At 45.8% G+C, this 115,343-nt stretch carries 113 protein-coding genes and 1 tRNA gene (2 of these 114 running past the window's edge); 41 read left to right on the top strand and 73 right to left on the bottom strand.

What is annotated here, in order from left to right; translation table 11 throughout:
* A protein-coding gene (locus EJ063_RS13455; protein ID WP_126574792.1) for an elongation factor P hydroxylase crosses the window boundary here: on the bottom strand, positions 1–352 show its 5' portion. The gene continues 179 nt to the left of window position 1, outside the view; the window shows 352 of its 531 coding nt (coding positions 1–352); the start codon lies at positions 350–352; the stop codon falls past the left edge of the window.
* Positions 353–570: 218 nt separating this feature from the next.
* Here EJ063_RS13455 and EJ063_RS13450 point away from each other — a divergent pair, with 218 nt between their 5' ends.
* A complete protein-coding gene (locus EJ063_RS13450) occupies positions 571–1,194 on the top strand; it encodes a trimeric intracellular cation channel family protein (protein WP_126574791.1) in 624 nt (207 codons plus the stop codon).
* On the opposite strand, the gene EJ063_RS13445 is transcribed toward EJ063_RS13450, so the two are convergent.
* Positions 1,186–2,007: an EAL domain-containing protein gene (locus EJ063_RS13445; RefSeq protein ID WP_126574790.1), complete on the bottom strand. Its 822-nt coding sequence runs from the start codon at positions 2,005–2,007 to the stop codon at positions 1,186–1,188. The two genes, EJ063_RS13450 and EJ063_RS13445, sit on opposite strands and share 9 nt — an antisense overlap.
* A gap of 160 nt (positions 2,008–2,167) precedes the next feature.
* On the opposite strand from EJ063_RS13445, the gene EJ063_RS13440 reads away from it, so the two are divergent.
* A complete protein-coding gene (locus EJ063_RS13440) occupies positions 2,168–2,392 on the top strand; it encodes a hypothetical protein (protein ID WP_126574789.1) in 225 nt (74 codons plus the stop codon).
* A gap of 72 nt (positions 2,393–2,464) precedes the next feature.
* On the opposite strand, the gene aroC is transcribed toward EJ063_RS13440, so the two are convergent.
* Both aroC and prmB read right to left on the bottom strand, forming a co-directional pair.
* Entirely contained in the window at positions 2,465–3,550 is a 1,086-nt protein-coding gene (gene aroC / locus EJ063_RS13435; protein ID WP_126574788.1) for a chorismate synthase, read from the bottom strand.
* A 215-nt stretch (positions 3,551–3,765) separates the two neighbouring features.
* Positions 3,766–4,698 carry a 50S ribosomal protein L3 N(5)-glutamine methyltransferase gene (prmB, locus tag EJ063_RS13430; protein ID WP_126574787.1) on the bottom strand — a complete coding sequence of 311 codons (933 nt, stop codon included), beginning with the start codon at positions 4,696–4,698 and terminating at the stop codon, positions 3,766–3,768.
* A gap of 62 nt (positions 4,699–4,760) precedes the next feature.
* Between prmB and smrB the strand changes: the two genes are divergently transcribed.
* Entirely contained in the window at positions 4,761–5,291 is a 531-nt protein-coding gene (gene smrB / locus EJ063_RS13425) for an endonuclease SmrB (protein ID WP_126574786.1), read from the top strand.
* Positions 5,292–5,431: 140 nt separating this feature from the next.
* Here the strand turns inward: smrB and flhB are convergent, their stop codons facing one another.
* The 33 genes from flhB to nrfB all read right to left on the bottom strand — a co-directional run bounded on the left by flhB (position 5,432) and on the right by nrfB (position 37,125).
* Positions 5,432–6,562 (bottom strand): flagellar biosynthesis protein FlhB, encoded by a 1,131-nt coding sequence (flhB, locus tag EJ063_RS13420; protein WP_126574785.1) that lies wholly within the window; start codon positions 6,560–6,562, stop codon positions 5,432–5,434.
* A gap of 8 nt (positions 6,563–6,570) precedes the next feature.
* Positions 6,571–7,353, bottom strand: a complete 783-nt coding sequence (gene fliR / locus EJ063_RS13415) for a flagellar biosynthetic protein FliR (protein WP_126574784.1) — start codon at positions 7,351–7,353, stop codon at positions 6,571–6,573.
* Positions 7,354–7,361: 8 nt separating this feature from the next.
* Positions 7,362–7,631: a flagellar biosynthesis protein FliQ gene (fliQ, locus tag EJ063_RS13410; protein WP_126574783.1), complete on the bottom strand. Its 270-nt coding sequence runs from the start codon at positions 7,629–7,631 to the stop codon at positions 7,362–7,364.
* Positions 7,632–7,644: 13 nt separating this feature from the next.
* Entirely contained in the window at positions 7,645–8,523 is an 879-nt protein-coding gene (gene fliP, locus EJ063_RS13405; protein WP_126574782.1) for a flagellar type III secretion system pore protein FliP, read from the bottom strand.
* Complete coding sequence (gene fliO, locus EJ063_RS13400; protein WP_126574781.1) at positions 8,507–8,911, bottom strand: flagellar biosynthetic protein FliO; 405 nt, start codon at positions 8,909–8,911, stop codon at positions 8,507–8,509. The genes fliP and fliO overlap by 17 nt, the downstream gene beginning before the upstream one ends.
* A gap of 13 nt (positions 8,912–8,924) precedes the next feature.
* Positions 8,925–9,335, bottom strand: coding sequence for a flagellar motor switch protein FliN (gene fliN / locus EJ063_RS13395; protein ID WP_004413260.1), 411 nt, complete (start codon positions 9,333–9,335; stop codon positions 8,925–8,927).
* Positions 9,336–9,348: 13 nt separating this feature from the next.
* The gene (gene fliM / locus EJ063_RS13390; protein WP_126574780.1) at positions 9,349–10,398 is read right to left on the bottom strand and encodes a flagellar motor switch protein FliM; all 1,050 of its coding nucleotides are present in this window, start codon (positions 10,396–10,398) and stop codon (positions 9,349–9,351) included.
* A gap of 7 nt (positions 10,399–10,405) precedes the next feature.
* Entirely contained in the window at positions 10,406–10,903 is a 498-nt protein-coding gene (gene fliL / locus EJ063_RS13385) for a flagellar basal body-associated protein FliL (RefSeq protein ID WP_126574779.1), read from the bottom strand.
* A 34-nt stretch (positions 10,904–10,937) separates the two neighbouring features.
* Positions 10,938–12,920: a flagellar hook-length control protein FliK gene (locus EJ063_RS13380; protein ID WP_126574778.1), complete on the bottom strand. Its 1,983-nt coding sequence runs from the start codon at positions 12,918–12,920 to the stop codon at positions 10,938–10,940.
* 143 nt (positions 12,921–13,063) lie between these two features.
* A complete protein-coding gene (fliJ, locus tag EJ063_RS13375; protein WP_126574777.1) occupies positions 13,064–13,504 on the bottom strand; it encodes a flagellar export protein FliJ in 441 nt (146 codons plus the stop codon).
* Between the two features lie 6 nt (positions 13,505–13,510).
* Positions 13,511–14,833, bottom strand: a complete 1,323-nt coding sequence (gene fliI, locus EJ063_RS13370; RefSeq protein ID WP_126574776.1) for a flagellar protein export ATPase FliI — start codon at positions 14,831–14,833, stop codon at positions 13,511–13,513.
* The gene (gene fliH / locus EJ063_RS13365; protein WP_126574775.1) at positions 14,833–15,633 is read right to left on the bottom strand and encodes a flagellar assembly protein FliH; all 801 of its coding nucleotides are present in this window, start codon (positions 15,631–15,633) and stop codon (positions 14,833–14,835) included. Before fliH ends, fliI begins: the two co-directional genes overlap by 1 nt.
* Before the next feature lie 26 nt (positions 15,634–15,659).
* The gene (gene fliG / locus EJ063_RS13360; RefSeq protein WP_126574774.1) at positions 15,660–16,715 is read right to left on the bottom strand and encodes a flagellar motor switch protein FliG; all 1,056 of its coding nucleotides are present in this window, start codon (positions 16,713–16,715) and stop codon (positions 15,660–15,662) included.
* The gene (gene fliF, locus EJ063_RS13355; protein WP_126574773.1) at positions 16,708–18,456 is read right to left on the bottom strand and encodes a flagellar basal-body MS-ring/collar protein FliF; all 1,749 of its coding nucleotides are present in this window, start codon (positions 18,454–18,456) and stop codon (positions 16,708–16,710) included. The genes fliG and fliF overlap by 8 nt, the downstream gene beginning before the upstream one ends.
* A 15-nt stretch (positions 18,457–18,471) precedes the next feature.
* Positions 18,472–18,783 (bottom strand): flagellar hook-basal body complex protein FliE, encoded by a 312-nt coding sequence (fliE, locus tag EJ063_RS13350; RefSeq protein WP_126574772.1) that lies wholly within the window; start codon positions 18,781–18,783, stop codon positions 18,472–18,474.
* Positions 18,784–18,878: 95 nt separating this feature from the next.
* Positions 18,879–20,279: a sigma-54-dependent transcriptional regulator gene (locus EJ063_RS13345; RefSeq protein ID WP_126574809.1), complete on the bottom strand. Its 1,401-nt coding sequence runs from the start codon at positions 20,277–20,279 to the stop codon at positions 18,879–18,881.
* A 2-nt stretch (positions 20,280–20,281) separates the two neighbouring features.
* Positions 20,282–21,340, bottom strand: a complete 1,059-nt coding sequence (locus EJ063_RS13340) for a sensor histidine kinase (protein WP_126574771.1) — start codon at positions 21,338–21,340, stop codon at positions 20,282–20,284.
* Between the two features lie 120 nt (positions 21,341–21,460).
* The gene (locus tag EJ063_RS13335; protein ID WP_126574770.1) at positions 21,461–22,927 is read right to left on the bottom strand and encodes a sigma-54 dependent transcriptional regulator; all 1,467 of its coding nucleotides are present in this window, start codon (positions 22,925–22,927) and stop codon (positions 21,461–21,463) included.
* A 269-nt stretch (positions 22,928–23,196) separates the two neighbouring features.
* A complete protein-coding gene (fliS, locus tag EJ063_RS13330) occupies positions 23,197–23,607 on the bottom strand; it encodes a flagellar export chaperone FliS (RefSeq protein WP_126574769.1) in 411 nt (136 codons plus the stop codon).
* 15 nt (positions 23,608–23,622) lie between these two features.
* On the bottom strand, positions 23,623–23,946 hold the full coding sequence (locus tag EJ063_RS13325) for a flagellar protein FliT (RefSeq protein WP_126574768.1): 324 nt from the start codon (positions 23,944–23,946) through the stop codon (positions 23,623–23,625).
* Positions 23,933–25,954 carry a flagellar filament capping protein FliD gene (gene fliD / locus EJ063_RS13320; protein ID WP_126574767.1) on the bottom strand — a complete coding sequence of 674 codons (2,022 nt, stop codon included), beginning with the start codon at positions 25,952–25,954 and terminating at the stop codon, positions 23,933–23,935. Before fliD ends, EJ063_RS13325 begins: the two co-directional genes overlap by 14 nt.
* A 19-nt stretch (positions 25,955–25,973) precedes the next feature.
* Positions 25,974–26,402 (bottom strand): flagellar protein FlaG, encoded by a 429-nt coding sequence (gene flaG, locus EJ063_RS13315; protein ID WP_126574766.1) that lies wholly within the window; start codon positions 26,400–26,402, stop codon positions 25,974–25,976.
* Positions 26,403–26,474: 72 nt separating this feature from the next.
* Positions 26,475–27,608, bottom strand: coding sequence for a flagellin (locus tag EJ063_RS13310; RefSeq protein ID WP_126574765.1), 1,134 nt, complete (start codon positions 27,606–27,608; stop codon positions 26,475–26,477).
* Between the two features lie 226 nt (positions 27,609–27,834).
* Positions 27,835–28,968, bottom strand: coding sequence for a flagellin (locus tag EJ063_RS13305; RefSeq protein WP_126574764.1), 1,134 nt, complete (start codon positions 28,966–28,968; stop codon positions 27,835–27,837).
* Between the two features lie 235 nt (positions 28,969–29,203).
* Positions 29,204–30,337, bottom strand: coding sequence for a flagellin (locus EJ063_RS13300; protein ID WP_126574763.1), 1,134 nt, complete (start codon positions 30,335–30,337; stop codon positions 29,204–29,206).
* Positions 30,338–30,477: 140 nt separating this feature from the next.
* On the bottom strand, positions 30,478–31,380 hold the full coding sequence (locus EJ063_RS13295) for a Dyp-type peroxidase (RefSeq protein ID WP_126574762.1): 903 nt from the start codon (positions 31,378–31,380) through the stop codon (positions 30,478–30,480).
* An 81-nt stretch (positions 31,381–31,461) separates the two neighbouring features.
* Positions 31,462–31,920, bottom strand: coding sequence for a DUF2919 domain-containing protein (locus EJ063_RS13290; protein ID WP_126574761.1), 459 nt, complete (start codon positions 31,918–31,920; stop codon positions 31,462–31,464).
* 86 nt (positions 31,921–32,006) lie between these two features.
* Positions 32,007–32,441 (bottom strand): heme lyase NrfEFG subunit NrfF, encoded by a 435-nt coding sequence (gene nrfF, locus EJ063_RS13285; RefSeq protein WP_126574760.1) that lies wholly within the window; start codon positions 32,439–32,441, stop codon positions 32,007–32,009.
* A 10-nt stretch (positions 32,442–32,451) separates the two neighbouring features.
* Positions 32,452–32,988 carry a DsbE family thiol:disulfide interchange protein gene (locus EJ063_RS13280; RefSeq protein WP_126574759.1) on the bottom strand — a complete coding sequence of 179 codons (537 nt, stop codon included), beginning with the start codon at positions 32,986–32,988 and terminating at the stop codon, positions 32,452–32,454.
* Positions 32,966–34,873, bottom strand: coding sequence for a heme lyase CcmF/NrfE family subunit (locus EJ063_RS13275; RefSeq protein WP_126574758.1), 1,908 nt, complete (start codon positions 34,871–34,873; stop codon positions 32,966–32,968). Before EJ063_RS13275 ends, EJ063_RS13280 begins: the two co-directional genes overlap by 23 nt.
* A 2-nt stretch (positions 34,874–34,875) precedes the next feature.
* Entirely contained in the window at positions 34,876–35,847 is a 972-nt protein-coding gene (nrfD, locus tag EJ063_RS13270) for a cytochrome c nitrite reductase subunit NrfD (protein WP_126574757.1), read from the bottom strand.
* A complete protein-coding gene (nrfC, locus tag EJ063_RS13265) occupies positions 35,847–36,536 on the bottom strand; it encodes a cytochrome c nitrite reductase Fe-S protein (RefSeq protein ID WP_126574756.1) in 690 nt (229 codons plus the stop codon). The genes nrfD and nrfC overlap by 1 nt, the downstream gene beginning before the upstream one ends.
* Position 36,537: 1 nt before the next feature.
* The gene (gene nrfB / locus EJ063_RS13260; RefSeq protein ID WP_126574755.1) at positions 36,538–37,125 is read right to left on the bottom strand and encodes a cytochrome c nitrite reductase pentaheme subunit; all 588 of its coding nucleotides are present in this window, start codon (positions 37,123–37,125) and stop codon (positions 36,538–36,540) included.
* A gap of 489 nt (positions 37,126–37,614) precedes the next feature.
* Here nrfB and nrfA point away from each other — a divergent pair, with 489 nt between their 5' ends.
* The gene (nrfA, locus tag EJ063_RS13255; protein ID WP_126574754.1) at positions 37,615–39,045 is read left to right on the top strand and encodes an ammonia-forming nitrite reductase cytochrome c552 subunit; all 1,431 of its coding nucleotides are present in this window, start codon (positions 37,615–37,617) and stop codon (positions 39,043–39,045) included.
* 101 nt (positions 39,046–39,146) lie between these two features.
* Here nrfA and EJ063_RS13250 read toward each other — a convergent pair whose 3' ends face one another.
* Positions 39,147–39,680 carry a TPR domain-containing protein gene (locus EJ063_RS13250; RefSeq protein ID WP_126574753.1) on the bottom strand — a complete coding sequence of 178 codons (534 nt, stop codon included), beginning with the start codon at positions 39,678–39,680 and terminating at the stop codon, positions 39,147–39,149.
* Between the two features lie 84 nt (positions 39,681–39,764).
* Here EJ063_RS13250 and EJ063_RS13245 point away from each other — a divergent pair, with 84 nt between their 5' ends.
* Positions 39,765–40,106 (top strand): DUF2956 domain-containing protein, encoded by a 342-nt coding sequence (locus EJ063_RS13245; RefSeq protein WP_126574752.1) that lies wholly within the window; start codon positions 39,765–39,767, stop codon positions 40,104–40,106.
* A complete protein-coding gene (locus tag EJ063_RS13240; RefSeq protein WP_126574751.1) occupies positions 40,090–40,422 on the top strand; it encodes a DUF4156 domain-containing protein in 333 nt (110 codons plus the stop codon). Before EJ063_RS13245 ends, EJ063_RS13240 begins: the two co-directional genes overlap by 17 nt.
* 55 nt (positions 40,423–40,477) lie before the next feature.
* Here the strand turns inward: EJ063_RS13240 and EJ063_RS13235 are convergent, their stop codons facing one another.
* Positions 40,478–40,765, bottom strand: coding sequence for a winged helix-turn-helix domain-containing protein (locus EJ063_RS13235; protein WP_126574750.1), 288 nt, complete (start codon positions 40,763–40,765; stop codon positions 40,478–40,480).
* A 200-nt stretch (positions 40,766–40,965) separates the two neighbouring features.
* Between EJ063_RS13235 and EJ063_RS13230 the strand changes: the two genes are divergently transcribed.
* The 4 genes from EJ063_RS13230 to EJ063_RS13215 are packed head-to-tail and all read left to right on the top strand — an operon-like array spanning position 40,966 to position 43,334.
* Positions 40,966–41,313 carry an ArsC family reductase gene (locus EJ063_RS13230; protein WP_126574749.1) on the top strand — a complete coding sequence of 116 codons (348 nt, stop codon included), beginning with the start codon at positions 40,966–40,968 and terminating at the stop codon, positions 41,311–41,313.
* Positions 41,314–41,335: 22 nt separating this feature from the next.
* Positions 41,336–42,469, top strand: a complete 1,134-nt coding sequence (gene dapE / locus EJ063_RS13225) for a succinyl-diaminopimelate desuccinylase (RefSeq protein ID WP_126574748.1) — start codon at positions 41,336–41,338, stop codon at positions 42,467–42,469.
* Positions 42,470–42,471: 2 nt separating this feature from the next.
* Positions 42,472–43,146, top strand: a complete 675-nt coding sequence (locus tag EJ063_RS13220; RefSeq protein ID WP_126574808.1) for a M15 family metallopeptidase — start codon at positions 42,472–42,474, stop codon at positions 43,144–43,146.
* An 8-nt stretch (positions 43,147–43,154) separates the two neighbouring features.
* Complete coding sequence (locus EJ063_RS13215; protein ID WP_126574747.1) at positions 43,155–43,334, top strand: DUF2897 family protein; 180 nt, start codon at positions 43,155–43,157, stop codon at positions 43,332–43,334.
* Positions 43,335–43,358: 24 nt separating this feature from the next.
* Here the strand turns inward: EJ063_RS13215 and EJ063_RS13210 are convergent, their stop codons facing one another.
* The 5 genes from EJ063_RS13210 to syd form a co-directional block, all read right to left on the bottom strand.
* Positions 43,359–45,260 carry a diguanylate cyclase domain-containing protein gene (locus tag EJ063_RS13210; RefSeq protein WP_126574746.1) on the bottom strand — a complete coding sequence of 634 codons (1,902 nt, stop codon included), beginning with the start codon at positions 45,258–45,260 and terminating at the stop codon, positions 43,359–43,361.
* On the bottom strand, positions 45,257–45,784 hold the full coding sequence (locus EJ063_RS13205) for a YfiR family protein (protein ID WP_244225190.1): 528 nt from the start codon (positions 45,782–45,784) through the stop codon (positions 45,257–45,259). The genes EJ063_RS13210 and EJ063_RS13205 overlap by 4 nt, the downstream gene beginning before the upstream one ends.
* Complete coding sequence (locus tag EJ063_RS13200; protein WP_126574744.1) at positions 45,784–47,925, bottom strand: TonB-dependent receptor plug domain-containing protein; 2,142 nt, start codon at positions 47,923–47,925, stop codon at positions 45,784–45,786. Before EJ063_RS13200 ends, EJ063_RS13205 begins: the two co-directional genes overlap by 1 nt.
* A gap of 273 nt (positions 47,926–48,198) precedes the next feature.
* Positions 48,199–48,975 carry a Zn-ribbon-containing protein gene (locus EJ063_RS13195; protein WP_126574743.1) on the bottom strand — a complete coding sequence of 259 codons (777 nt, stop codon included), beginning with the start codon at positions 48,973–48,975 and terminating at the stop codon, positions 48,199–48,201.
* Entirely contained in the window at positions 48,966–49,523 is a 558-nt protein-coding gene (gene syd, locus EJ063_RS13190) for a SecY-interacting protein (protein WP_126574742.1), read from the bottom strand. Before syd ends, EJ063_RS13195 begins: the two co-directional genes overlap by 10 nt.
* An 82-nt stretch (positions 49,524–49,605) precedes the next feature.
* Between syd and queF the strand changes: the two genes are divergently transcribed.
* The 5 genes from queF to xni all read left to right on the top strand — a co-directional run bounded on the left by queF (position 49,606) and on the right by xni (position 56,817).
* On the top strand, positions 49,606–50,451 hold the full coding sequence (queF, locus tag EJ063_RS13185) for an NADPH-dependent 7-cyano-7-deazaguanine reductase QueF (RefSeq protein WP_126574741.1): 846 nt from the start codon (positions 49,606–49,608) through the stop codon (positions 50,449–50,451).
* Between the two features lie 13 nt (positions 50,452–50,464).
* Positions 50,465–52,735 (top strand): tetratricopeptide repeat protein, encoded by a 2,271-nt coding sequence (locus tag EJ063_RS13180; RefSeq protein WP_126574740.1) that lies wholly within the window; start codon positions 50,465–50,467, stop codon positions 52,733–52,735.
* A 104-nt stretch (positions 52,736–52,839) separates the two neighbouring features.
* Positions 52,840–54,405 (top strand): GGDEF domain-containing protein, encoded by a 1,566-nt coding sequence (locus EJ063_RS13175; protein WP_126574739.1) that lies wholly within the window; start codon positions 52,840–52,842, stop codon positions 54,403–54,405.
* Positions 54,406–54,614: 209 nt separating this feature from the next.
* On the top strand, positions 54,615–55,976 hold the full coding sequence (gene ppnN, locus EJ063_RS13170; RefSeq protein ID WP_126574738.1) for a nucleotide 5'-monophosphate nucleosidase PpnN: 1,362 nt from the start codon (positions 54,615–54,617) through the stop codon (positions 55,974–55,976).
* A gap of 64 nt (positions 55,977–56,040) precedes the next feature.
* Positions 56,041–56,817, top strand: a complete 777-nt coding sequence (gene xni, locus EJ063_RS13165; protein ID WP_126574737.1) for a flap endonuclease Xni — start codon at positions 56,041–56,043, stop codon at positions 56,815–56,817.
* 210 nt (positions 56,818–57,027) lie between these two features.
* On the opposite strand, the gene rlmM is transcribed toward xni, so the two are convergent.
* The 7 genes from rlmM to pomA form a co-directional block, all read right to left on the bottom strand.
* Positions 57,028–58,119 (bottom strand): 23S rRNA (cytidine(2498)-2'-O)-methyltransferase RlmM, encoded by a 1,092-nt coding sequence (rlmM, locus tag EJ063_RS13160; RefSeq protein ID WP_126574736.1) that lies wholly within the window; start codon positions 58,117–58,119, stop codon positions 57,028–57,030.
* Positions 58,116–58,514, bottom strand: coding sequence for a DUF423 domain-containing protein (locus EJ063_RS13155; protein WP_126574735.1), 399 nt, complete (start codon positions 58,512–58,514; stop codon positions 58,116–58,118). The genes rlmM and EJ063_RS13155 overlap by 4 nt, the downstream gene beginning before the upstream one ends.
* Positions 58,504–59,130: an alpha/beta fold hydrolase gene (locus EJ063_RS13150; protein WP_126574734.1), complete on the bottom strand. Its 627-nt coding sequence runs from the start codon at positions 59,128–59,130 to the stop codon at positions 58,504–58,506. The genes EJ063_RS13155 and EJ063_RS13150 overlap by 11 nt, the downstream gene beginning before the upstream one ends.
* A complete protein-coding gene (locus tag EJ063_RS13145) occupies positions 59,123–60,031 on the bottom strand; it encodes a transcriptional regulator GcvA (protein WP_126574733.1) in 909 nt (302 codons plus the stop codon). Before EJ063_RS13145 ends, EJ063_RS13150 begins: the two co-directional genes overlap by 8 nt.
* A gap of 383 nt (positions 60,032–60,414) precedes the next feature.
* Positions 60,415–61,863: a tRNA uracil 4-sulfurtransferase ThiI gene (gene thiI, locus EJ063_RS13135; protein WP_126574731.1), complete on the bottom strand. Its 1,449-nt coding sequence runs from the start codon at positions 61,861–61,863 to the stop codon at positions 60,415–60,417.
* A gap of 158 nt (positions 61,864–62,021) precedes the next feature.
* The gene (locus tag EJ063_RS13130) at positions 62,022–62,963 is read right to left on the bottom strand and encodes a flagellar motor protein MotB (protein WP_126574730.1); all 942 of its coding nucleotides are present in this window, start codon (positions 62,961–62,963) and stop codon (positions 62,022–62,024) included.
* 10 nt (positions 62,964–62,973) lie between these two features.
* Positions 62,974–63,738, bottom strand: a complete 765-nt coding sequence (gene pomA, locus EJ063_RS13125; protein WP_126574729.1) for a flagellar motor protein PomA — start codon at positions 63,736–63,738, stop codon at positions 62,974–62,976.
* Between the two features lie 259 nt (positions 63,739–63,997).
* Here pomA and xseB point away from each other — a divergent pair, with 259 nt between their 5' ends.
* Genes xseB through dxs form a run of 3 tightly spaced genes read left to right on the top strand, consistent with a single transcriptional unit; the run spans position 63,998 to position 67,032 of the window.
* Positions 63,998–64,240, top strand: a complete 243-nt coding sequence (xseB, locus tag EJ063_RS13120) for an exodeoxyribonuclease VII small subunit (RefSeq protein ID WP_126574728.1) — start codon at positions 63,998–64,000, stop codon at positions 64,238–64,240.
* Positions 64,241–64,261: 21 nt separating this feature from the next.
* Positions 64,262–65,146 carry a (2E,6E)-farnesyl diphosphate synthase gene (gene ispA / locus EJ063_RS13115; protein WP_126574806.1) on the top strand — a complete coding sequence of 295 codons (885 nt, stop codon included), beginning with the start codon at positions 64,262–64,264 and terminating at the stop codon, positions 65,144–65,146.
* 20 nt (positions 65,147–65,166) lie between these two features.
* Complete coding sequence (gene dxs, locus EJ063_RS13110) at positions 65,167–67,032, top strand: 1-deoxy-D-xylulose-5-phosphate synthase (RefSeq protein ID WP_126574727.1); 1,866 nt, start codon at positions 65,167–65,169, stop codon at positions 67,030–67,032.
* A 61-nt stretch (positions 67,033–67,093) separates the two neighbouring features.
* Here the strand turns inward: dxs and truC are convergent, their stop codons facing one another.
* Both truC and EJ063_RS13100 read right to left on the bottom strand, forming a co-directional pair.
* Entirely contained in the window at positions 67,094–67,816 is a 723-nt protein-coding gene (gene truC, locus EJ063_RS13105; RefSeq protein ID WP_126574726.1) for a tRNA pseudouridine(65) synthase TruC, read from the bottom strand.
* The gene (locus tag EJ063_RS13100; protein ID WP_126574725.1) at positions 67,809–68,129 is read right to left on the bottom strand and encodes a YqcC family protein; all 321 of its coding nucleotides are present in this window, start codon (positions 68,127–68,129) and stop codon (positions 67,809–67,811) included. Before EJ063_RS13100 ends, truC begins: the two co-directional genes overlap by 8 nt.
* A 75-nt stretch (positions 68,130–68,204) precedes the next feature.
* Between EJ063_RS13100 and EJ063_RS13095 the strand changes: the two genes are divergently transcribed.
* Positions 68,205–69,242 carry a DUF3549 family protein gene (locus EJ063_RS13095; RefSeq protein WP_126574724.1) on the top strand — a complete coding sequence of 346 codons (1,038 nt, stop codon included), beginning with the start codon at positions 68,205–68,207 and terminating at the stop codon, positions 69,240–69,242.
* A 15-nt stretch (positions 69,243–69,257) separates the two neighbouring features.
* On the top strand, positions 69,258–69,557 hold the full coding sequence (locus EJ063_RS13090) for a DUF3301 domain-containing protein (protein WP_126574723.1): 300 nt from the start codon (positions 69,258–69,260) through the stop codon (positions 69,555–69,557).
* Here EJ063_RS13090 and EJ063_RS13085 read toward each other — a convergent pair.
* Entirely contained in the window at positions 69,505–70,026 is a 522-nt protein-coding gene (locus EJ063_RS13085) for a GNAT family N-acetyltransferase (protein ID WP_126574722.1), read from the bottom strand. The genes EJ063_RS13090 and EJ063_RS13085 overlap by 53 nt on opposite strands.
* Before the next feature lie 787 nt (positions 70,027–70,813).
* On the opposite strand from EJ063_RS13085, the gene EJ063_RS13075 reads away from it, so the two are divergent.
* Entirely contained in the window at positions 70,814–71,101 is a 288-nt protein-coding gene (locus EJ063_RS13075; protein WP_126574721.1) for a hypothetical protein, read from the top strand.
* A 55-nt stretch (positions 71,102–71,156) separates the two neighbouring features.
* Here the strand turns inward: EJ063_RS13075 and sucD are convergent, their stop codons facing one another.
* From sucD to sdhC, 8 genes are all read right to left on the bottom strand, one after another.
* A complete protein-coding gene (gene sucD / locus EJ063_RS13070; protein ID WP_126574720.1) occupies positions 71,157–72,029 on the bottom strand; it encodes a succinate--CoA ligase subunit alpha in 873 nt (290 codons plus the stop codon).
* The gene (gene sucC / locus EJ063_RS13065; protein WP_032551865.1) at positions 72,029–73,195 is read right to left on the bottom strand and encodes an ADP-forming succinate--CoA ligase subunit beta; all 1,167 of its coding nucleotides are present in this window, start codon (positions 73,193–73,195) and stop codon (positions 72,029–72,031) included. The genes sucD and sucC overlap by 1 nt, the downstream gene beginning before the upstream one ends.
* 206 nt (positions 73,196–73,401) lie before the next feature.
* Complete coding sequence (gene odhB, locus EJ063_RS13060) at positions 73,402–74,607, bottom strand: 2-oxoglutarate dehydrogenase complex dihydrolipoyllysine-residue succinyltransferase (RefSeq protein WP_126574719.1); 1,206 nt, start codon at positions 74,605–74,607, stop codon at positions 73,402–73,404.
* Between the two features lie 28 nt (positions 74,608–74,635).
* Positions 74,636–77,461, bottom strand: a complete 2,826-nt coding sequence (gene sucA / locus EJ063_RS13055; protein ID WP_126574718.1) for a 2-oxoglutarate dehydrogenase E1 component — start codon at positions 77,459–77,461, stop codon at positions 74,636–74,638.
* A 95-nt stretch (positions 77,462–77,556) separates the two neighbouring features.
* A complete protein-coding gene (locus EJ063_RS13050; RefSeq protein ID WP_126574717.1) occupies positions 77,557–78,267 on the bottom strand; it encodes a succinate dehydrogenase iron-sulfur subunit in 711 nt (236 codons plus the stop codon).
* 18 nt (positions 78,268–78,285) lie between these two features.
* On the bottom strand, positions 78,286–80,052 hold the full coding sequence (sdhA, locus tag EJ063_RS13045) for a succinate dehydrogenase flavoprotein subunit (RefSeq protein ID WP_126574716.1): 1,767 nt from the start codon (positions 80,050–80,052) through the stop codon (positions 78,286–78,288).
* Positions 80,053–80,397, bottom strand: a complete 345-nt coding sequence (gene sdhD / locus EJ063_RS13040) for a succinate dehydrogenase, hydrophobic membrane anchor protein (protein ID WP_004413188.1) — start codon at positions 80,395–80,397, stop codon at positions 80,053–80,055.
* On the bottom strand, positions 80,391–80,783 hold the full coding sequence (gene sdhC / locus EJ063_RS13035; protein ID WP_008078592.1) for a succinate dehydrogenase cytochrome b556 subunit: 393 nt from the start codon (positions 80,781–80,783) through the stop codon (positions 80,391–80,393). The genes sdhD and sdhC overlap by 7 nt, the downstream gene beginning before the upstream one ends.
* A 396-nt stretch (positions 80,784–81,179) precedes the next feature.
* Here sdhC and EJ063_RS13030 point away from each other — a divergent pair, with 396 nt between their 5' ends.
* Positions 81,180–82,469: a citrate synthase gene (locus EJ063_RS13030; RefSeq protein ID WP_126574715.1), complete on the top strand. Its 1,290-nt coding sequence runs from the start codon at positions 81,180–81,182 to the stop codon at positions 82,467–82,469.
* Between the two features lie 232 nt (positions 82,470–82,701).
* Here the strand turns inward: EJ063_RS13030 and EJ063_RS13025 are convergent, their stop codons facing one another.
* Positions 82,702–83,460 carry a Nif3-like dinuclear metal center hexameric protein gene (locus EJ063_RS13025; protein WP_126574714.1) on the bottom strand — a complete coding sequence of 253 codons (759 nt, stop codon included), beginning with the start codon at positions 83,458–83,460 and terminating at the stop codon, positions 82,702–82,704.
* A gap of 121 nt (positions 83,461–83,581) precedes the next feature.
* On the opposite strand from EJ063_RS13025, the gene EJ063_RS13020 reads away from it, so the two are divergent.
* Positions 83,582–84,331, top strand: a complete 750-nt coding sequence (locus EJ063_RS13020) for a DUF1853 family protein (protein ID WP_126574713.1) — start codon at positions 83,582–83,584, stop codon at positions 84,329–84,331.
* Between the two features lie 207 nt (positions 84,332–84,538).
* Here the strand turns inward: EJ063_RS13020 and pgm are convergent, their stop codons facing one another.
* A complete protein-coding gene (gene pgm / locus EJ063_RS13015; RefSeq protein WP_126574712.1) occupies positions 84,539–86,185 on the bottom strand; it encodes a phosphoglucomutase (alpha-D-glucose-1,6-bisphosphate-dependent) in 1,647 nt (548 codons plus the stop codon).
* Positions 86,186–86,274: 89 nt separating this feature from the next.
* On the bottom strand, positions 86,275–86,817 hold the full coding sequence (gene seqA, locus EJ063_RS13010) for a replication initiation negative regulator SeqA (protein WP_126574711.1): 543 nt from the start codon (positions 86,815–86,817) through the stop codon (positions 86,275–86,277).
* Positions 86,818–86,909: 92 nt separating this feature from the next.
* On the opposite strand from seqA, the gene EJ063_RS13005 reads away from it, so the two are divergent.
* From EJ063_RS13005 to fldA, 3 genes are all read left to right on the top strand, one after another.
* Entirely contained in the window at positions 86,910–87,674 is a 765-nt protein-coding gene (locus EJ063_RS13005) for an alpha/beta fold hydrolase (RefSeq protein WP_126574710.1), read from the top strand.
* A 93-nt stretch (positions 87,675–87,767) separates the two neighbouring features.
* The gene (locus EJ063_RS13000; RefSeq protein WP_004413180.1) at positions 87,768–87,989 is read left to right on the top strand and encodes a DUF2788 domain-containing protein; all 222 of its coding nucleotides are present in this window, start codon (positions 87,768–87,770) and stop codon (positions 87,987–87,989) included.
* Positions 87,990–88,032: 43 nt separating this feature from the next.
* Positions 88,033–88,566, top strand: coding sequence for a flavodoxin FldA (fldA, locus tag EJ063_RS12995; protein ID WP_126574709.1), 534 nt, complete (start codon positions 88,033–88,035; stop codon positions 88,564–88,566).
* Positions 88,567–88,631: 65 nt separating this feature from the next.
* Here fldA and EJ063_RS12990 read toward each other — a convergent pair whose 3' ends face one another.
* Positions 88,632–89,132 (bottom strand): DUF4442 domain-containing protein, encoded by a 501-nt coding sequence (locus EJ063_RS12990; protein WP_126574708.1) that lies wholly within the window; start codon positions 89,130–89,132, stop codon positions 88,632–88,634.
* 202 nt (positions 89,133–89,334) lie between these two features.
* On the opposite strand from EJ063_RS12990, the gene fcrX reads away from it, so the two are divergent.
* Complete coding sequence (gene fcrX / locus EJ063_RS12985; protein ID WP_126574707.1) at positions 89,335–89,784, top strand: ferric iron uptake transcriptional regulator FcrX; 450 nt, start codon at positions 89,335–89,337, stop codon at positions 89,782–89,784.
* Positions 89,785–89,915: 131 nt separating this feature from the next.
* Here the strand turns inward: fcrX and glnS are convergent, their stop codons facing one another.
* The gene (gene glnS, locus EJ063_RS12980; RefSeq protein WP_126574706.1) at positions 89,916–91,586 is read right to left on the bottom strand and encodes a glutamine--tRNA ligase; all 1,671 of its coding nucleotides are present in this window, start codon (positions 91,584–91,586) and stop codon (positions 89,916–89,918) included.
* Positions 91,587–91,833: 247 nt separating this feature from the next.
* Positions 91,834–93,408 carry an N-acetylglucosamine-specific PTS transporter subunit IIBC gene (nagE, locus tag EJ063_RS12970; protein ID WP_126574705.1) on the bottom strand — a complete coding sequence of 525 codons (1,575 nt, stop codon included), beginning with the start codon at positions 93,406–93,408 and terminating at the stop codon, positions 91,834–91,836.
* Positions 93,409–93,888: 480 nt separating this feature from the next.
* On the opposite strand from nagE, the gene nagA reads away from it, so the two are divergent.
* From nagA to EJ063_RS12945, 5 genes are all read left to right on the top strand, one after another.
* On the top strand, positions 93,889–95,025 hold the full coding sequence (nagA, locus tag EJ063_RS12965) for an N-acetylglucosamine-6-phosphate deacetylase (RefSeq protein WP_126574704.1): 1,137 nt from the start codon (positions 93,889–93,891) through the stop codon (positions 95,023–95,025).
* A 2-nt stretch (positions 95,026–95,027) separates the two neighbouring features.
* Positions 95,028–96,242 (top strand): DNA-binding transcriptional regulator NagC, encoded by a 1,215-nt coding sequence (nagC, locus tag EJ063_RS12960; RefSeq protein ID WP_126574703.1) that lies wholly within the window; start codon positions 95,028–95,030, stop codon positions 96,240–96,242.
* Between the two features lie 85 nt (positions 96,243–96,327).
* Complete coding sequence (locus EJ063_RS12955) at positions 96,328–97,917, top strand: cation:proton antiporter domain-containing protein (protein ID WP_126574702.1); 1,590 nt, start codon at positions 96,328–96,330, stop codon at positions 97,915–97,917.
* A 224-nt stretch (positions 97,918–98,141) separates the two neighbouring features.
* A complete protein-coding gene (gene asnB, locus EJ063_RS12950; protein WP_126574701.1) occupies positions 98,142–99,806 on the top strand; it encodes an asparagine synthase B in 1,665 nt (554 codons plus the stop codon).
* Positions 99,807–100,091: 285 nt separating this feature from the next.
* A complete protein-coding gene (locus EJ063_RS12945) occupies positions 100,092–101,483 on the top strand; it encodes a peptide MFS transporter (RefSeq protein ID WP_126574700.1) in 1,392 nt (463 codons plus the stop codon).
* A 99-nt stretch (positions 101,484–101,582) separates the two neighbouring features.
* Here EJ063_RS12945 and EJ063_RS12940 read toward each other — a convergent pair whose 3' ends face one another.
* Positions 101,583–104,234, bottom strand: a complete 2,652-nt coding sequence (locus EJ063_RS12940; protein ID WP_126574699.1) for a beta-N-acetylhexosaminidase — start codon at positions 104,232–104,234, stop codon at positions 101,583–101,585.
* Between the two features lie 404 nt (positions 104,235–104,638).
* Between EJ063_RS12940 and EJ063_RS12935 the strand changes: the two genes are divergently transcribed.
* On the top strand, positions 104,639–105,508 hold the full coding sequence (locus EJ063_RS12935) for a TraB/GumN family protein (protein ID WP_126574698.1): 870 nt from the start codon (positions 104,639–104,641) through the stop codon (positions 105,506–105,508).
* Between the two features lie 295 nt (positions 105,509–105,803).
* On the opposite strand, the gene EJ063_RS12930 is transcribed toward EJ063_RS12935, so the two are convergent.
* A tRNA-Pro gene (locus EJ063_RS12930) sits at positions 105,804–105,880 on the bottom strand.
* 361 nt (positions 105,881–106,241) lie between these two features.
* Here EJ063_RS12930 and EJ063_RS12925 point away from each other — a divergent pair.
* The 3 genes from EJ063_RS12925 to rluF all read left to right on the top strand — a co-directional run bounded on the left by EJ063_RS12925 (position 106,242) and on the right by rluF (position 108,244).
* Positions 106,242–106,382, top strand: a complete 141-nt coding sequence (locus EJ063_RS12925) for a DUF3149 domain-containing protein (protein WP_126574697.1) — start codon at positions 106,242–106,244, stop codon at positions 106,380–106,382.
* A gap of 154 nt (positions 106,383–106,536) precedes the next feature.
* Positions 106,537–107,118, top strand: a complete 582-nt coding sequence (gene smrA, locus EJ063_RS12920; RefSeq protein WP_126574696.1) for a DNA endonuclease SmrA — start codon at positions 106,537–106,539, stop codon at positions 107,116–107,118.
* Positions 107,119–107,209: 91 nt separating this feature from the next.
* Positions 107,210–108,244, top strand: a complete 1,035-nt coding sequence (gene rluF / locus EJ063_RS12915; protein ID WP_126574695.1) for a 23S rRNA pseudouridine(2604) synthase RluF — start codon at positions 107,210–107,212, stop codon at positions 108,242–108,244.
* A gap of 205 nt (positions 108,245–108,449) precedes the next feature.
* On the opposite strand, the gene upp is transcribed toward rluF, so the two are convergent.
* Positions 108,450–109,076, bottom strand: a complete 627-nt coding sequence (gene upp / locus EJ063_RS12910) for a uracil phosphoribosyltransferase (RefSeq protein ID WP_126574694.1) — start codon at positions 109,074–109,076, stop codon at positions 108,450–108,452.
* A 178-nt stretch (positions 109,077–109,254) separates the two neighbouring features.
* Between upp and purM the strand changes: the two genes are divergently transcribed.
* The 5 genes from purM to EJ063_RS12885 all read left to right on the top strand — a co-directional run bounded on the left by purM (position 109,255) and on the right by EJ063_RS12885 (position 112,225).
* Positions 109,255–110,295 (top strand): phosphoribosylformylglycinamidine cyclo-ligase, encoded by a 1,041-nt coding sequence (gene purM, locus EJ063_RS12905; protein ID WP_126574693.1) that lies wholly within the window; start codon positions 109,255–109,257, stop codon positions 110,293–110,295.
* A gap of 2 nt (positions 110,296–110,297) precedes the next feature.
* Positions 110,298–110,939 (top strand): phosphoribosylglycinamide formyltransferase, encoded by a 642-nt coding sequence (gene purN, locus EJ063_RS12900; protein WP_126574692.1) that lies wholly within the window; start codon positions 110,298–110,300, stop codon positions 110,937–110,939.
* Positions 110,940–111,055: 116 nt separating this feature from the next.
* Positions 111,056–111,709 (top strand): tellurite resistance TerB family protein, encoded by a 654-nt coding sequence (locus tag EJ063_RS12895; protein ID WP_126574691.1) that lies wholly within the window; start codon positions 111,056–111,058, stop codon positions 111,707–111,709.
* A 118-nt stretch (positions 111,710–111,827) separates the two neighbouring features.
* Positions 111,828–112,034, top strand: a complete 207-nt coding sequence (locus EJ063_RS12890) for a YaeP family protein (RefSeq protein ID WP_126574690.1) — start codon at positions 111,828–111,830, stop codon at positions 112,032–112,034.
* Positions 112,034–112,225 (top strand): DUF4250 domain-containing protein, encoded by a 192-nt coding sequence (locus tag EJ063_RS12885; protein ID WP_126574689.1) that lies wholly within the window; start codon positions 112,034–112,036, stop codon positions 112,223–112,225. The genes EJ063_RS12890 and EJ063_RS12885 overlap by 1 nt, the downstream gene beginning before the upstream one ends.
* Positions 112,226–112,310: 85 nt before the next feature.
* Here the strand turns inward: EJ063_RS12885 and EJ063_RS12880 are convergent, their stop codons facing one another.
* Together EJ063_RS12880 and purL are read right to left on the bottom strand one after the other, a co-directional pair.
* Positions 112,311–112,637 carry a DUF3622 domain-containing protein gene (locus EJ063_RS12880; protein WP_126574688.1) on the bottom strand — a complete coding sequence of 109 codons (327 nt, stop codon included), beginning with the start codon at positions 112,635–112,637 and terminating at the stop codon, positions 112,311–112,313.
* A 353-nt stretch (positions 112,638–112,990) separates the two neighbouring features.
* A protein-coding gene (gene purL / locus EJ063_RS12875; protein ID WP_126574687.1) for a phosphoribosylformylglycinamidine synthase crosses the window boundary here: on the bottom strand, positions 112,991–115,343 show its 3' portion. Its footprint extends 1,580 nt past the window's final position; 2,353 of the gene's 3,933 nt are visible here — the last part of the coding sequence; its start codon lies beyond the right edge, outside the window; its stop codon occupies positions 112,991–112,993.

The raw sequence follows: 115,343 nt of genomic DNA, 5'->3' as shown, positions 1-115,343 counted from the left end.
AGCTAACGGTAAAGGGAAAGCCCGCACTCTTAGACAAAATCCATTCATACGCTTGTGGGCGAATCTCGACTTTCTCAAATTCCGCTTGTACTTGTTCAGTGCGGCCATCAGGCTCGTACCAATAGCCAAAATCTTCGAGTAATCGGCGTTCTGGCCCTGCAACGCACCAATGAGCTATTTCGTGCATTCCAGATGCATAGAAACCCCGAGCAAAAATAATGCGATGGTGAGGGATTGATTCGTCAGCCGGTAAATAAATCGGCTCATCACCACCTAGCTCTAATTTGGTGTTGAATTGGTCAAAAAACGTCTCGTTGAAGATCGTGATTAAGTCTTGATATTCGTGGCTCATAGCTCAAATGGGTTGTTGATGTTCTTCGCTGCCGCATTCTCGCATTTTTCGGCCAAATTGCAAATCCACACAAACTGAAGTGCTATTAGTTTAAGTTATGTGAAAAACGTTTTCGTCTTCATAAAATCTCATTCGTCACAGATCACATTTCCTACTACACTCACGCCTTAAATTTATAAGATCAATCCGCCATTTTGGGCCTTATTTGAGAAAAAAGTATGCTGCTAAGTGTTTTGTATATTATTGGTATTACAGCGGAAGCAATGACCGGTGCCTTAAGTGCTGGCCGAAGAAAAATGGATTGGTTTGGTGTGATGTTGGTAGCAAGCGCTACCGCAATTGGTGGTGGTACCGTCAGAGACATTCTACTTGGCCACTATCCATTAGGCTGGGTTAAAAACCCTGAGTTTCTTGCGATTACCTGCGTGGCTGGCGTGCTAACAACAGGACTGGCAAAGTGGGTTATTAAGCTAAAAGGTCTATTCATTCGTCTTGATGCGCTGGGTTTGATTGTCTTTAGTATTATTGGCACCAAAGTCGCGATGGGCATGGGACTTCACCCGATGATCTGTATGGTGTCGGCATTAGTGACTGGCGTATTCGGTGGTCTATTACGTGACCTGATTTGTCGTCAAACACCACTGGTGTTGCACGAAGAGCTTTACGCTTCCGTTGCACTAATCGCATCAGGCTTATACTTGGGCCTATTAGAGCTGGGTATTAATGACGTGACGGCAACACTGACTACACTGATCGTCGGTTACTTACTTCGTATGGCAGCCGTGCGATTCAAATGGCGCTTACCTTCGTTCCATTTAGAAACAGAAGGCTCACTACACTAAGCCCAGTACTCTTTCTAGAGCCAAAGGTTGATAATCTTGTAACCTTTGGCTCGGCATAGGCTTAGCTATCCAATACCCTTGAAAATAGTCGATGCCGTTCATTTTGCACATCTCAAACTGCTCTTGAGTTTCAATCCCTTCTGCAATCGTCTTTGCGCCTATACGTTTGGCAACGACCACCGCCTGACGGATAAATTCAACATCACTGACATAGCTTCGATCAATTTTCAGATAAGGTGAACGAATCTTCTCGGCTCGCTCTTGAGTAGCATAGCACGCGCCATAATCATCCAAAGCCGTCTTTATGCCATATTGTTCAAGATAAGCCTTTCCTTGAAGTATCCCTTTAAGATCTGACTCTTCAAATTCGGTAATTTCATAAACTATTTGCGAGCTAACTAGACGAAGACAACGCAGGCGAGACATTAGATGCTCAATCGAATCGCGGTTATTGGCGAGCAATGTGAACACAGAAGGAGAAACATTGATAAAGAGTTTGCTGTGACGATAAATAGTATGGGCAAGGTTAATCGAGTGAAGTTTGCCACAAAGTAAGGTGGTAATAACGTTGGCTTCGTCTCCAGGAGACATTGAAGAGAAATATTCACCAGGATTAACACTGCAACCGTGCTCATCGGTGATCCTGACTAGGCCTTCAAATGCTAAGATCTGCCCAACAGCATCTACAATAGGCTGAAAAACGCTATAGAACGTCTTACCCTGATAATAGCCATAGACAAACCCTTGCCTTTCATAACGCACAAGATTTTGAATGTAATCCATCTGAACCGAGTAAATAGACTTAAGATCCACAGTGCTCCTCCTTTTACACAGGCAGCAATGTAACAAAAACCGCTTCTGAAGAACGTAAGACTATGTAAGCTCACCGATTACTTTCGCTTACCAACTAAGCTTTGTTGCTCTAACCGAACTGTGATGAAATTTATAAAAACAACAATACAACGCTCAACCTATGACGCATACACAACCTCGCTACGCTTTTGTTTGTCCTAAACTAAAAACCCTTGCTGTCGATCATCAAGGGCAGCTGATTCATTTAGAAAGCCACTGTAAAAATGAGCTTTCAGAGCTAGCTGCACTCGCCATTGATAAAGCGGTAAAACAAAATACCCGCGTTCTATTACTCGATAGAGAAACCAACAAGCAATTAGACTTTTATAGCTTTTTGATGGTCTAAGATTTCTGATAGATATAAAAAAGCCCCGACGAATGACTGTCGGGGCTTTTTATTTATTCGTTTAACTGGTCGTTAAATTTGCGGTGTTTCTGTCGTTACACCGTGGTTTTGTCCACGATGACGAAGCAGATGATCAAGCACGACTATCGCCAGCATCGCTTCAGCAATAGGCACGGCACGAATACCAACACATGGATCATGACGACCTTTAGTAATCAGCTGAGTCGATTCGCCTTCTCTAGTGATAGTCTCACCCGGAACGGTAATGCTTGACGTTGGCTTAAGCGCAATGTTTGCCACGATATCTTGGCCGGTAGAGATACCACCTAAGATGCCACCAGCATGGTTACTCGCAAAGCCATCTGGCGTTAGCTCGTCACGGTGTTGGCTGCCTTTTTGGCTCACCACATCAAAACCATCGCCAATCTCAACACCTTTGACTGCATTGATACTCATTAGAGCATGAGCGATATCCGCATCAAGGCGATCAAAGACTGGTTCACCTAAACCAACCGGTACATTCGTTGCTACGACTTGTAGCTTGGCACCAATCGAGTCACCTTGCTTTTTAAGGTCACGAATCAATTGGTCCAACGCATCAACTTTATCAACGTCAGGACAGAAAAATGGGTTGTTTTCAATTTCATCCCAATCGACTTTATCGATCGCGACTTCACCCATCTGAGATAGGTAAGCACGGATTTCAACACCAAACTCTTGCTTAAGGTATTTCTTAGCTACAGAGCCTGCCGCTACACGCATTGCCGTTTCACGAGCCGATGAACGACCACCGCCACGATAATCACGTACACCATATTTCTGGTGATAAGTGTAGTCAGCATGACCTGGGCGGAATTTGTCTTTGATTTCAGAGTAATCTTTTGAACGCTGATCGGTATTTTCGATCAGTAGGCCGATTGAAGTACCTGTGGTTTTACCTTCAAATACACCAGAGAGAATTTTCACTTCATCTGGTTCACGGCGAGCGGTGGTATAACGAGAAGTACCTGGGCGACGGCGATCTAGGTCGATTTGAATATCCGCTTCTGTGATTTCAAGACCCGGAGGACATCCGTCGATAATACATCCTAGTGCGATACCATGACTTTCTCCGAATGTTGTCACTCGGAAATGTTGTCCGATACTGTTTCCTGCCATTACTTCCTCAAACTTTTATCGCTTAAGCACACCATTTTATGTGTACATTGCGCTTTACACTTTAATTGTTCGTAAATTCATAGTCGCCTTATTGCGGTTTGATGTAAACCCCTAAAGGGCAACTATTTTGCTTTTTAACCCGCATAAAAAACGCCAAGCCGATTTATCACTAAATCAAGGCTTGGCGTTTTATTTAATCGACGAGAGCTTCGGAATTAATCTTTGTAGATAGAAAACTCTTCTGCGTGTTCCAGCATCTGCTCACGAGTCAGCATAAATACGCCGTGACCACCATTCTCGAATTCAATCCAAGTGAATGGAATGTGCGGGTATTGCTCCATCATGTGAACCATAGAGTTACCTACTTCACAGATAAGAATGCCGCTGTCCGTTAAGTAATCTGGCGCGTTTGCTAGAATGCGGCGAACCAGTTTTAGACCATCAGTACCTGCCGCTAAACCTAGCTCAGGTTCGTGCGTGAACTCGTCTGGTAGACTATTCATGTCTTCTTCGTCCACGTATGGTGGGTTAGACACGATGATGTTGTACTTCTCTTTTGGCAGATCACGGAACAGGTCAGAACGGATAGGGAAAACTTGTTGTTCCATGCCGTGGTCTTGAACGTTTTGTTCAGCAACTTGCAGTGCATCAGTTGAGATGTCGATGGCATCCACTTCTGCATCTGGGAAAGCGTGCGCACAAGCAATCGCAATACAGCCGCTGCCCGTACATAGGTCCATGATGCGAGTTGGTTCTTCAACTAACCAAGGTTGGAATTCCGCTTGAATCAGTTCACCAATTGGCGAACGTGGCACAAGAACACGCTCATCAACGAAGAACTCAAGACCACAGAACCAAGCTTTGTTGGTTAGGTAAGCCGTTGGCGTACGCTCGTTAATACGCTTCACAACACGCTCTACAATGCGCATGCGCTCGCTGGTTGTTAAGCGAGAGTTCAAGACATGTGGAGGCACATCGATTGGTAGGTATAGCGTTGGTAGGATAAGCTGAACTGCCTCATCCCAAGCGTTATCAGTGCCGTGACCGTAAAAAAGGTTCGCGGCATTGAAACGGCTAACCGTCCAACGAATCATATCTTGAAGCGAGTGAAGTTCTGACACTGCTTCTTCTACAAAAATCTTATCCAAAATTGCCTCCGAAAAGCGCTACAATACTGCCAATTGCATTTATACATAGTAAATTTAGTCCCATGAGCAAAAAAGACACCGATATGGATGACGACTTCGCCCTTTTTAGGGATGCAGTACAAGGCGTAAAAAAGTTGTCACAGGATACCATAGTCCAGCAACCAAAAAAAAACAGTAAACAAAAAGAAATTACCCGTACTGCCCGTGAAGCAAGCGATACGGAGTTTTATTTCTCAGATGAGTTCGTTCCATTGCTCAATGCAGAGGGGCCTACCCGTTACGCTCGTGATGATGTCTCAACGTATGAAGTGAAACGACTTCGTCGTGGCGTTTACGTACCCGATGTATTCTTAGATATGCACGGTATGACCCAGCAAGAGGCCAAGCGAGAGTTAGGTTCGATGATCGCTTACTGTATCAAGAATGAAATTTCGTGTGCCTGTGTTCAGCACGGGATTGGTAAGCACATCCTTAAGCAGAAGGCCCCGCTTTGGTTGGCTCAGCATCCTGATGTGATGGCTTTTCACCAAGCGCCGCTTGAGTTTGGTGGCGATGGTGCGTTATTGGTGTTGCTCTCGATTCCAGAAAAGTAAGCTGCTCACTTTCAAGAGATTCCCTACTCACTCCTTCGTCGTTCTATGGAACGACAACTATCAAAGCCTCGTCATCCTCAAGAGTGAGGTACGAACGAGTTGGGGATCTCTTTCTGCAAGCCAGCCCTTTTAAAGACGCACTACTTCCTCAACTCCGGCGGAATAGGCAGTTCAGACGTCTTCAAGTTAGGACGCTGGCCGCCTTTTTTACGGAACTGTTTAAGTTGGAACACATAAGCCAGTATCTGCGCCACCGCGGTAAACAAGCCATCTGGAATCTCTTGCTCCAACTCCGTTGAGTGATAAAGCGCACGAGCTAATGGTGGCGCTGGGATCACATAGATATCATGCTCTCGGGCCACTTCTCGAATTTTAAGCGCCATATGGTCAGTACCTTTCGCCACAACAATCGGTGCTTTATCGGTATTTTGCTTATAGCGTAGTGCAACCGAGAAGTGCTCCGGGTTGGTCACGATAACGTCCGCTTGCGGAACTTCGGCCATCATCCGACGCTGAGCCGCTTCACGTTGCAGCATACGAATACGACCTTTGACTTCTGGCTTACCTTCCGTCTCTTTGTATTCGTCTTTGACCTCTTGCTTGGTCATTTTTAACTGATTGGCGTGTTGCCAGATTTGAAACGGGATATCAATCGCCGCCACAATCAACAAGGTACAGCTTATTAGCAGGATGAAATTAAGCAGAATATCGAGGGAATGGAAAATGTTTTGTGGGTACACATCCATACTCAGTTGAAACAAGTCTTCTCGCGCTGCGCTGATCAGATAAAACGCCATGCCCGATACTAAAGCAACTTTGAGTATCGATTTAACCAGTTCAACCCAGCTTTGCATGCCCACCATGCGCTTCAAGCCACTCAGTGGATTCATCTTAGACGCTTTAGGCATGGCGGCTTGAACCGAAAAATTCACGCCACCTACCCCTGCAGCACCCGCCACAGCAGCAATGAACAAGGTAATCAAAATAAGCAGCAATGGCATCACTAGACTGCCCACAGAACCTAATGCGATATCTAGAAGTACAACATGATCGAAAATCTCTTCTCGAGAAAGGCTAAATAAGCGCCCCATCACAGTAAATAGCGCGCGTGCGAGGCTATCGCCAAACCACATCAGGGCGATAGAACCAACCACTAACACGGATACTGACGCCAACTCTTTTGACCTTGCAACCTGCCCTTTTTCTCGGGCCTGCTGCAAGCGCTTGGGCGTGGCGTCTTCTGTGCGTTCTTGACCGTCTGACTCTGCCATTCAGCCTCCTAACAATCGAGCCTAATAAATCGGCAAATTTGCTGTTCGCCTTGTATCCAGAATAGTTCATAGTGGGTATAGAGACCGGCAACGAGATACCAGCAGATCAATAGACCTACCATCAGGGCGAAAGCAAAACCTAATGAGAAGATGTTTAATTGTGGCGCGGCACGGGTCATGACACCAAACGATAGGTTAATCGTCAGCAGTGCAATAATGCCGGATAAGGACATACTGAGCGCCACTTTAAACATAATGCCAAGCCAGAGTGCTAGCTCGCGAAAATCAACCGTAGTCAGTGAACCGGAGCCTATCGGCAATGATTTAAAGCTCATCACCACCAGCATGATCATTTTCAAATGACCATCAGTGGTCAAAAAGAACAAAGTGGATAGGAACATGAAAAGCTGACCTAACACTGGCGTGTTTTGTCCGTTAGCAGGGTCAACCATAGACGCGAAACCTAAGCTCGATTGCATACCCAGAATCTGACCGAGAATAACAAAGGTCTGAATCATGAACTGGGTGATGGTGCCCATGGCGACACCAATGATGATCTGCTCAAGCAGCGTCATGAAGCCTTGAAAAGAGAGAAGCTCGATGTTGTCTGGCACAGCTGGAATTGCGGGCATCACCGCTAAGGTAATCGCTAAACCGAGATAGAGCCTGACTCGCGTAGAAACAAAGCGCGCGCCCGTCACCGACATCACCATCAGCATAGCTGCAATGCGAGTGTAGGGCCAAAAATAGTTGGCAATCCAGTCTAGTATCAGGTTCGCTGGGTATTCCATAGGTAAGCCTAGTAAAGTACCTGAGGCATACGCTCAACCATACTGAAGAAAAACTCCATCAAGAGCTGTGTCATCCAGTGCGCAAATAGCATTAACGCCAGCAACGTGACGATCAGACGAGGAAGGAAACTCAACGTCTGTTCGTTGATCGAAGTTGCGGCTTGGAATATTGCCACCACAAGACCGATCAACAAGCTTGGGATGATGATGGCACACACCATGATAAGAACCATCCATAGCGCGTCTCGAAATAGCTCAACAAACATTTCAGGAGTCATGATTTACCTCCCGTCACAACGCAAAGCTGCCGGCGAGTGTCGACAGTATTAAGTTCCAACCATCCACTAGCACAAACAGCATCAGTTTAAATGGCAACGAGACGATCATTGGCGAGAGCATCATCATACCCATAGCCATCAAGACCGAAGCCACAACCAAGTCAATAATTAAGAATGGCAAGAACAGCATAAAACCAATCTGGAAAGCGGTTTTCAACTCTGACGTAATGAATGCAGGAATCAACACCGCCATTGAGACATCTTCCGGTGCCGTTGCTGTATCACCAGAAATATTCACAAAGGTTTCTAAGTCTTTCACTCGAGTCTGCTTAAGCATGAAATCGCGCATGGGTATTTGAGCGAGGTCGAACGCCTGTCGAGCGGAGATTTGCTCATTAATGTAAGGCTGAATCGCGCTGTCATTAATCTTGTTTAACACCGGAGACATGATAAAGAAGGTCAAGAAGATTGCGATACCGATAATCACCTGATTGGATGGCGTTTGTTGTAGACCCATTGCCTGACGCAAGATCGACATCACGACAACAATTCGGGTAAAAGAGGTCATCAAAATAACCATGGCTGGCAAAAAGCCGAGCATGGTCATCAACGCTAAGATCTGTAAATTGATCGAGTAGTCTTCGGTGCCATCGGGATTCGTGGTCATCGTGAAGGCCGGTACGCCCGCCCCTCGACCACCAACAAAACTGCCTGTCGAAATGGTGGTCGCGTTCCCTTGTTCACTTTGCATCGCCGATACCGTTACGGCATCGCCCGCTGCAATGTTGGCAGGAATAGGCGTATCTAACTCTTCTTGCGCCAATGATAGTGACGAGAACAGTAAGACTAAGCACGTCAGTATCACTGACATCAGGTTACTTATTTTTATCATTCTTTTTTAATAGCTGAGTCAATTGATTGGCAAAAGGACCGGCAGCCATCTCCTCCTGAGATAAAGGTTTATCCAGTTTTGAGATCAGTTGAATTGATTGAGCCGTTGCTCCAACCAAGAATTGTTCTTCACCCGCTTGAACGATCATAATGCGCTCACGGTTGCCAACGCTTATCTGACGAACCACGCTTAAGCCACGCTGGTTCACCATTGCAGGAACACGCATACGCTTAAGTAGCCAAGCCAAAAATAATATGAAGGCAATAACGAACAAGAGCGACCCAAAAGTGGTCGCCCAGTCTAATTGGCTGCCCGGTGTGGCAGCCAGTGCGGATGGTGATATCAAAGCTAGTAAGAGCAATAAGGACTCTTTAACTTTAAATCTCATACAGTCCCTTACTCTATCGAAGCTTCTTAATGCGTTCAGTTTGGCTGATAACGTCCGTCAATCGGATACCAAACTTGTCGTTGACGACAACGACTTCACCGTGCGCAATCAAAGTACCGTTAACTAAAACGTCTAACGATTCACCCGCCAAACGTTCCAGTTCGACAACCGAACCTTGGTTAAGCTGCAGTAAGTTACGAATGCTGATTTGAGAACGTCCGACTTCCATTGAAATGGTCACTGGAATATCGAGAATCGTATCAAGCTTACGGCGCTCATCTTCTGAGATCGGAGAAGAGGTATCTTCCAGCTCATCAAGCTGAGCATTCATTACTTCATCAACATCAATGCTCGGTGCACTTGGATCTTCACCTAACGCAGCAGCCCATTCGTCTGCCAACTTTTGGTCATCACTCGGTTCCATACCTATTACTCTCTTAATCTTCTATTTCGCCATCGTCTTCTTCAAGCTCGGAAATTACATCTTTTCCAAGGAAGGCGATATCGGTTTTCACCACATCTGGGCGTTTAATTTCTTCTGACACTTGTATTGCAAGGTTTTCACCAGAGCGGCCCATCTTCGTTCTAAACGTAGGCAGCTCTTCAACAAACATAGTCGCATGTTCTGGCATGGTGATTGGGATGATATCTCCTGGTTGGAGTTCCATCAGATCACGCAGAGAAATATCTTGCTCTAACAATTCAACGCGGAAGTTAACGGGCACATCCATGATTTCTTCACGCAGTGCGGTACTCCAACGAACGTCCGTCTCCATCTTATCTGACTGGACACCAGCATCAAGAAGCTCACGAATCGGCTCAACCATTGAGTAAGGCATAACCACGTGGAAATCACCGCCACCGCCATCGACTTCAATATGGAACGAACTCACAACAATCACTTCTGTCGGGCTGACAATGTTAGCCATACTCGGGTTTACTTCAGAATCGAGGTATTCGAACTCAACCCCCATGACTGGAGACCACGCTTCTTTGTAATCTTCGAAAACGATCTTCAATAACAATTGAACGATTCTTCGTTCAGTTGGCGTGAACTCGCGACCTTCAATTCGAGCATGGAAACGGCCATCGCCACCAAAAAAGTTTTCTACCAAGATAAAGACCAGACGAGCCTCCATCGTGATAAGCGCGGTACCTTTTAATGGGCGGAAACGCACCATATTCAGACTGGTCGGAACGTACAATGTATTTTGGTACTCACCAAACTTCATCATCTGTACGCCGTTAATCGAGACCTCTGCCGTTTTACGCAGCATATTAAAAAGACTGATTCGCATATGTCGTGCGAAGCGCTCGTTAATAAGTTCCAAGGTCGGCATTCGACCACGGACAATACGATCTTGAGATGAAAAATCAAACTCTACTGTATTGGCATCCGAGGCAACAATCTCGTCTTCTGCCTCATCAACATCATCTACCCCGTGTAACAGGGCATCGATTTCATCTTGACTTAATAGATCGGTCACTTAGCACCTACTGGATTACAAAGTCGGTAAACAGCACACGTTCAATAACAGGCTGACCTACGGCTCGGGTTAAACTCGCTTTGATATCGTCTGTCGCTTTATTACGTAGCTCTACACGACCATTTACACTACGAAGTTGATCAACGGTTGCTGACGCAAAGGTACTTAATAGTGAGCTTTCGATAAGTGGAGAGTGGTAACGCGCTAGGTTTTCATTTTCGCTACCACGAACCATTAGCTGTACTTTGATTTGCACTAAGCGATCTTTTTTATCGCCCGTCACATTGAATAGAAACGGCTGAGCAATGTTAACGTACGCGACAGGATCTGTCGGTGCGGCGACCTCTTGTTGAGATGCTTGCGCTTCTTGATTCGGCTCATCGGAACCCATCAAGAAAAATGCTGCACCGCCACCGCCAACCAATAAGACTACGACAGCGATAATAATGATCAGTAATTTACCTTTACCTTTCGGCGCTTCCGGTTCGACTTCTTCGACTGCCATAACTCAACGTTCTCTTTTTGTTTAATTTTATAGTTTAAGCGTAATAGCTAATTCCATCACGCTTTGAGGCGACATTCAAATCAAGATTGATGTCTGCTTCAAGGTTTTCTTCGCCTAAACCGTTTTGAGTGTTGCTACCTTGACCATTTTGGCCCTGCCCTGCATTTGCATAGCCTTTTTGTTGCTGACCAGACGACTGCTGCTGTACGGAGCTATCGTTGAGCTGCAACCCTTGTTGAGCGAGCATTTCTCTCAATCTTGGCATCGATTGTTCAATCACATCACGCGCTTGCTGGTTCGCAACGGTGAAATGCACAGTTGCACCATCACCATTCATGTTCATGCGAATCTGCATTCTACCAAGTTCTGGTGGGTCTAGGCGAATATCTATATTTTTTAAGTTCTTAGACATCATCATCTGAACCCGTTCCGCCACCTGCTCACTGGCCATTTCACGAGTCAGTTGCAAAGGGGCTTGCGCGGCCACTTGTTCAGGTCGAGCTTGGCCAAGTGTATTGGTTCCCTGAATACCGGCTGCTTGCGAAAGCTGCTGCGCAAATTGGCTATCTTGGCCCGGCTGAGTCTGCTCAGAACCTTTAACAAGCTGACCAATAGAACCGGCCGCTTTAGCACCCATTGCCGCTTTCAATAGCGCTTGATCTTGTGCAAGTGCGACATTAGGTGCTGCAGCCATATTTTGCATTTGCATCGCACTGAGGTCAGTAGGCATTGCAGCGACACTCTGAGTGGCAGCTTGAGGTTGCAATGCATTAGCCGCAGCTTGTGCTTGCTGGTGACTTAAAGCTTGATGTACCGATTGAGCCAATGCAGCCTGTTGAGCTTTGGGCGCTGTTTCACCTTTGAGCACAACATCATCGTTAACCGGCGCATCTGCACCACTTGCAGCCCAAGGAATCGCTGCAGCAGCGACTAGAGCAGGCTCAGAAACGGAAGCAGCAGCTTCGGCTTCTAAAGTGCTCAGTTCACCTTGAATCGTTGAGTTTTGTACTCGTTGAGCTTGTTCGGTTTTGTCTTTGCTATCAGTGGCGGTTTTAGGATTTAATTGCGTAACGGCAGCAGAACCCACCGTGGCAGCCGCAATCACCTCGGCCTCCCCCTCATTTGGGCTGGCGACAGGTTTCTCGCCATTCAGAGGCGCTTGATCTTTCACTTGCTGCGGTGAGACTTCTGAAGGTGTTTCTGTTGATTGAATAGACACGGCCTCGCCTTTGATTGCCGCCGCAGTGGTTACAACCGCTGCAGCTTCACCATCAACCGGTTTCGCGGTTTGCGCTTTCGCATCCGCTACTGAAGCCTCATTGGTTGGTTGCTTCTCAACAAAAGCGGCCACCGATTTTGGCACAGCCACTTCTTCTCCTTCGCTGTTTAGCACAACCTTAGTTTCTTGCGGAGCTGGCTTTTCAGGCGCTGATTGTTCATTTTCGCCGTCAAGCTGCTGAACAGATTTAGCGGATGCCGCAACAGCTACTTCACCTTCGTTGCCTTTCACTGGTTTTACGTCAGTCTCTTGAGGCAATGGCTTGCCGTCTTTAGGTTTTAAGGCATTGTTGGATTCGTTCAGGCGCTGCAAGACTTCATCATTTTCTGACACGATCTTACTAGCAGATTCGGTATTTTCTGGCTTAACAACTTGCTCATTTTTGGTCGTCAACGTTGAGGCCTCAGCTTCTGGCTTAGCTGATTTCTTGTCGCTATCTAGTGATTTAACTTCCGACTCAGAATCGAGTATTTCGTCAGTGCTCTGGCTTTTAGTCGAGGCAAATTTAACATCCGAAGATTCGGACTCAACGTCCGAGACAGCTTCGCTATCTCCTTCATTTGTCGACTTTTTCGTCGCCTCGACTTCACCCTCTGCTGGCTTGTCACCAGAAATCATGGCGGCAAGTTTTGAGAAAAAACCTCCTGACTCAGAAGCTTCTGATGTTGCTTCTTCTCCTGAAGCTACGCTCTTTGCCACTTTAGGGCTGTCTGAAACCGATGATAGGTTGATATTCATAGAAGACTCACTCAATGTCGCTTTGAACGATGACGCTCAAACCAGTAAATGCCAGATAAATTGCCCACCAAAGGAACAGCGGCAATATGATTAAAAAGCAAAAAGTGAGCCAAGTTGATAAGATTTAGAGAGAAATAAACGGTTTACTGGGAGAGTCGGCGGGAAAATTGCAGTGTTGAAAACTCATCCATTAGCTTTTGCTCTCGTTGATTTTGCAGCTTTTCTTTCTCGGTTTGCTTCTTCTCGATAAGCCATTCGTAAGAGCGTCTCTGCTTACGGCACTCTAGCCAGTTTTGCTCACAGCTTTCGACTTGGCTCTTAAAGTGGTCTTCCGCTTGCTTTTGCTTTGCTAAGGTCTCATCAAGCGTGGTTAAGAATCGATTCAAATGTGAGTATTGGCTAGCGCTCAACCCTTGCTGACCACGGTCAATCAATTGCTGACAGTAGTCCATTCGATATTTCTCTATCTGTTCTAACTGTTGATAATAACCGTCCAGCTCAGTGCGAGCTTGATTAAGCGCCATCACAGCTTGATTCTCGCGTTCTTTAACCTGTTCTAACAAAAACTCCAATGCGTTTTCCATCAGCGATTACTCCCCATGCAGCAGTCGGCTGAGCATGTTCACACACATCTCATAAGGGACTGTCTCTTTCATCGTTTGCTGCAAATACGCATCTAGCTTAGGTTTGATAGTAAACGCGCCATCAATAGCAGGGTCGGTACCGGGTTTATAAGCACCAATGGACACTAAGTCTTGGTTTTTACGACAGATTGATAGAACTTGGCGTACCGCTTTCGACATTAAGACATGCTCTTCAGAGGTGATCTGCGGCATAACACGACTGACCGATTTCTCAACATCAATGGCTGGATAATGACCCGCATCCGCCATTTCACGAGACAGAATAACGTGTCCATCGAGAATCGCACGGGACGCGTCAGCAATCGGGTCTTGCAGATCGTCACCTTCCGTTAAGACGGTGAAAAAGGCCGTTATCGAGCCTTGGTCAGGACTGCCGTTACCGGCGCGTTCAACCAGCGCTGGCAGCTTGGCAAATACCGATGGCGGATAACCTTTAGTTGCCGGAGGTTCGCCTACAGAAAGGGCAATTTCACGTTGAGCTTGAGCAAAACGCGTTAAGGAATCCATCAGCAATAGAACATCTAAGCCTTGATCACGGAAGTACTCAGCAATCGTCAGTGCCGTTTGACAGCCTTTCAATCGCATCAGCGGTGAAGAGTCGGCAGGCGCAGCAACAACGACCGAGCGCTGACGTCCATCGACACCGAGAATCTCTTCGATAAATTCTTTAACTTCTCGTCCACGTTCACCAATCAGACCGACCACGACAACCTGTGCAGTTGTCCCTCGGGTCATCATACCAAGTGTGACAGACTTACCGACACCCGAACCCGCAAATAGGCCAATACGCTGACCTTTACCCACCGTAAGCAGGCCGTTAATGGCTTTAATGCCGACATCAAGGGGTTCGGAAATCGGTTTTCTTGCAAGAGGGTTGATAGGTTCAGCATTGAATGACGCGCGCTTTTCGGTATAGATAGGGCCGAGGCCATCAAGTGGGTTACCCACACCATCGATTACGCGGCCAAGCAGTTCCATACCCACAGGTAAACCAACTTCGCCTGTCATTGGGGTGACTTTGGCACCGGGCAAAATACCCGTAATTTGTTCACTCGGCATCAAGAAGAGATTATCGCCAGAAAACCCCACAACTTCCGCTTCCATTTCCCCTTGCATGGTTTCCACTTTACATAAGCTGCCAATTGGCGCTCGGCAACCTGTCGCTTCAAGAGTTAGGCCAACAACACGAACGAGCTTACCGGATGCAACCGGTCGGCAAGTCAGGCCATGAGAGGTATATTGAGAAAGGCGTTCAGCAAGGGCGAGCATCAGTCACCACCTTGATGGCGATTAACTCCGCAAAAACTGTGAATGACACTACGGATGCGATCTTCCATGCGATAGTTAACACTCGACTCACCCGCTTCAATTTGGACATCACCACGATTAAGTGCAGGCTCTGCCGCCAGTGTCCAATTTCTAAATTCAAGCTCTTGTGCCCCGTAAGATGAACGAATGATTTCAACGTCATCTGGGTGAAGTTTTAAGGTGATAGCATGGCCGGAAATCGGTAAAGACTCGACCGATTGCTTGATGGTATCTAAGACAACTTGAGGATTGGTTTGAACTTCAACATGAACCACTTCTTTGACCAAAGCGAGTACCATGTCGACAAGCTGCTTTTCAACTTGTGCGTTCATCAGCTCTAGAGGTTGAGCGAATTGGTTAGCTAAGCCAACAAAGGTTTGCACCTGTTGTTGAATAAACTCTTGGCCTGCAGCAACACCTTCAATCTTTCCGGCTTCAACGCCTTCTTGGTGCCCTTCTTCTAGGCCTTGTTCTTTACCTTTTTCATAGCCTTGCTTAAAACCCGCCTCTTGGCCTTGGTGTAAACCTTCCTGATAAGCTTGCTGCTTGATCAGTTCAATCTCTTGTTCCGTTAGCTCAACAGGTGCGTCATCTTTAGTAGGCTCGGCAACCGGCATCCAGCTAGGGTCGTAGTTCATCGCAGTATCACGCGCCTTTTTGTGGGTCTGCGCCGTATAATCAGGCATACCCCAACGCTCTGGTTTTTCAACCAGTTCGTCATCATCTAGACGTAAAAAACCACGCTTTCGTTCCCCAGACATAGATACCTTAGCTTAAATAATTTCGGTTATAAGAACTCATCCGCACCGCCACCTAGCATCAACTCGCCAGAGTCAGCCATGCGTCGTGCAATTGCCAGCACTTCTTTCTGTGCCGCTTCCACGTCAGACACCTTAATTGGTGGCATCGCTTCAAGGTCATCACGCATCATCTCAGCAGCACGTTTAGACATATTCTTGAAGATCTTCTCACGTAGACCATCATCTGCACCTTTAAGTGCACGTTGCAGCGCATCTTGTGGTACGTCACGCAGCAATTTTTGAATACTTTGGTCGTCCACTTCGATAAGGTTCTCGAAGACGAACATAAGATCTTGGATCTGCGTTGCCATGTCTTCGTCTTGATCGCGAATCTGCTCCATGAGTACACCTTCAACATTGTTGTCCATGTAGTTCATGATTTCCGCCGCTGCTTTCAGGCCACCAATTTTGGCTGCTTGAGCACCTGCTTGACCCGCAAACTGTTTCTCCATGATTTCGTTTAGCTCTGCCAAAGCAGATGGCTGAACTTCTTCAAGGTTGGCAATACGCATCATCAAGTCGAGACGGTCACGCTCTGCAAATTGAGACAGTATCTCAGCAGACTGATCCGGTTCTAGATAAGAAAGAACGATGGTTTGGATCTGAGGGTGTTCGTTGATGATGATGCTCGCAACCTGACGAGGATCCATCCATTTCAACGAATCGAGACCTTTCGACCCCGTACCCAACAGGATTTGGTCAACAAGGTTATTGGCCTTATCTTCACCAAGAGCGGCAACTAATGCGTTACGCATAAAGTCTTCGCTGCCCATACCGATGTTGGTGTACTTCTGAATATCTTCTAAAAAGGCACGGTGAACCGCACCCACTTTGTCTTGGCTTAAGTCAGCAGCACGCGCCATAGCACTACCAACGCGTTGAACCTGTTTAGGTTCAAGGTGGCGAATAATACCAGCGGCATCTTCCTCGTTAAGACTCAGCAATAGGATAGCTGCACGCTCTTCGCCTGGAATATTTTCTATATCCACGGTGTTTTCTGTTACCTCACCGCCCTCTTCCTGTGGAACTAATTCGTTAGGCATCCTGCATCCAATTCTTCACTACTTGTGCTGCAAGCTCAGGTTCGTTAGCCACCAGTGCACGAACCGCTTTCAACACATCTTCATCTTTATGCAAGTTAGGTAAGTCGATACTCGAACCGAACTCAAATAACTCACCACCATCTAAATCACCACCGATAAGGCTGGTTTCGCCATCCGCACCAATTGGCAGACCATCTGGGCCGTATAGCTGATCATCGTCCTCATCCGAAGCTGGGTTGAGCAGTTTCTTCATCGCTGGGCGAACCAGAACAAGCACAACCACAATGATGACCAAGGCACTTGCAAACCAACGAATCCAATCGTTGAAATTTGGGTGTTCCCAGATTGGCACATCCGCCAACACTTCTGTTTCAGGAACCGCAAACTGCATGCTTAGAACATTCAGTAAATCACCACGTGCTTCGCTAAAACCAACCGTACCGATCAACAACTGTTTAATAGAGCTTAGTTCAGCTTCAGAAAGAGGTTGATAACTTGTCTCACCGGTTTCAGGGTTAACCATCGCTCGGTTCTTGACGGCCACGGCCACCGTTTGGCGATTCACAATACCAGTCTGACGACGTTCATGGCTGATTGTGGTATCTAATTCAAAATTACGAGTCGCTTCTTTGTGCACAGACCCTTGGCCCATTAACGACCCATCTTTCATTTGTGCCACATCTTGAGGAATAGAGGCATCTGCAGGCGGTTGATTACTTAACGCGCCCGGTACACCAGCAACTACACTGCCGTTATTGTAATCTTCAAGCGTGTATTCGCTACGAGTTGATGGCGTGTTTGGGTCAAAGCTTTTACGTGTCTGTTCAACCGCACTGAAGTCGAGCTCGATATCCACCTGAGCGGTGTAATTACCAAAGCCCAAAATAGGGATCAGCACAGAGTCAATTTTTTCGCGCAGTGCTTGTTCTTGTTTTCGCTCTAATTCATGCTCTTTACGACGAGCAGCAGAGGCTGGATCTTGTGAACCAGAGCTAAGCAGTCGACCATGCTGGTCGGTCACGGTAATGCGGTTCGTTTTCATACCCGGAACAGCACTGGCGACCATATCAACGACTGAGTCAACTTCTTCTTGTTTGAGGTTATTGCCTGTTTTGAGTGTCAGAAACACGGAAGCCGATGCTTCTTGATTATGGCGAACAAACACACTTTGTTTTGGCAGTGCCAGTAGAACACGCGCTTTACGAACTTGCTTCATCTCTTCGATGGCTTTCGCTAGCTGACGCTCACGGCTGAGTTTCAGGCGTTCTTGTTCTAGGCGTTGAGAAACACCAAACCCCATATCTTGCAAAAGAATATCGTCACCGGCGTGCTTCTCTTGGTTTAAGCCCGCTCGAACCATATCAAGCTTCAGCGTGTTGTATTCGTTAGCGGGTACTAAGATGGTGTTGCCATCCAGTTTGTAATCGAGTTTCTGCTGATCGAGGTAATCAAGAACAGGGATGAGTTCTTCTGTTTCATAAGCGCCAAGGGGACGCATTTCTGGCTCTTTTACCCAGAAAAATAGCATCACGATTAAAGCAACACAGATAGAAATGGAAAGGACGAGAACGACCTGACGAAGAAGATCGAGATCCCCAACCGCCATATCAAACTTAGAACTGCTTTTCTCATCCAAATCTGGATTTTGCACATCCGAGTCTAAATCTGAAGTCGCTAGCATTGTGCTATCAGCGCCACTATCAGAAACAGTCAGGTCTGTTGATGGGTTTTGCTCTGCCACAGATACTTACCTAAATTAAACCGGCATATTCATCAATTCTTTGTACGACTCAACAAGTTTGTTGCGTACTTGAATTGTAGCTTCGAATGCGACACTAGACTTGTTTCTAGCAATCATAACGTCTGATAAAGAAACATCAGCGTCACCACGGTCGAAACGCATTTGTAAGTCACCAGACGCTTTAGATAGGCTATTGACGTTATTAATGGCGTTGTTCAGCAGTTGACCGAAGTCAGCGCCTACCGTTTGACCGGTCGCGGCTGGGCGAGTGCCTGTCGCTTCAAACATCATTGCTTGCATTTCGCTTTGAAAACCATCAATTCTCATCAAAACCTCAGTAGTCAACTCTTTGACTTAAATTATCGCTAGATTAATGACGCTGCAATCCCCGTGCCACGTCATTCGCTGTGCAAAATAACACGTTAATTAGGAATATCAATCCCAGCATCTCGCATTTTCGCTAACTTATAGCGCAGCGTTCTAGGGCTGATGCCAAGCTTCTCAGCCATTTCTTTACGGCGACCATTACACTCTTCTAATGTTTCTAGGATAATTGCGTACTCTTGATCACGCAATTCACCGCCTAAACCTGCGCTTGCTGACGGTGTTTTCGTCACTTCCGCTACCGGTTTCACAGTAGGAACAACAGCATCACCAGACTCGACCGCCACTTGTAGGCTTGATGCGTCTTGCCAATCTAAACCTTCTAGTAAGATATGGTCAGAATCGATGTTGCCGTTTTCACTTAAGATAAGCGCACGTTGCACCACGTTATCCAGTTCACGCACATTACCCGGCCAAGGGTACGCAAGAAGCTTAGCGATCGCTTGCTCTGACACTTGTGGGACGGGCATTCCCAATTTTTGACAGTGCCTTTCTACTAGGTGTTTCGCCAGCGGAGCAATGTCTCCCTGACGTTCACACAATGCAGGCCACGCAATTGGGAAAACGTTAAGACGGTAATACAAATCTTCGCGGAAGTTGCCTTCTTGAACGTATTGTTTCAAGTCTCGGTTACTGGTCGCCAATACGCGAACATCAAGCTTAATGCTCTTACGGCTACCCAAGCGCTCTACCTCACGTTCTTGCAGAACACGCAGCAGTTTCGCTTGAAGGCTCAGATCCATTTCACTGATTTCATCCAGTAAGATGGTACCGCCTTGTGCTTGCTCAAACTTACCCGGGCACGCCTGAACCGCACCTGTAAATGCGCCTTTTTCGTAACCAAATAGGGTCGCTTCTAGCATGTTATCTGGAATCGCAGCACAGTTGATCGCAACAAAAGGGCCATCTTTGCGGTTTGAAGCATTGTGAATGTAACGAGACATTACCTCTTTACCTGAACCGCTTGGGCCAAGCACCATCACACTAGCGTCAGTCTTCGCCACTTTGTCGGCTAAGGCCAAGAGTTTAATACTTTTCTCGTCTGCAACGACCGCGTCACCATTATCATCAGATTTCACTGGTGCATAACGGCTGACCATATTCAGTAATACTTCTGGCGCAAACGGCTTTGCCATGTAGTCAATCGCACCGTCTTTCATTGCAGATACCGCATCTTCGATATTCGCATAAGCGGTCATTAACAATACCGGAAGATTTGGCCAGTGCTGCTTAATGTTTCTGAGTAGCGCCAAGCCGCCCATGCCTGCCATTTGCACGTCTGAGACAACGATATCAACGCTGTTTGACTTTAGCTTAACAAGGGCATCTTCAGCACTGTCTGCTTCTAGCCACTCATAGCCAGCAAGAGCTAAGGTATCAACAAGCGCTTCGCGTAGACCTTCATCATCTTCTACGATTAGTACCTTGCTTTGAGCCATCATTATTCTCCAGTCATTGCATTGTGTTCAGAGGAAGAAGCGCGTTCGAGTGGAATGCACATCGTAAAACACGCACCGTCGCCCTCTTCTGAAATCAGTTCTAACCTTCCATCGTGTGCACGGCACACCATTTGAACCACCGCTAAACCAAGGCCTGTACCTTGAGAGCGAGTCGTAAAGAAAGGTTCCATAATTTTGTTCTGCAGCTCTTTGGGCACACCCGGACCGCTATCTTGGACCGAGATTTTGAGCTCACCGTTTACTGGGCGGAAGAAAACATCCACTTGCGACGCTTTACCCGCGATTTGCACCGCATTCATCACCAAATTACTCAGGGCAGATGCAATTGCATTGGCATTACCAAGCAGGACCGTCTCTTCTTCTTCCACTTCTAGAAAGTAGTCAATCTGGTTGTTTTTAAGCGCGGTCTCCACCATTGGTGAGTACTCAGCAACCAAATCAGCGATCGAAAATGGCTTAACCACCTTATTGTCACCGCCTTTCGCAAACAGAAGCATGTCATTCACTTGCTTTTCTAGATCGTGCAAACGGTCCATAAGTTTGGTTTGAAAGCGATCTTTAGTAGCCGGTGGTAAATTTGGCGCTCCTAAGTTTGACGCATAAAGCATAGCACTCGACAGCGGAGTACGAACTTGGTGTGCCAGCGACGCAACCATACGCCCTAAGGAAGAAAGGCGCTGTAAATCACTGATACGAGACTGTAACAAGCGTGTCTCTGTTAAATCAGTGATAAGGATAAGCTGGCCTGTGGTTGAAGCGGAAATGGCTAAACGAACTTTACGCCCATTTCGTAGTGAGATTTCATGACCATCGTCTTCACGTGGTGCAAACGCTTGTTGGATGATCTCGAACCACTTTTCTCCAGCTAATGGAATTTCAAGCAGTCGTTGGGCTTCTGGGTTTGCTTCTTGAACCACACCCTGTGTATCCAACAATATAACACCGGCTGGCATGACATCGAGCACCTGCTGATAACGTTCGACTTGTTGTTCTAATGTACCTAATGGCATAGGGTTATCGGCCTGTGATGATGAATGCATGACGAAATTTTACCTTAAAAACTACAATAGCCTGCCATGCAACAAGCATACCAGGCTATTTGTTATACATTTCAACAAGTTAACGCTAAGTCGGAATTTTGACAGTCAAACTTTCTGCGCTTAGCGGTTCAAATTGTACTTTCGCATTTTCTCGACTAAGGTGGTTCGACGCATCCCAAGCATGTCTGCAGCCCTTGCAACAACACCACCTTGCGCTTCTAGAGCTTGATTGATCATATTGACTTCAAGGTCGGCCAACATCTCTTTCAAGTTTACCCCCTCCGGCGGAAGGTTCTGAGGCGCATTGTCACTCTCTGGGAAGAGATCTGTTGAGCCCAAGCTAAAGTCTTCAGCGAACAGATCCTGCAGCGCATCGCGCTCTTGCTCTTCAACTGACTCCGTAGCATGGTATTCAGGCTGGAACTCAGGAATGTCACTATAACGGTACTTAGTTGGTAAGTGGTTAACATCTACCAAACTATTTGGGTATAGGATAATCATGCGCTCGACTAAGTTCGCCAATTCACGCACATTGCCTGGCCAGTCATGCTCAGTAAGTGAATTAATCGACCTTGGTGTGAAGCAGATTGGCTGCGCACCTTCTGACTCCATTCGCGTCATCAATTCTTGCAGAAGCAATGGAATATCTTCAATACGATCGCGCAGAGCTGGCATCTCAATTGGGAAAACATTCAGTCGATAATACAGATCCTCGCGGAACGACTCATCGGAGATCATGTTTTCTAAATTTCGGTGCGTCGCTGCAATCACTCGCACATCAACACGTATGGTGGTGTTGCCACCCACACGTTCAAAGCAACGTTCCTGAAGCACGCGCAGCAGCTTAACCTGCATTGGCATCGGCATATCACCAATTTCATCAAGAAATAGCGTACCACCTTGTGCCAATTCAAAACGGCCTTTACGGGCAGTGATTGCGCCAGTGAATGCCCCTTTCTCGTGACCAAACAGTTCACTTTCAAGAAGATCGGGTGGGATCGCACCACAGTTGATCGGTACAAATGGACCTTTACGACGCTCTGAATGATAGTGAATATTGCGTGCCACAACTTCTTTGCCAGTACCAGACTCGCCTAAAATAAGGACATTGGCTTCAGTGCCTGAAACTTGCTCAATAAGATGTCGGACTTCTTTTATCCCGTGGCTTTGACCAACTAAGCTACGGAACAAGGTATTTTTACGTGTCGATGAAGGGACGTTGACCCCTTTACGACCAAGGAAGTCTTTACAATGGCGTAACGCTTCGCTGAGTTGCGGATAATTAAGAGGATATTCCAGCTCACCAACATAGTTTGTTAGTTCTTCAACTGGATAGGAATGCTTTCCGGCAATAAGCAGCGGGATATGATTAGCCTGAAATAACTTGTCACTCAGCTTGGTCGATAACTTATTGTCTTTAAGAGAACCCAAAATACAGCCAGCCCATACCGAAGACCAATTAAGATCGTCCAGTTGATCAGAGCTGATCGCTTCGCACTGTTCCCCGACAAATTCTAAAATATTACTAAGATTGATCCGTGCCTGTGCATCGTCTTCAATCACAAGTAGCTTTGTTAAACCCTGCATAGGTGAGATTGCTTGCCTTTTCAATAAAACGGTGTGGCTGGATAAAGATGCTAACGTCACCCACTAAATATAGTTGAGTTAATTCGTTACGCTAAAAATTTCAGCAACAAAAAAAGCCACTAGGCTATTCGTGGCTTTCTATTCTATTTTAAAAAAAAAATAAGGCAACCAAGCAATTACTTGATGTGATGTTAACCCAAAGCAAGATTCATCAATCTGGGGAAAATGCTTACACTTCTCACAAATCAATCATTTGCTTAATGATAATTTTATAAACCTACGTCACTTGCCGTCAGGTTATGGTACTCGTTTGGAATTTGATCCCACGCTGTTTTAATCTCGCGAATAATGTCGATAACATCGTCGAGCGGTTGCGGATTATTTTGATGGTTCGCTTCCGTGATTTGAGTAATCATGAACTCATACAATTGATCAAGGTTGCTAGCGATATCACCACCATCATCCATAGATAGGCAGCTACGTAGACTGATAATAATATCGAGAGCTTTGCCTAAACGCTCGCCTTTCATTGGAATGTTGCCAGCCTGCATTGCTGCTTTCCCCTGAATCAAGCGCTCGATGGCACCTGCCATCAACATTTGGACGATCTTATGTGGGGAGGCAGCACTTAGTTGGCTATCAACTGATACCTTCTTGTAAGCCTGTAATGAACCACGCATGATAACCCTCTTAATCTATAAAAACTTTTGGTACTGCTGAACTGACCGCTTGCCATGGCGAAATTTTTGTAGTGCCATTCCGAGTTCATCAGTCTTGTTTTGCATCAACTCGACAACAGCTTGAGTCTGTTTGACCGTATCCTGCCACTGTCGTGTTTGCTGCAGTTGCGGATATTCTGCGATTGCCGCTAACAGCTTTTGCAATATCTGTTCCCTTGTATCGACAAATTGCACAACTTCTTCAGCATTTATTTCTGGTGCTGAAAGAGTTTCACAGATTTTGTGATCTAGATCTACAAGCAACGCTAGGTTTGCTTCAAAATCTTTATCCCAGGGCATTCATCATTCCTGCTAGTTGAGTCTGCATTTTGCTTGTGGCGTCTTGCATTGCCGTAAATTTGGCGTGGGTACGTTTTTCCAAATTATCCATACGGCGATCGAGTGCCACTTGATCATCTTCTAAACGGTAATTGCGCTCAACTAAGCTTCGCTCACGGCTGCGGATTGATCCAGTCACACCGGTCAGGCCTTGTATTGCATCTTCCACTTTTTTAGCGAAGCCTTGATTGCCACCAAAGAAATCTTCAAGTTTATTGAAGTTGTTGTTGAGCTGGCGATCAAGCATCTCATAGTTAATTTCTAAATTACCCTGACGCGTCGTGGTAATGCCGAACTCAGTCAGTGTTTTAAGATCTTCTGGTGCAGGCTCAACGCGTGAGGAGAAGACGGCTTTCAAGCGAGAGTCTGCACTTCTTACAATGCTGTCACCGGACAGTGGCCCAGCCATGCCCGTTCTTGGGTCAACACTGCCAAGCTCTTTTGAGACTTGAAAAAACTGGTTATACGCTGCGACAAACTGCTCTATGTCTTCCCTTACCCCTGGGCGATCGTATTCAATATCAATCTCCGAGGCTGGCTTACCTCTTTCTGTCCTGCCTTTCAGTGTCAAATCAACACCATCAATGGCATCTTCAATGATGTTGTTATCACTGGATAACTGAGCTACGCCATCGAGCATCACTTTCGAGTCTTGCGCCGTTTGAACTTCTGTCATACCGCGGTAGGTATCAAATGAACGTTGTGCCGCTTTTAGGTCAGCCTGCGCTTTATCAATACGCTCTAGATATTCTCGCTCATCTGCTGGCAGGTTTGCTCGTTCTAGCTCTTTCGCCTGTTCGGGTGTCAATTCACCGGATGCAACACGCAGTTTCAAGGAAGCTCTTTGATCAACGAAGCCTTGTTCGACGCGAGCTTTCTCTGCATCCAATTTAGCCTGCGCTTCTTTTGGCGTCACGTATGAATCAGTCAATGTCCCGGATGCGCTATTCGACCAGCCTGGAATATCAGGCATTTTCTCTTGCGCTTTGGCATCAAGTTGCGGTTCAGGCTCCCAATAAGAATCGAGTAACGTACCTGATGCGGTCGGCGTCCAACCTGGAATACGCTCTTCAGGTTTTAGGTATTTATTGGCATCAATACCCGCTTGCGCTGCTGCCGCCGTGGCCCCTTTTGACATTTCATTGCCTGGGGTGGCTTCTTTCGCCGCATTGGGATCGGCATTAATTGCCGCTTGCTTGGAGGCATCGGCAATTTCTTGATCGACAAGTTTTGCCGCATCGATATTACGCTGGGCGATTTTATCGGCAAGCAGCTGTTCATCAGCATTGAGTGGGGATAGAAGTTCTTGAGCGGATGCCCGAGCACGCTCTAGATCTTTGACGCGTTGTTCAAGTGTTTTGTATTCGAGCAGCTTGAGGGAATCACCCGGTTTCGCATCGACAGTCATTGAGATGTCGTTACTTTGACCAGATTTATTGGATGCAACGATAAGGCGAGGACCTTCTGTATCGTTGATCACAGCGGCTCGAACACCAGGATTCGATTTGCTGCCATTGATACCACGCACGACATCAATCAGCTTTGAGTTTTGTTGTACATCTACGGAGAACGATTTGTCTCCAAGCGAAACCTGCAGCTTACCCGGGCCAAATTTTGCATCTTCAGGTAAAACATCAGAGGCAATTTTATGACTTTGGGCAAGCTGCAACACATCGATCGCATAGCGACCAGCGATAGCTTCTGTGGTTGCCGTTGCAGATACGACAGCTTCATCGGTTGATTCCACTGTTCTTGCGGCGAAAGCTTTCTCTTGACGAAAGCTCGCCATCAAGTTCTTCATCGTATCCAGCGACTCTCTGAGCCGACCATAGGCACTGATACTAGAATCAATTTTAGTCTGCTCATTGTTGATGCGCTGCTGCTTAGGTACGCGCTCCGCATCCACAATTTTGCTGACCATGGAATTGATGTCCATGCCAGAATTCATGCCTATTGGCCCAAAACTCATTCACTCACCTCAAGTACGATTACACCGATTGATTGAACAACCCCGATGAATAACGGGCAGTCTGTTCTCTCAACCGACGCAGGATCTCCAACATTTCCTCGTCTGGAATCTGACGAATTATATCGCCAGTATCCGCTTCATAGATAGTTACAACATCTCTACCGGACTCTTCGTCCACTCGGAATGAAAGGCCTTTATTGATCGAAGAGATAAAACTGTTCATCTCTTCAACAATGCGTTCTCTCTCTGCTCTGTTTAGCGTTTCACGTTCTTTCGAAGCTTCTATCGCTTTTTCAACAGATTGAGTTGCCTTTTCACTGATTTCCGATGTAGAGACTTGCTCCTTCTGAGAGGAAACTTGCTGTACACCACCATACTTGTAAGCAACTTTAGTGCCACTTTCTGAGCCATAAGGCTGGACGTTCGATGTGTAGGATGGTATTTCCATGACGATCTCCCTTCCACCTTAGCAGGTCACAACATTTATGTTGTCCCAATAAGCTCCTATCGGACCTATCGGTTAACCTAGTAAGCTAAGTGCTGCCGACGGAGACTGCTTCGCCTGTGCTAAAATTGACGTACTCGCTTGTTGAAGAATTTGCGATTTCGTCATTGCAGTAGTTTCCTTCGCATAGTCTGTATCAACAATTCGACTACGAGACGCGTTAACGTTCTCGTTAATGTTGTCTAGATTGCTGATTGCATGACCAAAACGGTTTTGGAAAGCACCCAGTTCAGCACGTTGGCTATCAACAGTTTTCAATGCACCATCAATCACAGAAACTGCTAGCTGAGAACCCGCAACTGTCGTTACGTCTACATCAGCAACAGTACGCTGCTCTGCTGCACCGAAACCAATTTCGCCACCTAAACCACCACCAATAGTGACATCTGTTGCAACTTTATTTGAAGCTGCGAAAAGTTGTAATTTACCCTCTTCGCCTACAGACGCTTTTACATCTTCACTTTGACCGTTAATGTACGTTGCAAGCTGCTCTAAATCATCGCCAGCCTTTGCATTAATGGTGAGGCTCTGCACATCACCATGTACATCAGTATAGTCCAGTGTTAGATCCGTCGCCCCGGCTTGCACTTGCCAGTCTGGTGTTTTACCAGCCGTAGCAACGTAAGCTTTACCGCCCATCTCAGTGGTGTCTGAACGCATGTTACCCATGGTTAGCTGAACCGCTTCACCCGAGCTTGCGCCGATTTGGAAAGATTGGCTACCGTACGTACCATTTAGAAGTTTGTTACCACCAAAAGAGGTGGTTTCTGCGATACGGTTAAGTTCATCATTAAGCGCAGTCACTTCTTCTTGGATAGCAATACGCTCACCACGGGAGTTAGAACCGTTTGAAGATTGGAGTGCCAAATCACGCATACGTTGAAGTATGTTGGTTGTCTCATTCATCGCACCTTCAGCGGTTTGAGCAATAGAGATACCATCATTGGCATTTTTTACAGCCATGTCTAAACCACGGCTTTGTGAGTTTAAGCGGTTAGAAATTTGTAAACCAGCAGCGTCATCTCGTGCACTGTTGATTTTATAACCTGAAGATAAACGCTCCATCGATTTCTGCATGCCGTCAGTCGCACCGTTTAGGTAACGCTGTGCGGTCATTGCAGACACGTTCGTGTTTACATTAATTGCCATATTTGATCTCCTTCGGCATTAAGGGCGATGTGCCTCGGTGTCTCTCACCTCACTTTGGCACATCTCATTTCTCTCAATCCTTTAACGGCGAGTAGAAAAATACCTTTAGGAAAAAATTTAAATTAATTTGGCTTTTTCTTTTATGTCTGTATGAAACGTGATGAAGATCGTCTTTTGATAGGCAAAAAAAATCCAGCCGAAGCTGGATTCTTTAAAGTGTGGCTTATTAGCCTAGTAGGCTTAGTGCCGAGTTTGGTGCCTGCTTCGCTTGAGCAAGAATCGAGCTTGATGCTTGAGAAAGAATTTGCGACTTAGTCATTGCCGTTGTTTCTTTCGCGAAGTCAGTGTCTTTGATTCGGCTCTTAGACGCGTTCACGTTTTCGTTGATGTTGTCTAAGTTGTTGATAGCGTGGTTGAAGCGGTTCTGGAATGCACCCAGTTCAGCACGGTGGCTATCTACGTTTTTAAGTGCGGCGTCAACGATTGCAACTGACTCTTGAGCTCCACCTACCGATGTTACGTCAATAGTATCAACCGTAACTTGAGCCGCTGCGCCCATTGCTAGTTCACCCGCTAGACCACCAGAGAATGATACTGCACCGTCTACTTTATCTGCACCAGCAAACACTTGTAGTTGACCATCTTCGTTTACTGACGCTTTAACCATGTCAGTTTGACCGTTGATGTATGTTGCGAGTTCTTCAATATCGTCGCCTTCTTTCGCGTTGATAGTGATAGTTTGAGCCGTACCATCTGTGTCAGTTAAGTTAACGGTTAGGTCGTTAGCGCCTGCAGCTACTGTCCAGTTAGAGTCTTTCGCGTTTGCAGCTTGGAAGCTCTGACCACCCATCTTAGAGTCATCTGAACGCATGTTGTTTAGAGAAAGCATCACTGCTTCACCGTTATCTGCACCAATCTGCATTGATTTAGTGCCGAACGTGCCGTTTAGTAGTTTGTTACCACCAAATGAAGTTGTTTCAGCGATACGGTTAAGTTCGTCGTTAAGTGCTGTTACTTCTTCTTGAATCGCTACACGCTCAGATTTTGAGTTTGAACCGTTCGCAGACTGTAGTGATAGGTCACGCATACGTTGTAGGATGTTGGTTGTCTCATTCATCGCACCTTCAGCAGTCTGCGCGATAGAGATACCGTCGTTCGCGTTACGTACAGCAACGTCTAGACCACGGCTTTGTACGTTTAAGCGGTTAGAGATTTGAAGACCCGCTGCATCGTCTTTAGCGCTGTTGATCTTAGAACCAGATGACAAACGCTCCATTGATGTTTGTTGAGCATTAGTTGCGCTGTTTAGGTAACGCTGTGCTGTCATTGCTGATACGTTTGTATTTACATTCACTGCCATGGTGATTTCTCCGTTTGATTTTCCGATGTTTCCGGTTTCCGACGTCTCGGAAAACCAAAGTAGTTCTCTCAAAAGTTACATTTATTAACGGCGCAATTTTGAAAACCTTGAGTTTTTTTTTAAGTTTTTTTTGAAAAAAGTTCGTTTGAAGAGAAAAGCGTGATTAAAGGTCAATAAAGTCATTTTTTTGCTAAAGCTTTCACTTTGGCTGTCGATAACGCTCTCTTGCCTTGAATTAGCCTAATAATGTTATCGCGAGATTAGGTTGCTGTTTTGCCTGCGCCAGTATCGACGTACTTACTTGTTGTAAGATCTGTTGCTTCACCATTTGCGTGGTTTCTTTGGCGTAGTCGGTATCTTTAATACGGCTATTAGAGGCAGAGAGGTTCTCGTTCACATTGCCTAGATTGTTAATTGCGTGATTAAAGCGATTTTGCATGGCACCAAGTTCTGCGCGATGACTATCTACATATTTAAGCGCAGTATCAATGACCGACACCGCTCGCTGAGCGCCACCGACATCGGTAATATCTATATTATCAACCGCTTCATAACCTGCGAGACTTAACCCTAGCTGTGATGATAACCCGCCAGAAAAGCTAATGGTTCCTGACGTTTCTTCACCTGCCATAAAGATTTGCAGCTGCCCATCTTCATTCACTGAGGCTGACACCTTATCGGTTTGGCCATTAATGTAGGTGGCAAGTTCTTCTATATCGTCACCGACCTTTGCCGTAATGGAAATCGTCTCTTGGTCACCCCTTGCATTGGTGTATTGCATAGTGAGGTCTGCATTTCCTTGCGATACTTGCCACGAGTCATCCGCTTTATTTGCGGCCACGTAACTAAATCCGCCCATATCTAAACTGTCAGAACGCATGTTCTTCAGCGATACTTGAACCGCTTCACCGGAACTGGCACCTATTTGAAAAGAAGAGGATGAAAACGAACCATTGAGCAATTTTCGACCACCAAAAGAGGTCGTTTCAGCAATTCTGTTCAATTCATCGTTTAAAGCACTCATTTCTTCTTGAAGTGCAACACGCTCAGCACGACTGTTCGATCCATTGGAAGACTGTAAAGAAAGATCGCGCATTCGCTGTAAGATGTTGGTGGTTTCGCTCATGGCACCTTCAGCGGTTTGCATGATTGAAATCCCGTCGTTGGCATTTCGCATTGCCACATCTAGACCACGCATTTGCGATTCTAGGCGATTAGAGATTTGCAGACCGGCTGCATCATCTTTTGCACTATTAATACGATTGCCTGACGACAGCCTTTCTAACGACTGGTTGAGCAAATCTGTCGCATTGGTCAAGTGACGCTGCGCAGTCATTGCTGAGACATTAGTATTAACAGTGATGGCCATAATGAGTTTTGATCCTTCTTTCGATTACTCTTTGTATCGGCCAAGTCGTTAATTCTTTAATCGAAATCGCATAAAAAAACCGAAGCACATGGCTTCGGTTTACATTTTTATAATTCGAGTCTTTAAAACTCAGAGTCGTATTACTTAACGTTTACGCTCTGTAGCATCTCTGCTGATGGGGCAAAGAAGTAAGCACCCGTCACGGCTTTAGTAAAGCGAAGCAGTTGGTCTGTTTTGCCATCTGTTGCGCCATACATGCTTTCAAGCATCGCTTTGAAGTTGTGTAGCGTATTACAGTAAGCAATAAACAGCAGGCCGTGTTCACCTGACACACTGCCGTATGGCAAGCTATGGCGAACAATCTTAAGGCCTTTGCCTTCTTCTTTAATATCAACACGACCAACGTGAGAAGCCGCTGGCACGTCATCTAATTCGATTGAATCAGGCTTAGTACGACCAATCACTTTCTCTTGCGCCGATACGTTCAAGCGGTTCCAAGATGGCAGGTTATGAATAAAACGCTGCACCATAACGTAACTACCACCAGCAAACTCACCTTGTGGAATGATCGCCACCTCTTCGCGCTGAGCTTCTTTTGGGTTTTCAGTGCCATCGACAAAGTCGGTCATATCGCGTGAATCTAGGTAGCGGTAGCCGTATGTTTCATCAACCACAGACACGCTCTCAGAAACCTGAGCAAAGAACTTACGCAGTAGGTAGAAGTGTAAGTCATGGCGGTTTGAGTGGCAGTGAATCAAAACATCAACATCTGAGCTAGGTGCGACTGTCTCGCCTTCACCAAGAACAGGGAAATCAATCAACTCACTCGGTACTGCCACATCCAGTTGACGCCAAAATGCTTTAGTAAAGGCAATCGATAGAGTCAGGTCTGCCCCCGGTTGTTGAGCATTAAGTTCTTCAACCAGCGCAGGAAGTGCTTTTAATTGTTCGAGAACGCCTTGAGCGTCTTGGTTTACTTTCAATAAAGTGTATTGTGCAAACGGTCCTGCTTCAGGAAGAATTGCGCTTTGAGGGTATGACATTATGAGTTCCTCACTTAATTTTTTGCTCAGTGTATTTCGTTTTAATTTCTAAATATTGATAGCGATCATCGCTTGCTTCGATCAGTGCATTGGCGGGTTGTTAAAACTGTCCCTAACACTTCGGCTTTTCGAAACATAAATAATTAACCATAGCAGCAGTAACATCACGGCTCCATTCGCCCAACTGAATGCACCATGTACTAGATACACATGATAGACCGCCTGAGAAAGCTGAAGCGTCGCCGTGACTAAAGTAATGCTTTTACCCCACGCAACAATGCGATTAATCCATTGGCGCTCTGGGTTGCGTAAATTCACCAACCACATTAACGCAATACTGGGAATGCCCATAGCCAACCCAAGGTACAACATGGTGTGGTCGGGATAAACAATCGACAGGATCTTACTGCCACTTTCACGACTAGCTCCGGCCACCACAAACACAATCCATGCTTTTGCCAGAAATAACCAACAAAACCAAAGAAGTTTAGGGGCTTTAAGGAAGCCGTGTTTATCATATTGTTCTATAGCGTAACGCACTGATTAATAACTGCTGATGTAAACTGGCTATTACTCTATACCAATTGACGTTTTTTTCTATCAGTAAATTGTTAGAGAAAGGAAGGTTAGGAAGGCGATTTAATCCGTTTTATCGAAAGACCGACAAAGAGCACCAACAAGATAAAAGGCGCGAACCAAAGCAAAGCATTCGATGACCGAAACGATGGCTTATAAAGCACAAACTCACCATACCTAGCCGTCATAAAATCAATCACTTGTTGCTGACTCTGACCTTGGTTAATTTTCTCAAAGACGATTAAACGTAAGTCTTTCGCAATCGGTGAGTTCGACTCGATGAGATTTTGATTTTGACACTGTGGGCAACGAAGCGTTTTGGCCAGCTCGATGGCGGTTTTCTGCAACTCGGGTGACTGGAACTCAAACAGCTCAACTTGGGCGTTTTGCTCAGACGTAGCAGGCACAAACAGATCTGACGATGCCAACACGCTCGCCGACAAGACGAGCCACAACAGAAGAGATTTCGCCGCAAAGTTGAACATTGTATTCACCTTAGCTTTCCCATTGATCAAAATAGCGGGCAAAATGTTTGTTCCATACTCTTTCGTTTAACACGCCAAGATGCTTATAAACGATTTCACCCTGCTTAGTGACTAGGTACGTTTCCGGAGTGCCCACAACACCGAGATCTAACGCCAGCTTTCCTTTGGGATCGAACATGATGTCTGTGTACGGGTTACCGAGATGACCGAGGTAATTTTGCGCCCCTGAACGCTGATCACGATAGTTTAAGCCAATGATGGGTACGCCTGATTGTTCGAGTTGATTGAGGTAAGCATGCTCTTGTTTGCAAACACCGCACCAAGACGCCCAGACGTTGACGAGTTGGTAATCATGACTAAACAACTGCATGCTTTGCATGGGTGAATCGTTATCTAATAGCTCAATGGTCATCGCAGGAAAAGCACGTACCACCGGATTCGATTTAGGCCCAAATGTTTGCGAATTAAGCCCCGCAATCAAAAAGCCAATAAACCCCATCAGGCCTATGACAAATAGGGTAATTTTACGTTTGCTTGATAGCGCCATGAATGACTCCCCGTCTCAGTTTCAACAGCCAAGGTAGCATAACACTCACCAATGCGCCCAACATCGCCACTAATGCTCCGCACCAGATCCAACTAATGTAAGCTTTGTATTGAATTTTGACCGCATAAGAGTGGGCATCCACCTTACTGCCAAGGGTCACGTAGTAATCTCCATGCCAAAACGGACGAATGGCTGGTTCGCTCATATTCATCACTCGAACGGGGTAATGTCGACGCTCAGGACGCAACACAAACTCTGAGGTTGGCGTAGCAAAGTAAATCACTGCGGTTTCAGCCGTATAGTTGGGCCCAATCGACCATTGAGTTTCAAGGTAGTCCACTTGCCACTCACCAAACTGAGCGGTGCTTCCTGCCGACATTTTATGGTTCACTTCAAATGAGTGCTCACTGTTCATCACAGCGCCGATACAACTGATCGCAAGTCCAATGTGAGCAAGGATCATAAACGTCAGCTTGGCCTGCCTTACCGCCAACATCATGTGACTGACCAACACCCACGCACTTAACCCCCATACCAACGCCACGGTATAAGAGAGCTGTTCGACTTGCAGTGCATAAAGCAACCCTCCAATACCCGCACAGCCGATAAACAATGCCCCAATTTGGGGTAATGAATAGTAAGCGCCACGATGCCATTTCATTAGTGGCACACAGCCCATCCCGACAAGCGCCAATAAAGTCAGCGGCAAAAACAACGTATTAAAATAAGGCGCCCCAACCGAGATCGAACCAAGCCCGATAAGCTCATAAACCATTGGGTAAAATGTGCCGAGAAAAACGGTAAAACTGGCAATAACGAATAGCACCACTGCCATGACTGACAAATAGCTACGGCCGTTAACCGCTTGAATAGGCGAACTTTGAATCGACTCTCCACGTTCAAAAAGTAGCGCAAATGAACCCATTAAGGTGGCGGCTAAGATGCCGAGCAGCGCTACCCCTTTGCTTGGGTCAACCGCAAAGGCATGCACTGATGTCAAAACCCCAGAGCGCACAATGAAAGTTCCCAGAATACTTAAGCTGAACGTGACCAATGCCAGCGCTAATGTGGTGCGGTTTTGTTGTTGGTGACGTTTAGTCGCGAGCATTGAGTGCAGTAAGGCCGTCCCTGTTAACCAAGGAAGCAAAGAGGCATTTTCAACAGGATCCCAGAACCACCAGCCTCCCCACCCTAATTCATTGTATGCCCACCATGAACCGACCAAGATTCCCATGGTTAAAAACAGCCACGCTGAAATCACCCACGGTGTCGCCAGTTGCACCCAATTGTTCATATAGTTGGGCTGCATTAAGGCTGCTAAGGCAAACGCCAGCACTGTAGAGAATCCGATATAGCCGAGGTAAAGCAGCGGCGGGTGAAAAATCAGGCCAATGTCTTGAAGCATCGGATTTAAGTCTCGTCCTTGCTCTAACCAAACCGAGGAGTAAACAAAAGGATTAGAGGCAAGTAAGGTGAACCAACTAAACGCCGCGACAAACAGTGTCATGACCCACAACACATCATTTAAGTAACGCTTACTGGTATGAGAAATAAAGCTAATGCACGCTGACCATAGCGCAAGCGTGAAGACCCAAAACAACATCGAGCCTTCATGGCCGCCCCATACCGCTGCCATTTTGTAGAACAAAGGCAAAGCAGAGTTGGAATGAGAAGAGACATAATGAAACTGAAATTGATCGGCTATAAATAAGTAGCCAAGAATAGTAAGGCTCAACAGTGCTAATACACCGTTAAGCCTAGCAACTAAGCATAAGGAGAGTGTTGAATCACCGCCGCGCCACTTTTGCCACCCGTACCAAGCAGAGCTTAGTGAGCTCGATACCGCAATCCAAATTAACGCAAAATGACCAAACTCTCCTACCATGATTACACTACCGTCATCTGCCCTGCGTACAAGATAAAGGTACGCAGCATCAGCACACCAACCAAGCTTAATGTGGTAACGATGAAGATATACCCGCCATTATGGCGCGTTGCTTTAGGCGTTACAGCATTGAGCGTCAGCGGTAGCAACATACCGATCAATACCACACCGAACCAGAACCAATTCGACCAGAACCCGCCACCAATCGCATTCCAAGCCGCCACTTCGTTCTGACCGCCACTGAATATGAGCCCAGTAAAGAAGGTGACTAGGACAAACAGTTCGAACATCACAACTGGGCGCTCAAAGCCGTGGACCCAAGAAACACTTGGACTTGTCGCAGGCTCTTTAAACACCAAGATACCGAACATTAAACACGCTGCGGCACCGGATGAAAGGCTAGAGAACAAGAACAAAATCGGCAATACCGGGTTATTCAGCATTGGGTAAGTTTTTAATGCGGAAAGTAGGAAGCCCGTATAGGCGGCTAACACAATCGCAAGGAAACCTAAAAACAGTTCAATGCCATTGGTGGCCTTGCCTGATTTAATCAAGATTCCATCAACCAGATCGAGCAACTTCGTTGGCAATTTACCTTCACAAAAGCGGATGATTTGATGACGGAATAGAATCCCAATCCAGATAAACAGCACAATCATGTAAACCTGGAATAGGATGACACCCATCGACATTACTGAGCTCGGGTTGTAGAAAATCATAATCTTCCAAAACGACAACGGTTTGGTTAAGTGGAAGATAAGAATTGTTAAACCCGAAATGATGCCAAACGGGGCCAGCCATGCCATCGCTTTCATGATGCCATTATTTGCTGGATCCCCTTCAATCACTTTTCGCTTCAGGTAGAGCGAGATCATCACCGCCCCCGCCGACATACCCGCTAAAAACAGGTAAATAGCGATAATCCAATCCCACACCAGAGAGTCAAAGTGGAATGCACTTTCAAAACCATTCATTATGATATCTCCCCTTTCTGATGAGGTACTTTGTACAGCTTAGGCTTAGTCCTTAAGTGCACTTTATCTCGGTAAACCACTTCACTATTCAGCACCTGATTAATTTCACTGTTCGGATCGTTGAGATCGCCGAAGATCAGCGCCTTAGTTGGACAAGATTCAACACACGCCGGCAATTTGCCTTGTGCTAGGTTGGTGTCACGGCAGAAGTTACATTTATCCGCTGAGTGATCTTCTGGATTGAAGAAACGCACTTGATACGGGCACGCCGCTAAACAGTAGCCGCAGCCAACACACTTATCTTTATGCACATCGATAATGCCGGTTTTCTCATCCTTATATGCTGCGCCTGTTGGGCAGACATAGACACAAGGAGGGTTTTCACAATGCTGACAAGATTTGCGCGTAAAACGGTAATCAACATCTGGGAACTCACCTTGTGGCTCACTGCGAATAATCTCAAGGCGAGAGACACCCTCTGGCACCTTGTTCACTTCACGACACGCCTCAGTACAAGCAGTACAACCAATACAAGCGGTTTCATCGTGGATCATGCCGTAGAGCTTGTTACCATCGTGCTCAACATTGGCCAAAGATTTACGACTATTCAAAACCGCAGTGCCTGCAACGCCAGTAGCAAAGATAAGCGCGCCCGAGCCAGCTAAGAAGTTTCGTCTAGAACAGCTCATACTACTTCTCCTTTTTCAGCTGATTAAAGTCAGAGTGACAATCGACACATAGCTTGATGCGTTCTTTGCGCTCAAGACCTAACACCTTGGTTTTGCTTGCGTGAACATCATGACAATTTGAACAAGTGAGATTCTTGGCGTGGACATCGTGCGTCCAGCTGTCATCACGCAGATACTTTGGCTGGTGACAGTCAGTACACTGACTATTGGCCTTTAAGATCGCTTCAGGATCAAGAAAGACTTTCTCGGTTCCCGGCTGAGACTGCGCGCTAGAGTATTTGGTCACAACGGGTGCACCTTCACGGTGGTCAGGGCCGATATTATTGTGACACTCGGTACAGTTGACTTCGCGGCCAAGAATTTTGTGCGCGTCTTCACCATGAGACTCTTGGAGGGTTTGTTTAGAATCCTTATGACATTGGATACATTTATAATCCTTGTCACGGATAAGCGTGACCTCATGACGTGCTGACTTTTCTTCAGACTGCACAGTTGAAGTGTCGGCAACGGCATGAAGAGAATAACCATAGAGGCAAAATGCTAGAAGTGACTTTAGCATTATGACTATGGCCAACTTTATATTGCCCATATTATCCTTTCCTTATTCCCGTACCTGTTATTGCGCAAACAATAATTCGATATACGGATAAAAATTAAAGCCCTTTGATTGTTCTAAATAGACATAGAAAGAACACATCAAATGAGATCAATTCTTATTTTGGAAAAGCCACAACGCTATTCATTAATATAGTACTCCTACCACTCTTTAGGGGTAGCCACAACTGCTCAAAATTCGATCTCAATCACCTTAAATAAAAAATGGTTAATGTACTAAACCATTGATGATAATAAGTTTCATTTTATCTCCAACAAAACTCAACCTAACCCTTTAGGGGTATATAAACTTCAATTTGAACTGGATCACTAGGTAAAATTGATCTTAAACAATGAACATTTATTAACCGGTTATTTCAATTGTTTCTTTTTATTACAATATATATCAGTTTCTCCAGTTCTTAGTTTGGAATATAGCCAGTTCACAACGCTGCTTATAAAAACAGAATACGGAGATAGCACTGTGAATAAATTGCGTTGGATACCGAAATCCGCTGCAGCATTAGCGATTGTGGCCAGCTCATTATTGAGCTTCACAAGCGTTGCTGCATCCGAAAATAAAGCTCTCATTGATCCTCGTAACGATGCGTACGAGCAGCAACACCCAGATCAATACCACTCATGGAAAGCCACCTCAGAAAGTGAACATCTCGAAGACGCCTTAGCAGAAGATCCAAACATGGTGATTCTATGGGCGGGTTATGGCTTTGCAAAAGACTACAACAAAGCCCGTGGCCACTTTTACGCGGTCGATGACGTAAGACAAACACTACGTACCGGCGCACCACAAGATGAAACCTCTGGCCCGATGCCGATGGCTTGTTGGAGCTGTAAAAGCCCTGACGTAGGTCGAATCATTGATGAACGTGGTGAAGATGGTTACTTTGAAGGCAAATGGGCACGCCTTGGCGAACAAGTGGTCAACCCCATTGGCTGTGCTGACTGCCACGATACCCGTAGTGAAGGGTTCAAGAATGGTGAACCAGCACTTGCATTAGCGAAACCGTATGTCGAGCGCGCATTCGAAGCGATTGATAAACCTTTTGAACAGCAGTCTCGCCTCGATCAACAAGCCTCAGTGTGTGGTCAGTGTCACGTTGAGTACTACTTCGTTAAATCAGAGAAAAACGCGGTTAAATTCCCTTGGGATAGAGGGACTACCGTTGACGATATGGAAGAGTACTACGATGCACTTGGCTTTAAAGACTGGACACACAAAGTATCCAAAGCGCCGATGCTAAAAGCGCAACACCCAGGCTATGAGACATGGCGTGATGGTATTCACGGCAAAAACAAAGTCGCTTGTGTGGATTGCCATATGCCAAAAGTGACCAAAGAAGACGGGACAGTTTATACCGACCATAAAGTGGGTAACCCATTCGACCGTTTCGAAGACACCTGTGCAAGCTGCCACACTCAATCTAAAGAGCAGATGCAAGAGATCGTTTCGACTCGTAAAGCGCAAGTGCTCAACATGAAGCTGACGGCTGAGAAACAAATTGTCGCTGCGCACTTTGAAGCAGGTGCTGCTTGGGATGCAGGCGCTACCGAAACTGAAATGAAAGATATCCTGCAAGATATTCGTCATGCACAGTGGCGCTGGGACTATGCGATTGCCTCTCACGGGGTTCACATGCATGCACCAGAAGTGGCGTTAGAAGTGCTTGGTACAGCGGTTGACCGCGCAGCCGATGCTCGAACTAAGCTAGTGCGTCTACTGGCGAAAAAAGGCATTACCGATCCTGTAGAGTTGCCTGATATCTCGACTAAAGCGGCTGCGCAGCAAGCACTTGGTATGGACATGGAAAAAATGAACGCTGACAAAGAAAACTTCTTGAAGACGGTCGTTCCTGATTGGGATAAAGCAGCCGAGGAGCGCGAGTCTCAATACTAACTCCCCCGCCCTTCTCCCACATATTAAAAACCCAAAAAACCGGCGAAGTTCGCCGGTTTTTCTCTTTAACTACTGTCTAATTTCAGTAATAAGAATAGTATTTAATTCATCAAAGCTTTCGCTTGGTTTAATGAGCGAATAACAGATTCTCGGTCTAATTCTGAATGATTGGAATCAAGCATCAGTGTCCATGTCTCGACAGCTTCTTGATAGCGGAAACTAATAAAGTGGTCACTGGCAATGAGCGCTAACGCGGTTAAGTTTTTAGGCTCAAGGGCTAAGGCTTGACTAAGTAAGCTACGCACTTCATCGGTCATTCTTTGCTTTTTGACGTAATAGAGTGCCGTCGCTTTGGCTGCTAATTGACTGGCAGAAGGCGCATCACTCAGACGCGCCGCATAATCAAAACAGGTTAGCGCAGATGCGAATTCTTGATTGTTTAAGTAGCCATGGCCTAGTTGAAACCATAACTCTGCTTGGTTGGGATCTTGCTTTAGTTGTTGTTGAATTGAGTCCATCCACTCAGAATGAGTTTGAGCTAACGTATCGTCCATGTTTGGCTGAGGTTGCTCCCCTTGTAACCAAAAGTACAAAGGAACCGACAAAGCAAAACTGGCGAGCAAAATACGTTTCATTCAAAGACTCATGATTTTGTACAGTATCTGGGAATTATATCGTGATAGGATAAAACTATCTTTGATCTCGCAAGACCTATCACAATGAAAAATAAAGTCGTTCCCTCTCAAGAAACCCAATCAGAAGCGATGAAAATAGCCAAAGCGACTCAAAAGCCAGGCCAAACCAAAGAGCAAACTAAATTGGTAGCTCAAGGTATTGAAAAAGGTATCGCTCAATATAAAAAGCAGCAGAAAGAACGTTCACGACAAGCCGACAAAGCAAAGAAAAAAGCGCAAAAAACCAAGCAAACTTCTCAATCGATTGAGACAGAAACTGCAGCCGAAGTGACGACTCCGACATCAGAAAATAAGAGTACACTGTTACCTTGGGCTTTACTCATCATCAGCTGGATAGGATTTATTGCTTATGTTAGCCAGAATTAGTCTGCTTATCGGCGCACTGTTTTTAGTCGGTTGTTCGACGCCAGTCACTCAAATGGCCCCTAGCGCTGAATCGGTCCATTTAAGAATTGATGGCTCTTTCAATGCCGACAGCTGTCAATGGTTAGGTGAAGTGACGGGCAGTGAAGGACATTGGTACAGCTACTTGTTTTTCCCTAACGATGTCCTGATCCGAGGCGCACTCAATGACATCAAAAATCAAGCTAGTCAGTTAGGTGCAAATACCGTGTATATGGTTAACCCACAAGACTTTGTTACCTCCTTTACTCTGATGGGCAACGCCTACGTTTGTCCTTGAACTGATCCTATACACGCAGAAACTAAAAAACCTAGTGTCTCCACTAGGTTTTTATTTAAGCCTTAAAGCCTAAGCTTGCTGCTATATCTGTACGTCGGTCTATTACCCACTGACTGTCGAATGGTCCCCAATCCGAAAGCTGATAATAGCCGTCATTGTGCCGTCGTCCATCTTGGACAAACATAAGTTCGATGCCAATCCCCGGAAGGGCTTTAATCACATCTTGAATCGTACGGCGTGGCCAGCCTGTTTGCTCGACCAGTTTCGGGACATTTGGGCGCTCTAAGTTTTCAACCAATAATGCAAGATACAAGCGCCTCGCAAAAACAGGACTCAACTCCATTGATACCTCCTATAAATTTCTAAGGTCATTATTTCTGTTTTGCCCTGCTATGTGTTGCGTTTGATCAAAAACTCTACGATCGTCATCGCTTGATACACATTTTTTTTGCCCAATGAAATATATCCATCACACTTTTGTCTCTGTGATCACTTCCTGATAGGATGCTGAAATAACAAAAAAGTCACTTCAAAGGTTTTACAATGACAATCACTATGTACGGCATTCCTAACTGCGACACGATCAAAAAAGCCAAGAAATGGCTTGAAGCAGAAGGTGTTGAATACAGCTTTCATGACTACCGCAAGCAAGGTGTCGACAAAGCGATGGTAGAACTGTTTTGTCAGCAACTGGGCTGGGAAAACGTGCTAAACAAACGTGGCACGACATACCGCCAGCTTACGCAAGAACAAAAAGATTCATTGAACGAAACAAATGCAATCGAGCTGCTTGTAGAACAGCCTGCAATGATTAAGCGCCCTATTCTCGTTTCTGGTGACAGCTACCACCTAGGATTTAAAGCTGACCAGTACGCCGCAATTTTCTCATAATTTTTTCGAAAGGATTTCAAGGATGACAGACAGCCCAACTCTGGCTCTCGCAAAAGATTTAATTAGCCGCCAATCGGTAACGCCTGAAGATGCAGGTTGCCAAGACGTAATGATTGAACGCTTAAAGGCGCTTGGTTTTGAAATTGAAGTGATGGTGTTTGAAGACACGACTAACTTCTGGGCTCGCCGTGGCAACGAAGCGCCTCTGTTTGCCTTCGCCGGTCATACCGACGTTGTGCCAGCCGGTAAACTCGAGCAATGGGACACCCCACCATTTGAACCAACCATTAAAGATGGTTTCTTACACGGTCGCGGCGCAGCTGATATGAAAGGATCGCTGGCCAGTATGATGGTTGCGGTTGAGCAGTTCATTGCTGAAAACCCTAACCACAAAGGTTCGATTGGTTTCTTGATTACCTCTGATGAAGAGGGCCCATTCATCAACGGTACAGTTCGAGTGGTAGAAGCGCTAATGGCGCGCGGTGAAAACATCGACATGTGTATTGTTGGTGAACCTTCAAGTACAGAGATTGTGGGCGATGTGGTTAAAAACGGCCGTCGCGGGTCCATTACCGGTGATTTAACCGTTAAGGGCATTCAAGGTCATGTGGCTTACCCTCACCTTGCAAGAAACCCGGTTCACCAATCTCTCATGGCTATTCATGAATTGGCAACGACGGAATGGGACCAAGGTAATGCTTACTTCCCGCCAACTAGCTTCCAAATTCCAAACGTTCATGCCGGCACCGGTGCGTCAAACGTGATCCCAGGTGAGTTCAACGTTCAGTTTAACCTGCGTTTCAGCACAGAGCTGAACAATGATGCCATCGTGTCACGAGTGACCGAGACCCTCGACAAGCACGACCTTGATTACGATCTGAAATGGACGTTCAATGGCGACCCGTTCTTAACCGACACTGGTGCTTTGCTAGATGCGGTTGTTGATGCGGTGGATAAGGTTAATCAGACCAAACCAGCGCTACTGACAACAGGCGGAACCTCTGATGGTCGCTTTATCGCACGTATGGGCGGTCAGGTTGTTGAGCTTGGCCCTGTAAACGCAACCATTCACAAAGTGAACGAGTGCGTTAAGGTTGACGACCTTGAGAAGCTAACCGACATGTACCAGAAAACGTTAGAGAACCTTCTTGCGTGAAAATGACGCCAGAGCAGTTAACCGGTAAAGTATCCACCCACTTGGTGGATACTTTCATTGGTCAAAAATCTTTCCTGATTCACCATCAAGTGGTGCAAGATTTACTTGCCCTCAAACATGCTGCAGACCAAGCGGGTTTCACCTTTAATATCGCCAGCGGATTTCGTGATTTCGAACGACAAATGATGATCTGGAATCGAAAGATGTCGGGACAAACCGCCATTTTAGATAGCAATAGCCAACCACTCGACACGTCATTATTGTCCGAAAAAGAAAAAGTCTTAGCTATTTTGCGTTGGTCAGCGTTACCTGGTGGCAGTCGACACCACTGGGGTTGTGACTTTGATGTATTTGATAGGCATGCGCTACCAGCAGATAGCACATTACAACTTGAACCGTGGGAATATTTGACTGGCCACCAGCAGGCCTTCTACCTATGGTTAAAAGACAATTTAGCTGACTTTGGTTTCTTTTTCCCTTACCAACAAGATAAGGGCGGAGTCGCTCCTGAGCCTTGGCACATTAGCCACAAACAAACGGCAGCCCTGTGTTTAGAGCAACTGACACTGTCTACATTGCAACAGCAGCTAGAATCTAGCTCGCTAATTGGTCAAGAAGTAGTGTTAGACAGCCTAGAAACCATCTACAATCGCTATATCACCAATATTTCGCTGTAGGCCAAACTATGGAATTTCTCACTAACCCTTGGGTTATTATTGTCATCGTGTTGAGCGTGATCATCGGCAACATTGCGGCATTAAAATACACCGCAAAAATGAAATTTGGCCCTATGACCCAAAAGCCAGATGAAACGGCAGCGGATAAAAAAGAGCCAGAATCTGAGAGCGATAAACACTCTCAGTAAATAGCACCAATCACTGCGATTGCACTACGTCATATAAAAGCGATTTTTTCCTAAACGCTTGGCGACGTACATATTGCTGTCCGCCTGAGCAATTTTGTCATCTAAGGTGGTGGTGTCTATCGCGGGCCAAAAGCTAATACCAATACTCGCCGTTACATTGCAGTGACTCTCATTGATAACAATCGGTCTGGCTAGAGTTTCAATAAGACGTTGAGCAATTGCCTCACATTGGCCCGAGCTTCTAACACCAATCAAGAACTCATCTCCCGCAATACGAGCCACCATATCTTGCTTTGAAATAGAGCCAATCAAACGCTTAGCAACGACACGCAGCAGCTCATCACCCACCCCATGACCAAATTGGTCATTGACCGCTTTAAAACCGTCGAGATCCAAAAAGAGAATAAATTGAGATTCCCCTTTACGATGACGACTTTTTAGAGTTCTTAACGCCTTGGATCGGTTAGCTAACCCCGTCAATGGATCATGGCTTGCCTCAAAGCTTAAACGTTTTAGCTCCATCCCGATGCTCTGATCCGTTAAGCTCACGACAAACGCTTCCACTTTTCCATCTGGACTTTTCAACGCTCGAACTTTCAACTCATAAGGCGTCCAGCCCTTTTTCTGATGTCGAGCATCGACTTGGCAAACCAATTGGCCATTCTTCAGCAGCTCTTTCTGTCGTTGTGGATCAAACAATGATGCCGCTTTCACTGGCAAATCAGCAACCGTTGCCAGCGCCCCAAACCAGTTTTGTGCAGTTGAGTTTTGAGTTTCAATCCGCAGGCTTCGATCCAGTACCAACAACGCATCTTGGTTTTGCTCAAACATCAAATCCAACAAGACACGGCGCTTTTCCGCTAACTTATGCTCAGTAATATCGTGAAACTGTATCAGAGATTGCGTGGTTTCCTGCATAGGATGACAACTGACACGATAACGCTTGTCCCCTTGCTGAGTCTTGAGCTCAATGGAGGACAGTGACTCATGATGCTCAATCGCGTCCATAATGGATTCAACCGCCGCTTTAGGCTCAAAGCGCTTTTCCAGCACTTCTCGCGTTGCCTTACTGCGATCATCATTAAACACTTCCCTGACTGCCAATGGGTTGCAGTAGTTCACCAAGTTACCGGGCGACGCTACCATCACACCACGTTTCATCACGTCCAATGCACCGTGAATATATCGGTGTTTTTGCTCTACTCGACTCAAGGCTCGCTGTAAATCACGTTCACGCTCGACCAAGCTTGCCATCATGTCGTTAAAACAGACCGTGAGCTTGCCCACTTCATCGTCATTCAGGATAGAGAGTTGACTCTTGGTTAAACCATTGGCGATCATCTGTTCCATTGAGCGATGTAAACTGGTTAATGGCTTAACAATCACGCTATGCAGTATGCGAGCCATCCCCCACGATAAGAAAGAGATAAACAACGTCAGAACCACCAGCAACAAGAACAGCCTTTGCTCTTGGCGTTCTAATGATTCCAATGATTCCCACACAACCAATTTACCGAGCTGATCACCCGCCATCGTGATATCGGTTTCCGCCGTGTTGTAGGTAATGCCGCTACAATGAACTTGTTGCTCATGCCAGTAACAGCTTTGGGGTAGCTGATGTATTTCTGCAATGGTATCCCCTGTGCTGTTCACCACTTTGGCGGCCATAATCACAGGGTCGAAAGTTAGATTAACCAACTGCTGTTTGGCTGTTATCGAGTCGTCAAACATCAAGGCTGCTTGTAAGGTTGTCGCTACCCCTTGAGACAATATCTGGATACGAGTGTCTTGCGCATCTCGCTGGGAAATCACCAAGAGATGAATAGCAGGCACACCAATCACAGCCACGATCAGCATCACCATGAACCAAGTTGGTAAGATCATCTTGTATCGCAGAGGGAGTTGGGCAAATCGAACGAGTGTCATACCTCCCCTCCATTATATAGCTCAGAGACTTCTAGCAGCTGAGATCGCAGCCTCACACCAGTCTGACGAACGTTCGCTCGTGCAATCAACGGGCGAATGCGATTTCGTACTTTGATAAATGCAATCATGCCGCCACTGGCAATAAAATCGACGCCATCTCCAACCAGTAACGCATGAGGGTACTGCTGTTTTAACTGTACGATTTGGCCCACGTTCGCTTGCTCAACAAACAAAATGTGGCAAGTCTCGGCAGAATGTCCTGAAAGCAACAAATGAAAACGGGCAAGGTCAGATTTGCTTTCAACGATCGATTGCAGTCGTTTAGTCACCTCCGAGTTAGAGGTGACACAATATTCGATGTACTCAGAGTTGATGCCCGTTCCACTCCAATCGGCCAACAACGCAAATCGGAACAGATATACGGCTTTCAAATCTTCATCTACCTTTGACCACGCCAATGGCGGCAGTAAACATAACCCGATAGCAAGAATGAAATGCTTAAGGTATAGCGACTTACTGTGCATCACCAATCAACCGCTCCGTAGTTCCACTCCATGGTTAGCCAATATTGCGTGCCATTGTTAAATGGGCGCAGTGAGTCTGGGTACTCTGTCTTTTGATCCGCACCTAAGTTTTCCACACTGCCAGTAAGTCGAGGCATGCAATCCGCTGCTTGCCAACTTAGGGAAGCATCCACACTAAAAACTTGTGGCCAAATGTAACTAGGATCGTCGATAAAGTCGGGATGTAGCTTAGATTTAGACACATATTGCATCGTCGTACTGGCCCACCACTGCGGCGAGATGTCCCACATGACCTGCGCATTGATAAAGTGGTTCGGTTGGTTTTCGAGTTGGCGTTTTACCGCGTCATTATTTCCGCAGATATCACCTTGGCAATGTCCAACAATGCGTTTATAGCTGTAGTTGGCGTTAATTTGGACGTCTGTCGTTGGCTGCCATTTAAGCGCAATTTCCCCGCCCATGGTTTCTGACCAAAGCGGATCAATGTATTGAGAGGTATAACGCTCAATGTAGGTCCCAATCGTACCCGGTGATGATTGTCCATAGATTGTCCAACCTTCAGCTCCGACTCTTTTCAGTGCTCGAATATTGTCATGAATGCTGTAAAAGCCACTAAGGCTTAGCTGGAATAGATTACTGTCCCACAGGCGATAGCCTAACTCGTAGGTTTCAACCGTTTCGATATCTAAGTTTTCGTTGCCTTGGTACAAGTAGCTGACTAAGTAGTCATATTGGTTGCCAACACTGTCATACGCGCCAGACTCCACGTAGTAGTTCTCTTGAAACGTTGTCGCTAACTCCAAGCGTGAAGGAGTGACCACTGCACGCCCCCAACCGGCCCACAGTCGTTGGGAATCAGACAGTTGGTAACTCAGCCTAAACTGTGGCTGTTTTTCTACACTATTGGTTAACTTATTGTACTGGAACCGATTTCCGAGCGTCATTAGAGTCTTATCACCCAGCGGAATGTCCCAGTTGGTATAAATGCCATAGCTCTGGTTTAAGAAAGTCGCGTCATCGGTCACTCGCACATAAGGCATCGAATATTGTTCATAGGCGCTGTATTCACCCAACTGTTCATCAATAATTCGTACATTGCCGCCAATGCTCAGTTGCGTGCCCCAAGCATCATTAATCGAATAGTGTGTGTCTAAGTCAATGCGCCAGAAACTCGCGTTGCGGTCGGTCCCATCATGAGAGCTCTGAGTGAACCAAAACTTGTTTTCCCAGCTATCTCCGTTTGAAAAGTCATAGATATGCTGAAGCCCGGCAAAATACTCTTGCATGGTCATTTCAGTCTCATAGCTAGAAGAACTAGGTTGGCCTGGGAAAAGGAAATGAGGTTGGTACGCTCCCCATTGATAATCTTCACGTGAGCGAATTCCACCTGCCTGAACGCTTAAGGTATGCGCCAGTTTTTGATAGTCGAAGCGAGTTCCGAAACGTTCTGTGTAAACATTAAAATCTTGATTCGGTTGAACTCGCACTTCGTCACTGGTCCATGGCATGTGGTCAACAAATTCAAAGTAGCCACTTAAGTTGGCATAGTCTCCTATCGAGGTCGACTCATGAAGTTGATACTCCGAATAGTTGTAGTCACCCTTTTTAACCGTCACTTTGCCGTTTGGCGCGCTCTCGGCATCCTTGGTCAAAATATTCACGACACCATTGACGGCATTGCCCCCCCAAATCGTCCCAACCGGGCCAAGAACAACTTCAATCTGCGCGATGTTATCCATGCTGACTGGAATTAAATCCCAATCAACGCCTGAAAACATAGGGTTAAACACGCTGCGCCCATCAACCATCACCAATAGATTGTTACTTAATGCCTGATTCTGACCACGAGCGGTAATTCCCCAGTCATAATTTGAGTATTTAGCAACATGCAACCCCGGCGCTAATGCTAAGGCATCGGCAACAGAGCGAGCGCCTGAGCGGTTAATTTCTTTGGCGGTGATGACGTAGATAGAGGCAGCAACATCGACAAGACTTTGTGCATTGCGAGTGGCAGAGACAACTTTCGTCTCGGCGAGAGAACAGAAAGGGAGTTCTAGTAAAGATTCAAGGTCATAGTCAGCGTATGTCAAGGAAGGAAGGAAAGAGGTCGACACAGCGATTGCTGATAATGGTAAGCGCATGGAATATTCTCGTTATACGCTGTAAGTTTTTGACAGAACTCCTTTTTTAGTCGTCTCACAGCGAATCTATAATAAATGACGTCGACCATTATATCATTTGCATAATAATCAATCATTTACATAACATGCCAGTTCGATTCTGATTTGTTGTCGTGTCGGAAAATTCCGCTTATTAAACTCAATGTAAGGACAATGCAATTCTCTTGTCTTTGAGCATAAAAAAGCGCCTCTTAAAACAAGAGACGCTTTAACTCACTGCTCGTCGAATTATCGCTACTTAATATGATCCCAAGACATATTCGATACAATTCGGCAATCATCGCATTTGAAGTAGAAGATATCGTGCAATGGCTCATCTAGCAGCCACTCACCACCACACTTCGGACATGTACGTGCTTTTTCATCTTCAAGGCTCTTCCCACCCACACGATACTGATAGTAGTAGGTTGGAATTTTAGTGATGTATTCGATACGGCCACGCAGATCCCAGCCACGCTTGAACAACACGCTGTCGGCATCACAAATCTCATGCAGGGCAGCATGTTCAGCGCGACACCCACCCGCCATTTGGATCTCATCACACGCCTGCCACTCGGTTTGCCACTTAACCACCGCTTTATGGTCACCATTGAGTGTTGCACCATTACGGTAAAGGGGGATTGGCAGTAAGGTTTCGCCTGAGCGTAAAGGTGAACACGTATGGACATAGGTCGTGTACAGCACTTGCCAGCTCGGCGCTTCATCTTCAGCCGCCTCTTCTGAGTTCAAGTCTCGGCCGAGAAGGCGCATTTTTGGTGCCAATAAGCTCGCCTCTGATAAGCGATTTAGGCACACCTTAACGAAATCTGAATGATAGTTCGGATGCAAGCTGTCTTGCTCCGGACACACTACTCGAACAAAAAACTCACCATCACCCATCACGATAGGAAACTCACGCCCTAATACTTGACCGTTATAGCGCAGCGCATCCATCAAGCCATTGATTGCCTTATCGACAGCCGACACCGTAGTGTTATCGAAACACTCAAATTGAAGTTCGACTACATACATGCCGATACCACTGGCTCAAGTTTAGAAAGAAACTCTTCGATGTCGTTCGCGAGCACATCACGTTTATCTGTGCCTAAACGTTCCAGAACGACGTTGCCAGAAAGGTTACAGATCGAAATAACATCTAATTCCGCATCCGTTGCCGCAATAAATACCGTTGGTTTTAGCTTCAATCGACGCTGAGTGACCAAGTGACCTAAGATGTTTTCTTGCAGGCGGGTAAAATCTTCGTCGCTCCATACTTGCAACAGAGTCAACTCATTGCCTTGCCAGGTTGCGTCCATATCCGCGCTGTATTGCGAGCCGTAGAAAGTCTTGATGTCATCATGCAATGTCAGCTCAATGCCATTCTCGACATTGGTAAAATCAGCCGGCTTTTCACGCTCAACTGCTTGCCATTCAACAGCGTCGTCCGTTTTGCTTTCAACACAAGGTGAGACCAGATCCACCAGCTCTTCGCTTTTTGGTAAGTGACCAGAAACATCTAGGTGCGCCTGACGGTATTTTTCACTGAATGAGAGCAACGCTTGTAAAGCATTATCAGCCATTAGATTCTCCAACATGAATATTCGCTTTTGGAAGCGGGATTGCGTAAAATTCTCGTCATTCTAATAGAAAACGAACAAAAGTATGAGCAAATATTCTGATGCGAAAGAGCTTGCTGGCCTAACCCTTGGTCAAAAAACTGAATACGCGAACCAATACGACCCTAGCCTACTTCAACCAGTTCCTCGTAGCCTAAACCGTGATGATCTAAATCTGGGTGATTCACTGCCTTTTGAAGGCTGCGATATCTGGACGCTGTATGAGTTATCTTGGCTGTCTGAAAAAGGCTTGCCGCAAGTGGCCGTGGGTGAAGTCTCCATTCCTGCCACCAGCGCAAACCTTATCGAATCAAAATCTTTTAAGCTGTACTTAAACAGTTTCAACCAAACTCGTTTCGCTAACTGGGACGACGTTGAAAAAACACTGATTAAAGATCTGTCGAACTGCGCGGGCGAAGAAGTGAGTGTAACGGTTCGCTCTGTTGTGGATTACACCGATTCACTCATCGTAACGATGGACGGCGACTGCATCGATGACCAAGACATTGAAATCACCCACTATGATTTTGATCGTACCCTACTTTCTGGTGCTGCAAATGGTGAAGTGGTTGAAGAAAGCGTGCACAGCCACTTGCTTAAATCAAACTGTTTGATCACCAATCAACCAGACTGGGGCAGCGTAGAAATTCAATACTCAGGTAAGCAAATTGATCGTGAAGCCCTGCTGCGTTACATCGTTTCGTTCCGCGAGCACAACGAGTTCCATGAGCAGTGTGTCGAACGTATCTTTACCGATATTATGGAATTCTGTCAGCCAGAATCATTAACGGTTTATGCGCGTTATACTCGCCGAGGTGGTCTCGACATTAACCCGTTCCGTTCTAATGTCACCGCTCAACCAAACCACAATCAACGCATGGCTCGTCAATAGGGATTTACTCAGAATGCTAAAAGTACGCTGGCAACATATTATCGCCACATTGCTGCTCATTGTTTCTTCACCACTGTTGGCAAGTACCATCTATTCATCGGTGGTACTGAATGAAGCAAATAGCCTAGTCGAGGTGGTGCCAAAGCAAGCTAAATTATTGGCGTCTAACTACCTTGCTCAGCGTACTCTTTCTGACAAAACTGAAAAGAGCCCTTCAGCGATATCTCGTGACGAAAGTGACAGTCGCACCCGAACTCCAGGTGGCACCATTGATGCTCTCAAGATTCTTGCCAAAGCCGAATTCAACTTGGGCAGTAAGCAAAGTGCGTTACGTCATCTTGAACACGCTCAAACGATCGCTAAAACCTACAAGCTGCCTTATCTTCAAATCGATCTGAGCTTGCTCGAGATTCGCCTTAAGTGGTTAATGGATGGTGATCAGGCCACGGCCGTGGAGCAAATAAGACAACTTGAAAGCAATTTCACACAAATAGAGAACCCTCAACTGATCGCTCGTGGTTTGAAATACAAAACCACCATGCTCAAAGCCGATATTGCGTCGGCGAGCGGCGAGCTAGAACTGGCCAATCAGCTGTATTCAGAAGCGAAACCGTTTGTTGATAATGCGAAATCAAGCTACACCCTAATCGAATACCACACCACGCTAGGTAAGCATCTGCTGCGCAACAAAAAGTACAACCGAGCTCTGTCTGAACTCTTGATTAGCTATTGGAAAGCGATCGAAAGTGATTCGGCGCGCCAGTTGGCTGAAGTGAACCAAATTCTGGGCCAGTTGTTCTACGAGCGTAAAGTATTAGATAAAGCCAACAATCACTTTTCTCAGGCGGCGGATTTCTACGACAATTATGAAGCCTCACCACTTTTAGCGCCTATTTTGAAGCGTATGGGTGATATTTATTATCGCCAAAACAAATACAATCTAGCGCTGGTCCACTATTTCAACGCGATGGACCATGAACGCATGCAAAACAACATTGAAAGCGTCATCGACATTCGCATCTCTCTGGCTGCAACTTATTTACAGCTCGTCAATTACACATTGGCAGAGCAATACCTCGACCGAGCGAAAGAACTGCTCGAATTTGCCCATATTCCTCGTTTGCAATCCTACGCTTACCTATTAGAAGGTGGTCTAGCGAAACATCAGGCACAGCCAGAGAAAGTCATCGAGAATGCGACCAAAGCACTCGAAATTGCGCAAAAAGAACAGGACCTTCCGACCCAAAAAGCATCTTATCAACTGCTTTACTTTGGCTACGAACTGAGTGGTAATTACAAGCTTGCATTGGAGTATTTGGAATACTACAACTCGTTGGCCACCATTGAGCAGCAAGAACTGGATTTAATCAGTGAAGATGCTTTCCGTCAGCAAAAAGACTTTGTTGAGCAGACTCTGCATTTAACGGGACAAAAAGAAGAACTCGACCAGATTCATAATGAATACCGCAAGTTCCAAAAGATCACGCTAACCTTATTCGTTCTGTGTGCGATGCTGTTTATTTTCTTATTGCGCCGCGGTCACATTATTAATCTACAGAAAAATGAACTTGATACGCTCAACGAAAACCTATTCACTCATTCTCGCTCTGGACTGAGAAACTTGCGCATGCTCAATGCCAAGCTGCCTGCCTCTTTAGAAGAAAGTAGTCACAAGTTTGAAAAGTGGCATGTGGGTGAATTGATCCATGAGCCTTTGAATGATCGCCTACGTTTTGTCATGATCGACATTCCGTTCTTACGCAATATGTACCTACAACACGGTTACCAAGAAGGCCTAAAACTGGAACGAGCTTTCGGTGAGTACATGAAGCAAAAAGTGGAGCACCCTGCGCGTATCTACCACTTTTCGGATGCGAACCTTCTTTATATTGAACCAAACAATGAGCGCAGCACCGATCCTGAATTGTTGTTCAGTAAAGTGCAGCAATGGATTTCAGAGTTCGAGCCAGAGCGCCTTCTGAACCGAGTCGTTCGTATTGGTATGGCGGATTACCCCTTCCTACCAAGAGCTTACACTGCGGTTAATGATAAAGAACTAGTCGACTTGTTGCTTATGTCGACCAGCACTGCACGTACACTCAGTATGAAAGAGCATTCAAGTCAGTGGGTCTACTTAAAGGCGATTGAAAATGCGCCTGCAGCAAGTTTGGCGACGGGTAATATCCGTAAAGCTTGTAAGCATTCAATAAATCAAGGGTTAATAAAAGTACACTCTTCGTTCAAGAATGAGGACAGCATCAAAAAACTCTTAAAAGATGAATAAAAGCTCATCAAACAAACGTACTAAGTCGTGACGCGCTGAAATTATTTGATATTATCTACAGATTGATAAATAGAAGTAGAAATTATCTTTAAGTTTATATTTTCATGGGCGTTCTTGAGCAAGACCTTCAGTCACAGCTGCACAATCTGAAATCTCAATTAGAGCAAGTTCGATTGACACAACGCGATACCTCGTTCAAATTTAAAAGAGAACAGAAGGTACTGCAGCGTCTTGTCACGTCTTTAAGTAGTGCCTATAAAAGCGATAACCCGCGACTACAAGCGGGGCTTATGGAATTAAAACAAGCTATCGAACAGCAACAGGACGTCAGTACTCTCATACCGAAATTCGCGGTATTAGAGCGCTTGTTGAAACAACAAGGCTTGGCTATGGATAAACAAACTGAACATCTCGATACCCAGATAAAGCACAGTGGAGAAACGCTACTGCGCTTAACGGGGCTGCCTGCAAAGATCAAACGTGACTTGCGTGATCTTCTCAGCTATTCCAACGGTTTATCTCACCCTAAGTCTGAACAAGCCCTACGACTACTCGGTCTATACGAACGTTCTGTTAAGATCATTACTTCTAACCCTGACTACAGTGTTAACCAAATCGCTAACAGCTCTGATCGAGAGCTGTTGTTGAGACTCTCTGATGAACTTCAACACCTTATCACTGAGCTCGACTTTGAAGGCGAATCCGGAGAATTGCTGACCGATATTCGCGCCAAGCTGTTAATCGGTGTCAATACTCACACCCTGCTTGAGCTGACGCTTCAGACATTAAAGCTGGTGATAGAAGGTACCAACTTTGAGCGTAAAACCTCTGAACAGTTCCTTGAACAAGTCAATGCCTCTCTTTCATCTTCACTGAAAAGCTCTGCACAAAACGTCCAGCAATCTCAAAGCTATTTTGACCATCGACAAGAGATGAATTCTGAGTTGAGTGAACTGCTTTCTGACACCCAAGCGAAAGTGAATGGGGCTGAAGATCTCACAGAGCTTAAGAGCGAAGTCTCACCTCTGTTTGACCAACTCAACTCACTAACAGAACGTCTGAAACATGCTGAACAACGAGAGCAAGCTCTGTTGGAACGTATGGGCTATGGCAAAACTCAATTGGAAGCGTTGTTTGAAGTCACGCAAGATTACCGTCGCCGCCTTGAAGATCAGGCAGAGCGTATGCTGTTAGATCCATTGACTAAGGTCTATAATCGCGCGGCATTTGGGGATCGACTGGAATTAGAATACCGTCGTTGGATTCGAGCTCAACACTCCTTACGCATCGTGTTACTCGATATTGATGGATTCAAATCCATTAATGACAGTTTCGGCTACACTGCAGGTGACAAAGCACTGAAGATCATTGCTCGCACCATCAAGAAAGAACTACAAGACACGGATACTGTTGCGCGTTTCTCAGGCGAAGAATTCATCTTGTTACTGCCAGAGCAATCTGATAATGATGTTTTCAAACTGATTCAAACCATTCAGAGTCAAGTATCGAAATTGCCATTTAAGTTCCGCGACCGTAATTTGATGATTACGTTATCTGCCGCGTGTACTACCTTTAAAGATTCTGACACTCCAGAAGAAGTGTTAGAACGCTTGAATCTGTGTCTAAATGAAGCCAAAAGCTTGGGGAAAAGCCAGCTCGTTTGGCGCTAACCTCCTCAAGACACCCTCACTTTATCACTCCCTTAATTCGCTAATTTTGTGACTGCCCTTTATATATCAGTCAGTTAGCTTCCTTACTGCTAAAAACCTGCTAAGCTTAATAGACTGTTGCCTCGCTTAAAACGTGAGGTTTGCATAAGGACAATAATAACAACGACTGTTCGCTTGCTCTCAGTAAGCATTTCGTCAAGGAGGTCATTATGATCACACACATCAGTCCAGCCGGTAGTATGGACCTACTCTCTCAACTTGAAGTTGAGCGCCTTAAAAAGACCGCTGCTAGTGATCTGTACCAGCTTTATCGCAACTGTACGCTTGCGGTTCTCAACTCAGGCAGCCACACCGATAATTCCAAAGAACTGCTCGATAAATACAAGTCGTTTGACGTCAACGTGGTTCGTCGTGAACGTGGCATCAAGCTTGAGCTCAATAATGCGCCTGAACATGCTTTTGTGGACGGTGAAATCATTAAAGGGATTCAAGAACACCTCTTTTCAGTGCTGCGAGATATTGTTTACGTCAACATGCACCTTGCCGACAACCAACGCCTAAATCTGACCAACGCTTCCCACATCACTAACCTAGTGTTTGGTATTTTGCGTAATGCCGGTGCTCTTACGCCAGGCATTGAGCCTAACTTAGTCGTATGTTGGGGCGGCCACTCCATTAACGCCATCGAGTACCAATATACGCGTGAAGTGGGTAATGAACTCGGCCTGCGTGAAATGAACATCTGTACCGGTTGTGGCCCGGGGGCAATGGAAGGCCCAATGAAAGGCGCGGCGATCGGTCATGCTAAGCAGCGTTACTATGAGCAGCGCTATCTTGGCCTTACTGAACCGTCTATCATTGCTGCTGAACCGCCAAACCCTATCGTCAATGAATTGGTGATCATGCCGGACATTGAAAAGCGCTTAGAAGCCTTTGTTCGTATGGCCCACGGCATTGTGATCTTCCCGGGGGGTGCCGGAACCGCAGAAGAACTGCTCTACATCCTTGGTATTATGATGCATCCGGATAACACCGAACAACCATTGCCAATTGTGCTGACAGGGCCGAAAGAGAGTGAAGAGTATTTCCGTTCGATTGACCGCTTTATTGGTGACACTTTAGGTGAAGATGCCCAGAAGCATTACCAAATCGTCGTAGACGATCCGGCCAAAGTGGCGAAAATTATGAAACAGAGCATGGCCGATGTGCGTCAGCATCGTAAAGATACCGGCGATGCTTACAGCTTTAACTGGTCACTGAAAATTGAGCCTGAGTTCCAGTTGCCGTTTGACCCGACTCACGACAACATGGCAAGCCTCGACCTGCATCTTAACCAACGCCCTGAAAACTTAGCGGCGGCTCTGCGTCAAGCGTTCTCAGGCATTGTCGCGGGTAATGTTAAAGCGGAAGGGATTCGTGAAATTGAGCGTCACGGGCCATTCGTCCTTGACGGCGACGTCGACCTAATGAAGAAGATGGATAAGCTGCTGCAAGATTTTGTCGAGCAAGACCGTATGAAGCTCCCGGGTGGTACCGCTTACGAGCCTTGTTATCAAATCAAGACCAGTTAGTTTCTGGTAATCTCACACTCATCCGATACAATAAGGGCCTAGTGCCCTTATTTTATTGATTCGTATGTCTATTCATCTTGTTATTATCGATGCGTTAAACCTTATTCGTCGAGTGCATTCCGCACAACCTGACCCGACCGATATAGCAAGAACCATTTCGACCACTTCAAGAACGTTAAATCGCATTCTTTCCGAGTCGCAACCAACTCACATCATTGCCGTGTTTGATCATCACCTTCAAGAACGAGGGTGGCGCGCAGAGATTTGGCCTGACTACAAACAGAACCGTAAGCCTATGCCTGAACCTTTGATGCAAGGGTTAGAGAGCATTCAAGATGCGTGGTGGAAATTAGGCATTGATTCGTTGCTTTCTGACGGTGATGAAGCGGATGACTTAGTCGCAACCTTGGCAATGAAAGTGGCAAGTCACAATGAAAAGGTAACGATTATCTCGACCGATAAGGGCTACTGTCAGCTGCTCTCTCCTACCCTGCAGATTCGAGATTACTTCCAGCACCGCTGGCTAGATGAACCCTTTATTGAAAAAGAGTTTGGCGTAAAGCCGAGTCAACTGTCTGATTATTGGGGCTTAACCGGCATTAGCTCTAGCCAAGTACCCGGTGTGCCTGGCGTTGGACCAAAAGCGGCGAAAGAGATTCTGACGCAGTTCACTGATATTGAACAAGCGTATACTAGCGAAGAGCTGGCACCGAAGTATCGAAAAAAGCTGGATGAGCACATTGAGGCCGCAAGGAAATGTAAGCTGATTGCTGCCTTGAAAACCGATATTGAGCTTGGGTTTAACCTGCAAGATCTGCGCTTTAATGGGCCAAATGAGTAAACACATTTCGGAACAACACGACAGATACAAAAAAGGGTTGGCACTTAGCCAACCCTTTGTTTTATTTAAGTCATCCTCGAGAATGAGGAACGAATGAGTTGAGGGTCTCTCAAAGCAAGTCGAAAAGCTTTAGAGATTCCCTACTCCTTCCTCCGTCAGTCTAGGGAATGACAGAATGTATTTGAGCAGCGAAATCCGCTCAGCTCTTAATTAATGCGGTGAGATGTTCGATAGACACTGAACGTGAACCGTGATCTCTTCACGGTCATGGTAAAGATGCTTCGCTTGAAGTTTGAACTTCACATCATTGTCTTTAAGGAAAACTTTCAAGTTTTCGATGTCTTGAAGTACTTCGTCATAACGACCTTTCATCGGCAGTTTCAGGTTAAAGATCGCCTCTTTCGCCCAACCACTGATGATCCACTCACCCATCAGCTGTGCTACGCGTGATGGTTTTTCGATCATGTCACACACAAGCCATGTTACGTTCTTACGTGCTGGCTCAAACTTAAAGCCGTCTTCTTGGTGGTGTTTTACCTGACCTGTATCCATCAAGCTATCAGCCATCATGCCGTTGTCCACTGAGTGAACAAACATCGAACGCTTAACAAGTTGGTACGTCCAACCACCTGGACAAGCACCTAGGTCAACACCCCACATACCAGCAGCCAAACGCTCATCCCACTCTTCACGAGGAATGAAAACGTGGAAGGCTTCTTCTAGCTTCAACGTCGAACGGCTTGGCGCATCCGCTGGGAACTTAAGACGCGGAATCCCCATGAAGAACTGAGAGTTGTTGTTTGGCAGTGAGTAACCAACAAAACAATGGCCTGGTTCAACAAAACAGATGTGCAGAACGGGCTTCTTCGGGCTATCTTTCGGGAACAAAATCCCTTTTCCGCGCAACGCCTGACGCATTGGCACGGTAAACTTACGGCAAAACTTCAACAGCTCTTTCGCTTCATTGGTATCTGGCGTTTCGATGCGGATATCACCACAACGAGGCATTGATTCAACAAAGCTCAAATCATGCAGAATTGGCGAGATACGATCTTCACGTGGCAGTTCTTGAATTTCTGCAGCCACCGCAAAGATCTGGCGAGCAAAGATCAGTGATTTGAAATCTAACTCTTTTACTAGTTTTTGAGCGTCGCCTTCTTGGTAGCACTCAAATAATACGTAGCCACTATTTTTCTTTACGCGAGGGAAACCAAATACTTCTAGCTGAGTCGCACGATCTTGAATTTCACCGGCACACTCTTTCTCAAAGCCACTGCGGCAGTAGAGCATTAATTGTTTCACTGTTTCACCTCTGTAATTTGTAGCGCTGCGTAGACGAACAAGCCCCAGCCCAACATAAACGTCATTCCACCCAATGGGGTGATGGGTCCAAACCACTTAATGCCCGTTAATGCCATAGCGTAAAGACTGCCGCTAAAACAAAAGATGCCGATGATAAAGCAAATTGCGGCAAGGGCGAAATATTTTTGTGACTTAGTAGGCAATTTTAGCTGAATAAGGACGGCGCAAAGCAAAATAGCGATGGCATGAATAAACTGGTACTGCACACCAGTTTGAAAAACTTCCACCAAATACGGCGAAAGCATTTTCTTCAATCCATGCGCAGCAAAAGCGCCTAGCGCGACACCAACACCAGCAAATGCTCCACCAGCAACAAGTAATGTTTTACTTTTCACCGTACACCTCAAAAATAAACTGAGCGAGCTGTTTTACAGCCAACTGTATATTGCCCGTTTCTGTGTAGCCTGAACTTTTACGTGGCTTGAAGCTATGATCACCATCGGGGATGAACTGCACATTGACCGATTCCGACAATGTAAAATCTTCAAACTCTTCTTTCTTACCAAACGTGTCGCGTTCACCTTGAAGAATCAAAGTGGGCGTGGCTAATTCAGCCAAATGGTCGCCTTTATACTTTTCAGGCTTGCCTGGCGGGTGGAATGGGAAACCTAAACAAGCAACACCAGCAACCTTGTCGTTATCCGCTAACAAGCTCGACATACGGCCACCCATTGACTTACCGCCAATCACAATCGGTTTGTCTGCAGCGAACTCTTGAATCACCGCCTCATAAGCATCTAGTAACTTCGGCGCACGATCCGGCGGACGTTTTTTACCATCTTCAGCTCGCTTCACCATGTATGGAAAATTAAAGCGCACAACCTGAATGCCTCGCTTCGCCAGACCTTTGGCGACCGCTTCCATAAACGCATGATCCATGCCCGCCCCTGCTCCATGAGCAAAAATGAACATTGGCTGACCTTTTTCACCGTCAATCAAGTAATCACTCATCAAGCAGCTCCTCTTGTTCGCTTTGCGCTTTCGCTAACATCCAATCACGGAAGGTGGCAATACGCCCCATGTCGGCTTGCTTATCATGGCAAACAACATAAAAGGCATTCTTTGACAATAAGACTTCATCAAAAGGGGCAATCAAGCGTCCGGCTTCCAGTTCTGGTTGAGCCAACACGTTATTACCCAGTGCCACACCTTGGCCATGCGCGGCTGCTTGCAGAACCATGGTTGAGTGACTGAAAATTGGGCCGTGGTTAACATTCACGCCCTCAATACCATTCTGCTTAGCAAATTGTTTCCAGTCTTTTCGAGAAGTGTCATGAAGTAACGTATGCTGTTTCAAATCACTTAGAGTTTCTAATGGTTTGTTACCCAATAGTAACGAAGGTGAACAGAGTGGAATCAAGAATTCTTGATAAAGCTTATCTGCTCGTAAACCAGGCCAATTGCCACGGCCGTAGTAAATAGCCACATCGACGTCATCCGTCAGCGAACCTTCATCCATATCAACCGCTTTAATGCGTACGTCGATATCCGGTTCTTGCTGATTAAAGTCGGCCAATCTCGGAACTAGCCATTGAATCGCAAAGCTCGGTGGTAAGCTGATGGTCAACGCGCCTTTTTCACTACGTTCCAATACTTTATCGGTCGCTTCGGCCAGTGAGGTAAAGATATCTTTAATATCAAGGAAGTAGCTTTGGCCTTCTTCAGTAAGCAATAAAGAACGGTTTCTGCGACGGAACAGTTTTAAGCCAAGGAACTCTTCTAGCGCTTTGATCTGATGACTGACAGCGGCTTGAGTAACGAACAACTCCTCTGCAGCACGAGTAAAACTCAAGTGGCGTGCAGCGGCTTCAAACACTTTTAAAGAGTTCAAAGGTGGCAATCTTCTGGACATACTAGCCTTCTATAAAATGGATTAGTTTTTTTTATCTGAAACATTATAAAATGTCCGTTGCCTGACGACCAGAGAAATTCTATATTTCATCCCGCAGCAAGGAGCTTGAACGGCTTGATTCCCTTTTGAATCAATTAGCTTCTTGTTGCGATGTTGTGTTTGCAAACTCGTATTTCGAGTTCGGTAGGTTTCTACCAGTTTTGTTTCTCGGTGAAACGAAACATATACTTCCTGTATTTATTTTGACCTGTCTGTCAAATTTTTTAGCACCGCCTATATGGCGGTGTTTTTTTATGTCTGAAATTTGTTGTCTCGCTCAAAAACAAAAAAAGCGCAAACCGAATCAACGATTTGCGCTTTCAAATTCTTTGCCTAACTAGACGTTATGGACGGTAAACCTTAACGTTGCTGAAGCCTTGCTCTTGTAGGTAAAGAGCTTGTAGTCGGCTCATTACACCACGGTCACAGTACAGTAGGTAAGTCTTAGACTGATCTAAATCACCAAACTGTGTACCCAACTTGAAGAACGGAATGTGTTTTACTTCTACGCCTTCAATCTCTAATGGGTTGTCGTCTTCTTCTTCCGGGCTACGAATATCCAGAACAATCGCATGTTCTTCAACAGCTTGAACCTGCTCTACTTCTGGCGCTGCCTGCTCGGTTTCTTTCGCGATGTCACGGATGTCCATAACACGCGCATCACGAACCACTTGCTCTAGGATTTCGAAGTTGAACTTATCTTCTTCTGTGTCCAGTTTCGCTTTAACTGCTTTCACTGTTGGCTTCTTAGAAATCACACCACAGTACTCAGGCATGGTTTTCGCGAAGTCTTCAGTGCCGATATCACGCGCTAGATTGATGATATCTTCTTTATCCCAGTTGATCAGAGGACGAAGAATCAGCGTGTCTGTTACGTTATCGATATGGCGAAGGTTAGTTAGAGTTTGACTCGATACTTGACCTAGTGCCTCACCAGTAACCAGCGCTTCAATCTTGAATTTCTCAGCAACCATGCCTGCGGCACGCATAAACATGCGTTTCAGAATAACGCCCATTTGACCGTCATCTACTTTCTCTAGGATCTCTGCAACCACTGGTTCGAAATCTACCGAGATAAAGCGAACTTTTGCCGAAGAACCGTATTTGTTCCATAGGTAGTGAGAAACCTGCTTAACACCGATTTCGTGCGCTGGGCCACCTAGGTTAAAGAAACAGTAATGTACTTTAGAGCCACGTTTGATGTGTAGGTAGCTTGATACGCCAGAGTCGAAACCGCCAGAAATCAGGCTTAGTACGTCTTCTTGTGTACCAAGTGGGAAACCGCCAAGACCTTTGTAACGTGCGATAACTTGGTTTAGCTTCTCGTTCGCGACTTCCACTTTTACCGTCACGTCAGGGTTCTTTAGCTTAACGCTTGCGCTTTCAATCGCTTGGTTAAGACCACCACCTACGTAACGCTCAAGTTCAATAGAAGTAAAATCATGCTTGCCACGGCGCTTAGCACGTACAACAAATGTCTTACCTTCTAGGTTTGGACGGTTCAGCTCTAATACCTGCTCAAAAATATTATGCAGGTCAGTGAAGTCTGATTGCTGTACTTCAAGTACGTGGTGGATACCTGGAGTATGCGTCAATACCTCGATCACTTCTTCACGGTACTGATCCGACTCAGACGTCACTTCGATATGGTCACGACGGTTAAATACCGCGACAGATTCTGAACGGCTCTTAATAATGTTGCGAATGTTACATTCAAGAATCTTTGTGAAGCGCTTACGCACCGACTCACTTTTTACAAAAATTTCTGGATGGGGCTTGACGATAAATTTCATAATTCACTTCACAACAAGTTTAATAAATTCGCAGAATAAGTACGGTGAGAATAGCTCGACCGCTCACTCCAGATATAGAGTTAGTCTCTAAGGGCGCAAGATTATACATGAATGAATGGCCATAAAAAAGACGAGCCTTTTCGCTCGTCTTTTCTTATTTAAGGTAACACTGGCACTTCATCGCTGAGTAACGCTTCACCTTGCATGATGCTTATCTCTACTCGGCGATTTCGAGAACGTTGCGCCTCGGTGTCATTTGGCCCTAGTGGTTCGGTATCCGCCATGCCCCGGACTCGTAAGCGAGCATGGTCAAAGCCTCGTACTTTCTCCATTTCTTGAGCAACGGAGACAGCGCGTTGTGCAGACAGATCCCAATTAGAACGATAGAGCTCCGAGTCAATGCGTTGGTTATCCGTATGACCTGACACTCGAATAATACCTGGAATATCTTTCACCAAATCGGCGATTTGGCGCACAAGTGGTCTGAACTTCGGTTGTAGGAATGCCGACCCTTCTGGGAACGCTCCTTTCTCTCGGATACGAATATCGATTTGTTGACCTAAGTTTTCAACTTCAATCGCACCTTGCTCAATTTCACGCTCTAACGCTTTCTTGATGCTCTCCATGATGGTTTCGAGCTCTTGCGACATTTCTGCCGACTGCTGTTGCTCATTATCCGACTCGGAGTTCTGGTTATTTTGCGTTGAGGTGTCTGGCGATTGCCCACCGGTTAACTTACCTTCATCACGCTGTGTACCACCAGCACGGTCAGAGTCCCCTTCGTGAAACTCCAAGGTTTGCTGAGTGATATCGATGGTTTGCTGCATGATAACGTCAATTGGTGTCGGCTCTGGTCGCCCAGGTCTAAATTCCTGAGCAATAATGCTGGTCCCTTTTGGAATGTCTTTCACTTCCAATCGGTTTTGAACACCAAACGCAAACTTCATTGAACCGGCGATCTGTTTAAACTTCAGTACATCCATTTCTGAGAAGGAAAGTAGAAGTACGAAGAAACACATCAGCAGCGACATCAAGTCGGCAAACGTCCCCATCCAAAGCGGAAGGCCAGGTGGTGGACATTTGGGTTGTTCTTCTTCCATACCTTTGACCTTACTCGTTATCTACATCAAGAGCACGTTTACCTTCGTTGAGGTAATTCTTAAGGTAACTGTCGATCACGCGAGGGTTTTGGCCGTCTTGGATAGCAAGTACACCATCCATCACCAAACGACGATTGAGTTTTTCTTGCTCACGGCGCAGTGACAGTTTGTCTGCAATTGGGAAGAACACCATGTTTGATAAGATCGCACCATAGAGTGTTGTTAAGAGTGCAACCGCCATCGCGGGACCGATCGCTTTAGGGTCATCCATGTTCGAAAGCATGGCAACCAGACCAACCAGCGTTCCGATCATACCCATCGCAGGGGCTACATCACCAAAGGCTCTAAACACACTGGCACCAAAATCGTGTCGTTCATCCGTTAATGCGATATCTTTTTGCAGCGCTGCTCGAACAACGTCTGCGTCGTGGCCATCCACCAGAAGGTCAATGCCTTTCTGCATAAAACTGTTGGTGATTTCCATCTCTTCAAGCGCAAGGAAGCCGCCTTTACGAGCCGCATCTGCCATCTCTACGACTTTCGCGATCAGATCTTCGGGCTCATCGGCTTTAAACATGAATGCCTTACCGGCAATCTTAGTCGCACCAAAGAACTGCCCCATGGTAAACTTCATTAAAACGACGAAGGTAGAGCCACCCACTACGATCAAAATCGATGTAACATCGATAAACATCATAATGCTTCCGCCCAGTATCATTGCCATGATAACGAAAGCAAAGCCGCCTATCAGTCCAACCAGCGTTGCTAAATCCACAAAGCACTCCTCATGCTATCTTTAAGCTTCTATCAAAGTATATCGGCAACACGTTCAGATCTTTAGTTTTTTATTGGTACTCTATTCACAGAAATGTTGTGTGGACGATTTCATACCAGAGTCTGTGTGTGTAAAAACGAGACCTTTCGCTTAAGTTGACCGGCTAAGCTCGATTTTTCTGACAAATTTGTTCGGTTAAATTTGACCATCATTATCGGCTAAGGTAACTTTCGTGCATCTTTATCAATACAGACTGATTATGGCGAGCAAGAAACCTGAAAACATGACCTTTGAGGCCACCATTGATGAACTCGATGTTATCGTAGAAAACCTCGAAAATGGTGATTTGGCATTAGAAGATGCACTGAAAAAGTTTGAACGTGGTATCGCTCTTGCTCGTGCCGGTCAAACTAAGTTAAGTGACGCAGAGCAGCGTGTCAGCATTTTGCTACAAAACGATGATCAATCTCCGCTAAGCGACTTTGACGGTCAGCCTGAGTAAAACAAGAATTCTATGTCTGTCATGCAAGAGGCATTAACCTCATTCCAACACCGCAACAATGAACAGCTTAACCAATGGCTGCAGTCATTACCGCATCAAAACCAACCACTGATTGAAGCAATGCGTTACGGTCTATTGCTGGGTGGTAAACGTGCTCGCCCATTTTTGGTCTACATTACAGGCCAAATGCTCGGTTGTGATATCAAGGATCTTGATACTCCCGCTTCTGCGGTAGAGTGTATCCACGCCTATTCTTTGATTCATGATGACTTGCCCGCGATGGATGATGATGAGCTGCGTCGTGGTCAACCAACCTGCCATATAAAATTTGACGAAGCGACGGCGATCCTAACTGGTGATGCTCTGCAAACTCTCGCATTTTCGATTCTTGCCGATGGATCACTCAATCCAAATGCCGAATCTAACCGTATCAAAATGATAAAAGTGTTAGCAGATGCGTCTGGCGCTAACGGTATGTGTATGGGGCAAGCGTTAGATCTTGCGGCAGAAAACCGTTCAGTCTCTTTGCAAGAATTAGAAGAGATACACCGCAACAAAACCGGTGCATTGATGAAATCTGCAATTCGTCTTGGCGCTTTAGCTGCGGGTGATAAAGGGCTTGAAGTTCTACCTTCGCTCGATAAATTCGCCGATGCAATTGGCCTAGCGTTTCAGGTACAAGACGACATTTTAGATATTATTAGTGACACAGAGACTTTAGGAAAACCTCAAGGCTCTGACCAAGAATTAAACAAAAGTACCTATCCAGCTTTGCTAGGATTGGAAGGAGCTATTAACAAAGCTCACACTCTGTTAAATGAAGCACTTCAAGCTTTGGAAACAATCCCATACAATACAGAGTTACTCGAAGAGTTCGCCCGATATGTCATCGAGCGCAAGAACTAACACAATAAGCGCGCATTTATATGACTCTTGATATTTCAAAATATCCAACACTCGCTCTCGCAGACACACCAGATGAGCTTCGTAGCCTACCGAAAGAGGTGCTACCAACCCTGTGTGACGAATTGCGTACCTACTTATTGAATTCTGTGAGCCAGTCGAGTGGCCACTTAGCCTCTGGCTTAGGTACCGTAGAGCTGACTGTTGCCCTTCACTATGTCTACAACACACCTTTCGATCAGTTAGTGTGGGATGTTGGCCATCAGGCTTATCCTCATAAAATTCTAACGGGTCGCCGCGATAAACTGTCTACAATCCGCCAAAAAGATGGGCTACACCCTTTCCCTTGGCGTGAAGAGAGTGAATACGACACTCTATCTGTTGGTCACTCTTCAACATCGATCAGTGCCGGTCTAGGTATGGCGATCAGCGCTGGCAAAGAAGGTAAGAACCGTAAGGTTGTCAGTGTAATCGGTGATGGTGCGATTACCGCAGGTATGGCATTTGAAGCCATGAACCATGCCGGTGACGTGCATCCAGACATGCTCGTGATTCTAAACGACAACGAGATGTCGATTTCTGAAAACGTAGGCGCTCTAAACAACCACCTTGCTCAAGTGCTTTCTGGCAACCTTTACACCTCGATCCGTGAGGGTGGCAAAAAGGTTCTGTCTGGCGTTCCCCCTATCAAAGAGTTGGTTCGCCGCACCGAAGAGCATCTAAAAGGTATGGTTGTTCCTGGGACCTTATTTGAAGAACTTGGCTTTAACTACATTGGCCCAGTTGACGGCCATGATGTGAATGAACTGGTGAAAACCCTTAAGAACATGCGTGAGCTTAAAGGTCCTCAGTTCCTGCACATCATGACGAAGAAAGGTAAAGGCTACGAGCCTGCCGAGAAAGATCCAATTGGTTACCACGGTGTACCTAAGTTTGACCCTAGCCACAACTCTTTACCAAAGAGCAGTGGAGGCAAGCCAAGCTTCTCTAAGATCTTTGGTGACTTCTTATGTGATATGGCTGCGCAAGATCCTAAGCTAATGGCAATCACGCCAGCAATGCGCGAAGGCTCTGGTATGGTTCGTTTCTCTAAAGAGTTCCCAGAGCAATACTTTGATGTCGCGATCGCAGAGCAACACGCAGTGACGTTAGCAACAGGTATGGCGATTGCGGGTGATCACCCAATCGTGGCTATCTACTCAACGTTCTTACAGCGTGGTTACGATCAACTTATTCACGACATCGCCATCATGGACTTGCCTGTGATGTTTGCCATCGACCGTGCTGGTCTAGTGGGTGCTGACGGTCAGACTCACCAAGGTGCATTCGATCTAAGCTTTATGCGTTGTATCCCGAATATGGTGATTATGGCGCCAAGCGATGAAAACGAATGCCGTCAGATGCTCTACACCGGCCACAAGCATACAGGCCCGTCAGCAGTACGTTACCCTCGTGGAACGGGGATGGGCGTTGATATTGAGCAAGAATTTTCTGCCCTTGAGATCGGTAAAGGTCGCCTTGTTCGTCAAGGTGAAAAAGTCGCCATCCTCAGCTTTGGTACTTTCTTGGATAATGCATTAGAAGCAGCCGAATCGCTCAATGCAACGGTCGCGGACATGCGCTTCGTTAAACCACTCGATGAAGCACTCATCAAACAGTTAGCCGCCGATCATGATGTGATTGTGACGCTTGAAGAAAATGCGATTGCCGGTGGCGCGGGTGCCGGTGTGATCGAATTTATGATGAAAGAGAAGATTATCAAGCCAGTGCTTAACCTTGGCTTACCGGATAAATTTATCCACCAAGGTACACAAGATGAACTGCACCAAGAACTTGGTTTAGATAGTAAAGGAATTGAGCAATCGATCCTTGATTACCTAAGTAAATAATCTCTGATTTAAGTTAATAAAAGCCCTCGAATGAGGGCTTTTTAGTTTTTGAAGTCCAAAGCTAACCTGGAAGCTGCCAACCAAACTCTTCACTGAGCTTTTGCCAAGTTTCATCGAAACCCGCACTGATGACTAAGCTCTCATTCGTAAAAGGATGAATAAACTCTAGACGTGAAGCATGCAGCAACAGCCTGTGTGAGTCGTAGACCTCTCTGTACAATTTATTATGCTTACCATCGCCATGAGTCGTATCACCGACAATAGGATGCCTTAGGTGAGCCATATGACGTCGTAGCTGATGCTTACGGCCTGTTAATGGTTTCATTTCCATCAAGCAGTAACGCGTGGTCGGAAACTTACCTGTTGAATGGGGCACTTCCACTTTCGCTAGCGGCCAATAATCCGTAATAGCTTCTTGCGCTTCCTTTTCTTGGCTTGCGTGTTTGTCAGCAATCTTATCGAGTTCCACTTTTAACGCATAATCGAGGCGGGCAGACTCTTCAATCCAGCCACGAACAATCGCATGATAGGTTTTCTCCATCTCGTGATTAGCGAACATCGGCATCACTTGCGAAGCGACTTCACTAGACAAGGCAAAAATCAGAACCCCTGATGTTGGGCGATCAAGGCGGTGAAGCGGAAACACGTGCTGACCAATTTGATCACGCAAAGTCTGCATAACAAATTGTGTTTCATGCTTATCAAGCCAGCTTCTATGGACCAGCATACCCGCAGGCTTATTGACTGCGACGAAGTATTCATCCTGATAAATGATCTCAAGCATCGCTGCACACCTTATCAATTTGTTGAACGAACTTAATCAAAGATACGTACTCCGCTCTCTCTTTCCAGCACTCTTCAAAATACGGCGCTATCGCGAAACCGGAAGGCAGCATTTGGTTAGCGGCAATAAGTACACGTACTTTGGCAATAAATACCCATTGCAGCCATTCCTGAGGCTCAAGCGTATCAATCGCAAATGGCTGGGTGCTACTCAGGGCTTCAGCGCTTGGTTGAGTACTCTTCCAAAGGTGATGAGAGCGCATTTCTTGCTCCAAAGCATCGACCAGTTCGACTAATTGTTTCTGTTTCGTCATTTATCTATATGTGGACCTTGAAAATTGCCCTAAGAGTACCATTTATAGAGGAAAGAAAGTTAGGACAATTCTCCAATGGAAACCATTCATACCCTTACCGAACTGCTCAATAACAGTGACTGCCAATACCAAGTATTTGATCTTGGACGTCGAATCAAAACGATCGATGCAAAAACATTTGCAGATGCAGAGAAAGGCCAATTGCCTTACCCATACCCAATGCAAAGAAAAGCGCATATTGCTATCGCATACTGGAACAAAGAACAGCAGCCATGGATCTGGTTCCTCAAATTTGAGTTGGATGAACGTGGTTTATTGAAACAGTCAGACATTGGTAACTTTCTTAAGTATGTCATTGAAGCGATGGGGACCCACATCAGCCAAAACATGACTGAAGAGCAGCAAGAAAAGTTGTCGAATAACCCATACACTTTCAAGCCGGCAGAAGACAAAATGGCCGTGTTCCATAGCCAAATTCGCGCTTCATTAGATCTGCCATGCAGTCAATACTACGAGCATGCACAGCACTATTTTTCTGGTGGCTTAGAGTGGGATAAATGGCAAGCGGTTGGTTTACAAGGTGTGACGGATATTTGTGCTCGCTTAGGCCAAGAGCAAAACGGCGTTAACCTTCGTAAAGCGCTAAAGCACCTCCCGAATGAGCCGTTATATGCCCTACTTGGCGCACTGGAACACAGTGATCTTTCAGATAAGTTGGCAAAGGCTTTAGCTGACCTTGCGACTCAACAAATTGACAGTTCTGAACCGGATTTGTTTTTTCTTTCAGCGTTGACTCGTGCTCTCTCTGGTGCGCCTAAAGACGTCGCGACACCAATTGTGAACGCGATTCTTGCCAGCCCTCGTTTGAGCCACCAAGAAGTACTGATTGGCATTGCCGGCAGAAGCTGGCATTGGTTGAGCGATGCTACCATTGCAGAGCAGTTCCTGCTTCGCTTAGCACAAACTGGAAACCAGAACCTATTTAACCAACTGTTCGCAGACTTAGTCATGTTGCCAGAGCTGCGTATGGTTCTGTTGCCTCTACTTCACTCTAGCCCATCGGAAGAGCTAGCTCAGGCACTGGTTCGCTTACAGCAAGCAACCAAAGCTTAATTTAAAGGACGCCCTATGATTCATGATCTCTTTGCTATTTTGGCCCTAGCCATTGTCTGTTTGATATTTTGGCAGCAGCGCCGACAAGCCGAACTGGCTAAGTCCATTGCAGCCAGAAAATGCAAAGAGCTGGATCTACAGTTAATCAGCGTCGCTTTAAAAACACACAAACTAAAAACGCCAGACGGTGTCTGGCGTTTTCATTCTATCTATCAATTCGAATTTTCCTCCCTTGGTGATGATTGCTACCAAGGGGACATCATTATGCAAGGTTTCCAACTAGCAAAGGTGGCTCTACCGCCACATCGGATGTAAAAACGTATTCGCCATAAGGGCCAAACATATCTTCTTTTTGGGTGTTGAGTACGAAGCCTAGTTTGCTCAGTATACGTATTGATGCCATATGACCGACATTAGCGGTAGCGACAACTTTACTTAAACCTAGGTTGTATATCGCTTTAGGAAAGAAAGACTGAAGCACCTCGCTTGCAAAGCCTTTACCCCAATGCTTCTTATCGAAAAGAAACCCTAATTCAGGTTCATCACTGTTTAAACCTGAAATAAACACATGCCCAATATAGTCACGTGACAAACTATCAAGCACAGCCATCGCATGCACGTTCTCATCGTTCATTACTTGATTAAACAGACGTTTTGCTGACGATACTGTATGAGGGCCATTCATTTCTGCACGATTAGTCGCACAACAGTTGAGCATTAAAAACTCTGATTGTAGGGAGTCGTTATAAGGTACTAATAACGCTCGGCGGGTCACAATAGTCATGACACATCCTTGTAGACAGCAATAATTGTTTTAGAAAACAAAGCCGAAAATTTATACCAACTGATAGCAACCTTTATTGATCTAGGTTGTTTTTAGTGCACTGTTATTAGAATTATTAATTGGGGTGAGATCTAAGAAAAACCCCGACACGTTAGTATCGGGGCTATAAGTCTTACTCGCAGCAATCCGGCTACAAAAGTGCTCCATGCATCTTCCGTAATAGTGACTGATTCCTTCAGCCTATTCCTACTTTCGCCGTCCTAGCGGTGTCCTCATCATCCTGATAGCTAACTCTTCCTCGTTAGCGCACATCACTCTATCCGTAAGTGGTGTCCTTGGTATCTTCCTGATACTGTCCGTGCCTCTTCCTAGAGGTGTCCATTGTCGTCCATGTCACTGATATCCTGTCAGTGGCTGTATCCTTACAATGTCCTTTCGCTCCGTGCTTGATTAACTATCCTAGTCAACCAACCTTCTTCCTGAAGATGCCCAATCCTTGGTCTTTCCTGTTCCGTGTCAGTATCCTTCCGACAAGTTCTAATTTACCTGCTTTTCGATTTTAGACAATCACCATTCAAACGCCTTTCAGGCATAAATTATGAGCAGAAAACCATATAGTTTAATATTTTCATAAACTTACAAACAAACCCACCCTTTCACCCCAACATAAAACCCTATTTCTCGCACATTATGTGTGAGAGATCTCTCACGTGCTGTTTCTCAATTTTCCATTCGCTAAATAAGTCGCCGCTCAGTATGATGAGAGATAAAGCACAATGGAGGTTTTATGCTTACTCAAGATGTTAGCCAAGAGCTAAAAAGTGTCCTTGAACAGCTTCATGCAGAAGGAAAAGAACCCACAGTCGCATTAGTCAAAGCAAGGCTATCAACATCAGTCCCGATGCCTGCGTTGATTACGACTATAAAAAGCTGGAAGAGCTCAAACCGAGTTCCTAAGGTAGAAGTAGCGGTAAAGAAAGAAGTCGCTGATGCAGACCGAATCGAACAATTGGAAAAGCAGGTTACTGAGCTAACTATGCGGTTAGCTGCTTTAGAAGAAAAGTTATCGAGCTAAAAACAAAAAGGCTTGGCACAATGCCAAGCCTTTCTTTTATTGAAGTCCGGTTAGATTACCAACCAGTGATCTCACGTAGACCTTTACCGATGTCTGCAAGAGACTTAACCGTCTTAACGCCTGCTGCTTCTAGAGCTGCAAACTTGTCTTCCGCTGTGCCTTTACCACCAGAGATGATTGCACCAGCGTGACCCATACGTTTACCCGGAGGAGCCGTCACACCTGCAATGTAAGAAACAACCGGCTTAGTGACGTTTTCTTTGATGAACGCTGCCGCTTCTTCTTCCGCCGTACCACCGATTTCACCAATCATTACGATTGCTTCTGTCTCTGGATCTTCTTGGAACAGTTTTAGGATATCAATGAAGTTTGAACCTGGGATTGGGTCACCACCGATACCAACACAAGTAGACTGACCGAAACCTTCGTCTGTCGTCTGCTTAACTGCTTCGTAAGTTAGTGTACCTGAGCGTGATACGATGCCCACTTTACCTTTCTTGTGGATATGACCAGGCATGATACCAATCTTACACTCATCTGGAGTGATAAGACCCGGACAGTTAGGGCCAATCATACGAACGCCAGTTTCTTCTAGCTTCACTTTCACATCGATCATATCGATGGTCGGGATGCCTTCAGTGATTGTTACGATAAGCTCAATGCCCGCATCAATCGCTTCTAAGATTGCATCTTTACAGAAAGGTGCTGGTACGTAGATAACTGTTGCTGTTGCGCCAGTTGCTTCTACTGCTTCGCGTACTGTGTTGAATACAGGAAGACCAAGGTGAGTTTGACCACCTTTACCCGGAGATACACCACCAACCATTTGCGTACCGTAAGCGATAGCTTGCTCAGAGTGGAACGTACCTTGACCGCCAGTGAAACCCTGACAGATTACTTTAGTGTCTTTGTTAATTAATACAGACATTATTTAGCCTCCGCAGCAGCAACAACTTTCTGAGCAGCATCTGTTAGAGATTCAGCTGCAATGATATCAACATCAGAATTCGCAAGTACTTCGCGACCTAGGTCTGCGTTTGTACCTTCTAGACGAACAACAACTGGTACTGTTACGCCTACTTCTTTAACCGCACCGATAATACCTTCAGCGATCATGTCACAACGAACGATACCACCGAAGATGTTTACTAGTACTGCGCTAACATTGTCATCAGAAAGGATGATCTTGAATGCTTCAGCTACACGCTCTTTTGTCGCGCCGCCGCCTACATCAAGGAAGTTTGCTGGCTTGCCGCCGTGTAGGTTAACGATATCCATCGTACCCATTGCTAGACCTGCGCCGTTAACCATACAGCCAACGTTACCGTCTAGTGCTACGTAGTTTAGTTCCCACTGTGCTGCGTGTGCTTCGCGCTCATCTTCTTGAGATGGATCGTGCATTTCACGTAGTTTAGGCTGACGGTACATCGCGTTTGAGTCGATGTTGATCTTGCCGTCTAGACAAAGAAGGTTGCCTTCGCCAGTAATAACAAGTGGGTTGATCTCTAGTAGAGCTAGGTCGTACTGAGAGAACATTTGGCCAAGACCCATGAAGATCTTAACGAATTGTTTGATTTGATCGCCAACTAGGCCAAGTTTGAACGCAAGTTCGCGACCTTGGTAAGCTTGAGGGCCTACTAGAGGATCAATCGCAGATTGGTGAATCAACTCAGGTGTTTCTTCAGCGATTTTCTCAATGTCCACACCGCCTTCAGTAGACGCCATGAATACAATTTTACGAGTTGCACGGTCTACAACTGCGCCTAGGTAAAGCTCGTTAGCAATGTTAGATGCTTCTTCAACTAGGATTTTAGTTACTGGCTGACCATTTGCATCTGTTTGGTAAGTCACTAGGTTTTTACCTAGCCACTTTTGAGCAAACTCTTTAACGCCTTCTTTAGTATCGTGCAGCTCAACGCCGCCCGCTTTACCACGGCCACCAGCGTGTACCTGACACTTAACAACTTTCTTCTCTGTTGAGATACGACCCGCAGCTTCGAAAGCTTCCTGAGCTGTATCACATGCGAAACCTTCTGGTACAGGCAAACCGAATTCTGCAAACAGCTGTTTGGCTTGGTATTCATGCAAATTCATTTTGATATTCCGTTTATTTTCCCTTTAAGGGATTATTATTTCCATAACGCCGCTATAGTGCGGTCGTCTGTAGGGTCTTCTCAAATCAATCACTCAATATTTATCGATACCAAGTGATTCAAATGAAGGCCAGACAGTTGAGCTAATCTAACCTTTGAAACTATCGAACGTCTAGCTACGCTGAGTAACTAGACGTTTTAGCGATATTAAACGTCTAATAACAGACGTGCAGGATCTTCTAGTAATTCTTTAATGGTTACTAGGAAGCCCACAGACTCACGGCCATCGATTAGACGGTGATCGTAAGACAGTGCTAGGTACATCATCGGCAGGATTTCAACCTTACCGTCCACCGCCATTGGGCGCTCTTGAATCTTGTGCATACCAAGAATTGCTGACTGGGGTGGGTTGATGATAGGTGTAGACATTAGAGAGCCAAACACACCACCGTTAGTGATAGTGAAGTTACCACCGATGAGTTCATCAACGGTTAGCTTGCCGTCACGACCTTTGATTGCTAGCTCTTTGATGCCCTTCTCTACATCAGCAAAACCTAGCGTGTCACAGTCTTTAAGAACAGGTGTCACTAGACCACGTGGCGTAGATACCGCCATGCTGATGTCGAAGTAGTTGTGGTAAACAATATCATCACCGTCGATAGACGCGTTCACTTCAGGGTATCGTTTTAGTGCTTCTGTTACTGCTTTCACATAGAAAGACATAAAGCCTAAACGAATACCGTGACGCTCTTCGAACTGGTCTTTGTACTGCTTGCGAAGGTCCATGATAGGTTTCATGTTCACTTCGTTGAACGTTGTCAGCATTGCCGTGCTGTTCTTCGCTTCTAGAAGACGGTTTGCTACTGTCTTACGCAGACGCGTCATTGGAACGCGCTTCTGGCTACGAGCAGCTGCAGGCGCTTCTGCCGCTGGTGCTTCCGCTTTAGGTGCTGCTTTCGCGTTTGCGATGTGCGCATCAATATCTTCACGAGTGATACGACCGCCAACACCCGTCCCTTTCACTTGTGATGCTTCTAGACCATGCTCAGCTAGTAGACGACGAACCGCTGGGCTTAGCGCATCATTGCTTTCTTCAGTCAGCGCTGCTTTGTGACGTTTATCTGGAGAAGCTTCTGTAGACTCAGTCGTGTCCGTAGTTGGTTCACCCGCTACCGCACCAGGCTTTAGCTTAGCGATTAGCTGCTTAGAAAGTACTGTGGCACCTTCTACTTCAATGATTGCTTCAAGAACACCCGCCTCTGGCGCTGGTACTTCAAGAACCACTTTATCCGTTTCAATATCAACCAGAACTTCGTCACGCTCTACTGCGTCACCAGGTTGTTTGTGCCAAGTCGCCACTGTAGCGTCTGCAACAGATTCAGGTAAATCTGGAACCAGAATTTCAATTGTCATATCTGTTTCTTCCTTTAACTTCTAGTTCTTAGTCCGAAGTTTTTGTATTCACGTTCAGCGCATCTTCAATTAGCGCTTTTTGTTGTTTCAAGTGTACTGACATATAGCCAACTGCCGGTGATGCTGACGCTGGACGACCAGCATACTTAAGGTCAGCACCCGCAGGGATAGCAGCACGGAAGTTGTGTTGGCTACAGTACCAAGCACCTTGGTTTTGAGGCTCTTCTTGACACCAAACGAAATCTTCAACGTTTGTGTATTGCTCAATCGCCGCTTTTACTTCATCCAGAGGGAATGGGTAAAGCTGTTCGATACGAACAATCGCAACATCTTCTTGCTCATTGTTGCGGCGCTGTTCTAGTAGGTCGAAATAAACCTTACCTGAACAGAACACTACGCGTTTCACTTTCGCAGCATCTAGGCTATCAATTTCAGGAATTGCTGGCTGGAATGTACCATCCGCAAGATCTTCCATTGTTGACGTACACAAAGGATGACGAAGTAGAGACTTAGGAGACATCACAATCAGCGGACGACGCATTGGACGAACAACCTGACGACGAATCATGTGGTAAACCTGAGCCGGAGTTGATGGCACAACAACCTGCATGTTTTGTTCAGCACATAATTGTAGGTAACGTTCTAGACGAGCTGATGAGTGTTCTGGACCCTGACCTTCATAACCATGAGGAAGTAGCATTGTTAAGCCACATAGACGTGCCCACTTTTGCTCACCTGATGAAATGAATTGGTCAATGACCACCTGTGCACCGTTAGCAAAGTCACCAAACTGCGCTTCCCAAAGGGTAAGGCCGCTTGGCTCAGCTGTTGCGTAGCCGTATTCAAACGCAAGTACTGCTTCTTCTGATAGGACTGAGTCGAATACTTGGAAAGGACCTTGCTTGTCATGAATGTTCGCTAGTGGAACATAGGTGCTCGCATCATTCTGGTTATGCAGAACTGAGTGACGGTGGAAGAAAGTACCACGACCAGAATCCTGACCAGAGATACGAATACGCTTACCATCATCAACAAGTGTTGCATACGCCAGTGTTTCTGCCATACCCCAGTCGATCGCTTTCTCGCCACTCAACATCGCTTTACGATCGTTGTAAAGCTTGTTTACACGACTCTGTAGCTTGTGACTATCAGGGTAAGTAGTTAGGCGCGTACCGAGCTCAAGAAGACGCTGAGTATCAAACTTGTTGTCCCACTCAACATCCCAATCATGGCCAAGGTATGGTGACCAGTCTACTGAGTGTAGAGCCATAGGACGCCACTCTTTCACCACAACTTCACCATGATCCAGTGCATCACGGTATTCATTCACAAGTTGTGTTGCTGTATCAATACCAAGGATCTCTTTCTCCATCAGCACGTCAGCATAAAGCTTACGTGGCGTTGGGTGCTTCTTGATTTTTTGATACATAAGAGGCTGAGTCGCATTCGGCTCATCCGCTTCGTTGTGACCATGACGGCGGTAACACACCAAATCAATCACAACATCACGTTTAAATTCGTTACGGTAATCCAGAGCAATGCGAGTGACAAAAGCCACCGCTTCTGGGTCATCGGCGTTAACGTGGAAAATCGGCGCCTGTACCATCTTCGCGATATCAGTACAGTACATCGTAGAACGGGTATCAGTCGGGTTAGACGTTGTGAAGCCAACTTGGTTATTGACTACGATACGTACGGTACCACCAACTTGGAAACCACGCGCCTGAGACATGTTGAACGTCTCTGCTACTACGCCCTGACCAGCAATTGCCGAGTCACCGTGAATAGTGATTGGAAGAACCGTACTGCCCGTCTTATCGCCTAAGCGGTCTTGACGAGCTCGGACTGAACCAATAACTACTGGGTTTACAATCTCAAGGTGAGATGGGTTAAAGGCAAGCGCTAAGTGAACATCACCACCTGGCGTTGCAAAGTCTGCCGAGAAACCTTGGTGATACTTAACATCACCGGTACCCCAAGTTTCGTCATGCTTACCAGCAAACTCATCAAATAGGTCTTGTGGTTTTTTGCCTAGTACGTTGACTAGCATGTTCAGACGACCACGGTGGGCCATACCGATAACCACTTCACGCATACCACTTGCACCTGCATGACGAATCAGTTCTTTCGTCATTGGAATCAGGGCATCACCGCCTTCAAGCGAGAATCGCTTCGCACCTGGGAATTTTGCACCCAAGTAACGCTCTAGACCTTCAGCTGCTGTCAGCTCGTCTAAGAACATGTGCTTTTCTTCGTTTGAGAAAGATGGCTGACCGACAACAGATTCTAGACGCTGTTGAATCCAACGTTTTTGCTCTGTGTCTGTCATGTGCATGTATTCTGCACCGATAGAACCACAGTACGTCTTCTTAAGCGCTGAATAGATATCTTTCAACGGCATAGTTTCTTGGCCAACGGCAAAAGAACCTACGTTGAATGATTCTTCTAGATCATCTTCGGTAAGATTGTGGAATGCATGGTCTAACTCCGCCACAGGTGGGCGTAGCCATAAACCTAGAGGATCAAGCTGTGCCGCTTCGTGTCCACGGAATCGGTAAGCATTGATTAATTGAAGTACTTTAACTTGTTTAGCGTCGACATCTGGGTCACTAACCTGGACACTGTAATGCTTTGTTTCTTGAGCGAGTCGTCGGAAGTAGTCACGGACACGCGAATGTGGTTGTTCTACCACTTCTTCAGATGGCTTAGGTAAACCATCAAATACGCGTTTCCACTCCTCACTTACCAGATCGGGATCACTTAGATACAGTTCGTAGAGGTCCTCTACATACGTTGCATTGGCGCCAGCCAAGTGTGAAGACTCGAGCCATGCCTTCATCACGCCGTTGTGCATATTTTCCCTTAACCAGTAGTTTTCACGTTTGCTGCGGTCTTACGCCGAGCTATTAAGAGCCGACCCAAATTAGGTCGGCAATTTTTGTTGTTAAATTAGACGGAACGATTCACTAACATCGTCTTGATGTGACCAATCGCTTTCGTCGGATTTAGTCCCTTAGGACAAACACTTACACAATTCATGATGCCATGGCAACGGAAAACGCTAAATGCATCATCAAGATTTGATAGACGTTCATCTGTTGCGGTATCTCGGCTATCAATTAACCAACGGTAAGCGGCAAGTAAACCAGCTGGGCCAAGGAATTTATCAGGGTTCCACCAGAACGATGGGCATGATGTTGTACAACATGCACACATGATACATTCGTATAGGCCGTCAAGATGCGCACGCTCATCTGGCGATTGCAGATTCTCTCTTGATGGTGGAAGAGCTCCATCATCAATCAAGAAAGGCTTAACTTTCGCATAGTTGTCATAGAACTGTGTCATATCAACGATAAGATCACGAACGACCGGTAAACCTGGCAGTGGGCGAATCACAATTTTGTCGCCTTGTAGTGCCGACAACGGAGTGATACACGCGAGACCGTTCTTACCATTCATGTTCAGACCATCTGAACCACAAACACCTTCACGACATGAACGACGGAATGAGATGGTTGGATCTTGCTCTTTTAGCAGGATTAACGCATCCAATAGCATCATGTCAGAGCCTTCTTCCACCTCAAGGGTGTAATCTTTCATGTAAGGCTTTTGGTCAACGTCTGGGTTGTAACGGTACAAAGAGAAATTCAGTTTCATAATATTACCCTCCTTCCCTTAGTACGTACGTGCTTTTGGTGGGAACGCTTCACGATGAACCGGTTCCATGTTTACATCGCGCTTCGCCATTGCTTCCGTTTCTGGATTGTAGACTGAGTGACATAGCCACTGAGAATCATCACGGTCTGGGAAATCAAAGCGAGCATGCGCGCCACGGCTTTCTGTACGGTAGTTTGCCGCAACCGCCGTCGCATAAGCTGTTTCCATTAAGTTTTCTAGTTCTAAACACTCGATACGTTGAGTATTGAATTCAGTCGACTTGTCAGCAAGGTGCGCATTCTTCAGACGCTCACGGATAACTTTTAGCTCTTCTAGGCCTTTTGCCATTGCGTCACCTTCACGGAATACCGAGAAGTTATTCTGCATACATTGCTGAAGGTCTTTACGAATTTGTGCTGGGTCTTCACCCTCAGTGCTGTTTTCCCAACGGTTGTAACGCTCTAGAGAACGCTCAATGTCAGCTTCCGTTGCTGGTTTCGCTTCAGCTTGCTTCGCTAGGGTTTCACCTAGGTGCAGACCTGTTGCACGGCCGAATACCACCAAGTCTAGTAGAGAGTTACCACCAAGGCGGTTAGCACCGTGTACAGATACTGATGCGATTTCGCCACAAGCAAATAGACCTTGAACTTCAACGTCTGCACCTGTTTCATCTTGCTTGATTGCTTGACCAGAAACCTGAGTTGGGACACCACCCATCATGTAGTGACAAGTTGGAATGACTGGAATTGGCTCTTTCACTGGGTCAACGTGAGCAAACGTACGAGACAGTTCACATACACCAGGTAGGCGTGACTCAAGCGTCTCTTTACCTAGGTGATCCAGTTTCAGTTTAATGTGTGGCCCCCAAGGACCATCGCAACCACGACCTTCACGAATTTCGATCATCATTGAACGAGCAACAACGTCACGACCAGCAAGGTCTTTCGCGTTAGGTGCGTAACGCTCCATAAAGCGTTCGCCATCTTTGTTAAGAAGGTAACCACCTTCACCACGACAGCCTTCGGTTACAAGAACACCTGCGCCAGCGATACCCGTTGGGTGGAACTGCCACATTTCCATGTCTTGCATTGGTACGCCTGCACGTAGCGCCATACCAACACCATCACCCGTGTTGATGTGAGCATTGGTTGTTGATGCGTAGATACGACCAGCACCACCCGTCGCTAGGATGGTTGCTTTTGATTTGAAGTAACACACTTCACCCGTTTCCATACAAAGCGCAGTACAACCTAAAACAACACCATCTTCGTTCTTCACAAGATCCAGTGCATACCACTCAGAGAAAACCGTTGTTTTGTGCTTGATGTTTTGTTGGTAAAGCGTGTGTAGAAGTGCATGACCAGTACGGTCTGCAGCCGCTGCCGTACGTGCAGCCTGCTCACCACCAAAGTTCTTTGACTGACCACCAAATGGACGTTGGTAGATAGTACCGTTGTCGAAACGTGAGAAAGGTAGACCCATTTTCTCAAGTTCAATAACAGACTCAGGACCATTCTTACACATGTATTCGATAGCGTCTTGGTCACCGATGTAGTCAGAACCTTTAACAGTATCGTACATGTGCTGTTCCCAGTGATCTTCATGTGCGTTACCTAACGCAACAGTGATACCACCTTGTGCTGATACAGTATGAGAACGGGTAGGAAATACTTTAGAAAGCAAAGCACATGATAGGCCTTGCTCAGAGATTTGTAGCGCAGCACGCATGCCTGCACCACCAGCGCCGATTACTACGGCATCAAATTCGCGAACTGGAATAGACACTTACGCACCCCACAAAATAAATAGACCAGAGAAGAAGTAACCAAACAGTACCGCAATAACCGCTAACTGAAGGCCGCCACGAAGCTTAGCGCATTTAATGTAGTCAGTAAGAACCTGCCACAAGCCAATCCACGCATGGATTAGAACCGAAACTAACGCTAGCATCGTGAACACTTTAGTGAACGTGCCACCAAAGAACTGAGTCCAAGATACGTAAGAGATATCTGTGAAAGCACAAAAGCTCACGAGATAAATTGTGTATAGAGTCATAATGATCGCGGTCGCACGAATCAACAGGAAATCGTGGACACCATTACGACCAAAAGATGAAATATGTTTTACCACACCATAATCCCCGCTAGTAGTGACAGTACGGCTGTCGCTGCGAATGCAACCTTAGCGCTCATCGCGCCAGATTCCAGCTCTTCAAAATGACCTAAGTCCATCAGAAGGTGACGAATACCACCAGCGATGTGATAGGCCAATGCCGTTAAGATTCCCCACAAGATAAATTTCACGAAGAAACCGTCAACGATGTCGACTGCTTGTGCGTAACCTACAGGAGAGGATAAAGATATGGATAGTAACCAAAGTAGGATCCCGACCGCGACAAACGTAATTACACCAGACACACGGTGCAAAATAGATGCGATTGCTGTGATCGGAAAGCGAATGGTCTGTAAATCTAAATTAACAGGTCTTGACTTTCTTTCTTTCACGGGCTTGCTCACTCAGCTCCATTGAGCATTTATAGTTATGAACGAATTTTGGTTGCAAACCCTCAAAAGTTAACATTAATTTAACAATCACACCCATTTGAAGACGGACTATTTTGTAAAATTTTTGTTAACAACAAGACTAAAAACTTCACCTCACTATTGTTTCAAGCCTTGAATTTATTAGGTTTCCACCAAAATTTACTGCGCCACTATACGGCTGGCAACATTCTAATACAATTGATGTAACAATTTTTGCTACACAGCACAGATTTTTAACCTTACGTGTTCAAAAAATCATAACAAGTGCACACATCAGAGGAGATAAATTGACTTTGATAACGAATCAACGTACAAAAATGTCACACAAAACATCCTGGACGGATTAATAATAAAACAAAGGAGATTGTTATGGCGGATAAGAAAGCTACCCTTCATGTTGAAGGACAAGCGCCTATCGAGCTACCAATTATGGAAGGTGCCCTTGGTACACCTGTAATTGACGTTCGTAAACTGGGAGCAAATGGATTTTTCACTTTTGACCCAGGTTTTCTTGCCACTGCATCTTGTGAATCTCAAATCACCTATATCGATGGCGGCAAAGGTATTCTTTTGCACCGCGGTTATCCAATTGATCAGTTAGCTAACAACGCTGATTACTTAGAAGTATGTTACATCCTTCTTTATGGTGAAGCCCCAACCCGTGAACAATACGAGCAATTCAAAACGACAGTAACTCGCCATACTATGGTGCACGAGCAAATCGCAAGCTTTTTCCATGGCTTCCGACGTGACGCACACCCAATGGCAGTTATGTGTGGTGTGGTTGGCGCACTGGCTGCGTTCTACCACGATTCACTAGACATTAATAACGACGAACACCGCGAAATTGCGGCATACCGACTACTGTCGAAAATGCCAACACTAGCGGCGATGTGTTACAAGTACACAATCGGTCAACCATTTATCTACCCACGCAATGATCTAAACTACGCAGAAAACTTCCTACACATGATGTTTGCCAACCCATGTGAAGAATACGAAGTAAACCCTGTAGTTGCTCAAGCGATGGATAAAATCTTTACGCTACACGCAGACCACGAGCAAAATGCATCAACGTCTACAGTACGTCTATCTGGTTCTTCAGGTGCGAACCCATTTGCATGTATTGCAGCGGGTATCGCTTCTCTATGGGGCCCAGCTCACGGCGGTGCTAACGAAGCATGTCTGAAGATGCTTGAAGAGATCGGCAGTGTAGAAAACATTCCTGAGTACGTAGCACGAGCGAAGGATAAAGATGACCCGTTCCGCCTAATGGGCTTCGGTCACCGTGTTTACAAGAACTACGACCCTCGCGCAACAGTAATGCGTGAAACGTGTCACGAAGTTCTAAAAGAGCTAAACATCAAAGATCCACTACTTGACGTAGCAATGGAACTTGAGCGTATCGCACTTTCTGATGAGTACTTCGTATCTAAGAAACTGTACCCGAACGTAGATTTCTACTCAGGTATCATTCTTAAAGCGATTGGTATTCCAGTATCGATGTTTACAGTTATCTTCGCGATTTCTCGTACTATCGGTTGGATTGCGCATTGGAACGAAATGCACAGCGATCCACTTAACCGTATCGGTCGCCCTCGCCAGCTATACACTGGTGAAGTGCAGCGTGAGTTCTCACCTCTTCACGAGCGTGAATAATCGCTGACGAGTAAAAAGTTAAAGGGCTGATGTGTGAACATCAGCCCTTTTTTATTAGATTGGTTGTCATCCTCAAGAACGAGGCGCGAGTGAATTGAGGAGCTCTCACCGCGAGCCACCAACCTTTAGAGATTCCTTACTCCCTCATTCTTCGGTCTAAGGAATGACAAATCTTTCTCTCGCAGGGCCAAGCTCGTTCCCGCTTTCCCGTAAGACGAGTTCCGTCCTTCGTTTAAACCGGATTATCAATATCGATAAACTCAACATCCAGCCCATGCTCTTTCGCTAACCACTCACCCAGAGCTTTTATTCCATAGCGTTCTGTCGCATGGTGACCCGCGGCAAAATAATGAATGTCCTGCTCTCGTGCTGAATATGTTGTGCGTTCTGAGATCTCACCCGAAATAAACGCATCTAGCCCATTCTTAGCAGCAAGCTCAATATAATCTTGTCCGCCGCCAGTACACCAGCCAACCGTTTCAATCATCTTATCGGCATTATCTGGAGCAATATGCAAAGGCTCACGCTTAAGTACTTGGTTTATCTTGCTAGCAAATTCGGCACCAGTCATCGGCGTTTTTAGTCGACCAAACATCGCTACAGATTGCGGATGACCTTCAAGACCACCTTCAACTTCGATATCTAACAAACGCGCCAATTCGGCGTTGTTACCAAGTTCAGGGTGAATATCTAGTGGCAAGTGATAGCCCATTAAGTTGATGTCATTTTTAATCAACGTACGGATACGCTTCCCCTTCATGCCGCGAATCGGCTCTGGCTCACCTTTCCAAAAATAGCCGTGGTGGACCAAGAGTGCATCCGCATTTAGCTCAACCGCTTGATCAATTAAAGCTTGAGAAGCCGTCACGCCTGTCACTACTTTTTTAATCTCGTCAGTTCCCTCTACTTGCAAACCATTTGGCGCATAGTCTTTGATAAGTTGAGGCGACAGTTTTTCATTGAGTATTTTTTCTAGTTGTAGATTGTTCATAACAGCTTCCATTTCATTGTCGGCATGACACAATTTATTGTTGCGCAAAGTGTATTCGAACCGTAGCAACCTTACTAGACCCTAGCTACAATAGTCCGGCTCAACATATATAGGTTTAAGGATGAATACACTCGAACGTTTTTACCATTGGGTTCATGAAACGCCTTCACTATTTAAGCTCACCAAGCCATTTGTCGACCTAACACAATTCGACTTAACTCCATTGCGTCAGCAAGAATATCAGGGGAATCCGAGACTAGGCTTTTTGTATCAATACCTCTGCACTGAATTGATCTCTAACAGCCGCCAATATTCCCTGCTGGAAGAAGAAATCCAGATCAATAAACCGTCAGGACAAACTCTTGGAGCGATAGACCTGATACTCCGCAATAATGACACCACGCAAAATGAGCACTGGGAAGTCGCGATTAAGTTCTATTTATTGCACCAGGGGATTTGGTACGGCCCTAACGCTCATGACCAACTGGACAAAAAGCTCGACAGGATGCTTTCGCACCAACTAAGGATGAGTTCTACAAGTGAGTTTCTTGAGCAATACCCGCAGTACAAAGACTTACAAGAGCAGCTCTTAATTCAAGGTCGGCTCTACATCAACCCATTTTCGCCAGAAACTGTCCCTCGAGAATGTTTAGGGCTCGATCTTAACCCAAGCCAGATATCCGGTTACTGGTGCTATCAAAGCCAATGGGAGCAAATTGGTGAACCACTCTATGAGCTCGATAAGCCACGTTGGGCTATCGGTTTAGAAGAGTTCATTGAGCCAATCAACAAGCCCAATGGACGGTTCGTTCATGCCCAGACCAAAAGCGGACAATTCTGGTTTGTTGTGCCTGATAGTTGGCCAAGCTAATAAGTACGTGATAAGAGCGATGTATTACGATTCCTACCATCGTCATCCTCAAGAACGAGGTACGAGCGAGTTGGGGATCTCTTTAAGCAAGTCGAAGATGGTATGAGATTCCTTACTCGTTCATTTTTCTCTCTAAGGAATGACTTAACTTCCAATAAAAAGGGCTGACAATTTGTCAGCCCTTGATACAACATTTCATCGTCTGAATTACAGACCTGCGTTAGCGAAGACTTGATTCACAATCTCTTGTGCTTCTGCTTCGATCTGCTTTAGGTGGTCAGCACCTTTAAAGCTCTCACAGTAAATCTTGTAGATATCTTCTGTCCCTGATGGGCGCGCTGCAAACCAACCGTTTTCAGTGGTTACCTTAAGGCCACCGATCGCTGCACCGTTGCCTGGCGCATGCGTTAGACGAGCCGTAATTGCATCACCGGCTAGTGTCTCTGCCGTTACCATTTCTGCTGATAGCTTAGATAGCACGGCTTTTTGAGGGCCATTTGCCACAGCTTGAATACGGTTATACTCAGACGCACCGTGTTTCGCCGCTAGCTCTTCGTAGTACTCTTGTGGGTTCTTGCCTGTTACAGCAGTAATCTCAGCCGCTAGAAGACACAGAATAATGCCATCTTTGTCTGTAGACCATGGTGTACCGTCTTTACGTAGGAATGAAGCGCCCGCAGATTCTTCGCCACCAAAGCCAAACTTACCTTCGTATAAACCATCAACAAACCATTTGAAGCCAACTGGTACTTCACAAAGTTCACGACCAAGGTCAGCCACTACACGGTCAATAAGCGCACTTGAAACCAGAGTTTTACCAACAGCAACGTCTTTACCCCAACCTTGGCGGTGACGGTAAAGGTAATCAATACATACCGCAAGAAAGTGGTTCGGGTTCATCAGACCTTTTGGCGTCACGATCCCATGGCGGTCATAATCTGGGTCATTGCCGAAGGCTAGGTCATATTCATCTTTAAGTTCTAGAAGGCCTGCCATTGCGTAAGGTGACGAACAGTCCATACGAACCACACCGTCTTTATCCAAAGACATAAACTGGAATGATGGATCAATCGCTTCGCTCACCAAGGTTAGATCTAAGTTGTATGCTTGACCAATCTGACGCCAGTAATCAATGCCACTGCCACCAAGGGGATCAACACCCAGCTTTAGATTTGCCTTTTGGATCGCTTCCATATCGATGACGTTTACTAGGTCATCAATGTACGGTTTCACAAGGTCACGCACTACAAACAGCTCAGACGCTTTTGCTTGTGCCAAAGGCATGCGTTTCACACCTTGTAGGCCTTCAGCAATTAAGACGTTGGCACGATCTTGAATAGCTTGAGTCAATTCACCTTCAGCCGGGCCACCGTGCGTTGGGTTGTATTTAATACCGCCATCTTGAGGTGGGTTATGTGATGGTGTGATAACAATACCATCCGCTTTCTCACCCTGTGTAAGGTTATGAGTCAAAATAGCATGAGAGACACCCGGAGTCGGTGTATACCCGTTGTCTAACTGGGTAATCACTTGCACCCCATTCGCGATCAACACTTCAATCACACTTGAAAATGCAGGTTCCGACAGCGCATGTGTGTCTTTACCTACAAATAGAGGACCTGTCGTTCCCTTCTCTGCTCGTACTTCGGCAATCGCTTGAGTAATCGCTAAGATATGGTTTTCATTGAAGGTAGATTTGTCCGCCGTACCACGGTGGCCAGATGTGCCAAATTCAACTTTGTGATTTGCGTTCGATGGGTCAGGTTGAAGTAGAAAATAATTCGCGACAAGGGCAGGAATATTGTGCAGATCTTGCTGTTGAGCTTTTTTTCCTGCTCGTGGGTGCATAGCCATTTGACATCCTTTCTTAAAATTATCAGAAATAAAAAAACCTCATAATACGCTATGTAAACAGTATATTATGAGGTTTTAATCAGAATTCTCTAAATTGAGTTAGTTACCTTCTCAATGATTTCTGATGGGTAATTCATTCTCGCCATCAGCTGGTCAACCATCTGCCTTTTTCGGCTCGTATTGTTATTGGTGATAACCCAAAATGGTGAACCCGGAATCGCTTTTGGCTTAGTGGTGTTACCGTTGGCCAGTAGCGTTTGTTCGTTATCAGCAAAGTAAACTCGTTTGCGACCTTTCACTTGGGTTGCTTCTGAGAAATCACTCGGGTTAATGTGATGCAGTGTCGATAGAACCAGCATGAAACGATCAATCGCTTTTTTAAGACCCGCAAACTCATCCGAAATAAGTAATGAGCGCATCTCTTTTACACTGTCTACAGACTCTTCTTTAATGGCATCTTTACTAACAACTATACCTTTAGGTTGCGCCATAACCTGTGGCTCTGGTGCGGCTGAAGGCTTTGCATCTGTCATCAGTAGACGACGCAAAATATCTGATGCACTTTCACCAATATCCTGGGTTTGACTTGCGATGTAACGGTATAGATCCTCATCAACCTCAATTGTTTTCATTCGCTTTTCACAATCTCTATGTTTAAACTCTGGGGGATTATAGCGAGATCTTTCATGAGACTCTACGGTTTACCTGTAACGAATAAAATAAAATGTCACATCTGCTCAACTACAAAGTCGAAGGTGAGGGTCACACCACTGTATTGATCCACGGATTGTTTGGAAATTTGGACAACTTGGGGCTACTCGCTCGCGATCTTAAACAAGATTATCAAGTGATCAGCATTGATCTTCGTAACCACGGAGTCTCCTTTCAAAGCCAGCAGCATAACTATGAACTCATGGCGCAAGATGTGCGAGAGGTCCTGGATCACCTAAACATTGATACTTACACGATCATTGGTCACTCAATGGGTGGCAAAGTCGCCATGAAGCTGGCTGAGATCGATCAAGCACGTGTCGCTAAATTGCTGGTATTGGACATGGCTCCAGTTAAGTATACCCAAAGCCGTCACGATAATGTCTTTTCCGGTCTCAAGGCCGTCATCGAGAAAAAGCCGACAAGCCGCAAGCAAGCTCTCGAGATATTGGCTGAGCATATTGAAATTGAAGGTGTAAGACAGTTTTTAGGGAAGTCTCTGTTTAACAATGGTGATCACTTATCTTGGCGCTTCAATGTCAAAAGCTTGTGGGACAATTACTGGGAAATTTTAGGCTGGAACCCAATTAGCCCAATTGATACCCCTACTTTGTTTATCAAAGGTGGAGACTCAGACTACTTAACTGCTGAACATCAGAGCGATGTGCAGCAGCAGTTTACGCATGCGAAAGCCCACGTTATTGCTAATACTGGCCATTGGCTGCACGCGGAAAAACCGGCTGAAGTATTACGTTCAATTCGTAAGTTCATTGCCTAGAAGAGAATGAGAGATCCGTTGCGCTCTGCCCGTTAACTTTATCTATTAACAGTGGTATAGTGCGGCGCAAGTAATTTGGCATAAAGGGACCCCATGCTTTACGACTACATGAACATGCTCGAGTCTATTGGGCTCGATCTACTTTTTGCGTCTATCTTTTTCTTAATTGGTATGGCGATAAAAGATGTCTTAAAAGCGGGTAACGTTCCCCCTTTCGGTCGTCGCATTGTATGGTTAGTTCTATTCCTTGGCTGTGCTGGTTTTATTGCTAAAGGCATAATTCAGTTAAGCTGGGAAGGTGGTGGTATCGGCTGATCGAGTCGATCTCACAACAGAAAATAGTAAAGGTAGCGAATCTATGGCAAGTGTAGGCATCTTCTTTGGTAGCGACACAGGTAACACTGAAGCTGTTGCAAAGATGATTCAAAAGCAACTAGGTAAACAACTGGTTCACGTTCAAGATATTGCAAAAAGCAGCAAAGAAGATATCGATAACTTCGACCTTCTGCTTCTTGGTATCCCAACTTGGTACTACGGTGAAGCGCAATGTGACTGGGATGACTTCTTCCCAGAGCTAGAGCAAATCGACTTCTCAACTAAGCTAGTCGCTATCTTCGGTTGTGGTGACCAAGAAGATTACGCAGAGTACTTCTGTGATGCGATGGGCACCGTTCGTGACATCGTTGAAGCAAAAGGCGGCACAATCTTGGGCCACACTTCAACTGACGGCTACGAATTCGAAGCTTCTAAAGGCCTTGTAGAAGGTGATGACAGCCTTTTCGTTGGTCTATGTATCGATGAAGACCGTCAACCAGAGCTGACTGATGAGCGCGTAAACAACTGGTGTAAGCAGATTCACGAAGAAATGTGCTTAGCTGAACTAGAAGACTAATTGGCGCTTTTAGACGTTAAAAAAACCTCCGGCTTGGAGGTTTTTTTGTATCAATTGATGACGAATCAAGCCGGCTGCTGCTCCGTTTCTTCACGATACTTTGGTTTCTTACGTACATAAAGTTTACGTTGCACTTCTGAAATGACAGCACCATTAGCATCTTTCACATACGTAATAAATTCTGGGAAACATTTATCCCCGTGGGCTGTTTGCTCAAGAATGTCTTGTAGCTGATCTTGGCTGACACAGAAGTCAGCATACAAATCCGTTTGACCAGGTTTGATAAAGTTAATACTCGCTTCCTTATCCCAGACATAATACTGATCGCCTAAAATCCCCATCAGCATTAGAGAGTAGACGGGATCGGTCAAAGAAAAGATGCTGCCACCATACTGAGTCCGATTAGCGTTCTTATTCCACCAGCGCAATTTTAGCCGCATTTTTACTTCTCTGAAGTCATCACTGATCGATAGAATTTTAATTCCTGCCCCCCAAAATGGAGGCCAACTATTAAGCGCAAATTTCACTACACCTGGACGATAAATTTTCGCCAACGACTTATTCATCCTTGATCCCTAAGTTGCCATTACCTACACATGTTACGCAATTGTAACTGGTCGGATGTCATTAGTCAGTGACCTCTCCCAACTTTATAAAAAATTAGTAGTAACCCTTTGAACTTCGTGGTTTATTGTTACTGGGTACTGCCCTATAATGATAGGAATATTGAATTCTGTTAGTTACTGCAGATCATCAACAGGAAAGTATATGTCAGACAATAACCAAGCGCTAAAGGATGCTGGTCTTAAAGTTACCCTCCCAAGACTAAAGATTTTAGAAGTACTACAGCAACCTGACTGCCAACATATCAGTGCTGAAGAACTGTACAAAAAGCTGATTGATCTCGGCGAAGAGATTGGTCTAGCAACCGTTTATCGAGTATTAAACCAATTTGATGATGCAGGTATCGTGACTCGTCACCACTTCGAAGGTGGCAAGTCAGTGTTTGAGTTATCAACCCAACATCACCACGACCACCTAGTATGTCTAGATTGTGGCGAGGTCATTGAGTTTTCTGACGACATCATTGAAGAGCGCCAAAAAGAAGTTGCGGCAAAATATAACGTAATTCTTACCAACCACAGCTTATACCTTTACGGGAAATGTGCTGACGGTAGCTGTAAAGACAACCCAGACGCTCATAAAGCTAAGAAATAATCGCTACGATTCTTTCGCATTCATAAACGTCAGCCTAGGCTGGCGTTTTTTTTTACTTCTTATCTTAGTCAGAAAGCGGCAATAAAAAAGCCAGTCGATGCGACTGGCTTTTCAGTATGTTCAGCTCGTAATTACTTGGCTTCGATTTTTGCCCAAGTATCACGTAGGCCGACAGTGCGGTTGAATACAAGCGCTTCTGGCTTAGACTCTTTCGCATCCGCGCAGAAGTAGCCCATACGTTCAAACTGGTACCCTTTCTCTGCTTCTGCTTGAGCAAGGCTTGGTTCAACAAAGCCATTTAGCTTAACCAGAGACTCTGGGTTGATCGTTTCTGCAAAGTTGTCCGCGGCTGCTGGGTTAGGCACGGTGAATAGACGGTCGTACAGACGAATCTCTGCAGGAAGACCTTTGTCCGCTGATACCCAGTGAATAACACCTTTCACTTTACGACCATCTGCTGGGTTTTTGCCTAGCGTCTCGTTGTCGTAAGTACAGAAGATAGTAGTGATGTTGCCTTCGGCATCTTTCTCGATACGCTCAGCTTTGATCACGTAAGCACCACGTAGGCGAACTTCTTTACCAAGCACTAGACGCTTGTATTTCTTATTCGCTTCTTCACGGAAATCTTCACGCTCAATCCAAACTTCACGAGTAAATGGAACCTCACGCTCGCCCATTTCCGGTTTGTTCGGGTGATTCGCAACCGTTAGTGACTCAACGTTACCTTCTTCGAAGTTTTCAATCACGATCTTAACTGGATCAAGAACAGCCATCGCACGAGGTGCATTTTCGTTCAAGTCATCACGGATACAAGACTCTAGTGAGCCCATTTCAATCATGTTGTCTTGCTTAGTCACACCAATACGCTTACAGAATTCACGAATAGACGCAGAAGTAAAGCCACGACGACGTAAGCCAGAAACAGTCGGCATACGTGGATCATCCCAACCGTCAACTAAGTTTTCAGTCACAAGTTGGTTAAGCTTACGCTTAGACATTACTGTGTACTCTAGGTTGAGTCGGCTGAACTCGTACTGACGAGGCTGACAATCAATCGTAATGTTGTCTAGAACCCAATCGTATAAGCGACGGTTGTCTTGGAATTCAAGCGTACAGATAGAGTGCGTAATGCCCTCTAGCGCATCAGAGATACAGTGCGTGAAATCGTACATTGGGTAAATGCACCATTTGTCACCTGTTTGGTGATGCTCTGCAAAACGAACACGGTAAATAACAGGATCGCGCAGTACAATGAAAGAAGACGCAAGGTCAATCTTCGCACGTAGACACGCTTTACCTTCCTCGAAACCACCGTCACGCATCTTTTCAAATAGCGCTAGGTTCTCTTCTGGCGTACGGTCACGGTATGGGCTTGGCTTACCTGGTTGAGTAAGTGTGCCACGGTACTCACGGATCTGCTCAGGACTTAGCTCTTCAACGTACGCTAAGCCTTTGTTAATTAATTCCACTGCGTAGCCATATAGCTTGTCGAAGTAGTTTGATGAGTAACATACATCACCACTCCACTCAAAGCCTAACCAGCTCACATCATTCTTAATTGACTCAACGTATTCAACGTCTTCTTTTTCTGGGTTAGTGTCATCAAAACGAAGGTTACACTGACCCTGGTAGTCCTGAGCAATACCGAAGTTCAAGCAAATTGACTTAGCGTGACCGATATGCAGATAACCGTTCGGCTCTGGTGGGAAACGAGTATGCACGCTTGTGTGTGTACCATCCGCTAAATCTTTATCGATGATTTGGCGAATGAAATTCGATGGACGAGCCTCAGCTTCACTCATCTATAGCACCTCAATTGTTGTAGTATTGTTCAGATAATTCTTTACTTTGACGACATCAGTAGCCGCCAAGTACATAACGTCTAATGATCCACAATTCTGGTGGATTACACAACAATATCTCGACTGAAAACACTTTTTTTTTCATTGTCTGGTTAAGAAGCTAGCATTGTTCATCTCTCCTTAAGCACCAAACGCAAAAAAGCCTCCCGAAGGAGGCTTTTATCACTTACTTATTAACCAGTGGTTACTAAGGAAGTTTTACATCAGATAGGTCTTCGTTAGCACCGATTGCTTTCATTTCGCCAGCAACGATTTCAGCTAGAGGACCAAGGATAACTTGAAGGTTGTTCTCACCTAGTTTAACTACACCCTTCGCACCAAGCTTCTTAAGTACAACTTCGTCAGCTACAGAGCGGTCTTTTAGAGTAAGACGTAGACGAGTGATACAAGCGTCGATTGAAGTTAGGTTGTCGTGACCACCTAGAGCTTTTAGGTATTGACGAGCTAGGTCACCACTTTTCGCTTCACCAGCTGGAGCGGCTACTGTTTCTTCGTCATCATCTTCACGACCTGGCGATTTCAGGTTGAAAGCGCGGATAGCGAATGTGAATGTGAAGAAGTATAGAGCACCGAAGCCTAGACCGATTAGAAGTAGAGTTACCGGCTTAGTTGCTAGACCCCAGTTCAGAATGAAGTCGATTAGACCTGCAGAGAAACCGAAGCCGTGTAGCGTACCAAACATGTTAGCAACAACTAGAGATAGACCAGTGAATACTGCGTGCATTGCGTATAGAGCTGGAGCTAGGAACACGAACATGAATTCTAGTGGCTCTGTGATACCTGTTAGGAATGAACAGAAACCTACTGAGAATAGTGCACCACCAACTTGGCTACGTTTTTCAGCTGGAGCTGCTAGGTACATTGCAAGAGCAGCACCTGGTAGACCAAACATCATTACAGGGAAGAAGCCGTTCATGAATACGCCAGCAGACTTATCGCCGCCGAAGTAACGGTGTAGGTCACCAGACTTAACTGTTTCAGTTACTTCTTTAACAGTTGCAGTAATTTCTGGAGTTACAGAGTTAGCGAATTCGAATGTGTGTGATTGACCAGCAACAAGAGTCTTAGCTAGAGCTGGGTCTACACAAAGCTGTTGTAGAGCAGGAAGAGCTTGACCAGCAGCTTGAGCACCAGTAACTAGAACTTCTTGACACGTACCCATACCGAACCAGAAGTAAGAGTTAAGAACGTGGTGAAGACCTACAGGGATAAGTGCACGGTTAAGAGTACCGTAAACGAACTGACCAACAGCACCTGAAGTAGAAACTGCGTGTGCTAGAGCGTCAAGGCCGCCTTGGATAGTTGGCCAAACAACACCAGACACAGCACCTGCTACTAGCGCGAATAGACCAGCCATGATTGGTACTAGACGTTTGCCAGAGAAGAATGCCAACCACTCAGGAAGACGAGTTGCATGGAAAGCGTTGTAAGAGTGACCAGCAATGATACCAGCGATGATACCACCGAAGAATGACATGTTAACGTCAGCATTGATTGTTGTTGCTGTTGCTGTCAGTACGAAGTACGCAACTGCACCAGCTAGGCCTGCAGCACCTTGACCGTCTTTAGAAAGACCAATCGCGATACCTAGACCGAATAGTAACGGTAGTTGACCGAAGATAGCACCACCAGCTTGCGCCATGAATGGGATATCTAGAAGGTCACCTTGACCCAAACGTAGTAAGAGCGCCGCAACTGGAAGCGTTGCGATAGGTAGCATAAGAGCTTTACCTAGCTTTTGCGCATATCCAAGAATATTCACCTTAAGTTCCCCCTATAGGATTTTGTATTTTGTCGAGCCACTTTTTTTAGCCGCTCAATTTAGTCCTGCTCAGTTTATGATATTAATTTTGCTCCGCAAATTAAAACCTCATCATTTGTGATCCTAATCACCAGAAACTGGCAATATGCGAGGTTTTTGCTAGCGAGATCATAAAACTTATTTTACAATACAAAAAAATAGCAATCATCCTAGCAAAATCGAGTTACTCTTTACCTACAGAAATAGGCTTAGAGTGTGGCTATCACTACGATAAGGGGAACCTTACTAACATAAGTGTGACGGTTAGCCACCAGAGTAAAAGCCAAGCTGAACATTAATTTTAGAAGACTCATTTCTTCGTTTGCTATAGATATTTTGCGACCTAATTGAAGCTCACAAATAAAGTAAAACAGCTTGTGAAAAAGCCTCGATTAGACGACTAAAAGTATTAAGAATCTAACCTATAAGGATTAGCTAACCATGTATGCGCTAACTAACTGTAAAATCTACACCGGCAGCGACGTCCTCGTTGAACACGCGGTAATCATCAACAACAACTTGATTGAGTCTGTTTGCCCAGTTTCTGAGCTACCAGAAGGCATCGAAACTCGTGATCTACAAGGCGTGAATGTGAGCCCTGGCTTTATCGATTTACAGTTGAACGGCTGTGGTGGCGTGATGCTAAACGATGAAATCACCGCTGACACAATGCAAATCATGCATGAAGCAAACCTAAAGTCAGGTTGTACTAGCTTCTTACCGACGCTGATCACTTCGTCTGACGAAGATATGCGTCAAGCGGTAGCTGCTGCGCGTGACTACCACGCGAAGTACGAGAACCAATCACTAGGTCTGCACCTAGAAGGTCCTTACCTTAACGTTGCGAAAAAAGGCATTCACAGCATAGATTTCATCCGTCCATCTGACGACTCAATGATTGACTTCATGTGTGACAACGCTGACGTTATCGCTAAAGTGACATTAGCACCTGAACACAACGAATCTGCACACATCGAGCGCCTTAAGCAAGCGGGTATCGTCGTGTCTATCGGTCACACGAACGCGACATACGCTGAAGCGCGCCGTGGTTTCGATGCGGGTATTACTTTCGCGACTCACCTATTCAACGCTATGACGCCAATGGTTGGCCGTGAACCAGGTGTGGTTGGTGCTATCTACGATACGCCAGACGTATATGCAGGTATCATTGCTGACGGGTTCCATGTCGATTATGCGAACATTCGTATCGCTCACAAAATTAAGGGCGAAAAATTAGTATTAGTGACCGATGCCACAGCTCCTGCAGGCGCTGACATGGATTACTTTATTTTTGTAGGTAAGAAAGTATATTACCGTGATGGTAAGTGTGTTGATGAAAACGGCACACTAGGCGGCTCAGCACTTACAATGATTGAAGCAGTTCAAAATACTGTTGAGCATGTCGGAATCGCTCTGGACGAAGCACTACGCATGGCTACTTTGTACCCTGCAAAAGCAATCGGTGTTGATGAACAACTAGGCCGCGTTAAGAAAGGCATGGTTGCAAACCTCACTGTATTTGATCGTGACTTCAATGTTCAAGCGACTGTTGTTAACGGACAATACGAGCAAAATTAAGAATGAATGGCGGACAAATAGGTAACGTAGATTTAGTAAAACAGCTGAACAGTGCTGCAGTTTACAGGCTAATCGATCAACAAGGCCCCATCTCTAGGATCCAAGTTGCTGACGTCAGCCAACTAGCGCCAGCGAGCGTTACAAAAATTACCCGCCAACTTCTAGAGCGCGGCCTAATTAAAGAGGTCGCGCAACAAGCCTCTACCGGTGGTCGACGCGCGATTTCACTGACGACCGAAGTCGAACCCTTCCACTCAGTCGCCATCCGTCTAGGGCGTGACTATATTCAGTTCAGTCTCTATAACTTAGGCGGTAAAGAAATCTCCTCTGATTACTATGAGTTCTTCTATACCACCCAAGAAGAATTGATCGAAGGGCTAATCTCGCAACTTAAACAGTTCATTCAGTCAAATCAAACCAACATCAATCAGATGATTGCGATTGGTGTCACCTTGCCAGGCTTGGTTAACCCAGAAACCGGCGTTGTTGAATATATGCCAAACATCTCGGTTGATAATCTCGCCCTTTCTGAAGTTATTCGTAATACCTTCCACGTTCAATGTTTCGTCGGTAACGATGTCCGTGGTATGGCATTAGCTGAACACTACTTCGGTGCAAGTAAAGATTGCCAAGATTCGATCCTAGTCAGCGTACACCGCGGTACTGGTGCAGGCATTATCGTTAATGGACAGGTCTTTTTAGGCTTTAACCGTAACGTGGGTGAAATCGGCCACATTCAAATTGATCCATTAGGTGAACAATGCCAATGTGGTAACTTCGGTTGTTTAGAAACCGTTGCTGCAAACCCTGCCATCGTTGAACGCGTGAATAAGCTCATTAAGCAAGGTTACGAATCTAGCCTCACTACCTTGGAAACAATCAACATCTCCGATGTGTGTGAACATGCAAACCTTGGTGACGAACTGGCGAAACAAAGCCTCGTTCGCGTGGGTAATAAGTTGGGTAAAGCAATCGCGATTACCATTAACCTATTTAACCCACAAAAAGTGGTCATTGCTGGTGACATCACTCAATGTGAAGACATCATCTTCCCTGCAATTCGCCGCAACGTTGAGAACCAATCATTAACGACATTCCATAGCGAGCTTCCTATTGTTGCTTCTCTGATTGACAAGCAGCCAACGCTTGGTGCATTCGCAATGATTAAACGTGCGATGCTCAATGGGGTATTGTTACAAAAGTTGTTAGAAGATTAATCTTATCCCCACTTAAGCAACCAATTGAGTTAGAATACCGGGCTACTAGATGTAGCCCGTTTTTTTAGGACAAAACAATACAAATATGGAACTTATCTTAATCTCAACGGCTTTTTTGGCTGGCTTTGTTGCACTCAAATGTAACCTCCCTCCCCTCGTTGGATTTTTACTCGCAGGCTTTGGCCTCCATGCGTTTGGCTACCAAAGTAATGACACAATAACCACTCTCGCCGACCTTGGTGTCACGCTGCTTTTATTTAGCATTGGCCTAAAACTGGATATCAAAACACTGCTGTCCAAAGAGATTTGGGCAGGGGCAACGGTTCATAATCTCTTATCGACCGCCATCTTTAGCGTTGCCTTACTTTGCTTTAAGTTCCTTGGTGTCAGCTCTCTTGCTGCGATGTCACTTGAGCAACTGGCGCTCTTAAGCTTTGCTCTCTCTTTCTCTAGTACCGTTTTCGCTGTTAAGACGTTACAAGAAAAGGGGGAGATGAACGCGACTTACGGCACGATCGCTATCGGTATCTTAGTCATGCAAGATATCTTCGCTGTTGTCTTCCTCACGGCCTCAACCGGTAAACTTCCGGAATGGTACGCCGTTGCCCTGTTTGCACTGCCCCTGATTCGCCCTCTTTTCTTCAAGCTTCTCGATTGGGTTGGGCACGGTGAAATGCTGGTCCTACTGGGTATCTTCTTAGCCTTAGTCGCTGGTGCTGGCTTATTTGAACTGGTTGGTATGAAGCCTGATTTAGGCGCACTGATCTTAGGTATGCTACTCGCCTCACATAAGAAAGCATCCGAGTTGTCTAAGTCTCTTTTTAACCTTAAAGAACTCTTCCTCGTCTGTTTTTTCTTAAACATTGGCTTATCAGCAACACCAACGCTCTCAGGCTTTGCATTAGCGATATTGTTTATGCTGCTTCTGCCACTCAAAGGCATCCTCTACTTTCTGGTTCTTAATACCTTCAAGTTCCGCGTTCGTACTTCATTACTTGCATCATTAAGTCTATTTAACTTCAGTGAATTTGGTCTAATCGTTGGGGGGCTTGCCTTCAAAATGGGGTGGATGAGCAGCGAAATCATGGTGGCCTTAGCCATTGCGGTTTCGATTTCATTTGTGCTCTCAGCACCGATAAATCGTCATGGACATGCGCTCTATCAACGTTCAGGTAAATGGTTACGTGAAACTGCCGCTGAAAAGCTGAATACTCGTGATCAGCTTATCAACCCAGGTCATGCTCAGGTTTTGATCCTAGGCATGGGGCGTATTGGCACTGGTGCTTATGATGAACTGAGAAACCGCTACGGAAAAATCAGCTTAGGTATCGAGGTTCGTGAAGAAGCCGCCCACCAGCACAAAGCTCATGGACGTAATGTCATTACGGGCGATGCAACTGACCCGGATTTTTGGGAACGCATTTTAGATACCGCCAATGTCAAGCTCGTGCTCCTTGCGATGCCACATCACCAAGGTAATCAGATTGCCCTTGAACAACTTCATCAGCGCAATTTCAAAGGCCAAATTGCCGCGATTGCTGAGTATCCTGACCAATTGGAAGCACTCACCAACGGGGGAGTTGATGCCGCCTTCAATATTTATAATGAGGCCGGCAGTGGCTTCGCTCGACACGTGTGCGACCAGCTAAAACCTGAGTTTCATCGCCCTTCTTAACCACATCAAACTTGTGAAATAAGCCGTTCTTTTGAACGGCTTTTTTACCACACAGAGCACAAAACAGACAAAACCTAGATTTCATTCACCAAAAAGCCTATAAAACTAAATAAAATTCACCAACCACGGCCTGTTATTATTTTTTTCTTTAAATACGGTTGATTTTTTTAATCATAATGGCAAATTGAAGGCATAAGGTTAATGTATTTTTAAAGGGAAGTTGTATGTGTTCTATATTTGGTATTTTAGACATCAAAAGTGATCCAGAAGCACTGCGCCCAGTGGCGTTAGAAATGTCTAAAAAGCTTCGCCACCGTGGCCCAGACTGGTCAGGTATTTACTCATCAGAAAAAGCGATTCTAGCGCATGAACGTTTAGCGATCGTTGGTCTTAATAGTGGTGCTCAACCTCTATACAGCTCAGATAAAAAACACATCCTTGCCGTCAACGGTGAAATCTACAACCACAAAGAAATTCGTGCTCGTTACGAGGGAAAATACGACTTCCAGACCGACTCTGACTGTGAAGTTATCCTAGCGCTTTATGAAGATCTCGGTGCCGACCTTCTCGAAGAACTGAATGGTATCTTTGCCTTCGTTCTTTACGATGAAGAAAAAGACACGTACTTAGTCGGCCGTGACCACATCGGTATCATCCCTCTATACCAAGGCTACGATGAGCACGGTAACTACTACGTTGCTTCTGAAATGAAAGCCCTTGTTCCTGTATGTAAAACTGTCAGCGAGTTCCCTCCTGGTAGTTACTACAGCAGTGGTGATTCAGAGCCTCAACGTTACTACATCCGCGACTGGAACGAATACGCAGCAGTTCAAGGTAACAGCACAAGCAAAGAAGAACTGACTGAAGCTCTAGAAGCAGCGGTTAAGCGCCAGCTAATGACCGACGTTCCATACGGTGTACTCCTTTCAGGTGGCTTAGATTCATCCATCACATCTGCAGTAGCAAAACGCTTTGCCGCTATGCGTATCGAAGATGATGAGCAATCAGAGGCTTGGTGGCCACAACTTCACTCATTTGCGGTTGGTCTTGAGGGCGCGCCGGATCTTAAAGCGGCACGTGAAGTCGCTGACCAAATTGGTACCGTTCACCACGAAATGACCTACACGATTCAAGAAGGTCTAGATGCCATCCGTGACGTTATCTACCATATTGAAACTTACGATGTGACAACCATCCGCGCATCTACGCCTATGTTCCTAATGGGGCGCAAGATCAAAGCAATGGGCATCAAGATGGTGCTGTCTGGAGAAGGCGCGGACGAGATCTTCGGCGGTTACCTCTACTTCCACAAAGCACCAAACGCGAAAGAGTTCCACGAAGAGACGGTTCGTAAGCTGCTTGCGTTGAACATGTTTGACTGTGCCCGTGCGAACAAGTCGCTAGCAGCATGGGGCGTTGAAGGTCGTGTACCTTTCCTAGACAAAGAATTTATTGATGTGGCAATGCGTCTAAACCCTGAAGATAAGATGTGTGGCAACGGAAAGATGGAAAAACATATCCTTCGTGAGTGTTTTGAGCACTACCTTCCAGAAGCCATCGCATGGCGTCAGAAAGAGCAATTCTCTGATGGTGTTGGCTACAGCTGGATTGATACACTGAAAGAAGTAGCGGAAGAAAAAGTCACTGACCAGCAATTGGAAACCGCGGCATTCCGTTTCCCATACAACACGCCAACGACCAAAGAAGGCTACGTATATCGTGAAATCTTTGAAGAGTTGTTCCCGCTACCATCAGCGGCAGAGTGTGTACCAGGTGGCCCATCTGTAGCGTGTTCCTCAGCGAAAGCAATTGAGTGGGACGAGTCATTCAAGAACATGGCTGACCCTTCAGGTCGCGCGGTACAAAGTGTCCACAACGACGCTTACTAATTGATTCATTGAATCTGTAAAGGCACCTCTTCGGTGCCTTTTTTCTTTTCTCGTCTAAGTGTGACCTCCCGTTAATCAACCTCTCCCCAGACAATACTCAATTTTGGAATCTAAGTTTGTAGCACGACTTAACCCTACCAAAAAACAACGGAATACCACTAAATTTCAATAACTTATAATTATGCACCAGACAGATTTGTATATTTACCCATTTGCAGAGAAATACCCTAAGGAGTATATGTAGAGACAAATAAAAAACTGTAATAACTCAGATTAGTAAAACTTATGCCAAACCAACATCCACAATTCTTCGGTCATCCACGTGGCCTGTTCCTTCTGTTCGGTACAGAACTTTGGGAACGATTCTCTTACTACGCAATGCGTGCCATCCTAGTGCTTTATCTGACAGATACGACCCTCAACGGTGGTTTAGGCTGGTCGACTAAAGATGCCCTCGATCTTTATGGCATCTATACTGGACTTGTCTACATTACTCCGATGATTGGTGGCTACCTTGCCGACAATTATCTAGGCCAACGCCGTTCAATTTTGATTGGTGGCGCACTGATGGCAATTGGTCAGTTCACCTTAGCGCTTCCAGCTGACATGATTGGCCTTAGCATTACCCACAGTTTTTACCTTGGCTTAGCACTATTGATTGCTGGTAACGGTCTATTTAAACCAAATATCTCTACGATGGTCGGCGACCTTTACGAAGAAGGTGACAATCGCCGTGATGGTGCGTTTACCATCTTCTACATGGGGATTAACTTAGGTGCGTTGATTGCTGGGGTTGTGTCTGGATCGGTAACCAATGAGTTTGGCTGGAAAGCAGGCTTCTTAGTGGCAGGTTTAGGCATGATTGTGAGCTTAATCATGCAAATGACACTAGCGAAATCTTGGCTTGGCGAGATTGGTGTTGTTCCTGCAGCAGCGCGTGATTTAGAAAAGAAAAATTCGTCTCAAAAGCAACCGCTGACGAAACAAGAAGTCGACCGACTAAAAGTAATTCTAGTCATGGGCTTGTTCGTGATTGTTTTCTGGGCGGGGTTTGAACAAGCTGGCGGCCTGATGAACATCTACACCCAGCAATATACCGACCGTATGCTCGGCAGCTTTGAAGTCCCTGCCGCTTGGTTTCAGTCACTTAACCCGTTCTTCATCATTACGCTTGCACCTGTTCTTGCTGCGCTTTGGGTGAAATTAGGCCCTAAAGAACCTAATTCTCCGGTGAAATTTGCATTAGCACTGTTTTTCTTAGCACTTGGCTTCCTATGTATGGTCGGTGCAGTCATGGAGCAAGGTGGTGACACGACAGTGAAAACATCAATGCTTTGGCTTGTCGGTGCATTCTTCTTTCATACTCTAGGTGAACTTTGTCTATCGCCTATTGGCTTGTCGCTTGTGACTAAGCTTGCTCCACTCCGCCTTGCGTCTCTTATGATGGGAGCGTGGTTTGGCTTCAATGCCATCGCTAACTATGTGGCTGGCCTAATCGGTTCTCACGTTGGTGAACTCGGTGCGCTGCCAATCTTCGGTGGTATCGCTATCGCGGCGACGGTATCAGGTGTAATTCTACTGATGTTCTCAAACACCTTGGTTCGTTGGATGCACGGCGCTGAAACTACAATGAGTAACGCCGAGCAAGTAGAAGAGCAACAAACTCAAGTTGCTTAGGCTTTCCTTGTAACGGCTATCAACAAATAAAAACGCCCGACCATCACTGGCCGGGCGTTTTTCCCTTTCCTTTCTGTCAAGATTGGAAGGGAGGGGGAATTATTTCACGCTAGTCACTCGACTCGCGTTCTCGCCAGTCACCGACACTGAACGAATGAATACTTCACCTTCTACTGCCGGACGTGCGCTGTCAGCGTAAGTCAGCCAGTTTTCGCCATCTAGAGAGTATTGCAGCTCAACACCTGGGAACTGAACGTTCATAGACAGCGTTCCATCTTCTACTTTCGCACCGGGTACTGGTAGGCGGTAATCGATGCCTGCTTTTTCTAACTTAGCCAGTTCACGTTGACCCAGGACATTCGCAAAGCGGTTGTAGTCTTGGTTTAGTGCTGCTTTATCTACTAGGTTAGAGTTTTGCGAGTATTCAATACCCACTTCGTAGTCGTTCTCCCAATCTGCACGGTGCCATGCACGCTCAGCGGCTGCAAGTACGCGAGGGAATACCATGTATTCATATTGCTCGTCGTTGCGTACTGTCTCAGACCAAAGCTGTGCTGATAGGCCGTAGAAAGGCTTCGCTTCAATCTCACCTTTACCGGTAAAGCCGTTGCCATCGCGGTCTAGAGACGTTTCCGCATTTTGCGGCATGTTCTCTGGTGCGAAGCCAAACATCTTACGAGTGTCTGTTGCACGCGTTGCCCAGTAGTAACCACGCTCTTGTGGGTCCGCTTCGTATGGCATGTCCATGTAAACGTAGTCTGGGTTAGAAACGATCACGTCGTAACCTTTCTTAGACCATTCGTACACTGATGAAGTACCGCCCCAGTAGAGGACATCCCAGAAGTTCACGCGAGTGTTTTCTGTCGCGAATGCCTTCTCACCTTCGCTGTACTTCAAGCCATCTTGCCAAGCTTGGAAGTTTGGAATGCCCTTTTCTGCCACAATTTTAGATACTTGCTCAGCAAAATGGCTTGGCAGGTGACCGAAATCGCTTACTGTACCGTCGGTAATTAGCGTCTGACATTTTGGCGATTGCGCGAATGGCTTATCTTGCTTAGACAGGTCAATCGTGCCTTTCCAGCTTACTTTATCTTGTGCGTTAACGTCTTGGAAACCAGCGCCTAGCTTGATGTTCTTCGCTTCGTCGCCACCAAAGTGCCAGGTTGTTAGCGGAGCGCCTGCCTCAGCATGCATTGCTGCCACTTCAGAAATCACTTTATCAACAAAGCGAGTTGACGATTCCATACAAGGGTTGATGAAGCTCTGTTTGTTGTAAAACTGAACCGTGGTGACGTTTGATTCATCTTGCGGATCCATCAAGCGGTATTCGTTCGCCTCAGCATCTTTGCCTTGTTCCATAAGACGGTCATAACGCGCTTCCATCGATACCACGGCTGCGCGAGCGTGCGCTGGCATATCGATTTCTGGAATCACTTCGATGTTACGTGCTTTCGCGTAGGTTAAGATTTCCACGTAGTCAGCTCTGCTGAAGTAGCCAGAACCAAAGTTGTCTGATGTTGGACCTGAGCCAAGCTGAGGCAGTAAACAGCTTTTCTCTTCCACATCGAAACAACGGTTAGCACCGACTTCAGTTAGCTCAGGTAGACCTGGAATTTCTAAACGCCAGCCTTCATCATCCGTTAGGTGAAGGTGTAGTTTGTTCATCTTGTACGCCGCCATTTGGTCTAGCGTTGCAAGAATTGCGTCTTTAGAGTGGAAGTTACGCGCCACATCCACCATTACGCCACGGTAGTCAAAACGAGGCGCATCTTGAATAGACAGCAGTGGTAGAGAATCAGCATTTTGGCTATCTACCAGGCCAAAGATAGATTGTACCGCATAGAAAGCGCCTGCTTGGTCGAACGCTTTAATCGCAATACCGTCGCCTTTGATGCTCATCTCATAAGCACCAGATTTTGCTAATTCACCGGTGAAGTCTGCAGGAACAACCGTGATGCTTACAGGAACATCACCACGGACATCCACACCTACCACTTCTGCACGATCTTGGATTGCTGTAAATTGAGTCGCATCAAACGCATCTTTAGGCAGCGCAATACCACCTGAGATGTCGACTGTGCCTTTGCCCGCTTCAACAAACATTGGCGTTGGCAGCAGCGTGGTTGATACGTCTTGTTTTGCTAAATCTTCGTTCTTCTCGAAACGAGATACAGCATTGGCAAATACGTTGTTGTCATCCGGCGTACGTTTTAGATTGTCACCTTCCAAACCAGTCACGAAAGAAGCCACGTCTTCAGTGTTTAGCGAAGCGATCATCTTCGGCTCTGCGTTTGGCACAGTAACGAAGGCACCTGGCATGAAGTCTGTTTCAAACAGCTGCCAGTATTCGCTCACTAAAGGAAGCGATACTTCTTCACCTGCAGCGAAGCCATCAAACTTTTCAGTTGGCTCTAGTTTATGCAGGTCACCCGTTACACGTGAGATTTTGAACTGCTCGTTATCAACATCCAAAATCAGGCGAATACTGTGGAAGTAGATAGCCCAATCTTTTGAGTCAACCGCTTCACCTTGGTTAACGAGTGTCATGTTGACCTTGTTACAAGAGGCCCATTCAGCACCTAGGTCCTGACACGCGAGGCCATCGTTGGCACCGTGGTTAGTGAGTACTTCATATTGAACATCTAAGTTTGCTGCAAGTGAGTTAACGACATTTTGTTCCGTCGATTGGAATGATGCGCAACCCGCTAGCGTTGCTAATACTGAAGTCGCGATGAGAGTTTGTTTAAACATCTTACTTACCCTTAAAGTGGAGCGAAGCCTGAAAAGTTCGGCGTCAAAATCAAGATGCAATCACAATAGCCCGAGTTATTTTTCACCGTAAAATTAATCCTTTTCGAAAGTGATCAAATTCAAACTTTATAAAACACTCGATTTTTTAGTCACTAAAAAACAGACACTTAGCAACAACGTTAATTGTGTTGGACTTATTTTGACGAGATTACTGAGAGGTAAGTCACAGCTTTTAGGCTCAAATAGATGCAATACGTGAATAAGGATCACACCCAGATGAATGTTGTCTTAAAATCAAATTTACGGTGGGAGTTGCAAATGTGATGTTTCACACACTTTTTCCTCGTCAAAACTCGTCGATATTTAGGTTTTCAACAATTTTTCAGTAAGGCCAATTTCTGTTTATGCGCAACCTATCACTTACTCTTTTTACCCTACTGTTTGCCGTTAATGGGGTTGCTGAGCCCCTGTTTTGGCAAGCAACAAAAGGCCAACTGAATTACTACATTCTCGGTTCTGTGCATGTTGGTGATGACAGCATGTTCCCGTTAAATAAACAGATCATGGACGCATTGCAGAGCAGTGATGGCTTAATCATTGAAACGGATGTACGTAAAACTCAGGGTATCACTTACCCACCAGCCACATTACTGAGTAAAGATGTCCTGACTCCAAAGCAACAAGATGAGTTAAGTGGGATTGCCAACTTACTTGAACTGAATGCCCCTCAACTGCTTAACTCCCCACCTTGGGCAACAGCGCTGGCAGTTCAGATGAAACAGATAGAGTATTTAGGCTATAAAGCGGCTTATGGGGTTGATGCGCACCTGACCTATAAAGCAACCTTTCAAGAGATTCCTGTCATCAGTCTTGAGTCTCTCCAGTTTCAAATTGACCTTTTAACGGGTCAAAAAGAATCAGGAAAAGAACTGCTTTTGAGTGCGATTGAAGAGTTTGATCACTCTGAAGAAATGACTCACTGCTTGATTAAAACCTGGAAAGCTGGAGATATCGAAAAGTTGAACGAGTTTGCCCAACTAACCGAAATGTCCGAGGAGTTTGAGAAAGCCTTCCTGACTGACCGCAATCTCGATTGGGCTCAACAGCTTGCTAGCCCAAGCTGGTCAAAGGAGAAAAAAGGAACGTATCTTATGGTCGTTGGTAGCTTGCATCTAGTAGGGGAAAACAATGTTCTCGCATTGCTCAAAGAAGGTGGGTTTAAGGTAACTCAACTTTCACAAAGTAAACCTGCACTATGTGAATTTGAGTACTGAGGACACTTCTATAGCGGTCTTGCCGTCACCCTCAAGAATGAAGAACCAATTGAGGGTCTCTAAGACTCTCCACACGGAATCAGAGATTCCCTACTCCTTCCTTCGTCAGTCTATGGAATGACCGATCTTTTATCTCAAGATGCAAAAAGGGCTCTACATTTCTGTAGAGCCCTTCTTTAAATATGGTCGGTGAAGAGCCAGGCTCTAATTTCAGACGAACCCCACTCGGGTCCTAATCCTATTTCCTATGCTCTAAAACGACGAAAGCCTGCTATAAAAGCAGGCTTTCTTAATGTGGTCGGTGAAGAGGGATTCGAACCCCCGACCCTCTGGTCCCAAACCAGATGCGCTACCAAGCTGCGCTATTCACCGATAATGTTGACTATGGAGTTTGCGTCTAAAGAGGGTCGCCCTCTGGTCCGCTATTCCAAAACCCCGAGATGCGTTACCAAGCACGCTATTCACCGAGATGTTTAACTGAGGAGTTATCCCCGTCAACGAATGCGTATACTACGGATTATCAGGTTTAACGCAACCCCTTTTGATTAACTTTTTTAATTTATTGGTTTGTTTGATTAAAACAACATCAATGAGCCACAAACTGTGAGCAAAAACACATCACCACAAACAATATCGCAACCAAATAACAACAATTGATCCAGATCAGTGTTGCATATTTAACCAAGTATTACTTTAAACCTTGTCTTCACACTTAGCACTAGAGGAAGTAACTATGGACTTTTGGCTCGATCTCCTATTTGGTAATGCGGTAGGCCTATCTTCAATGATTGTGATCTTTGCGGCCTTCAGTCTTATGCTGTTTTATGGCGGTTACTTCATCTACAAAGTGATGAACGACAAATCTCCTCACTAGAATCGCTTAGCTCTATTCTCTGAATAGACATTCGCTATGCACCGAAGTAGATACCTTGTCTGCTTCGGTTTTTTATTTTGTCTTGTAAGTAGTGATCATATCGAGTCAGCATTGGTATAATAGCGATATTAATTGACTACTCTGAGATGCCGTTATGTCTCACGATGATGATTTCGCCCTCTTCCAACAAATGATGGGCGATGTAAAACCTCTCCAGCAAGATACTACTGAGCACAAAAAGCAGCACCAAGTCACTGATGCACAAATTGCGAAGCGTGAAGCGGCTATGTGTCTCACCGAAGACGACCCTGAGTACCTGTCTATCGATCACGCTGAAATGCTCAAGCCTGACGATCTCATCGAGTTTAAGCGTGATGGCGTTCAAGACGGTGTCTATAAGAAGTTGCGCTTGGCGAAATATCCCGTCCAAGCTCGCCTAGACTTGCATAAACGTACACTCGAACAAGCCCGAGACGAGGTGGTTAAGTTCTTAAAGCAGTGTATGAGAATGGATATCCGCACTGTCGTCATTGTTCACGGCAAAGGTGAGCGTTCGAATCCACCCGCATTAATGAAAAGCTTTGTTGCCCAATGGCTAAAGCAGATCAAAGAAGTGCAATGCGTCCATAGTGCGCAGCGCTTCCACGGTGGTACGGGAGCGGTTTACGTTCTACTTAGAAAAAGTGCAGACAAAAAAACAGAAACTCGTGAGCGACACCAAAAACGATTGGGTTAAGCAGCACTCAATGTTAGAATGCGCGCCCTCTGAGTGGTGAGAGTTTCACCACTTCCGATTAACCGCCGTTGTGAAACGTTAGGAGAACAACATGTCACAAGATAACGCAAAACGTCTGAATAAATTCATCAGCGAAACCGGCTTTTGTTCACGCCGTGAAGCTGACCGATTAATTGAACAAGGTCGTGTCACCATCAATGGAAAAATTCCTGAAATGGGCACAAAGGTCCTGCCTGGTGATGATGTTCAAGTGGACAGTAAACCTATCGCGGCAGCCACCGACAAACCTGTTTATATCGCACTAAACAAGCCAACAGGCATTACTTGTACCACTGAACGCGATATTCCAGGCAACATCGTCGATTTCGTTGGCCACAAGAAGCGTATTTTCCCTATCGGCCGTCTTGATAAACCTTCTGATGGTCTTATTTTTCTGACTAATGACGGTGATATCGTCAATAAGATTCTTCGCGCCGGTAACAACCACGAAAAAGAGTACGTGGTGCGTGTTGATAAGCCGATCAGCGATGACTTCATCAAAAAGATGTCTTCTGGCGTTAACATCCTAGACACCGTCACGCTCCCTTGTACAGTGACCAAAGAGACCAAATACTCGTTCCGTATCGTTCTGACTCAAGGTCTTAACCGCCAAATCCGCCGTATGTGTGAAGCACTCGGTTACGAAGTATTCAAACTTCGTCGTGTGCGTATTATGAACATTTCACTTGATGGTATTCCAAACGGTCAATGGCGCTACATGAGCGATAATGAAGTCGCAGAGATTCTTGCGATGTGCGAAAGTTCAAGTGGCACCGAAGAAGCATCTAAAATGGATAGTAAAGGTAAGCGTATTCGTCGCGCCACCGATGCAAAGCTGTTCGATAGCCGCGAAGAAAACCAAGAGTCAACGGCTCGCCGCAACCAAAAGCAACGCACATTCAAAGGCCGTAATGCTGACGAGTTCCGACATGCGCCTAATTCAAAGAAAGGTCGCCATGACGGTAAGCAAAGTGAGTACAAAGGTAAGCCGAGTGGTAAAGGTAAGCCCTTCCACAAGCCAGCGTCTGACAATAGCCAGCGCCCAAGCAAGCCGAAAACCGGCGGCACATTAAGCTTGAAGAAATAGAAGATACTACAAAAGGGCTGGCGTAATACGTCAGCCCTTTTGTTGTTTCTATGGGTAATAGCTACCCGTCATCCTCGAGAGCGGTCAATCCAAACAGATTCCCTACTCTCACCTTCGGCGATCTATGGAATGACAGTGTGTAAATGTACAAAAAACAAAAAGGGAGCCAATCGGCTCCCTTTTTTAATCATTCAAAATCTGCGGCTTATAGCGTACCGAAGATCTTGTCACCTGCATCACCAAGACCAGGAACGATGTAACCTTTATCGTTTAGCTTTTCATCGATAGCTGCGGTGTACATCTCTACATCTGGGTGTGCTTTTTCTAGCGCTTCAATACCTTCTGGTGCAGCGACTAGAACAAGAACCTTGATTGCTTTACAACCTTTCTCTTTTAGAAGATCGATTGTTGCGATCATTGAACCGCCCGTTGCAAGCATTGGGTCAACAACAAGTGCGATACGCTCGTCCATGTTAGACGCTAGCTTGTTGAAGTATGGTACTGGCTCAAGAGTCTCTTCGTCACGGTAGATACCAACAACACTGATACGCGCGCTTGGCATATGCTCAAGAACGCCGTCCATCATACCTAGACCCGCACGTAGAATAGGCACTACCGTTACTTTCTTACCTTTAATTTGATCAATTTCTACTGGACCGTTCCAACCTTCAATGGTTACTTTTTCCGTTTCAAAGTCCGCAGTCGCTTCGTATGTCAGTAGGCTGCCAACTTCTGTTGCTAGCTCACGGAAGCGTTTTGTGCTGATATCACCTTCTCGCATTAGACCCAGTTTATGTTTAACTAGAGGGTGTTTCACTTCAACAACTTTCATTTCCATCTCCGGATATAAGGTAAAAATTTAAACAAACCTCGAGATTATAAACGATTTCGTTCTCAATTTCTGCTTTATTGATAAACAAAAAAAGTTACGCAAACGTTTGCTCTTTGTCTTTAACCGCTGTTAGAATAGCGCCGTTTTCATATCCAACTTAAAAACCGAGGACTTCCCTGTGAGTGCTGATAACACATCTCTTAGCTACAAAGACGCTGGCGTTGATATCGATGCAGGCAACGCGCTTGTTGACCGTATTAAAGGTGCTGTAAAACGTACACGTCGCCCAGAAGTAATGGGTGGTATTGGTGGTTTTGGCGCATTATGTGAACTGCCAACTAAATATAAGCAGCCAGTATTGGTTTCAGGTACTGACGGTGTGGGTACTAAACTTCGTCTTGCTTTGGATATGAAAAAGCACGACACCATCGGTGTTGACCTCGTTGCAATGTGTGTGAACGACCTAATCGTTCAAGGCGCTGAGCCACTGTTCTTCCTAGATTACTACGCAACAGGCAAACTTGATGTAGACACAGCAGCAGACGTCGTCTCTGGTATTGCTGACGGCTGTGTACAAGCAGGTTGTGCGCTAATTGGTGGTGAAACGGCTGAAATGCCGGGTATGTACGAAGGTGAAGACTACGACGTTGCAGGTTTCTGTGTTGGCGTTGTAGAAAAAGAAGACGTCATTGACGGCACGAAAGTAGCCGCTGGCGATGCACTTATCGCTGTAGGTTCAAGCGGTCCTCACTCAAACGGTTACTCATTGATCCGTAAGATCCTTGAAGTATCTGGCGAAGACAAAAACGAAGAACTAGCAGGTCGCACTATCGGTGAGCACCTACTAGAACCAACAAAGATTTACATCAAATCAGCACTTAAAATGATTGAGAAACATGACATCCACGCGATTTCTCACATCACAGGTGGTGGTTTCTGGGAAAACATCCCACGCGTACTTCCTGAAGGCACGAAAGCAGTTGTTGATGGTAACAGCTGGGAATGGCCAATCATCTTCAAATGGCTACAAGAGAAAGGCAACGTAACGACTCACGAAATGTACCGTACATTTAACTGTGGTGTTGGCCTTGTTATCGCTCTACCTAAAGACCAAGCGGATGCCGCGGTTGAACTTCTCAATGCAGAAGGCGAAAACGCTTGGGTTATCGGTGAGATTGCCAACGCAGAAGCTGGCGAAGAACAAGTAGAGATCAAATAAGCATGAAGAGTATCGTTGTTTTAGTGTCAGGAAACGGTTCTAACCTACAAGCCATCATTGATGCCTGTAGCAAGGACATTACCAATGGTCGTGTTACTGCGGTGTTTTCCAATAAAGCCAATGTATTTGCGCTAGAGCGTGCAGAGAAAGCCGATGCAGCCGCCCACTTCCTTGATCCTAAAGCATTCGATACTCGTGATGCCTTCGATCATGAGCTAATGAAGCAGATTGATGAATACAAGCCCGATGTCATCGTACTCGCTGGTTACATGCGTATTCTAAGCGGTGAGTTTGTTCGCCACTACATGGGGCGTATGATCAACATCCACCCTTCTCTACTGCCTAAGTATCCTGGCCTTAACACCTATCAACGTGCGATTCACGCAGGTGATGAAGAGCATGGTACAAGCGTTCACTTTGTAACTGAACAACTGGACGGTGGCCCAGTCATTTTGCAGGCTAAAGTGCCTATTTTCGATGAAGATACTGTCGAAACGTTGACTGAACGCGTTCAGACTCAAGAGCACAAAATCTACCCTATGGTGGTCAAGTGGTTGGTTGAAGAACGTTTAGTGATGAAAGATGAAAAAGAAGCTTACCTTGATGGTGAGTTACTAGGTATTCACGGTCACGCTGAAAACTAAAATGGTATTCAGTGTATAAGGCGAGCTTCGAGCTCGCCTTTTTCGTTTTTATACCCTGCCGTTAATCTTCGATTCATTTTGCTCTCACTATACTGAGCAAAATAACGGAGGTATGTATGGACTTAAAAAGCTTACTAAACCAAGCACTCAATTCTGATCTCGTGAAGCAAGGTCAGTCTCAGCTTAAACAGCAATCAAGCTCTGGGACACTAAAGTCTTTGGGTGCTGGCGCTGTGGGTGGCGGCTTCGTCAACTTGCTGATGGGTTCAAAAAAAAGCAAAAAACTAGGAAAGAAAGTCGGCAAGAACGCTCTAAAAGTAGGTGGTGTCGCTTTACTCGGGGGGCTGGCTTATAAAGTCTATAATGACTATCAATCCAAGCAATCAACCTCAGCCCCACAAGAGACGTTTAACCCAAATGATGTTGTTCACCATCAACTCATATTAAAAGCGATGATCGCCGCTGCTAAAGCCGACGGCCATGTTGATCAACAAGAAATGATGCATATCGAGTCAACGTTAAAAGAGTCAGGGGCGGATGTGCAATTGCAGCAGTTTGTGCATGATGAATTGAACAAGCCGTTAGACCCAAGAGAAATTGCTCTTCAAGCACGCTCACCTCAACAAGGGTCGGAAATTTATTTGGCTTCATTAATCGTAATTGATGAGCAAAATTTCATGGAAAAAGCCTACTTACAAGAACTGGCTAAACAATTACAGCTCGACCGTGAAGTCATTTTTCAGCTCGAACAGCAACTACAAAGCCAATAGCCAGTATAGTTCTTAACCGCCTTTAAATTTGGTTTGAGCTAGGACAAGCTTACGCTTTGAGTTTGCTTCTCTGAGTGTGTATATTTGAGAGCAGTTATCATTTATTGGAGTTTTGCCCATGCAAGTATATGGCTGTTGTGAACTGATTCGTGAGCTTTACGCTCAAATTGGTAGTGGTGACCAAGCGTATGTCCCACAAGCAATTTCATGCGCAGTAAGAGCACTTAATGACGTCGCCTCGGATGAGTCACTGCCAAAAGAAACTCGAGAAAAAGCAGCATTTGCAGCGGCGAACCTACTTATCTCAGACTTTGAGGATAAGTAATGAACCTTGCCAACTTTGAGGCCATGGACCCTGTCATGTTGATGAGCATCATTAACATGAAACTGCGTGATGATTTTGGTGGTGACTTGGACAAGCTAGTTGTTTACTTCGATATAGACAAAGCCGCGTTAGAAGCAAAACTGGCAACCGCAGGCTTCGACTTTTTGCCTGACGCTGGCCAATTCCGTTAATCGAACCCACGATTTCGATACACAAACATCAGATACAAAAAAACCGCCAATATGAGGCGGTTTTTCTTTAAGACAATTTCGAAAATTACTCTTCGTCAAACTGCTCTTCTTCGCGTGCTGCTTTTTCAGCTAGGTAGCGTGCTTTTTTCTCAGCCGCTTCTTGTGCTAGGCGTTCTTCGCGCTCTTCACGAACTTTACGCGCTTCGCCTTTACGCTCATTGCGCTCTGCTTGGTTTTTAACGAAACCAGAAAGTTCTTTCTCAGCCCAAGCTTGAGCTTCAGCTTCAGTTTCAAAACCTGTTTCGCGCTTTGATACTGTTGTTTTACGTGAAGTTACTTGACGAGTGATCTCTGCACACCAGCCGTTACGTTTTTCAGAAGTACGGATAGCAAATTTTGGATTTTTAGACATTTATTTCATTCCTAAGGGATTAATCAGGGATTCGGTCAACTTGATAACTCCATCTAAGCTGAGCTGTTTAACACCATCCCTTGGTAAGGGCGGTATTAAAACTTAAAAGCTACCATTTGGCTAATGGTTTCTTTCAAAGAGTGACTATTATTAATCACGTCATCCTCAAGAGTGAGGCACGAACGAGTTGGGGATCTCTCAAAGCAAGCACAAAACAATGAGAGATTCCCTATTCCCTCATTCTTCGGTCTATGGAATGACGGTGGATTGAATTCTGTTTATCAAATAAAAAGCGCAGATCTTACGATCTGCGCTTGTATTTATGCTGCTAAGCGAAAACTAAGGTCGTTTAATTAACCCACGTTCTTACGTGCGTTTTGGAACATACGCATCCAAGCGCCGTTCTCGCCCCAACCTTCTGGAGACCATGAATTCGCTACTGTGCGGAATACACGCTCAGGGTGCGGCATCATGATAGTTACGCGGCCATCTTGAGTCGTTAGACCTGTGATTGCATTTGGCGAACCGTTCGGGTTGTTCGGGTATTGCTGAGTTGGGTTACCGTGGTTATCAACGTAGCGAACGGCAACCGTACCTGATGCTTCAATCGCCGCTAGGTGGTCAGCATCACGAACTTCTACGCGGCCCTCACCGTGAGATACTGCGATTGGCATGCGAGAACCTGCCATACCATCGAAGAAGACTGAGTCAGACTTTTGTACTTCTACTAGGCTAAAGCGAGCTTCAAAACGCTCAGATTCGTTACGAACAAAGCGTGGCCACAGATCCGCACCTGGGATTAGCTCTTTTAGGTTCGATAGCATCTGACAGCCGTTACACACACCTAGAGAGAAAGTATCTTCACGCTTAAAGAAGCCTTCAAACTGGTTACGTGCTTGCTCGTTGAACAGGATAGATTTCGCCCAACCTTCACCCGCACCCAGTACGTCACCGTAAGAGAAACCACCACAAGCCACTAGGCCTTGGTACTCTTCTAGCACAGCTTGACCTGTTAGGATGTCGCTCATGTGAATGTCCGTTGCTTCAAAACCTGCACGGTCAAATGCTGCTGCCATTTCAACGTGAGAGTTAACGCCTTGCTCACGTAGAATCGCCATCTTAGGTTTAGCGCCTTTAGCAATGTAAGGTGCTGCAATGTCTTCGTTTACGTCGAAGCTGAGCTTAACGTTCAGACCTGGGTCAGAGTTGTCTTTCTTCGCTTCGTGCTCTTGGTCTGCACATGCTGTGTTATCACGCAGTGATTGCATCTTATGCGTTGTTTCAGCCCAGATAGTACGTAGTTCAGTACGGTTGCGTTCAAGAACGACTGTGTCACCAGAAGTGATGACTAGCTCGTCTGATGCTTCAACTGAACCGATTACATGTGAACATGCTTCTAGACCGTTCGCTGCTAGCGTAGACAGTACCGCATCTAGGTCATCGTTCTTAACTTGAAGTACTGCACCTAGCTCTTCGTTAAATAACGCAGCTAGTGCATCTTCGCTGTTCTCTGATGCAGATAAAAGTGCTTCAATGTTCGCTTTAACACCACAGTGACCCGCGAATGCCATCTCAGCAAGAGTCACCAATAGACCGCCGTCGCCTTTATCGTGGTAAGCGATAACTTGGTCTTGTGCTACTAGGGCTTGAACGCCTTCATAGAAACCTTTTAACTGCGCTGCGTTGTCTACGTCTGCTGGCTTATCACCAAGCTGCTTGTAAACCTGTGCAAGAGCTGTTGCGCCTAGACGGTTTTGACCGTTACCTAGATCGATAAGTACTAGGCTCGAAGCGCCTTTGTCAGTACGAAGCTGAGGAGTAATCGTTTTACGAACATCTTCAACACGTGCAAACGCTGTAATCACTAGAGAAAGTGGCGATGTGACTTCTTTCTGCTCGCCGTTCTCTTCCCACTTAGTCTTCATCGACATTGAGTCTTTACCCACAGGGATAGTCAGACCAAGGGCTGGACATAGCTCTTCACCCACCGCCTTCACTGCTTCGTAAAGACCGGCATCTTCACCTGGGTGGCCCGCTGGAGACATCCAGTTAGCAGACAGTTTGATGTGTTTGATATCGCCAATATTCGTCGCTGCGATGTTCGTGATTGCTTCACCTACCGCTAGACGAGCTGAAGCACCGAAGTCTAGTAGAGCAACCGGTGTGCGTTCACCCATCGACATCGCTTCACCGTGGTAAGTGTCGTAGCTTGCTGCTGTTACTGCGCAGTTAGCGACTGGAACCTGCCATGGGCCAACCATTTGGTCGCGAGCGACAAGACCTGTAACCGTACGATCACCGATGGTGATGAGGAATGTTTTCTCAGCAACGGTTGGTAGACGTAGCACGCGCTCAACCGCATCGTTTAGCTCAATGCCATCACGGTTGATTGCTGGATTGTTCGCTTTCAGTGTTTTCGCATCGCGATGCATCTTAGGTGTCTTACCTAGAAGTACATCCATTGGCATGTCGATTGGCGTGTTGTCAAAGTGTGAATCTTCAAGCTTCAGTTCACGCTCTTCTGTTGCCACACCCACTACAGCGTATGGTGCGCGCTCACGCTTACAGATTGCATCGAATACTTCCATATTTTCTGGAGCAACGGCCATTACGTAACGCTCTTGAGATTCGTTACACCAGATCTCAAGTGGGCTCATGCCTGGTTCGTCATTTGGTACGTCACGCAGTTGGAAAATACCACCACGC

The organism is Vibrio aquaticus (assembly GCF_003970385.1).
GTDB lineage: Bacteria > Pseudomonadota > Gammaproteobacteria > Enterobacterales > Vibrionaceae > Vibrio > Vibrio aquaticus.
Note: the sequence above shows the minus strand (reverse complement) of the source record. Positions and strands in the feature narration are given on the sequence as shown.

What these genes read in the sequence shown, in the direction of transcription:
- EJ063_RS13450 (WP_126574791.1), top strand. Translation starts at nt 571, where the DNA reads ATGCTGCTAAGTGTTTTGTATATTATTGGTATTACAGCGGAAGCAATG.
- EJ063_RS13440 (WP_126574789.1), top strand. Translation starts at nt 2,168, where the DNA reads ATGACGCATACACAACCTCGCTACGCTTTTGTTTGTCCTAAACTAAAA.
- aroC (WP_126574788.1), bottom strand. Translation starts at nt 3,550, where the DNA reads ATGGCAGGAAACAGTATCGGACAACATTTCCGAGTGACAACATTCGGA.
- smrB (WP_126574786.1), top strand. Translation starts at nt 4,761, where the DNA reads ATGAGCAAAAAAGACACCGATATGGATGACGACTTCGCCCTTTTTAGG.
- flhB (WP_126574785.1), bottom strand. Translation starts at nt 6,562, where the DNA reads ATGGCAGAGTCAGACGGTCAAGAACGCACAGAAGACGCCACGCCCAAG.
- fliR (WP_126574784.1), bottom strand. Translation starts at nt 7,353, where the DNA reads ATGGAATACCCAGCGAACCTGATACTAGACTGGATTGCCAACTATTTT.
- fliQ (WP_126574783.1), bottom strand. Translation starts at nt 7,631, where the DNA reads ATGACTCCTGAAATGTTTGTTGAGCTATTTCGAGACGCGCTATGGATG.
- fliP (WP_126574782.1), bottom strand. Translation starts at nt 8,523, where the DNA reads ATGATAAAAATAAGTAACCTGATGTCAGTGATACTGACGTGCTTAGTC.
- fliO (WP_126574781.1), bottom strand. Translation starts at nt 8,911, where the DNA reads ATGAGATTTAAAGTTAAAGAGTCCTTATTGCTCTTACTAGCTTTGATA.
- fliN (WP_004413260.1), bottom strand. Translation starts at nt 9,335, where the DNA reads ATGGAACCGAGTGATGACCAAAAGTTGGCAGACGAATGGGCTGCTGCG.
- fliL (WP_126574779.1), bottom strand. Translation starts at nt 10,903, where the DNA reads ATGGCAGTCGAAGAAGTCGAACCGGAAGCGCCGAAAGGTAAAGGTAAA.
- EJ063_RS13380 (WP_126574778.1), bottom strand. Translation starts at nt 12,920, where the DNA reads ATGAATATCAACCTATCATCGGTTTCAGACAGCCCTAAAGTGGCAAAG.
- fliJ (WP_126574777.1), bottom strand. Translation starts at nt 13,504, where the DNA reads ATGGAAAACGCATTGGAGTTTTTGTTAGAACAGGTTAAAGAACGCGAG.
- fliI (WP_126574776.1), bottom strand. Translation starts at nt 14,833, where the DNA reads ATGCTCGCCCTTGCTGAACGCCTTTCTCAATATACCTCTCATGGCCTG.
- fliH (WP_126574775.1), bottom strand. Translation starts at nt 15,633, where the DNA reads ATGTCTGGGGAACGAAAGCGTGGTTTTTTACGTCTAGATGATGACGAA.
- fliG (WP_126574774.1), bottom strand. Translation starts at nt 16,715, where the DNA reads ATGCCTAACGAATTAGTTCCACAGGAAGAGGGCGGTGAGGTAACAGAA.
- fliE (WP_126574772.1), bottom strand. Translation starts at nt 18,783, where the DNA reads ATGAGAATTGATGGTTTTCAAAGCGAAATGCAAGCAATGATGTTTGAA.
- EJ063_RS13345 (WP_126574809.1), bottom strand. Translation starts at nt 20,279, where the DNA reads ATGGCTCAAAGCAAGGTACTAATCGTAGAAGATGATGAAGGTCTACGC.
- EJ063_RS13340 (WP_126574771.1), bottom strand. Translation starts at nt 21,340, where the DNA reads ATGCATTCATCATCACAGGCCGATAACCCTATGCCATTAGGTACATTA.
- EJ063_RS13335 (WP_126574770.1), bottom strand. Translation starts at nt 22,927, where the DNA reads ATGCAGGGTTTAACAAAGCTACTTGTGATTGAAGACGATGCACAGGCA.
- fliS (WP_126574769.1), bottom strand. Translation starts at nt 23,607, where the DNA reads ATGCGTGGTTCATTACAGGCTTACAAGAAGGTATCAGTTGATAGCCAA.
- EJ063_RS13325 (WP_126574768.1), bottom strand. Translation starts at nt 23,946, where the DNA reads ATGCCCTGGGATAAAGATTTTGAAGCAAACCTAGCGTTGCTTGTAGAT.
- fliD (WP_126574767.1), bottom strand. Translation starts at nt 25,954, where the DNA reads ATGAGTTTTGGGCCAATAGGCATGAATTCTGGCATGGACATCAATTCC.
- flaG (WP_126574766.1), bottom strand. Translation starts at nt 26,402, where the DNA reads ATGGAAATACCATCCTACACATCGAACGTCCAGCCTTATGGCTCAGAA.
- EJ063_RS13310 (WP_126574765.1), bottom strand. Translation starts at nt 27,608, where the DNA reads ATGGCAATTAATGTAAACACGAACGTGTCTGCAATGACCGCACAGCGT.
- EJ063_RS13305 (WP_126574764.1), bottom strand. Translation starts at nt 28,968, where the DNA reads ATGGCAGTGAATGTAAATACAAACGTATCAGCAATGACAGCACAGCGT.
- EJ063_RS13300 (WP_126574763.1), bottom strand. Translation starts at nt 30,337, where the DNA reads ATGGCCATCACTGTTAATACTAATGTCTCAGCAATGACTGCGCAGCGT.
- EJ063_RS13295 (WP_126574762.1), bottom strand. Translation starts at nt 31,380, where the DNA reads ATGTCATACCCTCAAAGCGCAATTCTTCCTGAAGCAGGACCGTTTGCA.
- nrfF (WP_126574760.1), bottom strand. Translation starts at nt 32,441, where the DNA reads ATGTTCAACTTTGCGGCGAAATCTCTTCTGTTGTGGCTCGTCTTGTCG.
- EJ063_RS13280 (WP_126574759.1), bottom strand. Translation starts at nt 32,988, where the DNA reads ATGGCGCTATCAAGCAAACGTAAAATTACCCTATTTGTCATAGGCCTG.
- EJ063_RS13275 (WP_126574758.1), bottom strand. Translation starts at nt 34,873, where the DNA reads ATGGTAGGAGAGTTTGGTCATTTTGCGTTAATTTGGATTGCGGTATCG.
- nrfD (WP_126574757.1), bottom strand. Translation starts at nt 35,847, where the DNA reads ATGAATGGTTTTGAAAGTGCATTCCACTTTGACTCTCTGGTGTGGGAT.
- nrfC (WP_126574756.1), bottom strand. Translation starts at nt 36,536, where the DNA reads ATGAGCTGTTCTAGACGAAACTTCTTAGCTGGCTCGGGCGCGCTTATC.
- nrfB (WP_126574755.1), bottom strand. Translation starts at nt 37,125, where the DNA reads ATGGGCAATATAAAGTTGGCCATAGTCATAATGCTAAAGTCACTTCTA.
- EJ063_RS13250 (WP_126574753.1), bottom strand. Translation starts at nt 39,680, where the DNA reads ATGAAACGTATTTTGCTCGCCAGTTTTGCTTTGTCGGTTCCTTTGTAC.
- EJ063_RS13245 (WP_126574752.1), top strand. Translation starts at nt 39,765, where the DNA reads ATGAAAAATAAAGTCGTTCCCTCTCAAGAAACCCAATCAGAAGCGATG.
- EJ063_RS13240 (WP_126574751.1), top strand. Translation starts at nt 40,090, where the DNA reads ATGTTAGCCAGAATTAGTCTGCTTATCGGCGCACTGTTTTTAGTCGGT.
- EJ063_RS13235 (WP_126574750.1), bottom strand. Translation starts at nt 40,765, where the DNA reads ATGGAGTTGAGTCCTGTTTTTGCGAGGCGCTTGTATCTTGCATTATTG.
- EJ063_RS13230 (WP_126574749.1), top strand. Translation starts at nt 40,966, where the DNA reads ATGACAATCACTATGTACGGCATTCCTAACTGCGACACGATCAAAAAA.
- dapE (WP_126574748.1), top strand. Translation starts at nt 41,336, where the DNA reads ATGACAGACAGCCCAACTCTGGCTCTCGCAAAAGATTTAATTAGCCGC.
- EJ063_RS13220 (WP_126574808.1), top strand. Translation starts at nt 42,472, where the DNA reads ATGACGCCAGAGCAGTTAACCGGTAAAGTATCCACCCACTTGGTGGAT.
- EJ063_RS13215 (WP_126574747.1), top strand. Translation starts at nt 43,155, where the DNA reads ATGGAATTTCTCACTAACCCTTGGGTTATTATTGTCATCGTGTTGAGC.
- EJ063_RS13210 (WP_126574746.1), bottom strand. Translation starts at nt 45,260, where the DNA reads ATGACACTCGTTCGATTTGCCCAACTCCCTCTGCGATACAAGATGATC.
- EJ063_RS13205 (WP_244225190.1), bottom strand. Translation starts at nt 45,784, where the DNA reads ATGCACAGTAAGTCGCTATACCTTAAGCATTTCATTCTTGCTATCGGG.
- EJ063_RS13200 (WP_126574744.1), bottom strand. Translation starts at nt 47,925, where the DNA reads ATGCGCTTACCATTATCAGCAATCGCTGTGTCGACCTCTTTCCTTCCT.
- EJ063_RS13195 (WP_126574743.1), bottom strand. Translation starts at nt 48,975, where the DNA reads ATGTATGTAGTCGAACTTCAATTTGAGTGTTTCGATAACACTACGGTG.
- syd (WP_126574742.1), bottom strand. Translation starts at nt 49,523, where the DNA reads ATGGCTGATAATGCTTTACAAGCGTTGCTCTCATTCAGTGAAAAATAC.
- queF (WP_126574741.1), top strand. Translation starts at nt 49,606, where the DNA reads ATGAGCAAATATTCTGATGCGAAAGAGCTTGCTGGCCTAACCCTTGGT.
- EJ063_RS13180 (WP_126574740.1), top strand. Translation starts at nt 50,465, where the DNA reads ATGCTAAAAGTACGCTGGCAACATATTATCGCCACATTGCTGCTCATT.
- EJ063_RS13175 (WP_126574739.1), top strand. Translation starts at nt 52,840, where the DNA reads ATGGGCGTTCTTGAGCAAGACCTTCAGTCACAGCTGCACAATCTGAAA.
- ppnN (WP_126574738.1), top strand. Translation starts at nt 54,615, where the DNA reads ATGATCACACACATCAGTCCAGCCGGTAGTATGGACCTACTCTCTCAA.
- xni (WP_126574737.1), top strand. Translation starts at nt 56,041, where the DNA reads ATGTCTATTCATCTTGTTATTATCGATGCGTTAAACCTTATTCGTCGA.
- EJ063_RS13150 (WP_126574734.1), bottom strand. Translation starts at nt 59,130, where the DNA reads ATGAGTGATTACTTGATTGACGGTGAAAAAGGTCAGCCAATGTTCATT.
- EJ063_RS13145 (WP_126574733.1), bottom strand. Translation starts at nt 60,031, where the DNA reads ATGTCCAGAAGATTGCCACCTTTGAACTCTTTAAAAGTGTTTGAAGCC.
- thiI (WP_126574731.1), bottom strand. Translation starts at nt 61,863, where the DNA reads ATGAAATTTATCGTCAAGCCCCATCCAGAAATTTTTGTAAAAAGTGAG.
- EJ063_RS13130 (WP_126574730.1), bottom strand. Translation starts at nt 62,963, where the DNA reads ATGGAAGAAGAACAACCCAAATGTCCACCACCTGGCCTTCCGCTTTGG.
- xseB (WP_126574728.1), top strand. Translation starts at nt 63,998, where the DNA reads ATGGCGAGCAAGAAACCTGAAAACATGACCTTTGAGGCCACCATTGAT.
- ispA (WP_126574806.1), top strand. Translation starts at nt 64,262, where the DNA reads ATGCAAGAGGCATTAACCTCATTCCAACACCGCAACAATGAACAGCTT.
- dxs (WP_126574727.1), top strand. Translation starts at nt 65,167, where the DNA reads ATGACTCTTGATATTTCAAAATATCCAACACTCGCTCTCGCAGACACA.
- truC (WP_126574726.1), bottom strand. Translation starts at nt 67,816, where the DNA reads ATGCTTGAGATCATTTATCAGGATGAATACTTCGTCGCAGTCAATAAG.
- EJ063_RS13100 (WP_126574725.1), bottom strand. Translation starts at nt 68,129, where the DNA reads ATGACGAAACAGAAACAATTAGTCGAACTGGTCGATGCTTTGGAGCAA.
- EJ063_RS13095 (WP_126574724.1), top strand. Translation starts at nt 68,205, where the DNA reads ATGGAAACCATTCATACCCTTACCGAACTGCTCAATAACAGTGACTGC.
- EJ063_RS13090 (WP_126574723.1), top strand. Translation starts at nt 69,258, where the DNA reads ATGATTCATGATCTCTTTGCTATTTTGGCCCTAGCCATTGTCTGTTTG.
- EJ063_RS13085 (WP_126574722.1), bottom strand. Translation starts at nt 70,026, where the DNA reads ATGACTATTGTGACCCGCCGAGCGTTATTAGTACCTTATAACGACTCC.
- EJ063_RS13075 (WP_126574721.1), top strand. Translation starts at nt 70,814, where the DNA reads ATGCTTACTCAAGATGTTAGCCAAGAGCTAAAAAGTGTCCTTGAACAG.
- sucD (WP_126574720.1), bottom strand. Translation starts at nt 72,029, where the DNA reads ATGTCTGTATTAATTAACAAAGACACTAAAGTAATCTGTCAGGGTTTC.
- sucC (WP_032551865.1), bottom strand. Translation starts at nt 73,195, where the DNA reads ATGAATTTGCATGAATACCAAGCCAAACAGCTGTTTGCAGAATTCGGT.
- odhB (WP_126574719.1), bottom strand. Translation starts at nt 74,607, where the DNA reads ATGACAATTGAAATTCTGGTTCCAGATTTACCTGAATCTGTTGCAGAC.
- sucA (WP_126574718.1), bottom strand. Translation starts at nt 77,461, where the DNA reads ATGCACAACGGCGTGATGAAGGCATGGCTCGAGTCTTCACACTTGGCT.
- EJ063_RS13050 (WP_126574717.1), bottom strand. Translation starts at nt 78,267, where the DNA reads ATGAAACTGAATTTCTCTTTGTACCGTTACAACCCAGACGTTGACCAA.
- EJ063_RS13030 (WP_126574715.1), top strand. Translation starts at nt 81,180, where the DNA reads ATGGCGGATAAGAAAGCTACCCTTCATGTTGAAGGACAAGCGCCTATC.
- EJ063_RS13025 (WP_126574714.1), bottom strand. Translation starts at nt 83,460, where the DNA reads ATGAACAATCTACAACTAGAAAAAATACTCAATGAAAAACTGTCGCCT.
- EJ063_RS13020 (WP_126574713.1), top strand. Translation starts at nt 83,582, where the DNA reads ATGAATACACTCGAACGTTTTTACCATTGGGTTCATGAAACGCCTTCA.
- pgm (WP_126574712.1), bottom strand. Translation starts at nt 86,185, where the DNA reads ATGGCTATGCACCCACGAGCAGGAAAAAAAGCTCAACAGCAAGATCTG.
- seqA (WP_126574711.1), bottom strand. Translation starts at nt 86,817, where the DNA reads ATGAAAACAATTGAGGTTGATGAGGATCTATACCGTTACATCGCAAGT.
- EJ063_RS13005 (WP_126574710.1), top strand. Translation starts at nt 86,910, where the DNA reads ATGTCACATCTGCTCAACTACAAAGTCGAAGGTGAGGGTCACACCACT.
- EJ063_RS13000 (WP_004413180.1), top strand. Translation starts at nt 87,768, where the DNA reads ATGCTTTACGACTACATGAACATGCTCGAGTCTATTGGGCTCGATCTA.
- fldA (WP_126574709.1), top strand. Translation starts at nt 88,033, where the DNA reads ATGGCAAGTGTAGGCATCTTCTTTGGTAGCGACACAGGTAACACTGAA.
- EJ063_RS12990 (WP_126574708.1), bottom strand. Translation starts at nt 89,132, where the DNA reads ATGAATAAGTCGTTGGCGAAAATTTATCGTCCAGGTGTAGTGAAATTT.
- fcrX (WP_126574707.1), top strand. Translation starts at nt 89,335, where the DNA reads ATGTCAGACAATAACCAAGCGCTAAAGGATGCTGGTCTTAAAGTTACC.
- glnS (WP_126574706.1), bottom strand. Translation starts at nt 91,586, where the DNA reads ATGAGTGAAGCTGAGGCTCGTCCATCGAATTTCATTCGCCAAATCATC.
- nagA (WP_126574704.1), top strand. Translation starts at nt 93,889, where the DNA reads ATGTATGCGCTAACTAACTGTAAAATCTACACCGGCAGCGACGTCCTC.
- nagC (WP_126574703.1), top strand. Translation starts at nt 95,028, where the DNA reads ATGAATGGCGGACAAATAGGTAACGTAGATTTAGTAAAACAGCTGAAC.
- EJ063_RS12955 (WP_126574702.1), top strand. Translation starts at nt 96,328, where the DNA reads ATGGAACTTATCTTAATCTCAACGGCTTTTTTGGCTGGCTTTGTTGCA.
- asnB (WP_126574701.1), top strand. Translation starts at nt 98,142, where the DNA reads ATGTGTTCTATATTTGGTATTTTAGACATCAAAAGTGATCCAGAAGCA.
- EJ063_RS12945 (WP_126574700.1), top strand. Translation starts at nt 100,092, where the DNA reads ATGCCAAACCAACATCCACAATTCTTCGGTCATCCACGTGGCCTGTTC.
- EJ063_RS12940 (WP_126574699.1), bottom strand. Translation starts at nt 104,234, where the DNA reads ATGTTTAAACAAACTCTCATCGCGACTTCAGTATTAGCAACGCTAGCG.
- EJ063_RS12935 (WP_126574698.1), top strand. Translation starts at nt 104,639, where the DNA reads ATGCGCAACCTATCACTTACTCTTTTTACCCTACTGTTTGCCGTTAAT.
- EJ063_RS12925 (WP_126574697.1), top strand. Translation starts at nt 106,242, where the DNA reads ATGGACTTTTGGCTCGATCTCCTATTTGGTAATGCGGTAGGCCTATCT.
- smrA (WP_126574696.1), top strand. Translation starts at nt 106,537, where the DNA reads ATGTCTCACGATGATGATTTCGCCCTCTTCCAACAAATGATGGGCGAT.
- rluF (WP_126574695.1), top strand. Translation starts at nt 107,210, where the DNA reads ATGTCACAAGATAACGCAAAACGTCTGAATAAATTCATCAGCGAAACC.
- upp (WP_126574694.1), bottom strand. Translation starts at nt 109,076, where the DNA reads ATGAAAGTTGTTGAAGTGAAACACCCTCTAGTTAAACATAAACTGGGT.
- purN (WP_126574692.1), top strand. Translation starts at nt 110,298, where the DNA reads ATGAAGAGTATCGTTGTTTTAGTGTCAGGAAACGGTTCTAACCTACAA.
- EJ063_RS12895 (WP_126574691.1), top strand. Translation starts at nt 111,056, where the DNA reads ATGGACTTAAAAAGCTTACTAAACCAAGCACTCAATTCTGATCTCGTG.
- EJ063_RS12890 (WP_126574690.1), top strand. Translation starts at nt 111,828, where the DNA reads ATGCAAGTATATGGCTGTTGTGAACTGATTCGTGAGCTTTACGCTCAA.
- EJ063_RS12885 (WP_126574689.1), top strand. Translation starts at nt 112,034, where the DNA reads ATGAACCTTGCCAACTTTGAGGCCATGGACCCTGTCATGTTGATGAGC.
- EJ063_RS12880 (WP_126574688.1), bottom strand. Translation starts at nt 112,637, where the DNA reads ATGTCTAAAAATCCAAAATTTGCTATCCGTACTTCTGAAAAACGTAAC.